Origin of the sequence: Streptococcus oralis (assembly GCF_001578935.1) — a bacterium.
Taxonomy (GTDB): domain Bacteria; phylum Bacillota; class Bacilli; order Lactobacillales; family Streptococcaceae; genus Streptococcus; species Streptococcus oralis_R.
Genome location: NZ_KQ969523.1, coordinates 1 through 107,549 on the forward strand (window position 1 = coordinate 1; position 107,549 = coordinate 107,549).

The 107,549-nt window shown below is 41.4% G+C and carries 102 protein-coding genes, 1 other RNA gene, 3 pseudogenes and 1 CRISPR repeat array; of the genes and pseudogenes, 82 read left to right on the forward strand and 24 right to left on the reverse strand.

All coding sequences use genetic code 11. From position 1 onward, the window contains the following. The coding region (locus tag SORDD15_RS08725) for a transposase family protein (RefSeq protein WP_196756224.1) at positions 1 to 628 on the reverse strand (628 nt) is incomplete at its 3' end. 305 nt (positions 629 to 933) lie between these two features. Here SORDD15_RS08725 and comW point away from each other — a divergent pair. From comW to SORDD15_RS08775, 10 genes are all read left to right on the forward strand, one after another. Then, positions 934 to 1,170, forward strand: a complete 237-nt coding sequence (gene comW, locus SORDD15_RS10575) for a sigma(X)-activator ComW (RefSeq protein WP_061416447.1) — start codon at positions 934 to 936, stop codon at positions 1,168 to 1,170. 242 nt (positions 1,171 to 1,412) lie between these two features. Then, entirely contained in the window at positions 1,413 to 2,699 is a 1,287-nt protein-coding gene (locus tag SORDD15_RS08735; RefSeq protein ID WP_061416450.1) for an adenylosuccinate synthase, read from the forward strand. A gap of 200 nt (positions 2,700 to 2,899) precedes the next feature. Then, the gene (gene tadA, locus SORDD15_RS08740; RefSeq protein ID WP_061416453.1) at positions 2,900 to 3,367 is read left to right on the forward strand and encodes a tRNA adenosine(34) deaminase TadA; all 468 of its coding nucleotides are present in this window, start codon (positions 2,900 to 2,902) and stop codon (positions 3,365 to 3,367) included. A 32-nt stretch (positions 3,368 to 3,399) separates the two neighbouring features. Further along, positions 3,400 to 3,494, forward strand: an RNA gene (gene ffs / locus SORDD15_RS08745) — signal recognition particle sRNA small type. Positions 3,495 to 3,559: 65 nt separating this feature from the next. Then, the gene (locus tag SORDD15_RS08750) at positions 3,560 to 4,003 is read left to right on the forward strand and encodes a dUTP diphosphatase (protein ID WP_000701984.1); all 444 of its coding nucleotides are present in this window, start codon (positions 3,560 to 3,562) and stop codon (positions 4,001 to 4,003) included. Between the two features lie 63 nt (positions 4,004 to 4,066). Beyond that, the gene (locus tag SORDD15_RS08755; RefSeq protein ID WP_061416456.1) at positions 4,067 to 4,555 is read left to right on the forward strand and encodes a hypothetical protein; all 489 of its coding nucleotides are present in this window, start codon (positions 4,067 to 4,069) and stop codon (positions 4,553 to 4,555) included. A gap of 39 nt (positions 4,556 to 4,594) precedes the next feature. After that, on the forward strand, positions 4,595 to 5,959 hold the full coding sequence (gene radA, locus SORDD15_RS08760) for a DNA repair protein RadA (protein WP_196756227.1): 1,365 nt from the start codon (positions 4,595 to 4,597) through the stop codon (positions 5,957 to 5,959). Between the two features lie 72 nt (positions 5,960 to 6,031). Next, positions 6,032 to 6,526, forward strand: a complete 495-nt coding sequence (locus SORDD15_RS08765; protein WP_061416458.1) for a beta-class carbonic anhydrase — start codon at positions 6,032 to 6,034, stop codon at positions 6,524 to 6,526. A 213-nt stretch (positions 6,527 to 6,739) separates the two neighbouring features. Beyond that, positions 6,740 to 7,708, forward strand: coding sequence for a ribose-phosphate diphosphokinase (locus SORDD15_RS08770; RefSeq protein WP_000010181.1), 969 nt, complete (start codon positions 6,740 to 6,742; stop codon positions 7,706 to 7,708). Between the two features lie 119 nt (positions 7,709 to 7,827). Continuing rightward, the gene (locus tag SORDD15_RS08775; protein WP_061416460.1) at positions 7,828 to 8,265 is read left to right on the forward strand and encodes a CoA-binding protein; all 438 of its coding nucleotides are present in this window, start codon (positions 7,828 to 7,830) and stop codon (positions 8,263 to 8,265) included. Positions 8,266 to 8,292: 27 nt separating this feature from the next. On the opposite strand, the gene SORDD15_RS08780 is transcribed toward SORDD15_RS08775, so the two are convergent. Further along, positions 8,293 to 9,303, reverse strand: a complete 1,011-nt coding sequence (locus tag SORDD15_RS08780) for a YeiH family protein (protein WP_061416462.1) — start codon at positions 9,301 to 9,303, stop codon at positions 8,293 to 8,295. Positions 9,304 to 9,454: 151 nt separating this feature from the next. Between SORDD15_RS08780 and SORDD15_RS08785 the strand changes: the two genes are divergently transcribed. The 25 genes and pseudogenes from SORDD15_RS08785 to purB all read left to right on the forward strand — a co-directional run bounded on the left by SORDD15_RS08785 (position 9,455) and on the right by purB (position 35,213). Continuing rightward, positions 9,455 to 10,624, forward strand: coding sequence for a pyridoxal phosphate-dependent aminotransferase (locus tag SORDD15_RS08785; RefSeq protein WP_061416464.1), 1,170 nt, complete (start codon positions 9,455 to 9,457; stop codon positions 10,622 to 10,624). Then, positions 10,621 to 11,391, forward strand: coding sequence for a DNA repair protein RecO (recO, locus tag SORDD15_RS08790; protein ID WP_049478102.1), 771 nt, complete (start codon positions 10,621 to 10,623; stop codon positions 11,389 to 11,391). Before SORDD15_RS08785 ends, recO begins: the two co-directional genes overlap by 4 nt. Beyond that, a complete protein-coding gene (plsX, locus tag SORDD15_RS08795; protein WP_061416466.1) occupies positions 11,388 to 12,380 on the forward strand; it encodes a phosphate acyltransferase PlsX in 993 nt (330 codons plus the stop codon). Before recO ends, plsX begins: the two co-directional genes overlap by 4 nt. Before the next feature lie 5 nt (positions 12,381 to 12,385). Continuing rightward, positions 12,386 to 12,622, forward strand: coding sequence for an acyl carrier protein (locus SORDD15_RS08800; protein ID WP_061416468.1), 237 nt, complete (start codon positions 12,386 to 12,388; stop codon positions 12,620 to 12,622). Positions 12,623 to 13,061: 439 nt separating this feature from the next. After that, positions 13,062 to 13,259, forward strand: a complete 198-nt coding sequence (locus tag SORDD15_RS08805; protein WP_061416470.1) for a class IIb bacteriocin, lactobin A/cerein 7B family — start codon at positions 13,062 to 13,064, stop codon at positions 13,257 to 13,259. Between the two features lie 14 nt (positions 13,260 to 13,273). Then, the gene (locus SORDD15_RS08810; protein ID WP_061416472.1) at positions 13,274 to 13,480 is read left to right on the forward strand and encodes a hypothetical protein; all 207 of its coding nucleotides are present in this window, start codon (positions 13,274 to 13,276) and stop codon (positions 13,478 to 13,480) included. After that, positions 13,473 to 13,628: a smi_0061 family bacteriocin-like peptide gene (locus tag SORDD15_RS08815; protein WP_000357247.1), complete on the forward strand. Its 156-nt coding sequence runs from the start codon at positions 13,473 to 13,475 to the stop codon at positions 13,626 to 13,628. The genes SORDD15_RS08810 and SORDD15_RS08815 overlap by 8 nt, the downstream gene beginning before the upstream one ends. Before the next feature lie 3 nt (positions 13,629 to 13,631). Continuing rightward, positions 13,632 to 13,847 carry a bacteriocin immunity protein gene (locus SORDD15_RS10580; RefSeq protein WP_081102415.1) on the forward strand — a complete coding sequence of 72 codons (216 nt, stop codon included), beginning with the start codon at positions 13,632 to 13,634 and terminating at the stop codon, positions 13,845 to 13,847. A gap of 208 nt (positions 13,848 to 14,055) precedes the next feature. Further along, positions 14,056 to 14,223, forward strand: a complete 168-nt coding sequence (locus SORDD15_RS10585; RefSeq protein WP_231097651.1) for a bacteriocin immunity protein — start codon at positions 14,056 to 14,058, stop codon at positions 14,221 to 14,223. Positions 14,224 to 14,432: 209 nt separating this feature from the next. Continuing rightward, the gene (comA, locus tag SORDD15_RS08820; protein WP_061416474.1) at positions 14,433 to 16,586 is read left to right on the forward strand and encodes a peptide cleavage/export ABC transporter ComA; all 2,154 of its coding nucleotides are present in this window, start codon (positions 14,433 to 14,435) and stop codon (positions 16,584 to 16,586) included. A 12-nt stretch (positions 16,587 to 16,598) separates the two neighbouring features. Beyond that, on the forward strand, positions 16,599 to 17,948 hold the full coding sequence (gene comB / locus SORDD15_RS08825; RefSeq protein ID WP_061416476.1) for a competence pheromone export protein ComB: 1,350 nt from the start codon (positions 16,599 to 16,601) through the stop codon (positions 17,946 to 17,948). A 168-nt stretch (positions 17,949 to 18,116) separates the two neighbouring features. Beyond that, on the forward strand, positions 18,117 to 18,824 hold the full coding sequence (purC, locus tag SORDD15_RS08830; protein ID WP_061416478.1) for a phosphoribosylaminoimidazolesuccinocarboxamide synthase: 708 nt from the start codon (positions 18,117 to 18,119) through the stop codon (positions 18,822 to 18,824). Between the two features lie 55 nt (positions 18,825 to 18,879). Then, positions 18,880 to 22,605 (forward strand): phosphoribosylformylglycinamidine synthase, encoded by a 3,726-nt coding sequence (locus SORDD15_RS08835; RefSeq protein ID WP_061416480.1) that lies wholly within the window; start codon positions 18,880 to 18,882, stop codon positions 22,603 to 22,605. 12 nt (positions 22,606 to 22,617) lie between these two features. Next, a complete protein-coding gene (gene purF / locus SORDD15_RS08840; protein ID WP_061416482.1) occupies positions 22,618 to 24,060 on the forward strand; it encodes an amidophosphoribosyltransferase in 1,443 nt (480 codons plus the stop codon). 39 nt (positions 24,061 to 24,099) lie between these two features. Next, on the forward strand, positions 24,100 to 25,122 hold the full coding sequence (purM, locus tag SORDD15_RS08845; protein WP_061416484.1) for a phosphoribosylformylglycinamidine cyclo-ligase: 1,023 nt from the start codon (positions 24,100 to 24,102) through the stop codon (positions 25,120 to 25,122). Then, complete coding sequence (gene purN / locus SORDD15_RS08850) at positions 25,119 to 25,670, forward strand: phosphoribosylglycinamide formyltransferase (protein WP_061416486.1); 552 nt, start codon at positions 25,119 to 25,121, stop codon at positions 25,668 to 25,670. The genes purM and purN overlap by 4 nt, the downstream gene beginning before the upstream one ends. 60 nt (positions 25,671 to 25,730) lie before the next feature. Then, entirely contained in the window at positions 25,731 to 26,438 is a 708-nt protein-coding gene (locus SORDD15_RS08855; protein WP_061416488.1) for a suppressor of fused domain protein, read from the forward strand. A 41-nt stretch (positions 26,439 to 26,479) separates the two neighbouring features. Further along, positions 26,480 to 28,026, forward strand: a pseudogene (gene purH, locus SORDD15_RS08860) (bifunctional phosphoribosylaminoimidazolecarboxamide formyltransferase/IMP cyclohydrolase). A gap of 121 nt (positions 28,027 to 28,147) precedes the next feature. Next, positions 28,148 to 29,413, forward strand: a complete 1,266-nt coding sequence (gene purD / locus SORDD15_RS08865) for a phosphoribosylamine--glycine ligase (RefSeq protein WP_061416490.1) — start codon at positions 28,148 to 28,150, stop codon at positions 29,411 to 29,413. 190 nt (positions 29,414 to 29,603) lie between these two features. Further along, complete coding sequence (gene purE / locus SORDD15_RS08870; protein ID WP_061416491.1) at positions 29,604 to 30,092, forward strand: 5-(carboxyamino)imidazole ribonucleotide mutase; 489 nt, start codon at positions 29,604 to 29,606, stop codon at positions 30,090 to 30,092. Next, positions 30,079 to 31,170 carry a 5-(carboxyamino)imidazole ribonucleotide synthase gene (gene purK / locus SORDD15_RS08875; RefSeq protein WP_061416493.1) on the forward strand — a complete coding sequence of 364 codons (1,092 nt, stop codon included), beginning with the start codon at positions 30,079 to 30,081 and terminating at the stop codon, positions 31,168 to 31,170. Before purE ends, purK begins: the two co-directional genes overlap by 14 nt. Positions 31,171 to 31,191: 21 nt before the next feature. Next, a complete protein-coding gene (locus tag SORDD15_RS08880) occupies positions 31,192 to 31,413 on the forward strand; it encodes a phosphoribosylaminoimidazole carboxylase (protein WP_231097652.1) in 222 nt (73 codons plus the stop codon). A 19-nt stretch (positions 31,414 to 31,432) separates the two neighbouring features. Beyond that, a complete protein-coding gene (locus SORDD15_RS08885) occupies positions 31,433 to 33,592 on the forward strand; it encodes a PHP domain-containing protein (RefSeq protein WP_061416495.1) in 2,160 nt (719 codons plus the stop codon). Next, positions 33,582 to 33,896, forward strand: coding sequence for a hypothetical protein (locus SORDD15_RS08890; protein ID WP_061416497.1), 315 nt, complete (start codon positions 33,582 to 33,584; stop codon positions 33,894 to 33,896). Before SORDD15_RS08885 ends, SORDD15_RS08890 begins: the two co-directional genes overlap by 11 nt. Before the next feature lie 18 nt (positions 33,897 to 33,914). Then, complete coding sequence (purB, locus tag SORDD15_RS08895) at positions 33,915 to 35,213, forward strand: adenylosuccinate lyase (RefSeq protein WP_061416499.1); 1,299 nt, start codon at positions 33,915 to 33,917, stop codon at positions 35,211 to 35,213. A 57-nt stretch (positions 35,214 to 35,270) separates the two neighbouring features. On the opposite strand, the gene strH is transcribed toward purB, so the two are convergent. Together strH and SORDD15_RS08905 are read right to left on the reverse strand one after the other, a co-directional pair. Next, positions 35,271 to 38,771, reverse strand: a complete 3,501-nt coding sequence (gene strH / locus SORDD15_RS08900) for an LPXTG-anchored beta-N-acetylhexosaminidase StrH (RefSeq protein WP_061416501.1) — start codon at positions 38,769 to 38,771, stop codon at positions 35,271 to 35,273. Between the two features lie 297 nt (positions 38,772 to 39,068). Continuing rightward, entirely contained in the window at positions 39,069 to 39,827 is a 759-nt protein-coding gene (locus SORDD15_RS08905; protein WP_196756226.1) for a GntR family transcriptional regulator, read from the reverse strand. Positions 39,828 to 40,106: 279 nt separating this feature from the next. Here SORDD15_RS08905 and SORDD15_RS08910 point away from each other — a divergent pair, with 279 nt between their 5' ends. From SORDD15_RS08910 to SORDD15_RS08980, 15 genes are all read left to right on the forward strand, one after another. Further along, positions 40,107 to 41,894, forward strand: a complete 1,788-nt coding sequence (locus SORDD15_RS08910; protein ID WP_061416506.1) for a glycoside hydrolase family 35 protein — start codon at positions 40,107 to 40,109, stop codon at positions 41,892 to 41,894. Then, positions 41,891 to 42,367 carry a PTS sugar transporter subunit IIB gene (locus SORDD15_RS08915; RefSeq protein WP_061416508.1) on the forward strand — a complete coding sequence of 159 codons (477 nt, stop codon included), beginning with the start codon at positions 41,891 to 41,893 and terminating at the stop codon, positions 42,365 to 42,367. The genes SORDD15_RS08910 and SORDD15_RS08915 overlap by 4 nt, the downstream gene beginning before the upstream one ends. A 25-nt stretch (positions 42,368 to 42,392) precedes the next feature. After that, positions 42,393 to 43,298, forward strand: a complete 906-nt coding sequence (locus SORDD15_RS08920) for a PTS mannose/fructose/sorbose/N-acetylgalactosamine transporter subunit IIC (protein ID WP_033629162.1) — start codon at positions 42,393 to 42,395, stop codon at positions 43,296 to 43,298. Further along, positions 43,285 to 44,106: a PTS system mannose/fructose/sorbose family transporter subunit IID gene (locus SORDD15_RS08925; RefSeq protein ID WP_061416510.1), complete on the forward strand. Its 822-nt coding sequence runs from the start codon at positions 43,285 to 43,287 to the stop codon at positions 44,104 to 44,106. The genes SORDD15_RS08920 and SORDD15_RS08925 overlap by 14 nt, the downstream gene beginning before the upstream one ends. A 10-nt stretch (positions 44,107 to 44,116) precedes the next feature. Beyond that, positions 44,117 to 44,521 carry a PTS sugar transporter subunit IIA gene (locus SORDD15_RS08930; protein WP_081102417.1) on the forward strand — a complete coding sequence of 135 codons (405 nt, stop codon included), beginning with the start codon at positions 44,117 to 44,119 and terminating at the stop codon, positions 44,519 to 44,521. 117 nt (positions 44,522 to 44,638) lie between these two features. Beyond that, positions 44,639 to 45,805, forward strand: a complete 1,167-nt coding sequence (locus SORDD15_RS08935) for an SIS domain-containing protein (protein ID WP_061416512.1) — start codon at positions 44,639 to 44,641, stop codon at positions 45,803 to 45,805. A gap of 10 nt (positions 45,806 to 45,815) precedes the next feature. Beyond that, the gene (lacD, locus tag SORDD15_RS08940; RefSeq protein ID WP_061416627.1) at positions 45,816 to 46,811 is read left to right on the forward strand and encodes a tagatose-bisphosphate aldolase; all 996 of its coding nucleotides are present in this window, start codon (positions 45,816 to 45,818) and stop codon (positions 46,809 to 46,811) included. A gap of 146 nt (positions 46,812 to 46,957) precedes the next feature. Then, positions 46,958 to 47,995, forward strand: coding sequence for an aldose epimerase family protein (locus tag SORDD15_RS08945; RefSeq protein WP_061416514.1), 1,038 nt, complete (start codon positions 46,958 to 46,960; stop codon positions 47,993 to 47,995). A gap of 129 nt (positions 47,996 to 48,124) precedes the next feature. Beyond that, complete coding sequence (locus tag SORDD15_RS08950; RefSeq protein WP_061416515.1) at positions 48,125 to 48,976, forward strand: VOC family protein; 852 nt, start codon at positions 48,125 to 48,127, stop codon at positions 48,974 to 48,976. 3 nt (positions 48,977 to 48,979) lie between these two features. Next, complete coding sequence (locus SORDD15_RS08955; RefSeq protein WP_061416517.1) at positions 48,980 to 49,600, forward strand: DsbA family protein; 621 nt, start codon at positions 48,980 to 48,982, stop codon at positions 49,598 to 49,600. A 64-nt stretch (positions 49,601 to 49,664) separates the two neighbouring features. Beyond that, positions 49,665 to 50,231: a TetR family transcriptional regulator gene (locus SORDD15_RS08960; RefSeq protein ID WP_061416519.1), complete on the forward strand. Its 567-nt coding sequence runs from the start codon at positions 49,665 to 49,667 to the stop codon at positions 50,229 to 50,231. A 138-nt stretch (positions 50,232 to 50,369) separates the two neighbouring features. After that, a complete protein-coding gene (locus tag SORDD15_RS08965) occupies positions 50,370 to 51,188 on the forward strand; it encodes an MBL fold metallo-hydrolase (RefSeq protein WP_061416521.1) in 819 nt (272 codons plus the stop codon). Beyond that, the gene (locus SORDD15_RS08970) at positions 51,179 to 51,592 is read left to right on the forward strand and encodes a nuclear transport factor 2 family protein (protein WP_155718788.1); all 414 of its coding nucleotides are present in this window, start codon (positions 51,179 to 51,181) and stop codon (positions 51,590 to 51,592) included. Before SORDD15_RS08965 ends, SORDD15_RS08970 begins: the two co-directional genes overlap by 10 nt. 16 nt (positions 51,593 to 51,608) lie before the next feature. After that, on the forward strand, positions 51,609 to 52,511 hold the full coding sequence (locus SORDD15_RS08975; RefSeq protein WP_231097650.1) for a nuclear transport factor 2 family protein: 903 nt from the start codon (positions 51,609 to 51,611) through the stop codon (positions 52,509 to 52,511). 179 nt (positions 52,512 to 52,690) lie between these two features. After that, positions 52,691 to 53,230, forward strand: coding sequence for an NADPH-dependent FMN reductase (locus SORDD15_RS08980; protein WP_061416631.1), 540 nt, complete (start codon positions 52,691 to 52,693; stop codon positions 53,228 to 53,230). Positions 53,231 to 53,386: 156 nt separating this feature from the next. On the opposite strand, the gene SORDD15_RS08985 is transcribed toward SORDD15_RS08980, so the two are convergent. Further along, a complete protein-coding gene (locus tag SORDD15_RS08985; RefSeq protein ID WP_061416525.1) occupies positions 53,387 to 54,313 on the reverse strand; it encodes an alpha/beta fold hydrolase in 927 nt (308 codons plus the stop codon). Between the two features lie 138 nt (positions 54,314 to 54,451). Between SORDD15_RS08985 and SORDD15_RS08990 the strand changes: the two genes are divergently transcribed. Continuing rightward, on the forward strand, positions 54,452 to 55,615 hold the full coding sequence (locus SORDD15_RS08990) for a tetratricopeptide repeat protein (protein WP_155718789.1): 1,164 nt from the start codon (positions 54,452 to 54,454) through the stop codon (positions 55,613 to 55,615). Positions 55,616 to 55,687: 72 nt separating this feature from the next. Here the strand turns inward: SORDD15_RS08990 and SORDD15_RS08995 are convergent, their stop codons facing one another. Both SORDD15_RS08995 and SORDD15_RS09000 read right to left on the reverse strand, forming a co-directional pair. Then, positions 55,688 to 56,371, reverse strand: coding sequence for a DUF4956 domain-containing protein (locus SORDD15_RS08995; protein ID WP_061416528.1), 684 nt, complete (start codon positions 56,369 to 56,371; stop codon positions 55,688 to 55,690). A 9-nt stretch (positions 56,372 to 56,380) separates the two neighbouring features. Then, positions 56,381 to 57,139, reverse strand: a complete 759-nt coding sequence (locus tag SORDD15_RS09000) for a polyphosphate polymerase domain-containing protein (RefSeq protein WP_061416530.1) — start codon at positions 57,137 to 57,139, stop codon at positions 56,381 to 56,383. Positions 57,140 to 57,324: 185 nt separating this feature from the next. Between SORDD15_RS09000 and SORDD15_RS09005 the strand changes: the two genes are divergently transcribed. Beyond that, the gene (locus SORDD15_RS09005) at positions 57,325 to 58,539 is read left to right on the forward strand and encodes a carbohydrate-binding domain-containing protein (RefSeq protein ID WP_061416532.1); all 1,215 of its coding nucleotides are present in this window, start codon (positions 57,325 to 57,327) and stop codon (positions 58,537 to 58,539) included. 173 nt (positions 58,540 to 58,712) lie between these two features. Here SORDD15_RS09005 and SORDD15_RS09010 read toward each other — a convergent pair whose 3' ends face one another. Further along, positions 58,713 to 59,777, reverse strand: coding sequence for a threonine aldolase family protein (locus SORDD15_RS09010; RefSeq protein ID WP_196756228.1), 1,065 nt, complete (start codon positions 59,775 to 59,777; stop codon positions 58,713 to 58,715). 130 nt (positions 59,778 to 59,907) lie between these two features. Here SORDD15_RS09010 and SORDD15_RS09015 point away from each other — a divergent pair, with 130 nt between their 5' ends. The 5 genes from SORDD15_RS09015 (at position 59,908) to rpsD (ending at position 64,552) form a co-directional block, all read left to right on the forward strand. Further along, entirely contained in the window at positions 59,908 to 60,798 is an 891-nt protein-coding gene (locus SORDD15_RS09015; RefSeq protein WP_061416536.1) for a LysR family transcriptional regulator, read from the forward strand. A gap of 49 nt (positions 60,799 to 60,847) precedes the next feature. Beyond that, a complete protein-coding gene (locus SORDD15_RS09020; RefSeq protein ID WP_061416538.1) occupies positions 60,848 to 61,612 on the forward strand; it encodes a nucleoside phosphorylase in 765 nt (254 codons plus the stop codon). A gap of 33 nt (positions 61,613 to 61,645) precedes the next feature. Next, positions 61,646 to 63,025: a TrkH family potassium uptake protein gene (locus SORDD15_RS09025; protein WP_061416540.1), complete on the forward strand. Its 1,380-nt coding sequence runs from the start codon at positions 61,646 to 61,648 to the stop codon at positions 63,023 to 63,025. A gap of 13 nt (positions 63,026 to 63,038) precedes the next feature. After that, positions 63,039 to 63,704, forward strand: a complete 666-nt coding sequence (locus tag SORDD15_RS09030) for a potassium channel family protein (protein WP_001283889.1) — start codon at positions 63,039 to 63,041, stop codon at positions 63,702 to 63,704. Between the two features lie 236 nt (positions 63,705 to 63,940). Further along, positions 63,941 to 64,552 carry a 30S ribosomal protein S4 gene (rpsD, locus tag SORDD15_RS09035; protein WP_000092756.1) on the forward strand — a complete coding sequence of 204 codons (612 nt, stop codon included), beginning with the start codon at positions 63,941 to 63,943 and terminating at the stop codon, positions 64,550 to 64,552. Between the two features lie 88 nt (positions 64,553 to 64,640). Here rpsD and SORDD15_RS09040 read toward each other — a convergent pair. Further along, positions 64,641 to 65,144, reverse strand: a pseudogene (locus SORDD15_RS09040) (site-specific integrase); the annotation flags it as partial. A gap of 217 nt (positions 65,145 to 65,361) precedes the next feature. Between SORDD15_RS09040 and SORDD15_RS09045 the strand changes: the two are divergent. From SORDD15_RS09045 to SORDD15_RS09060, 5 genes are all read left to right on the forward strand, one after another. Next, positions 65,362 to 67,083, forward strand: coding sequence for a hypothetical protein (locus tag SORDD15_RS09045; protein ID WP_061416542.1), 1,722 nt, complete (start codon positions 65,362 to 65,364; stop codon positions 67,081 to 67,083). A 13-nt stretch (positions 67,084 to 67,096) separates the two neighbouring features. Beyond that, a complete protein-coding gene (locus SORDD15_RS10315) occupies positions 67,097 to 67,273 on the forward strand; it encodes a hypothetical protein (protein WP_000343799.1) in 177 nt (58 codons plus the stop codon). Further along, positions 67,273 to 67,737: a hypothetical protein gene (locus SORDD15_RS09050; RefSeq protein ID WP_061416544.1), complete on the forward strand. Its 465-nt coding sequence runs from the start codon at positions 67,273 to 67,275 to the stop codon at positions 67,735 to 67,737. Before SORDD15_RS10315 ends, SORDD15_RS09050 begins: the two co-directional genes overlap by 1 nt. Further along, positions 67,738 to 69,315, forward strand: a complete 1,578-nt coding sequence (locus SORDD15_RS09055; protein WP_061416546.1) for an AAA family ATPase — start codon at positions 67,738 to 67,740, stop codon at positions 69,313 to 69,315. Positions 69,316 to 69,462: 147 nt separating this feature from the next. After that, positions 69,463 to 69,933, forward strand: coding sequence for a hypothetical protein (locus tag SORDD15_RS09060; protein ID WP_061416548.1), 471 nt, complete (start codon positions 69,463 to 69,465; stop codon positions 69,931 to 69,933). Between the two features lie 344 nt (positions 69,934 to 70,277). Here SORDD15_RS09060 and SORDD15_RS09065 read toward each other — a convergent pair whose 3' ends face one another. The 3 genes from SORDD15_RS09065 to rpmF all read right to left on the reverse strand — a co-directional run bounded on the left by SORDD15_RS09065 (position 70,278) and on the right by rpmF (position 71,222). Continuing rightward, on the reverse strand, positions 70,278 to 70,796 hold the full coding sequence (locus tag SORDD15_RS09065; protein WP_061416550.1) for an HXXEE domain-containing protein: 519 nt from the start codon (positions 70,794 to 70,796) through the stop codon (positions 70,278 to 70,280). A 78-nt stretch (positions 70,797 to 70,874) separates the two neighbouring features. Beyond that, entirely contained in the window at positions 70,875 to 71,024 is a 150-nt protein-coding gene (gene rpmG, locus SORDD15_RS09070) for a 50S ribosomal protein L33 (protein WP_001265622.1), read from the reverse strand. 15 nt (positions 71,025 to 71,039) lie between these two features. Then, entirely contained in the window at positions 71,040 to 71,222 is a 183-nt protein-coding gene (rpmF, locus tag SORDD15_RS09075; protein ID WP_000290417.1) for a 50S ribosomal protein L32, read from the reverse strand. A 216-nt stretch (positions 71,223 to 71,438) separates the two neighbouring features. Here rpmF and ilvD point away from each other — a divergent pair, with 216 nt between their 5' ends. Next, positions 71,439 to 73,142, forward strand: a complete 1,704-nt coding sequence (ilvD, locus tag SORDD15_RS09080; protein WP_061416552.1) for a dihydroxy-acid dehydratase — start codon at positions 71,439 to 71,441, stop codon at positions 73,140 to 73,142. Positions 73,143 to 73,317: 175 nt separating this feature from the next. Here ilvD and SORDD15_RS09085 read toward each other — a convergent pair whose 3' ends face one another. Further along, positions 73,318 to 73,659 carry a metal-sulfur cluster assembly factor gene (locus SORDD15_RS09085; protein ID WP_061416554.1) on the reverse strand — a complete coding sequence of 114 codons (342 nt, stop codon included), beginning with the start codon at positions 73,657 to 73,659 and terminating at the stop codon, positions 73,318 to 73,320. A 167-nt stretch (positions 73,660 to 73,826) separates the two neighbouring features. Here SORDD15_RS09085 and hisS point away from each other — a divergent pair, with 167 nt between their 5' ends. From hisS to SORDD15_RS09135, 10 genes are all read left to right on the forward strand, one after another. Beyond that, complete coding sequence (gene hisS, locus SORDD15_RS09090; RefSeq protein WP_061416556.1) at positions 73,827 to 75,107, forward strand: histidine--tRNA ligase; 1,281 nt, start codon at positions 73,827 to 73,829, stop codon at positions 75,105 to 75,107. Next, positions 75,107 to 75,571 (forward strand): hypothetical protein, encoded by a 465-nt coding sequence (locus SORDD15_RS09095; protein WP_061416558.1) that lies wholly within the window; start codon positions 75,107 to 75,109, stop codon positions 75,569 to 75,571. Before hisS ends, SORDD15_RS09095 begins: the two co-directional genes overlap by 1 nt. Before the next feature lie 9 nt (positions 75,572 to 75,580). Beyond that, complete coding sequence (locus SORDD15_RS09100) at positions 75,581 to 75,787, forward strand: helix-turn-helix transcriptional regulator (RefSeq protein ID WP_061416560.1); 207 nt, start codon at positions 75,581 to 75,583, stop codon at positions 75,785 to 75,787. Beyond that, the gene (locus SORDD15_RS09105; protein WP_061416561.1) at positions 75,787 to 75,990 is read left to right on the forward strand and encodes a hypothetical protein; all 204 of its coding nucleotides are present in this window, start codon (positions 75,787 to 75,789) and stop codon (positions 75,988 to 75,990) included. The genes SORDD15_RS09100 and SORDD15_RS09105 overlap by 1 nt, the downstream gene beginning before the upstream one ends. Beyond that, positions 75,987 to 76,337: a PspC domain-containing protein gene (locus tag SORDD15_RS09110; RefSeq protein ID WP_061416563.1), complete on the forward strand. Its 351-nt coding sequence runs from the start codon at positions 75,987 to 75,989 to the stop codon at positions 76,335 to 76,337. Before SORDD15_RS09105 ends, SORDD15_RS09110 begins: the two co-directional genes overlap by 4 nt. A 12-nt stretch (positions 76,338 to 76,349) precedes the next feature. Further along, positions 76,350 to 77,087 carry a DUF3169 family protein gene (locus SORDD15_RS09115; RefSeq protein WP_061416565.1) on the forward strand — a complete coding sequence of 246 codons (738 nt, stop codon included), beginning with the start codon at positions 76,350 to 76,352 and terminating at the stop codon, positions 77,085 to 77,087. Between the two features lie 9 nt (positions 77,088 to 77,096). Further along, positions 77,097 to 77,738 (forward strand): CPBP family intramembrane glutamic endopeptidase, encoded by a 642-nt coding sequence (locus tag SORDD15_RS09120; protein ID WP_061416567.1) that lies wholly within the window; start codon positions 77,097 to 77,099, stop codon positions 77,736 to 77,738. A gap of 17 nt (positions 77,739 to 77,755) precedes the next feature. Then, positions 77,756 to 77,986, forward strand: coding sequence for a hypothetical protein (locus SORDD15_RS09125; RefSeq protein WP_061416569.1), 231 nt, complete (start codon positions 77,756 to 77,758; stop codon positions 77,984 to 77,986). A gap of 137 nt (positions 77,987 to 78,123) precedes the next feature. Then, on the forward strand, positions 78,124 to 79,887 hold the full coding sequence (aspS, locus tag SORDD15_RS09130; RefSeq protein ID WP_061416571.1) for an aspartate--tRNA ligase: 1,764 nt from the start codon (positions 78,124 to 78,126) through the stop codon (positions 79,885 to 79,887). Beyond that, positions 79,865 to 80,806 (forward strand): YitT family protein, encoded by a 942-nt coding sequence (locus tag SORDD15_RS09135; protein WP_061416573.1) that lies wholly within the window; start codon positions 79,865 to 79,867, stop codon positions 80,804 to 80,806. Before aspS ends, SORDD15_RS09135 begins: the two co-directional genes overlap by 23 nt. A gap of 33 nt (positions 80,807 to 80,839) precedes the next feature. On the opposite strand, the gene SORDD15_RS09140 is transcribed toward SORDD15_RS09135, so the two are convergent. The 5 genes from SORDD15_RS09140 to SORDD15_RS09160 all read right to left on the reverse strand — a co-directional run bounded on the left by SORDD15_RS09140 (position 80,840) and on the right by SORDD15_RS09160 (position 86,347). Then, a complete protein-coding gene (locus SORDD15_RS09140; RefSeq protein ID WP_061416575.1) occupies positions 80,840 to 81,826 on the reverse strand; it encodes a LacI family DNA-binding transcriptional regulator in 987 nt (328 codons plus the stop codon). A gap of 10 nt (positions 81,827 to 81,836) precedes the next feature. Further along, the gene (locus tag SORDD15_RS09145) at positions 81,837 to 82,637 is read right to left on the reverse strand and encodes a DUF1189 domain-containing protein (protein ID WP_061416577.1); all 801 of its coding nucleotides are present in this window, start codon (positions 82,635 to 82,637) and stop codon (positions 81,837 to 81,839) included. A 177-nt stretch (positions 82,638 to 82,814) separates the two neighbouring features. After that, positions 82,815 to 83,657 (reverse strand): sugar ABC transporter permease, encoded by an 843-nt coding sequence (locus SORDD15_RS09150; RefSeq protein ID WP_001065650.1) that lies wholly within the window; start codon positions 83,655 to 83,657, stop codon positions 82,815 to 82,817. 1 nt (position 83,658) lies between these two features. Then, positions 83,659 to 84,951, reverse strand: coding sequence for a sugar ABC transporter permease (locus tag SORDD15_RS09155; RefSeq protein WP_061416580.1), 1,293 nt, complete (start codon positions 84,949 to 84,951; stop codon positions 83,659 to 83,661). Positions 84,952 to 85,075: 124 nt separating this feature from the next. Next, positions 85,076 to 86,347, reverse strand: a complete 1,272-nt coding sequence (locus tag SORDD15_RS09160; protein WP_061416582.1) for an extracellular solute-binding protein — start codon at positions 86,345 to 86,347, stop codon at positions 85,076 to 85,078. Positions 86,348 to 86,826: 479 nt separating this feature from the next. On the opposite strand from SORDD15_RS09160, the gene malQ reads away from it, so the two are divergent. From malQ to SORDD15_RS10590, 3 genes are all read left to right on the forward strand, one after another. Beyond that, positions 86,827 to 88,344, forward strand: a complete 1,518-nt coding sequence (gene malQ, locus SORDD15_RS09165) for a 4-alpha-glucanotransferase (protein ID WP_061416584.1) — start codon at positions 86,827 to 86,829, stop codon at positions 88,342 to 88,344. A 24-nt stretch (positions 88,345 to 88,368) separates the two neighbouring features. Further along, entirely contained in the window at positions 88,369 to 90,627 is a 2,259-nt protein-coding gene (gene glgP / locus SORDD15_RS09170; protein ID WP_061416586.1) for a glycogen/starch/alpha-glucan family phosphorylase, read from the forward strand. Between the two features lie 399 nt (positions 90,628 to 91,026). Then, positions 91,027 to 91,233 (forward strand): hypothetical protein, encoded by a 207-nt coding sequence (locus tag SORDD15_RS10590; RefSeq protein ID WP_061416587.1) that lies wholly within the window; start codon positions 91,027 to 91,029, stop codon positions 91,231 to 91,233. Between the two features lie 110 nt (positions 91,234 to 91,343). On the opposite strand, the gene SORDD15_RS09185 is transcribed toward SORDD15_RS10590, so the two are convergent. Both SORDD15_RS09185 and tyrS read right to left on the reverse strand, forming a co-directional pair. Continuing rightward, entirely contained in the window at positions 91,344 to 92,192 is an 849-nt protein-coding gene (locus SORDD15_RS09185) for a putative RNA methyltransferase (RefSeq protein ID WP_061416590.1), read from the reverse strand. Between the two features lie 54 nt (positions 92,193 to 92,246). Next, a complete protein-coding gene (gene tyrS, locus SORDD15_RS09190; RefSeq protein WP_061416591.1) occupies positions 92,247 to 93,503 on the reverse strand; it encodes a tyrosine--tRNA ligase in 1,257 nt (418 codons plus the stop codon). Positions 93,504 to 93,643: 140 nt separating this feature from the next. Here tyrS and pbp1b point away from each other — a divergent pair. The 6 genes and pseudogenes from pbp1b (at position 93,644) to SORDD15_RS09220 (ending at position 100,322) form a co-directional block, all read left to right on the forward strand. Continuing rightward, a pseudogene (pbp1b, locus tag SORDD15_RS09195) lies at positions 93,644 to 96,135 on the forward strand (penicillin-binding protein PBP1B). A 77-nt stretch (positions 96,136 to 96,212) separates the two neighbouring features. Continuing rightward, positions 96,213 to 97,124, forward strand: coding sequence for a DMT family transporter (locus tag SORDD15_RS09200; RefSeq protein ID WP_061416593.1), 912 nt, complete (start codon positions 96,213 to 96,215; stop codon positions 97,122 to 97,124). Between the two features lie 84 nt (positions 97,125 to 97,208). Beyond that, entirely contained in the window at positions 97,209 to 97,907 is a 699-nt protein-coding gene (dapD, locus tag SORDD15_RS09205) for a 2,3,4,5-tetrahydropyridine-2,6-dicarboxylate N-acetyltransferase (protein ID WP_000127447.1), read from the forward strand. 69 nt (positions 97,908 to 97,976) lie between these two features. Continuing rightward, positions 97,977 to 99,107, forward strand: coding sequence for an N-acetyldiaminopimelate deacetylase (locus SORDD15_RS09210; RefSeq protein WP_061416595.1), 1,131 nt, complete (start codon positions 97,977 to 97,979; stop codon positions 99,105 to 99,107). A gap of 11 nt (positions 99,108 to 99,118) precedes the next feature. Beyond that, complete coding sequence (locus SORDD15_RS09215; RefSeq protein ID WP_061416597.1) at positions 99,119 to 99,658, forward strand: 5-formyltetrahydrofolate cyclo-ligase; 540 nt, start codon at positions 99,119 to 99,121, stop codon at positions 99,656 to 99,658. Continuing rightward, positions 99,642 to 100,322 carry a rhomboid family intramembrane serine protease gene (locus SORDD15_RS09220; protein ID WP_061416599.1) on the forward strand — a complete coding sequence of 227 codons (681 nt, stop codon included), beginning with the start codon at positions 99,642 to 99,644 and terminating at the stop codon, positions 100,320 to 100,322. The genes SORDD15_RS09215 and SORDD15_RS09220 overlap by 17 nt, the downstream gene beginning before the upstream one ends. A gap of 45 nt (positions 100,323 to 100,367) precedes the next feature. Further along, positions 100,368 to 100,999: direct repeats of the CRISPR family, unit length 36 nt; unit sequence GTTTTGGAACCATTCGAAACAACACAGCTCTAAAAC. Between the two features lie 90 nt (positions 101,000 to 101,089). Here the strand turns inward: SORDD15_RS09220 and csn2 are convergent. From csn2 to cas9, 4 genes are read right to left on the reverse strand one after another with little or no spacing between them, the layout of a single operon-like run. Further along, positions 101,090 to 101,752: a type II-A CRISPR-associated protein Csn2 gene (gene csn2, locus SORDD15_RS09225; RefSeq protein ID WP_061416601.1), complete on the reverse strand. Its 663-nt coding sequence runs from the start codon at positions 101,750 to 101,752 to the stop codon at positions 101,090 to 101,092. Beyond that, positions 101,742 to 102,086 (reverse strand): CRISPR-associated endonuclease Cas2, encoded by a 345-nt coding sequence (gene cas2 / locus SORDD15_RS09230; RefSeq protein WP_007519928.1) that lies wholly within the window; start codon positions 102,084 to 102,086, stop codon positions 101,742 to 101,744. The genes csn2 and cas2 overlap by 11 nt, the downstream gene beginning before the upstream one ends. Then, positions 102,083 to 102,949, reverse strand: coding sequence for a type II CRISPR-associated endonuclease Cas1 (gene cas1 / locus SORDD15_RS09235; protein WP_061416602.1), 867 nt, complete (start codon positions 102,947 to 102,949; stop codon positions 102,083 to 102,085). Before cas1 ends, cas2 begins: the two co-directional genes overlap by 4 nt. After that, complete coding sequence (gene cas9 / locus SORDD15_RS09240) at positions 102,949 to 107,211, reverse strand: type II CRISPR RNA-guided endonuclease Cas9 (protein ID WP_061416605.1); 4,263 nt, start codon at positions 107,209 to 107,211, stop codon at positions 102,949 to 102,951. Before cas9 ends, cas1 begins: the two co-directional genes overlap by 1 nt. Between the last annotated feature and the right edge of the window lie 338 nt (positions 107,212 to 107,549).

Here is a 107,549-nt window from a genome sequence, read left to right on the forward strand (position 1 = left end):
TTGTAATGATTTTCACCTGGCAACGAACGGTTCTATCGTAGCGAAGAAAGTGATTTCGGATGATAGTTTGTGTCCTGCCTTCAAGGACAGTGATGATATTGAGCTTTTCAAAATCTTGTGCAATGAAACTCATCTTGCCCTTAGTGAAGGCATACTCGTCCCAAGACATAATCTCTGGAAGACGAGAAAAATCATGATAAAAACGGAAGTCATTCAGTTTACGTATGACAGTCGAAGTTGAAATAGCCAGCTGATGAGCAATATCGGTCATCGAAGTTTTTTCAATTAACTTTTGAGCAATCTTTTGATTGATCATACGAGGGATTTGGTGATTTTTCTTGACTAGGGAAGTCTCAGCGATTATCATTTTCGAACACTGATAGCACTTGAAACGACGCTTTTTCAGAAGAATTCTGGTAGGCATACCAGTTGTTTCAAGGTAAGGAATCTTAGAAGGTTTTTGGAAGTCATATTTCTTCATTTGATTTCCGCAATGAGGACAAGATGGGGCTTCATAATCCAGTTTAGCGATGATTTCCTTGTGTGTATCCTTATTGATGATATCTAGAATCTGGATATTAGGGTCTTTAATATCGAGTAGTTTTGTGATAAAATGTAATGGTTCCATATGATTCTTTCTAATGAGTTGTTTAGTCGCTTTTCATTATAGATCTTATGGGACTTTTTTTCTACAACAAAATAGGCTCCATAAGATCTATAGGGGATTTACCCACTACAAATATTATAGAGCCTTTTTTATTTATAAATATAGTGGATTGTTGAAATTTCAAATTTTAATTTTTAAATCTGTAATTACCTCTTTATTTTATTTTTAGTTCGTTTAGCTTTCAATTCTTCTTTTATAGGATTTGAAGCTTTGTTAGTTCCTTTTTTTGTTAGACTAGTGTTACTAATAAGAAAGGGAGTTTTTATATGCTTCAGAAATTTTATGATCGAGCATTTGTCTTTTTGAAACTAGTTGAACAAGAATATGCCTCTTTAGGTCAGAGTTGTGCAGAGTGGGAATCACTTCATCTTCGGTTTTTACTATATTACTTAATCCGATTTAAAATAAAAAGTGATAGGGACTTTTCACTATATCACTTTAAAACAGCTTATCGTCTATATCTAGATAAATTCCTGCAAGGTGGTACAACTCTTATCCAATAGGAAGCATCTATATCATAATTACGAACGATGGTTATAGATGTATTTTAAAAAAATATAGAATTAGCTTATAATCAGAGACTTCTGTATTTAGAAATGAGAGAATTTCCAAATCTTTTCTACTGTTTCTTCTTGATAAAATAGTGTTTTTTTCTTATAATAAATTGTGAGATATAATTGCGGGTGAAATTCCTGCCATGTATATGAGAAAGGACGAGCTACTAGTAGCTCAGACGAATTTTATTATGACTTCAGTTGTTGTTGTAGGTACCCAGTGGGGTGATGAAGGTAAAGGGAAAATTACAGATTTTCTTTCTGCTAATGCAGAGGTAATTGCTCGTTACCAAGGTGGTGATAATGCTGGTCACACGATTGTGATTGATGGTAAGAAATTTAAGTTGCACTTGATTCCATCTGGGATTTTCTTCCCTGAAAAAATCTCTGTTATTGGGAATGGGATGGTCGTGAACCCAAAATCCCTTGTGAAAGAGTTGAGTTATCTTCATGAGGAAGGTGTGGCAACTGATAACTTGCGTATTTCTGATCGTGCGCATGTTATTTTGCCTTATCACATTGAGTTGGATCGTTTGCAAGAAGAGGCTAAGGGTGACAATAAGATTGGTACTACAATAAAGGGAATTGGTCCAGCATATATGGACAAAGCTGCTCGTGTCGGTATCCGTATTGCGGATCTTTTGGATAAAGACATTTTCCGTGAGCGTTTAGAACGTAACCTTGCTGAAAAGAATCGTCTATTTGAAAAATTGTATGATAGCGCCCCTATTTCAGTTGATGATATTTTTGAAGAATACTATGAGTATGGTCAACAAATCAAGCAATATGTGACAGATACATCCGTTATCTTGAACGATGCGCTTGATAACGGTAAACGTGTGCTGTTTGAAGGTGCCCAAGGTGTTATGCTAGATATCGACCAAGGTACTTATCCATTTGTTACGTCATCAAACCCTGTGGCTGGTGGTGTGACCATTGGTTCTGGTGTTGGTCCAAGTAAGATTGACAAGGTTGTAGGTGTATGTAAAGCCTATACGAGTCGTGTAGGAGATGGGCCTTTCCCAACTGAATTGTTTGATGAAGTGGGAGATCGCATCCGTGAAGTAGGTCATGAATACGGTACAACAACTGGCCGTCCACGTCGTGTAGGTTGGTTTGACTCAGTTGTGATGCGTCACAGCCGTCGTGTATCTGGTATTACCAATCTTTCATTGAACTCTATCGATGTTTTGAGTGGTTTGGATACTGTGAAAATTTGTGTGGCCTATGATCTTGATGGTCAACGTATTGATTACTATCCTGCTAGTCTTGAGCAGTTGAAACGTTGCAAGCCAATCTACGAGGAATTGCCAGGTTGGTCGGAAGACATTACTGGAGTCCGTAATTTAGAAGACCTTCCTGAGAATGCACGTAACTATGTTCGTCGTGTAAGTGAGTTGGTTGGTGTTCGTATCTCAACTTTCTCAGTAGGTCCCGGTCGTGAACAAACTAATATTTTAGAAAGTGTTTGGTCATAGGAGATTTTTAAGATTAGTTTAAGACAGGTTGGGTATACTATAGACAGTTACAAGAAGACCTCCTAACTTGTTGTAACAAATATCCTAAACTTTTCTTTTTCATAATAATCTCCCTATTAAGTCACCGCATTCGGTGGCTTTTTTTGTGTTGAGAATCATGATATAATAATAAAATCGACAAGTAGGAAAAGAGAAGAACGATGAATTATACAGTTGAAGAAAAAGAAGCCTTTATGAGAGAGGCTTTGAGAGAGGCTGAGATTGCCTTAGAACACGATGAAATTCCAATTGGTTGTGTGATTGTCAAGGATGGAGAAATCATTGGTAGGGGGCATAATGCGCGCGAGGAGTTGCAACGGGCGGTCATGCATGCAGAAATCATGGCTATAGAGAATGCGAACTTGAGTGAGGAGAGTTGGCGCTTGCTGAATTGCACGCTTTTTGTGACCATTGAGCCGTGTGTGATGTGTAGCGGGGCGATTGGGCTTGCCCGTATTCCAAACGTAGTCTACGGGGCTAAAAACCAGAAATTTGGTGCAGCTGGAAGTTTGTACGATATTTTGACAGATGAGCGTCTCAATCATCGTGTAGAGGTAGAAACGGGAATTTTGAAAGATGACTGTGCAGCGATTATGCAGGACTTTTTCCGAAATCGACGGAAAAAATAATTTTTCTTTTAAAATGAATAGGAATGTGATATAATAAATAGTGGAGCAACAGTTCTGCGTGAAGCGGGTCAGGGGAGGAATCCAGCAGCCCTAAGCGAGTGTGAATTGTGTGCTCTTTTTTCGTGCTTTTTTCGAATAAATAAGATAAAATAGCCTAGAATAAATGATTATGATTATAGAAAAGAGAAAAATATGAAAATTCGTGGTTTTGAATTGGTTTCGAGTTTTACAGATGAAAATTTGTTACCTAAGCGTGAGACAGCCCATGCAGCTGGTTATGATTTAAAGGTTGCTGTGCGTACGGTTATTGCTCCAGGAGAGATTGTCTTGGTTCCGACAGGGGTTAAGGCTTATATGCAACCGACTGAGGTTCTCTACCTCTATGATCGCTCTTCAAATCCTCGTAAGAAGGGTTTGGTCTTGATTAACTCAGTTGGGGTCATTGATGGAGATTATTATGGGAATCCTGGGAATGAAGGCCATATCTTTGCTCAGATGAAAAACATTACTGACCAAGAAGTGATTCTCGAAGTTGGAGAACGTGTGGTTCAGGCTGTCTTTGCTCCATTTTTAATCGCAGACGGAGATGAGGCAGACGGCGTGCGAACTGGTGGTTTTGGATCGACAGGGCATTAAGATAAGGACCTGCTTTCAAAACCATAACAGGAGAAATCAGCTGATAGAAAGAAGGATAATAAAATGAGTTATAAAGACTTTCAGTCTTTTACTCCAGAAAATTGTCAAGGGTATAAGAAAGTCTATAATATCAGTATTGGAGGATTTCTTTACTTAGCTTTTCTTCCGGAAGCCTATTATAAAATTCTTTGTATTTCTTCAGAATATATGTCAATAATTGACTGTGAAAATGATCAGGTAACTCCTGTAGATGGGGATTATGATGAGACGGAATTAGTAGCCATGTATGAGGGCTGTGATTCTCCCATTTCTATTGCGGGACAATATGGTGGAAGTCTCCCTTTGGACAATGGGGAAGATATCCGAGTGACAATGGAAAAAGATCAATCTGGGAAGTATCCGATTTTAACCATTTTTTGGGAAAAGGATAAAGAAACTAGGGTACAAATTTATAAAGGTTATTTACCGTATATTTTTGGTTTTAGTCCGGATGGAGAGTATTATGCTTATGCAGATGATGGCGGGTTGACTGTTTTAAAGAAAGATAGTTGATAGCGTGAAAAAAAGAAATTTTAAAATGAGAGGATTAGAATCATCGCAAAGAAAAAAGCGACATTTGTATGTCAAAATTGTGGGTATAATTCCCCAAAATATCTAGGGCGTTGTCCTAACTGTGGGTCTTGGTCTTCTTTTGTAGAAGAGATCGATGTTGCCGAGGTCAAAAATGCCCGTGTGTCCTTGACAGGTGAGAAAACCAAGCCTATGAAACTGGCCGAGGTGACTTCCATCAATGTCAATCGAACAAAGACGGAGATGGAGGAATTCAACCGTGTACTTGGAGGTGGAGTGGTACCAGGGAGTCTCGTCCTTATCGGTGGGGATCCAGGAATCGGGAAATCAACCCTTCTCTTACAAGTCTCAACTCAGCTGTCCCAAGTGGGAACAGTTCTCTATGTCTCTGGGGAGGAGTCTGCCCAGCAGATCAAACTCCGTGCAGAGCGCTTGGGTGATATTGATAGTGAGTTTTATCTCTATGCAGAGACCAATATGCAGAGTGTTCGCGCAGAAGTAGAAAGAATTCAGCCAGCCTTCCTCATTATTGACTCCATCCAGACCATTATGTCTCCTGAGATTTCAGGGGTGCAGGGGTCTGTGTCTCAGGTGCGTGAGGTGACCGCTGAGCTTATGCAGCTGGCTAAGACCAATAACATTGCCATCTTTATCGTAGGGCATGTGACTAAGGAAGGAACCTTGGCGGGTCCGCGTATGTTGGAGCATATGGTGGATACAGTGCTTTACTTTGAAGGGGAGCGCCACCATACCTTTCGTATCTTGAGAGCAGTCAAAAACCGTTTTGGTTCCACTAATGAGATTGGCATCTTTGAGATGCAGTCGGGCGGATTGGTTGAGGTGCTCAATCCGAGTCAAGTTTTCCTAGAGGAGCGTTTGGATGGGGCTACTGGCTCTTCAATCGTTGTGACCATGGAAGGGACCCGTCCGATTTTGGCGGAGGTTCAGGCTTTGGTAACACCAACCATGTTTGGAAATGCTAAACGCACGACGACAGGACTTGATTTTAATCGTGCAAGTCTGATTATGGCTGTTTTGGAAAAACGAGCAGGGCTTCTCTTGCAAAACCAGGATGCCTATCTCAAATCTGCTGGTGGTGTGAAATTGGATGAGCCTGCCATTGACTTAGCCGTTGCAGTGGCTATTGCCTCTAGTTACAAGGACAAGCCTACCAATCCTCAGGAATGTTTTGTGGGTGAACTGGGCTTGACCGGAGAAATTCGGCGCGTGAATCGTATCGAACAACGTATCAATGAAGCTGCAAAGCTAGGCTTTACCAAGATTTATGTACCCAAGAATTCCTTGACAGGAATCACTCCACCCAAGGAAATTGAGGTCATTGGTGTGACAACGATTCAGGAAGTTTTGAAAAAGGTCTTTGCATAATCCGTGACAAATCCTCTTAAAAATGATAAGATAGGAGAAATATTTGATTATCAAATTTTTGAGGAGGGAATCGTGTCGTATTTTGAACAGTTTATGAAAGCTAATCAGGCTTATGTTGCCCTACATGGACAGTTAAATTTGCCAATCAAACCCAAAACAAGAGTGGCTATTGTGACCTGCATGGACTCACGTCTGCACGTTGCGCAAGCTCTAGGTTTGGCACTTGGGGATGCTCATATCTTGCGGAATGCGGGTGGTCGAGTGACTGAAGACATGATTCGTTCACTGGTGATTTCCCAGCAACAAATGGGGACTAGAGAGATTGTAGTACTTCACCATACAGACTGTGGAGCTCAAACCTTTCAAAATGAAAGTTTTCATGAACAGTTGAAACACGAGCTCGGAGTTGATGTGTCTGATCAAGATTTTTTACCATTTCAGGATGTTGAAGAGAGTGTGAGAGAGGATATGCAATTGCTTCGAGAATCTCCACTGATTCCTGATGATGTGGTTATTTCAGGTGCTGTCTATGATGTGGATACAGGAAGTATGAGAGAAGTATACTAACTTTGTCTCGAAAAAATCTCATCTTAGCATAAAATCGATTGTTAAAATGTAGGATTTTTAATTTTAATATAGCTAATATAAAATAGTATAAAACAAGGGTATAAATGTTTGCTCTTGTTTTATTTTTGATTGAAAAATAAAGGAAAAAGCGCTACAATGGTAGATGGAAAATGTTGTGTAAAAACAAGTGATACATAAATACCGGAGGAAATCATGTCTTTTTCTGATTTAAAGCTGTTTGCCCTTTCTTCTAATAGAGAATTGGCAGAGCGTGTGGCGCAAGAAATTGGGATAGAGTTGGGGAAATCGACTGTTCGTCAATTTTCAGACGGGGAGATTCAGGTCAACATCGAAGAATCAATCCGTGGAAAACACGTCTTTATCCTACAGTCAACTAGTTCACCTGTAAATGATAATTTACTTGAAATTTTGATTATGGTGGACGCATTGAAGCGTGCCAGTGCAGAATCTGTCAACGTTGTCATGCCTTACTATGGCTATGCACGTCAGGATAGAAAGGCGCGCGCACGTGAGCCAATCACTTCAAAACTTGTTGCAAATATGCTAGAAGTTGCTGGGGTAGATCGTTTGTTGACGATTGATTTGCACGCTGCACAGATTCAGGGATTCTTTGATATTCCTGTAGATCACTTGATGGGTGCTCCATTGATTGCGGACTATTTTGAACGTCGTGGCATGGTTGGCTCTGACTACGTGGTTGTCAGTCCAGACCATGGTGGAGTGACTCGTGCTCGTAAATTGGCAGAGTTTTTGAAAACTCCGATTGCGATTATTGACAAACGCCGTAGTGTAGACAAGATGAATACCAGTGAAGTGATGAATATTATCGGTAAGGTAGAAGGTAAGACTTGTATCTTGATTGACGATATGATCGATACAGCTGGAACTATTTGTCATGCGGCGGACGCTCTTGCTGAAGCAGGTGCTGTTGAAGTATATGCAAGCTGTACGCACCCAGTACTTTCTGGTCCTGCTATGGACAATATCCAAAAATCAGCTATTAAGAAATTGGTTGTTTTGGATACCATCTACCTACCAGAAGAGCGTTTGATTGATAAGATTGAACAAATTTCGATTGCTCATCTTTTAGGTGATGCTATTATCCGTATTCATGAAAAACGTCCTCTTTCTCCATTATTTAGTATCGAGAAAAAAATCTAATCTTTCACTTGAAATAGATAGTTCTCCTAGCAAGTTTCTTTTCTTGCTAGGAGATTTTTGTAGTCAAAACCTGCAAGCCTTTTCAAAATGTGCTATACTGAGAAAAAAGGAGGATTTCTATGAGTCAAGAATTTATCAACCCAAGTGATGGAGTAATCCGTCAGTATCTTGCAACCAGTAAAACATTAGCGGTAGTGGGTTTGTCCGATCGTGAGGAAACAACTAGTAATCGAGTGACCAAGGAAATGCAAGCTCGGGGCTATAAAATCATTCCAGTTAATCCCAAGGCTACAGGTGGGGAAATCTTGGGAGAGAAGGTTTATGCGAGTCTAGCTGAGATTCCTTTTCCTGTGGACATTATCAATGTATACCGACGTAGCGAGTTTTTACCAGATGTGGCGCGTGATTTTCTCAAGGCTGATGCTAAGATTTTCTGGGCTCAACTGGGACTTGAAAGTCTAGAAGCGGAAGAAATCCTGCGTGCTGGAGGATGCGATGACATTGTGATGAATCGCTGTATTAAGAGAGAACATACTCGCTTAATTCTTGAACAATAAAAAGGTAGCCATGGGCTACCTTTTGTGTTATAAAGTACCAATCAATGCTTGCATGCCAAGACTGGTGAGGATGATGGCAATCCAGCAAAGGGCTCCGAGGACAATAGATTTGCCACTGGATCTAACCATGGCAATTAGATTAGTTTTGAGACCGATGGCACTCATGGCCATGATGATGAGGAATTTAGAGAGTTGTTTGAGAGGGGTAAAGAAGCTACTGGACACACCGAGAGAGGTAAGGAGAGTCGTTAAGAGAGAGGCCAGGATAAAATAAAGGATAAAAAGTGGGAAAACTTTTTTCAGTTGTAGGCCTTGCTTATTCTCTTGCTGGCGACTTTGCCAGTAGGAGAGGAAGAGAGTGATAGGGATGATCGCTAAGGTGCGCGTGAGTTTAACAATGGTTGCCGACTCGAGGGTATTGGTCTGATAAAGACTGTCCCAAGCACTAGCTGTGGCCGTTACAGAAGAAGTATCATTGACCGCAGTTCCTGCAAAGAGAGCAAAGCCATCATTGGATAGATGAAGCCAGGTTCCTAGAGTTGGAAAGATGAGCGCAGCCAAGATATTGAAGAAAAAGATAACGGAAATGGCTTGGGCAACTTCTTTTTCCTTGGCATGGATAACGGGCGCTGTCGCAGCAATGGCAGAACCACCACAGATAGAAGAACCCACTCCAATCAAGGTAGCCAGTTTTGTATCTAGCACAAAGAAACGCTGGAAGAGGTAGGCGACGATTAAGGAAATCGAAATGGTGGAAAGGATGACAGGGAGTGAAGTTTGTCCAACTGCAAAGACTTGCGAGATATTGAGACCAAAACCAAGCAAGATAACAGCATACTGGAGTAATTTTTTGGAACTAAAGGTCAAACCAGCATCCAGTTGTTTATAGGATGAGAGAAAGTGATGGAGAAGCATTCCCATAAAAATCGCAAAAACGGGTGCGCCAATGACAGGGAAGAATTCGCCTAAGTACCAAGATAGGATGGAAATGAGAAGGCAGGCCAAGATGCCTGCTCCATTTTTTGATAAAAATGACATATAAACCTCCGAAAATAAGCACTTATTATTATAGTCCTGTTGAGAAGAAAAGTAAAACAGAAAGTGAAAAATGCGGGGTTCAGATGGATTTTGCGGTCAGGGAGCTTTTGTAGTATAATAGTACTATGTTCTGTAAGCAAGGGGGATATCTATGGACTTAACCAAGCGCTTTAATAAACAGTTAGACAAGATTCAAGTTTCCTTGATTCGCCAGTTTGACCAGGCTATTTCGGAGATTCCTGGGGTCCTGCGTTTGACCTTGGGAGAACCTGATTTTACAACGCCAGATCACGTCAAGGAGGCGGCTAAGCGGGCCATCGACCAGAACCAATCCTACTACACAGGGATGAGTGGTCTGTTAACATTACGTCAGGCAGCCAGTGATTTTGTAAAAGAAAAATACCAGCTAGATTACAATTCTGAAAATGAAATTTTGGTTACAATTGGGGCGACAGAGGCTTTATCTGCTACTTTGACAGCTATTTTGGAAGAGGGGGACAAGGTGCTCTTGCCAGCTCCTGCCTATCCAGGATATGAACCGATTGTCAATCTGGTTGGGGCAGAGATTGTCGAGATTGATACAACTGAAAATGGTTTTGTCTTGACTCCTGAGATGTTGGAAAAGGCCATTTTGGAGCAAGGGGACAAGCTCAAAGCCGTCATTCTCAACTATCCAGCTAATCCGACAGGAATTACCTATAGTCGGGAGCAGTTGGAAGCCTTGGCAGACGTTTTACGCAAGTATGAGATTTTCGTTGTCTGTGATGAGGTTTATTCAGAATTAACCTATACAGGCGAAGCCCATGTATCTCTGGGAACTATGCTGAGAGACCAGGCTATTATTATCAATGGCTTGTCTAAATCGCATGCTATGACAGGTTGGCGTTTAGGCTTTATCTTTGCTCCTGCGGCTTTCACAGCTCAGTTAATCAAGAGTCACCAGTACTTGGTCACTGCCGCAAATACCATGGCTCAACATGCTGCGGTGGAGGCTTTGACCGCTGGTAAAAACGATGCAGAACCTATGAAGAATGAATACATCCAGCGTCGTGATTATATCATCGAAAAGATGACTGCTCTTGGTTTTGAGATTATCAAACCAGATGGGGCCTTCTATATCTTTGCTAAGATTCCAGCGGGCTACAATCAAGACTCCTTTGCTTTTCTGAAGGATTTTGCTCAGAAGAAGGCCGTTGCCTTTATCCCTGGCGCCGCCTTTGGGCGTTACGGAGAAGGCTATGTGCGTCTGTCTTATGCAGCTAGCATGGAGACTATCAAAGAAGCCATGAAACGACTTGAGGAGTACATGAGAGAAGCATGATTCAGTCTATCACGAGTCAAGGCTTGGTGCTCTACAATCGTAATTTTCGTGAGGATGACAAGTTAGTCAAGATTTTTACCGAGCAGGCTGGCAAGCGCATGTTTTTCGTCAAACACGCTGGTCAGTCCAAACTAGCTCCGGTTATTCAGCCCTTGGTGTTAGCGCGATTTCTCTTACGAATCAATGATGATGGGCTCAGCTATATCGAGGACTACCATGAGGTGATGACCTTTCCTAAGATTAATAGTGACCTCTTTGTCATGGCCTATGCAACCTATGTGGCTGCTCTTGCAGATGCTAGTTTGCAGGATAACCAGCAGGATGCTCCCTTGTTTGCTTTCTTGAGGAAGACTCTGGAGTTGATGGAAGCAGGGATAGATTATCAGGTTTTAACCAATATTTTTGAAATTCAAATCTTGACTCGATTTGGAATCAGCCTTAATTTTAATGAGTGTGTCTTTTGCCATCGGGTGGGTCAGGCTTTTGACTTTTCTTTCAAATATGGAGCCTGCCTCTGTCCAGAGCATTATCATGAAGATGAGAGACGTTGCCATCTCAATCCCAATATCCCTTATCTGCTCAATCAATTTCAGGCTATTGATTTTGAAACCTTGGAGACTATTTCGCTTAAGGCAGAAATCAAGCAAGAGCTACGCCAATTTATGGATCAACTCTACGAAGAGTACGTTGGGATTCACCTAAAATCAAAGAAATTTATTGATTCCCTGGCAGACTGGGGACAATTACTAAAAGAGGAAGACAAATGAAAAAAATCGCAGTAGATGCTATGGGGGGCGATTACGCACCTCAAGCCATCGTTGAGGGTGTCAACCAAGCCCTTGCTGACTTTTCAGATATTGAGATTCAACTATATGGAGATGAAAGCAAGATCAAGCAATATCTAACGGCTACAGAGCGCGTCAGCATTATCCATACGGATGAGAAAATCAACTCAGACGATGAGCCGACAAAAGCTATCCGTAAGAAGAAAAATGCCAGCATGGTATTAGCAGCTAAGGCTGTCAAGGATGGAGAGGCAGACGCTGTCCTCTCAGCTGGGAATACAGGTGCCTTGTTGGCTGCAGGATTCTTCATTGTAGGTCGTATCAAGAATATCGACCGTCCTGGACTCATGTCGACCTTACCGACCATTGATGGAAAAGGGTTTGATATGCTAGATCTCGGTGCCAATGCGGAAAATACAGCCCATCATCTGCACCAATACGCTGTTTTGGGTTCCTTCTATGCGAAAAATGTTCGTGGGATTTCGAGACCACGTGTTGGTTTGCTCAACAATGGAACAGAAAGTAGCAAGGGAGATCCCCTTCGCAAGGAAACATACGACTTGCTAGTAGCTGATGAGAATCTGAACTTTGTCGGAAATGTGGAAGCGCGTGATTTGATGAATGGCGTTGCGGATGTTGTCGTAACAGATGGTTTCACGGGAAACGCTGTTCTCAAATCCATTGAAGGTACAGCTTTGGGAATCATGGGCTTACTTAAAAATGCTATTACGGGTGGTGGCCTTCGAGCGAAGCTAGGTGCTCTCCTTCTCAAGGATAGTCTTAAGGGGTTGAAGACACAGCTCAACTATTCAGATGTTGGAGGAGCAGTCTTGTTTGGCGTCAAGGCGCCAGTTGTAAAAACTCATGGCTCAAGTGATGCCAAGGCTGTGTACAGTACGATTCGTCAGATTCGTACCATGCTAGAAACAGACGTAGTTGCTCAAACTGCGCGTGAATTTTCAGGAGAATAAAAAAGATGACAGAAAAAGAAATTTTTGACCGTATTGTAACCATTATCCAAGAGCGACAGGGAGAGGACTTTGTCGTAACAGAGGCCTTGAGTTTGAAAGATGACCTAGATGCGGACTCAGTGGACTTGATGGAGTTCGTCCTAACGCTAGAAGATGAATTTGGTATCGAAATCACTGATGAGGAAATCGATCAACTTCAAAGTGTAGCGGATGTAGTAGCGATTATTAAAGATAAAAAATAGCCAAAAGCAACATGCAAGTCATGTTGTTTTTTTATTTGCGGAAAAAAGAGAAACTTTTAGTAGAAATTGCGAATAAAGAGATGAGAAAGAAAAAGGAGGAACGTTTATGTATGTGACCGGTTTTTATCCGTGGTTTATTAAGTGGTTTTTAAAATAAAAATGAATGAATTGTTCATTTTCGAATTGTTTTTCGAATAGATAGGTAAGAAAAAAAGAAAGGAGATTACGCGATGTATTTACCAATCTTATTACCATGGTTGATCAAATGGTATTTAAAATAAATGAAATTTACCTGTTCATTTTAAATTACTTCTCGAATAGATAAGTGAGAAGAAAAGGAAGGAGAGAAGAAAATGATTTCAGTAATTTACCCAATCTGGCTATTTAAGTGGCTTAGAGGTTAAAGATTAAATATATAGAAAAAATAAGGAGAAAAAAGATGACAAATTTTGACAACATGGAACAGAACTTTGTAGCTCTTACAGAAGAAGAGTTGACGGATGTGAATGGGGGGCTTGCACCAATTATTATTGGTGGTGTAGTTATTAGTTGGAAATTAATTGGAGGTGTGGCTGCGCTTGCTACAACTTCAGCAGGTGTAGGAGTAGCTGCGGGCTATTATGCTAATAGACCATAATTTTGGAGATATGTATGAAATTCGTTAAAATGATACTAAAGGTTTGGCCTGAACTTATGGTATTACTTAGTTCAATATCTTATACAATCATCAGGTTAGTAGCTGATGTAAATAAGATATCCTTACCTACTTGGTTTGATGATTTTAATATACCGACAATTTCATTGTTTTTAATGGTGTTCATTTTATTATATAGAAGTAAAGGAGAAGAGAATGGATAAATTTCAAGTAATTGATGAGAAAGATTTGCAAGCAATCGAAGGAGGAATTGAGCCTATTTCGATTATATTTGGTCTAAGTGCTATTGCATTCAGCGCATTTGGAGCTGGTTACAAATTTGGTTCAGATTTGGCTCGTCGCGGTCGTTAGGTAATGAACAATCGTAACCTAAATCTCAATACATTGTTACCTAAGCTAGCCACTATACTTCCTTTGTTAGGAATAGGTCTTAATCTTACGCTTCATCTAATTCGTACGAGTTCGCTAGTATCTTTTGATTGGCAATGGAGTTTAATAGGTTTGATTGCTGCAGGCTATTTTGGTATTTTTTGTAAGGATTTGAAGAAAAATAATCAAAACTATAAATGATGAATCTGAATGGAAAGGATTTTGTGCATGTAAATGGCGGAGTTTTTCCACCTTGTTTTATCTAGAGACTTATCCGATTCTGCTTAGTTTGTTTTATGGAGGATACAAGTACAAAACAATAGATAGTAAGATAGAGAATTGATGGAATGTCAGATTGGAGTTGGAGATGAAAGTCGTTTAATTGCTACAAAAAGCTTGACCAGAGTTTATTGTATTGTTTAGCTCTATAACTTATCTAATGATTAGAATTGTGGCTGATGTAAACAAAATAAATTTACCTACGTGGTTTGAATGTTTTGATATACCTACGATTTCATTATTTTTGATGACATTTATCTCACTTTATAGAAGTAAAGAGAATATCATTTCAGAATAGTTTATTTCTAGGCATTCATTTTTTAATGGTTACTTTAAACAGGCGGAACTTTTGTTCTGCTTTTTACATTTAAATGATAGTTTATACTTTTTAAAGTGCGTTTTAGGTGTAAAAATGGTTTGTTTAGGAATGTTTTCCTGTTTTTATCCTTATTTGGTTAAAATAATCTTACAAATTTTTAAAGAGATTGTTAGAAAAAGGAGAAGGATATGAAATTTGGGAAAAGGCACTATCGTCCACAGGTGGATCAGATGGATTGTGGCGTGGCTTCCTTAGCCATGGTATTTGGCTACTATGGTAGTTATTACTCCTTGGCTCATCTACGAGAATTAGCCAAGACGACCATGGATGGGACGACGGCTTTGGGGCTTGTAAAGGTAGCAGAGGAGATTGGGTTTGAGACGCGGGCTATCAAGGCGGATATGACGCTCTTTGATCTGCCAGATTTGACCTTTCCTTTTGTGGCTCATGTGCTCAAGGAAGGGAAGTTGCTCCACTACTATGTGGTGATAGGTCAGGATAAAAAGCACATCCATATCGCTGATCCAGATCCTGATGTCAAGCTGACCAAGATTTCCCGTGAGCGATTTGCGCAAGAGTGGACAGGGGTTAGTATTTTTATGGCGCCATCTCCGAGCTATAAACCTCATAAGGAGAAAAAACAGGGGCTCTTATCCTTCATGCCGATTTTACTCAAACAGCATGGCTTAATTACCAATATCGTTCTAGCGACACTCTTGGTAACACTGATTAACATTGTAGGTTCTTATTATCTACAGTCTATCATTGATAGTTACGTACCAGATCAGATGCGCTCGACACTGGGTATTATCTCTATTGGGCTGGTCATCGTCTATATCCTCCAGCAGATTTTGTCCTACGCGCAGGAATATCTCCTACTGATCCTTGGGCAACGCTTGTCGATTGACGTGATTTTGTCCTACATCAAGCATGTTTTTCACCTGCCAATGTCCTTTTTTGCGACACGCAGGACAGGAGAAATCGTGTCTCGTTTTACAGATGCCAACAGTATCATCGATGCGCTGGCGTCGACCATTCTGTCGATTTTCCTAGATGTGTCGACGATTTTGATTATCTCGCTGGTCTTGTTTTCACAAAATATGACGCTCTTTTTCATTAGTTTACTTGCACTCCCCATCTATACAGTGATTATCTTTGCCTTTATGAAGCCGTTTGAAAAGATGAATCGGGATACCATGGAAGCCAATGCGGTTCTGTCTTCTTCTATCATCGAGGACATCAACGGTATTGAGACTATCAAGTCCTTGACTAGCGAAAGTCAGCGTTACCAAAAGATTGACAAGGAATTTGTGGCTTATCTGAAAAAATCCTTTACCTATAGTCGGGCAGAAAGCCAGCAAAAGGCTCTGAAAAAAGTTGCCCAGCTCCTGCTCAATGTTGCCGTTCTCTGGCTGGGAGCTATTCTTGTCATGGATGGGAAAATGAGTTTGGGTCAGCTGATTACTTATAACACCCTGCTTGTTTACTTTACCAATCCTTTGGAAAATATCATTAACCTACAAACCAAACTTCAGACAGCGCAGGTTGCCAATAATCGCTTAAATGAGGTCTATCTAGTAGCTTCGGAGTTTGAGGAGAAGAAAACGGTAGAAGATTTGAGCATGATGCAAGGGGATATGACCTTTAAACAAGTTCACTATAAGTATGGCTATGGGCGTGATGTCTTGTCGGATATCAATTTGACCATTCCACAAGGGTCTAAGATGGCTTTTGTGGGGATTTCGGGGTCAGGAAAGACCACCTTGGCCAAGATGATGGTTAATTTTTACGACCCAAGTCAAGGGGAGATTAGTCTGGGTGGTGTCAATCTCAATCAGATTGATAAAAAAGCCCTGCGCCAGTATATTAACTATTTGCCTCAACAGCCCTATGTCTTTAACGGAACGATTTTGGAGAATCTTCTCCTTGGAGCCAAGGAGGGGACGACTCAGGAAGATATCTTACGGGCGGTTGAGTTGGCCGAGATTCGGGAGGATATTGAGCGTATGCCCCTGAATTATCAGACAGAATTAACTTCGGATGGGGCTGGAATTTCTGGTGGGCAACGGCAACGAATCGCTCTGGCGCGTGCTCTCTTGACAGATGCGCCTGTCTTGATATTGGATGAGGCGACCAGCAGTCTGGATATTTTGACAGAGAAGCGGATCGTGGATAATCTTATGGCTTTGGACAAGACCTTGATTTTCATCGCCCATCGCTTGACCATCGCTGAGCGGACAGAAAAGGTTGTTGTTTTGGCTCAGGGCAAGATTGTCGAAGAAGGCACCCATGCAGACTTGCTTGCTAGAGGTGGCTTTTACGCCCATTTGGTGAATAGCTAGAAAGAGGAGAAGATGAAACCAGAATTTTTAGAAAGTGCGGAGTTTTATAATCGTCGTTATCATAATTTTTCCAGTCGGGTGATTTTACCTATGTCACTTCTGTTCGTGTTTTTACTAGGATTTGCAGTTTTTGCAGAGAAGGAGATTAGTTTGTCTACCCAAGCGACTGTCGAACCTAGTCGGATCATTGCCAATATCCAGTCGACTAGCAATCAACGCATTGTGGCCAATTATCTGGAAGAAAATAAGTTGGTCAAGCAGGGGGAACTACTCGTTCAGTACCAGCAAGGGGCGGAGGCTGTCCAGGTCGAAGCATACGCCAGTCAATTGGAGATGTTAAAGGATCAAAAAAAGCAGTTGGGGTATTTGCAATCCAGTTTGAAAGAGGGGAGTGATCAATTTCCAGAGGCGGATAAGTTTGGTTATCAGGAGATGTTTCGAGACTATCTCAGCCAAGCAAATGGTCTAAGAAGCAATGTTTCTCAGCAAAATGCCAGCATCTCCTCGCAGAATGCGGCAGCAAGTCAGAGCCAGGCCGAGATTGGCAATCTTATCAGCCAAACAGAGGAAAAAATACGAGACTACAAAACAGCCAAGTCAGCGATTGAAAAGGGAGGTCAACTGGATAGTCAGAATCCAGCCTACTCTTTTTACCAGACCTATAAAAACCAAGGTGAAGAAAATCCGCAAGCTAAATCGCAAGTTATTGCGCAAGTGGATGTACAAATTGCCCAGCTAGAGTCTAGTCTAGCTACGTATCGTGTACAGTATGCGGGTTCTGGAGCTCAGCAGGCCCACGCAACGGGACTGGATAGTCAACTGGAATCGCTCAAATCTCAGCACTTAGTCAAAGTTGGCCAGGAATTAACTCTTCTAGATCAGAAAATTTTGGAGGCGGAATCGGGTAAGAAGGTACAGGGAGGTCTCCTCGATAAGGGGAAGATTACAGCAAGTGAGGATGGGGTGCTTCACCTTAATCCTGAGACCAGTGAAACTACGATGGTCGCAGAAGGAACCTTGCTAGCCCAACTCTATCCATCCTTGGAAAAAGAAGGAAAAACCAAACTCACAGCCTATCTCAGTTCAAAAGATGTTGCTAGAGTCAAGATTGGGGACTCTGTTCGTTATACTACGACTAATGATGCCAAGAATCAAATTTTCCTGGATTCCACGATTACAAGTATCGATGCGACAGCTACAAAAACTGAACAAGGAAATTTCTTTAAAATTGAGGCGGAGACCCATCTGACTTCTAAGCAGGCTACAAAACTTCGCTATGGTTTAGAAGGTCGTCTACAGATGATTACAGGGAAGAAAAGCTATCTCCGTTATTTTTGGGATCAATTTTTGAATAAAGGGTAATATTCGTGTTTTTCATAGGATAAATGATTTTAAAACTGTAAGAAGAGTTCATCTTGCAGTTTTTCTTTACGCTTAAAACAGGAAAACGTTATTTATTCGTAAAAACCTTGAATTTTTCATGCTTTTGTGGTAGAATGTGCACAAGTAAAACGAAAGGCGAACTTTAAAATGTCAAAACAACTGATCTATTCGGGAAAAGCTAAGGATATCTATACAACTGAGGATGAAAATCTCATTATTTCAACTTACAAGGACCAGGCAACTGCCTTCAACGGTGTCAAGAAGGAGCAGATTGCAGGCAAGGGAGTCTTGAATAATCAGATTTCATCTTTTATTTTTGAGAAATTAAATGCGGCTGGTGTGGAGACTCACTTTGTAGAGAAACTTTCGGATACAGAGCAACTCAATAAAAAGGTTGAGATTATTCCTTTGGAAGTCGTACTTCGTAATTACACGGCTGGTTCCTTTTCAAAACGTTTTGGCGTTGATGAAGGTATCGCATTTGAGACTCCAATTGTCGAATTTTACTATAAAAATGATGATTTGGATGATCCCTTTATCAATGACGAGCATGTGAAATTCCTTAAAATTGCGGATGACCAGCAGATTGCTTACTTGAAGGAAGAAACCCGTCGTATCAATGAGCTCTTGAAAGCTTGGTTTGCTGAGATTGGGCTTAAGTTGATTGACTTTAAGCTAGAGTTTGGTTTTGACAAGGATGGCAAGATTATCTTGGCAGACGAGTTTTCACCAGATAACTGCCGTTTGTGGGATGCAGATGGCAACCACATGGACAAGGATGTTTTCCGTAGAGGATTGGGAGAACTAACTGATGTTTACGAGATTGTCTGGGAAAAGTTGCAAGGTTTAAAATAACACCTTCAAGGTCGTTGGATACATTGCAAGAGTTGAAATAAAGGAATAAGAATTGATGGATAAACGTATTTTTGTTGAAAAAAAGGCTGATTTTCAGGTCAAGTCAGAGAGTTTGGTAAGGGAGCTCCAGCACAACTTGGGACTTTCAACTTTGAAAAGTATTCGCATTGTGCAGGTTTATGATGTCTTTGATTTGGCAGAGGACTTGTTTGCACCTGCAGAGAAGCACATTTTCTCTGAGCAGGTGACAGACCATGTCTTGGACGAAGCGGCTGTGCAGGCGGATCTTGCAAACTATGCTTTCTTTGCTATTGAAAGCCTGCCAGGGCAGTTTGACCAACGAGCAGCTTCTTCACAGGAAGCCTTGCTTTTGCTGGGAAGTTCGAGTGATGTGACAGTCAACACAGCCCAACTTTATCTGGTCAATAAGGATATTGATGCGACTGAGTTAGAAGCGGTCAAGAACTACCTGCTCAATCCAGTTGATTCTCGTTTCAAGGATATCACGACAGGAATTGCCAAGCAGGAATTTTCAGAGTCAGACAAGACCATTCCAAAATTGACTTTCTTTGAAAGCTATACGGCAGAAGACTTTGCCCGCTACAAGGCCGAGCAAGGGATGGCCATGGAAGTGGACGATTTGCTCTTTATCCAAGACTACTTCAAGTCAATCGGGCGCGTGCCGACGGAAACAGAGCTCAAGGTTTTGGACACTTACTGGTCTGACCACTGCCGTCACACGACTTTTGAGACAGAGTTGAAACAGATTGATTTCTCAGCTTCTAAATTTCAAAAACAATTGCAGGCGACTTATGATAAGTATATTGCCATGCGTGATGAGTTGGGACGTTCGGAGAAACCACAGACTTTGATGGATATGGCGACTATTTTTGGTCGTTATGAGCGTGCTAATGGTCGTTTGGACGATATGGAAGTGTCTGACGAAATCAATGCCTGTTCGGTCGAAATCGAAGTGGACGTTGATGGTGTCAAGGAACCTTGGCTCCTCATGTTTAAAAACGAAACCCACAATCACCCAACGGAAATTGAACCATTTGGTGGCGCGGCTACTTGTATCGGTGGAGCCATTCGTGACCCATTGTCAGGTCGTTCTTATGTTTACCAAGCTATGCGTATCTCAGGTGCTGGTGACATTACAGCGCCGATTTCAGAAACGCGCGCTGGGAAATTGCCTCAACAAGTCATTTCGAAGACAGCGGCTCATGGTTATTCTTCGTATGGGAACCAAATTGGTCTGGCGACGACTTACGTTCGTGAATACTTTCACCCAGGTTTTGTAGCCAAACGCATGGAGCTAGGTGCAGTTGTCGGTGCTGCTCCTAAGGGAAATGTAGTCCGTGAAAAACCGGAAGCCGGTGATGTGATTATCTTGCTCGGTGGTAAGACTGGACGTGATGGTGTCGGTGGTGCAACGGGATCTTCTAAGGTTCAAACAGTTGAGTCTGTAGAGACTGCTGGTGCTGAGGTTCAAAAAGGGAATGCCATCGAAGAGCGCAAGATTCAACGTCTTTTCCGTAATGGAGATGTCACTCGTCTCATCAAGAAGTCCAATGACTTTGGAGCAGGTGGTGTCTGTGTGGCTATCGGTGAATTGGCAGATGGTCTTGAAATCGACCTCAACAAGGTTCCTCTTAAATACCAAGGTTTGAACGGTACAGAAATTGCCATTTCTGAATCACAAGAACGGATGGCAGTTGTGGTGCGTCCTGAAGACGTAGATGCCTTCGTTGCTGAATGTAACAAAGAAAATATTGATGCTGTTGTGGTGGCGACAGTAACTGAAAAACCAAATCTAGTCATGTACTGGAATGGTGAAACGATTGTCGACTTGGAACGTCGTTTCCTTGATACCAATGGTGTGCGCGTGGTCGTTGATGCCAAGGTTGTGGACAAGGATGTCAAACTCCCAGAAGAACGCACAACAAGTGCTGACACACTTGAAGCTGATACCCTTGCGGTTCTGTCTGATTTGAACCATGCGAGTCAAAAGGGCTTACAGACTATCTTTGACTGTTCGGTCGGTCGTTCAACGATCAATCACCCACTTGGTGGTCGCTACCAACTCACACCAACTGAGGCTTCTGTGCAGAAATTGCCAGTCCAACACGGGGTGACCAATACTGCGTCTGTCATGGCGCAAGGTTTCAACCCTTATGTGGCAGAATGGTCTCCATACCACGGTGCTGCCTATGCGGTTATCGAAGCGACTGCTCGTTTGGTGACTGCTGGTGCAAACTGGTCTAAGGCTCGTTTCTCATACCAAGAATATTTCGAGCGCATGGACAAACAGGCTGAGCGTTTTGGTCAGCCAGTAGCAGCTCTCCTAGGCTCTATCGAAGCACAAATCCAGCTTGGCTTGCCATCTATTGGTGGTAAGGACTCCATGTCTGGTACTTTTGAAGAATTGACGGTACCACCAACCTTGGTTGCCTTTGGGGTAACGACAGCAGATAGCCGTAAGGTCCTCTCTCCTGAGTTCAAGACTGCTGGTGAAAACATCTACTACATCCCAGGTCAAGCTCTTTCTGCAGAGATTGATTTTGACTTGATTAAGTCTAATTTTGCCAAGTTTGAAGGCATTCAAAAGGCTCACAAAGTGACATCTGCATCAGCTGTCAAATATGGTGGTGTCCTTGAAAGCTTGGCTCTTGCTACTTTTGGGAATCATATCGGTGCAGAGGTAACCTTGCCTGAACTTGAAACGGCTTTGACAGCTCAATTAGGCGGATTTGTCTTCACATCTCCTGAAGAAATCACTCGAGTAGAGAAAATCGGTCAAACAAAAGCAGACTTTACACTCCTTGTCAACGGTGTGAAGCTAGATGGACAGAAACTTGACAGTGCCTTTCAAGGTAAACTGGAAGAAGTTTACCCTACTGAATTTGCACAAGCTAGAGAACTTGCAGAAGTTCCAGCTGTCGCTTCTGATGCAGTCATCAAAGCCAAGGAAACTATTGAAAAACCTGTTGTTTACATCCCAGTCTTCCCAGGTACCAACTCTGAATATGACTCAGCTAAAGCCTTCGAAAAAGAAGGTGCAGAGGTTAACTTGGTGCCATTTGTGACCTTGAATGAAGAAGCTATTGTCAAGTCAGTTGAAACTATGGTTGACAATGTTAGCAAGGCGAACATCCTCTTCTTTGCAGGTGGATTCTCAGCTGCGGATGAGCCAGATGGGTCAGCTAAGTTTATCGTCAATATCCTACTTAATGAAAAAGTACGTGCAGCCATTGATAGCTTTATCGCTCGTGGTGGCTTGATTATCGGTATCTGTAATGGGTTCCAAGCCTTGGTCAAATCAGGTCTTCTTCCCTACGGAAACTTTGAAGATGCAAGTAGCACTAGTCCAACCCTCTTCTACAATGATGCCAACCAACACGTGGCCAAGATGGTGGAAACTCGGATTGCCAATACCAACTCACCATGGTTGGCTGGAGTACAAGTGGGCGATATCCATGCCATTCCAGTATCGCACGGTGAAGGGAAATTTGTCGTGACAGCTGAGGAATTTGCAGAGCTCCGTGACAATGGTCAAATCTTCAGCCAATACGTTGATTTTGACGGCAAACCAAGTATGGATTCTAAGTACAATCCAAATGGTTCTGTTAATGCCATCGAAGGAATTACTAGCAAGAACGGTCAAATCATCGGTAAGATGGGCCATTCAGAACGTTATGAAGATGGTCTTTTCCAAAATATTCCAGGAAATAAAGACCAGTACCTGTTTGCATCGGCTGTGCGTTATTTTACAGGGAAATAAAAGGTATAAAAAATGACATACGAAGTAAAATCTCTTAATGAAGAATGTGGTGTTTTCGGTATCTGGGGGCATCCAGATGCTGCTAAATTGACCTATTTTGGTCTCCACAGTCTTCAACACCGTGGTCAGGAGGGGGCAGGAATCCTCTCCAATGACCAAGGGAAACTAAAGCGTCATCGTGACATGGGGCTTTTATCAGAAGTGTTCAGAAACCCAGCTAATTTGGATAAACTGACTGGAACGAGCGCGATTGGGCATGTTCGTTACGCGACTGCTGGCGAAGCTTCTGTGGATAACATCCAGCCCTTCCTCTTTCGCTTTCATGATATGCAGTTTGGACTTGCTCATAACGGAAACTTGACCAATGCCGAATCGCTCAAGAAAGAATTGGAACAAAGAGGAGCTATTTTCAGTTCAACTTCGGACTCGGAAATCTTGGCTCACCTCATTCGTCGGAGTCACAATCCCAACTTGATGGGCAAAATCAAAGAGGCGCTTAGCCTTGTCAAAGGTGGATTTGCTTATATCCTGCTGTTTGAGGACAAGTTGATTGCGGCTCTTGATCCTAATGGTTTTCGTCCACTTTCTATTGGGAAAATGGCAAACGGAGCGGTGGTCGTTTCGTCAGAAACCTGTGCTTTTGAAGTCATTGGTGCCGAGTGGATTCGTGATGTGAAACCAGGGGAAATTGTGATTGTGGATGACAATGGGATTCAGTACGATAGCTATACGAATGATACCCAATTGGCGATTTGCTCTATGGAGTATATCTATTTTGCCCGACCTGACTCTAATATCCATGGTGTCAACGTCCATACAGCTCGTAAGAGAATGGGAGCTCAACTGGCGCGTGAATTCAAGCATGAGGCGGATATCGTGGTCGGTGTGCCAAATTCCTCACTCAGCGCAGCCATGGGCTTTGCGGAGGAGTCTGGTCTGCCAAATGAAATGGGTCTCATCAAAAACCAATACACCCAACGCACCTTTATTCAACCGACTCAAGAATTGCGGGAGCAAGGGGTGCGGATGAAACTGTCTGCTGTTTCGGGCGTTGTCAAAGGCAAACGTGTGGTGATGGTGGATGATTCTATTGTTCGTGGGACAACCTCTCGCCGTATCGTTCAGCTTTTGAAAGAAGCGGGTGCTTCTGAAGTTCACGTTGCCATTGGTAGTCCAGCGCTAGCTTATCCATGTTTTTACGGGATTGATATCCAGACGCGTCAGGAGCTGATTGCGGCCAATCATACGGTCGAAGAAACTCGCCAAATCATTGGTGCGGATAGCCTGACCTATCTTTCGATTGATGGCCTGATTAATTCTATCGGCATCGAAACAGATGCGCCAAACGGTGGTCTCTGTGTCGCTTACTTTGACGGCGACTACCCAACTCCTCTCTACGACTATGAAGAAGACTATCGTAGAAGTTTGGATGAAAAGACCAGTTTTTACAAATAGGTGGATGACGATTCTCCATTAAAGAAAAGGAATAAACAAATGACAAATAAAAATGCTTATGCGCAATCCGGTGTGGATGTTGAAGCGGGTTATGAAGTTGTTGAACGGATCAAAAAGCATGTGGCTCGTACGGAGCGTGCAGGTGTCATGGGAGCTCTAGGTGGCTTTGGTGGCATGTTTGATCTTTCAAAAACAGGTGTCAAAGAGCCGGTCTTGATCTCAGGGACTGACGGTGTCGGGACCAAGCTCATGCTGGCTATCAAATACGATAAGCATGATACCATCGGTCAGGACTGTGTGGCCATGTGTGTTAATGACATCATCGCTGCAGGTGCGGAACCTCTTTACTTCCTTGACTACGTAGCGACTGGCAAGAATGAACCAGCTAAACTAGAGCAAGTGGTTGCTGGTGTGGCAGAAGGTTGTGTGCAGGCAGGCGCCGCCCTCATTGGCGGGGAAACGGCTGAAATGCCTGGTATGTATGGCGCAGATGACTACGATCTGGCTGGTTTTGCAGTCGGTGTGGCTGAAAAATCTCAAATCATAGACGGTTCAAAAGTAGCAGAAGGTGATGTCCTTCTCGGACTTGCTTCGAGCGGGATTCACTCAAATGGTTACTCACTCGTGCGTCGTGTCTTTGCCGACTATACAGGTGAGGAAGTTTTGCCAGAATTGGAAGGCAAGCAACTCAAGGAAGTCCTTCTTGAGCCGACTCGTATCTATGTCAAAGCTGTCTTACCACTCATCAAGGAAGGGTTGGTCAACGGTATTGCCCACATCACAGGTGGTGGCTTTATCGAGAATGTTCCTCGTATGTTTGCGGCTGACCTAGCTGCGGAGATTGAAGAAGACAAGGTTCCAGTCCTTCCTATTTTCAAAGCTCTTGAAAAATACGGTGAAATCAAGCATGAAGAAATGTTTGAAATCTTTAATATGGGAGTTGGACTCATGTTGGCAGTTAGCCCTGAAAATGTAGGTCGTGTCAAAGAATTGCTGGATGAACCAGTCTATGAAATTGGTCGCATCGTCAAGAAAGAAAACGAAAGTGTCATCATCAAATGAAAAAAATAGCAGTTTTTGCCTCTGGTAATGGCTCGAATTTTCAGGTGATTGCCGAAAAATTTCCGGTAGAGTTTGTCTTTTCAGACCATCGTGACGCCTATGTGCTGGAGCGTGCAGACAAGCTCGGCATTCTATCCTATGCTTTTGAACTCAAGGAGTTTGAGAACAAGGCAGACTATGAAGCAGCCCTTGTCGAACTCTTGGAAGAACACCAGATTGACTTGGTTTGTCTAGCAGGCTACATGAAAATCGTTGGGCCAACCTTATTGGAGGCTTATGAAGGTCGAATCATCAACATTCATCCAGCCTACCTGCCCGAATTTCCGGGAGCTCATGGGATTGAGGACGCTTGGAATGCTGGCGTTACTGAGAGTGGTGTGACCATTCACTGGGTGGACTCGGGTGTGGATACAGGAAAGGTTATCAAGCAAGTACGCGTACCACGACTAGCTGATGATACCATCGATAGCTTTGAAGCTCGGATTCATGAAGCGGAGTATAAGTTGTATCCAGAAGTATTGGATAGTTTGGGAGTTGCACGAAAATAAGAAGGAAGTCATAGATGATTTTGTGGCAAGGATTAAAAGTCATCTGCTAAGGAGAAATTTATGGGTTTGTTTGATTTTTTTAAGAAAAAACCTTCTAGCGAAGAAACGTCGACTAAAGATGAGGGAAAGATTGTTATCAAATCTGAAAATACAGATGATAGCGCTCCGGGATGGGAAGCTATTGATGCAGAATTTGATCGTCTCTATCCTGATCAGCCCAATCCCCGGCATTATGGAACACTTGTCAAATATATGTTTGGTGGTCCAGATCCGCTTGATGGCATCAGTGTTTATGATGCAGGAGATTTTTGGCATTTTGTTGGCTATGGTTTGTCGGAGTTATACACAAAAGAAAGCTCGAACCCTGAATACAGTGGTTATGGGATTGAACTGACTTTTAAGTTGAAAAAATCAAATAATGACGAAGAAGAAATCAAGAATGGCTGTGGTTTGTTGCAGTATGTGGCAAGATATATTTTTCAAACAGGTAAAGTGGTTTTGCCAGAAGAATACATTTATACCAAGCAAACGGTAGGAATTGATGCCCAACAGAAATCTAATTTGACAGGGTTCTTTACTGCTACTGATGATTTAGCTAAGCCTCTAGATACTCCGCATGGAAAAGTGGAATTTGTGACCTTAATTGGTGCGACAGATGCCGAATTGCGAAGTGTGTACGAAAGTGAAACTAGTAAGCTTGAGGTCAGAAAACTGTTAAAAGAACTTGGGAATCAGCTTACAGACTATGATCGCCAGTCTTTAGTTTAAATGATGTGAAAGCACATCTTGATACAATGAAAGGAAAAAACATGACTAAACGCGCCTTAATCAGCATCTCAGACAAAGCGGGCATTGTTGAATTTGCCCAAGAACTCAAAAAACTTGGTTGGGATATTATCTCAACAGGTGGGACCAAAGTTGTCCTTGACAATGCTGGGGTAGATACCATTGCGATCGACGATGTGACTGGGTTCCCAGAAATGATGGACGGTCGTGTCAAGACCCTGCACCCGAATATCCACGGTGGTCTCCTCGCTCGTCGTGACTTGGATAGCCACCTTCAAGCGGCTAAGGACAATAAGATCGAGCTCATTGACCTTGTGGTGGTAAACCTTTACCCATTCAAGGAAACGATTCTCAAACCAGATGTGACCTACGCTGACGCGGTGGAGAATATTGATATCGGTGGGCCATCCATGCTTCGCTCTGCGGCTAAAAACCATGCCAGTGTAACGGTTGTGGTAGACCCTGCTGACTATGCTGTGGTTTTGGACGAATTGGCAGCAAATGGTGAAACAAGTTACGAAACTCGCCAACGTTTAGCAGCCAAGGTTTTCCGTCACACAGCAGCTTATGATGCTTTGATTGCGGCATATTTCACAGCTCAAGTGGGCGAAAGCAAACCTGAAAAACTCACTTTGACCTATGACCTCAAGCAACCAATGCGTTACGGTGAAAACCCTCAGCAGGATGCAGACTTCTACCAAAAAGCTCTTCCTACGGAATACTCCATTGCATCCGCTAAACAGCTCAACGGTAAGGAATTGTCCTTCAACAATATCCGTGATGCGGATGCCGCTATCCGTATCATCCGTGACTTCAAAGATCGTCCAACAGTTGTGGCTTTGAAACACATGAACCCATGTGGAATCGGTCAAGCTGACGATATCGAAACTGCTTGGGATTATGCTTATGAGTCTGACCCAGTGTCTATCTTTGGTGGAATTGTCGTCCTTAACCGTGAGGTGGATGCTGCGACAGCTGAGAAGATGCACGGTGTTTTCCTTGAGATCATCATCGCACCGAGCTATACGGATGAAGCGCTAGCCATTTTGACCAACAAAAGAAAAATTTGCGTATTCTTGCCTTGCCATTTGACGCTCAAGAGGCTAGCGAAGTGGAAGCAGAGTACACAGGCGTGGTTGGTGGACTTCTTGTGCAAAACCAAGATGTGGTCAAAGAAAGTCCAGCTGACTGGCAAGTGGTGAGCAAGCGCCAACCAACTGAGACAGAGGCGACGGCCCTTGAGTTCGCTTGGAAAGCTATCAAGTACGTCAAATCAAACGGGATCATCGTGACCAATGACCACATGACACTTGGCGTTGGCCCTGGTCAAACCAACCGTGTGGCTTCTGTTCGTATTGCGATTGACCAAGCTAAAGACCGCCTTGACGGCGCTGTGCTTGCTTCTGATGCCTTCTTCCCATTTGCAGATAACGTGGAAGAAATTGCTAAAGCAGGCATTAAAGCCATCATCCAACCAGGTGGCTCAGTTCGTGACCAAGAGTCTATCGAATCGGCGGACAAATACGGCTTGACTATGGTCTTCACAGGAGTAAGACATTTTAGACATTAAGAAAACAAAAGGGAAGAAAACAGTTTCTTTCCTTTTTTGGCTTAAAATGCTAAGTGAAACAAGATTAAAACGAACATTTGTGATATAATATTAGTAAATAATTCGTAAAAGAGGTTGAGAGATGAAGCTGTTAGTTGTCGGTTCGGGTGGTCGTGAACATGCGATTGCTAAGAAGTTGCTTGAGTCAAAAGACGTTGAAAAGGTTTTTGTAGCTCCTGGGAATGACGGGATGACCTTAGATGGACTTGATTTGGTAAATATCTCTATTTCCGAACATTCTAAGTTAATTGAGTTTGCAAAGGCCAACGATATTGCTTGGACCTTCATCGGGCCAGATGATGCCCTTGCTGCTGGAATTGTGGATGATTTTAACCAAGCTGATCTCAAGGCTTTTGGTCCGACTAGGGCTGCAGCAGAGCTGGAGTGGTCCAAGGATTTTGCTAAGGAAATCATGGTCAAATATGACGTTCCGACAGCAGCCTATGGCACATTTTCAGATTTCGAGACAGCTAAGGCTTATATCGAGGAGAAAGGCGTTCCAATCGTCGTCAAGGCAGATGGATTGGCGCTCGGGAAAGGGGTTGTCGTTGCTGAAACGGTTGAGCAAGCAATCGAAGCCGCTCACGAGATGCTTTTGGACAATAAGTTCGGTGACTCTGGTGCGCGTGTGGTTATCGAGGAATTCCTTGACGGAGAAGAGTTCTCTCTCTTTGCCTTTGTTAATGGCGACAAGTTTTACATCATGCCAACGGCTCAGGATCACAAACGTGCTTACGATGGCGACAAGGGTCCGAACACGGGTGGTATGGGTGCCTATGCGCCAGTTCCACACTTGCCACAGAGTGTGGTTGCCACAGCGGTTGACACCATTGTCAAGCCAGTCCTTGAAGGCATGATTAAAGAAGGTCGTCCGTATCTTGGTGTCCTATACGCGGGGCTTATCTTGACAGCTGATGGTCCGAAAGTCATTGAGTTCAATGCTCGTTTTGGAGATCCTGAAACGCAAATCATCTTGCCTCGTTTGACATCTGACTTTGCGCAAAATATCACGGATATCCTCGATGGCAAGGAGCCAAACATCACGTGGACGAACAAGGGAGTGACTCTGGGTGTGGTTGTCGCATCAAACGGTTACCCACTGGCTTATGAGAAGGGTGTCAAGTTGCCAGCCAAAACTGATGGCGACATCATCACTTACTATGCAGGAGCTAAGTTTGCGGAAAATAGCAGAGCACTGCTATCAAATGGCGGACGTGTCTATATGCTCGTCACAACAGCAGACACCGTCAAAGATGGCCAAAACATCATCTATAACGAACTCGATAAACAAAACACAGAAGGCCTCTTCTACCGAACAGATATCGGAAGCAAGGCCATAAAAGATTAACAGATACTAAAATTGTCATGGCGAGCGAAGCGAGCCACTATAGGATAATCGTCGCAGTAGTGGAACTCCTAGTAGCAAAGCTACTAGGAGCGGAAAACTGGAGACCTAGGCTCCAGTTTTAGTAATGGAACGCCTTAGGCGGTCGCTTACGTCCGCACTACATTAGACGATTATTAAAAAAGGAGAAGAAATGAAGCCAGCAATTTCCATTATCATGGGCTCAAAATCCGACTGGGCGACCATGCAAAAAACCGCCGAAGTTCTGGACCGCTTCGGTGTAGCCTACGAAAAGAAGGTTGTCTCTGCCCACCGTACACCGGACCTCATGTTCAGACATGCTGAAGAAGCTCGTAGTCGCGGCATCAAGGTCATTATCGCAGGTGCTGGTGGCGCAGCCCATTTGCCAGGGATGGTCGCAGCGAAAACAACCCTTCCTGTCATCGGGGTGCCTGTCAAATCGCGTGCCCTTAGTGGAGTGGACTCGCTCTACTCTATCGTACAGATGCCGGGTGGTGTGCCAGTCGCAACTATGGCTATCGGTGAAGCAGGTGCGACCAATGCGGCTCTCTTTGCACTCCGTCTCCTTTCAGTAGAAGATCAGGCTATCGCGACAGCATTGGCAGATTTCGCAGAAGAGCAAGGAAAAATCGCAGAGGAGTCTACCAATGAGCTCATCTAAAACAATCGGAATTATCGGTGGTGGTCAGCTGGGTCAGATGATGGCCATTTCTGCTATCTACATGGGGCACAAGGTTATCGCACTGGATCCTGCGGCGGATTGCCCGGCCTCTCGTGTGGCGGAAATCATCGTGGCTCCTTATAACGATGTGGATGCCCTCCGTCAGTTGGCTGAGCGTTGCGATGTCCTGACCTATGAGTTTGAAAATGTCGATGCCAGCGGTTTGGATACTGTTATCAAGGATGGTCAGCTTCCTCAAGGAACAGACCTGCTTCGCATCTCCCAAAATCGCATTTTTGAAAAGGACTTTCTCTCAAATAGGGCCCAAGTCACTGTGGCACCCTACAAGGTTGTGACTTCTAGCCAAGACTTGGCAGATATCGACCTCTCCAAAAACTATGTCCTCAAGACTGCGACTGGTGGATACGACGGGCATGGTCAGAAGGTCATTCGTTCAGAAGCAGACTTGGAAGAAGCTTATGCACTAGCTGACTCAGCAGACTGTGTCTTGGAAGAATTCGTCAGCTTTGACCTTGAAATTTCTGTCATCGTGTCAGGAAATGGCAAGGATGTGACGGTTTCCCCAGTTCAGGAAAATATTCACCGAAACAATATCCTATCTAAGACCATTGTGCCAGCTCGCATTTCAGAAAGTCTAGCTGAAAAGGCCAAGGCAATGGCAGTACGAATCGCTGAGCAACTCAACTTGTCTGGAACCCTTTGTGTGGAAATGTTTGCGACAGCTGATGACATCATCGTCAATGAGATTGCCCCCCGCCCACATAATTCTGGGCATTACTCCATCGAAGCCTGTGACTTCTCTCAGTTTGACACCCATATCTTGGGTGTTCTCGGAGCACCATTGCCAGTTATCAAATTGCATGCGCCTGCAGTCATGCTCAACGTCCTCGGCCAACACGTCGAGGCTGCTAAAAAGTATGTCGCAGAAAATCCAAGCGCCCACCTCCACATGTATGGTAAAATAGAAGCAAAGCACAACCGCAAGATGGGACATGTGACTTTGTTTAGCGATGTACCGGATAGTGTGGTTGAGTTTGGAGAAGGGATTGATTTTTAGGACATGCCTATGATATAACTCATCGTCAACGCATTTGTTGAAAAAGATAAGACTGGAGCAGTCGTCGAAGTCTTGTATGCTAGTAGCAATCACGAAAAAGTGAGAGCTAAGTATGAAGAGTTGATTGCTCAATATCCTGAAAACTATTTAGCTATTTATGGTCTACTACTGAATACGGATTTGAATACACTAAATCACTATCCATTAGTGTGGATTGGGAAAGAAGAGTTTGAGATTGGATAAAAATTAAGGTTGAAGTGAGATGAAGAAAATAGATTTACACACTCATACACAAATTTGTAAACAAGGTGATGGAAAAAAAAGAGAAATTTCACCAGAAGAATTTGTGAAAAAAATGAGAGAAAATAGTATTGAAATTTGTGCAATAACTAATCATAATAAATTTGATATTCTGGAATTTAAAAAGATTAGAGAACTAGATGATGAATTAACAATTTTCCCAGGTATGGAAATTGATGTTACTTTATACAATGGGCAACATAAACATATAATTGTAGTAGTTAATCCAGAAAAAATGCAAAAATTTGATGAAGTCTTTGATGAAGAATCTAGAAATTACGATGATTATATTATAAGTTATGAAGAATTTATTGCTAAAGTAAAGTCTTTTCCCAAAACTGAAATTATTGTAATACCACATTTTTATTTAAAAGATAAACAAAGAGGGGTGACCATCGAGGAAGCCAATAAACTAAGAGAAGATTTAGAGGGCTATATTGTTGTATTAGAACCAAAAAGTATACAAGCAATGGGGATAATTAATTCTCATAATGATTTGGCATTATTTGGTAGCGACGTAAAAGATTGGAATTCATATAGCGAATATATATTACCTGAAATAAAATATAAAATTGATTCTTTTGCGAAGTTTTACAAGCTTGCAGAAAATCCAGCATTATTTATAAAGACTATATTGGAAGACACCACATACTATGAAATTAATAGAAGTGATGATACAAAGTACCCTAACTTAAGAAAACCAATAAAAATATTTGAAGATATAAATATTATTTTTGGAGAAAAAGGAGCGGGTAAAACAATATTCGTTAAAAATTATGTATATCCAACTCTTAAGAATCTTGGGAAAAATGTATTTTTTCATGAAGGTAAAGATTACAATACAGAGTATGAAGACATAATTAATGAATTAAATAATAAGATTGCGATTGATGAGGAAAAGAAAAATAGGATTACACAAATAATTCGAACTCTATTTGATTACTCAGAATTAAATAATTTTAATGGATTAGAACAAATAATTAAATTTAGAAAATCAGCATTAAGTAATAAAAATGCTGAAAGAATTTGTAAAAAAGATTCCAGAATATCTGTTTCTATTAGCACAGAAGATATTACGATGGTTTTAAGTGAAACAAATCGAAAATTTAAGAAAATAAATGCCGTTGAAGAAATTAACGAAAGTGTGAATAGGGAGTTAACGAGTAGAGAAAAATTAGATAGCGAATTAAAAATTCTGAAACAAGATATTTTGAAGGATACAGAAAGTTATATTAAGAAAGCTTTTTCAAATAAAGGGATAATACGTTCAATTGATAGCATTAAAGAGAGTATAAAAAAGCAAACAGGTTCAGATTCTGCACCAACACATATTAAATTCTCAGAATTGGTTGAAAAAAGATTAAATAGAATAAAATACAACAAACGATTAATGGATTTATTCGAAGAAATAGAAGATATTAAAATTAGTTCATTGGGGAAATTACCACAAAAAGGAGAAGTTCAGATAGAATCGGTAATAAAAGTACTTCCAGAAACAGAAGTCTTTAGCACCGAATCTCTTTTTGATAAAAATGGTTTACCTGCGCGAAGAAAATTAATGAAAAAATTTAATCATTTTGATATTAACACTTGTTTCAGTACAATCAATCAATATTTTGATGCGTCAGAAAAATCTATTGATATAGATGATTTTGTTAATAAAGTTATAAAGCATTCATATCAAATTTATTTAATTGACGAAAACAGAGATAGAAAGAATTATATACCATCAGAGGGTGAAAAAGCCATACTATCAATAAGTGCAATTTTAGAAAACAACCAGTACGATTTCTATATATTCGATGAGATTGAAAGAGGATTGGGTAATAGATACATCAGTTCTTATTTGATTCCAAAAATTAAAGAACTAAGAGATAGAGGTAAGACTGTTATAATATCAACTCATAATGCTAATATCGCAATTAATACATTACCTAGTCAAACAATTTACAGTGCTTATGATGTTTTACATGAAGAACCAGAGTTTTATGTTGGTAATATGTACAGTAATACATTAGAAAATAGTAAATCGGACATATTGAAATGGGAAAAGATTGCTTTATTACATCTAGAAGGTAGTGAGGAAATGTTTACCAACAGGAGGGATATATATGGAATTTGATGTGTTGACATTGAAATTTAATGATTTAGGTGATGGACTCGGATTGAAGTTAGAAAACGAAATTCTTGGCAGTTCGATAAACTTAGAAAGTGAAGATATAACAGATTTAAAAGATTTTTTTGATAAAATATTTGATTATGTTATTAGAACTGGGAAGCTTATCGAATTTCAGTTAGATAACTATACTGATAAAACGTTATTTCAAGTAGTAGCAGAGGATTTAGTTAAACAAGTTAACGCTGAAATTAAAGATTCTGCTAAAAATTTTGAAGAAATAATAGCATTCAAATCTCAAACAAATTAGCATAATAGGAGAAACAACATGATCAACCGTTACTCTCGCCCTGAGATGGCGAACATTTGGAGTGAAGAAAATAAATACCGTGCTTGGCTTGAGGTGGAAATCTTGGCTGACGAGGCATGGGCTGAATTGGGAGAAATCCCTAAGGAAGATGTGGCTTTGATCCGCGAGAAGGCGGACTTTGACATCGACCGTATTTTGGAGATTGAGCAGGAGACGCGCCACGATGTGGTGGCTTTCACGCGTGCGGTTTCTGAAACGCTTGGCGAAGAGCGCAAGTGGGTTCACTATGGCTTGACCTCTACTGACGTGGTGGATACGGCCTATGGTTACCTTTACAAGCAGGCAAACGACATCATCCGTCGTGACCTTGAAAACTTCACCAACATCATCGCTGACAAAGCGAAAGAGCACAAGTTCACGATCATGATGGGGCGTACCCACGGGGTACACGCGGAACCTACAACTTTTGGTCTTAAATTGGCGACTTGGTACAGCGAAATGAAGCGCAATATCGAGCGTTTCGAGCATGCGGCTGCTGGAGTGGAAGCTGGTAAGATTTCTGGTGCGGTTGGAAACTTCGCCAACATCCCACCATTTGTTGAAAAATACGTCTGCGACAAACTGGGTATCCGTGCTCAAGAAATCTCTACACAAGTACTTCCTCGTGACCTTCACGCTGAGTACTTTGCAGTTCTTGCTAGCATCGCAACTTCAATCGAGCGTATGGCGACTGAGATTCGTGGTTTGCAAAAATCTGAGCAGCGCGAAGTAGAAGAGTTCTTTGCCAAAGGTCAAAAAGGCTCTTCAGCAATGCCTCACAAACGCAACCCAATCGGTTCTGAGAATATGACAGGTCTTGCGCGTGTCATCCGTGGTCACATGGTGACGGCCTATGAGAACGTTGCTCTCTGGCACGAACGTGACATTTCCCACTCATCAGCTGAGCGTATCATCACACCAGATACGACTATTCTGATCGACTACATGCTCAACCGCTTTGGAAATATCGTCAAGAACTTGACGGTATTCCCAGAAAACATGATCCGCAACATGAACTCTACGTTTGGTCTGATCTTTAGCCAACGTGCCATGTTGACCTTGATTGAAAAAGGCATGACCCGTGAGCAAGCTTACGACCTTGTTCAGCCAAAGACTGCCCAATCATGGGATAACCAAGTAGACTTCAAACCGCTTCTAGAAGCGGATCCAGAAGTGACGTCACGCCTCACACAAGAGGAAATTGATGAGATCTTTAACCCAGTTTATTACACCAAACGTGTGGATGATATCTTTGAACGTATCGGTTTGGGTGACTAATCTTAACAATAAAAAGCGAGATTCAATCTCGCTTTTTTGTATGCTTATCGAAGAGGTTTAATCTTCTTTTTTCTTAGTGAGTCCGTAGGCTACTAGTGTGGCCATGAGTCCTGCTGCGACCAAGCCTGCAGATTCTTGACTTCCTGTTGCAGGGAGTTGTTTTTCTTCTGCTTTGGTTGCTTGTTCCCCCTTGCTATTATTTGTATGTTCGACGTCTGCTTGATTTACGACAGCAGTTCCGACTTCAACGATTTGTTTGACAGCTTCTTTTGTTATTTGGCTATCAACGATGGTTTCAGTTTTTTGACCATTTTCTGTAAGGACAGAAACATAGAGAATGCGTTCACCTTTTACACCTGCTGTAATAATTTTTTCCTGACCTGCTGGGAGATTTGGATTTTCTTTTTTGATAATCTCAAACGGAATCTCTTCAGTTCTTATGATGAGTTCTGGTTTGTTTTCGATAGCAGGAGCGAGTTCGTGCTCATCCAGACTTCCTGAGTGAGTTGCAGCTGGCTTGAGACCGAGACGCGCAGCTTTGAGGTTTGCTACAAGAGCGTCTAGTTCTGCTTGTTTGTTGCGGTTGAGGTTGTAGTTGAGAGCATCCTTTGCAGTTTGGAGTGCTGCAAGGCTTTCTTGGCTGTAACCTTCTAAGTTTTCAGGGATTTGAGCAAGCTCCTCGCGGAGGGCATTGTAGTTAGCGCGGAAGTAGTCTTTGTTGTGATCTGCGAAGGCAGTCATGAGTTCAAAGATTTCTTCTTCCTTGTACTCAGCACTTGGTTTGTCTGCCCAAATAGCAAGCATGCTTCCGACCGTTGGAAGGTCTACTTCTGGATACTTGGTAGAAGCAAGTTGATTAAATGGTACTTTGCCAGAATTTTCGAGTGCTTTTGGTAATGGGTAGGCTTGATCTTTTTGATGATTGCCTAGGACATAGTACCAGTCACCGTTGGTGTTGAGGAATTTGTAGCCCTTGCTTGCCAGATATTCTGGTGATGCGAGGTAGTAACCCCACCATCCTTTAGACCAGTAAGAGATCAAAACATCTTTATCAAATTCGACTTCATCCTCATCATTATAGTAGAAGCCATCGTTGAAGGCCATTGGCTGCAAACCACGTTCTTTTGCCATGGCAGCCAAGGTATTTGCGTATTCTGCAAATTTTCCATAAAGTCCGTAATATTTAAGGTAGTACCAACCTTGTGCATCGGTTGCGTCATTTGCGTACTCGTCTGTACCATAGTTGAAAATCTTGGTCTTCCCAGCAAAGAAGTCCATGTATTTACCGATGAGAGCCTTGGTGAAGTTTAGGGCTTCTTCGTTTTCGAGGTCCATGGTCGTTTTGGAAACATTGTTGAAGTTAGCTTGTGGATTTTGAATACCGAGTTTTTCCATGGCAACTAACATGGCATCCATGTGACCCGGACTGTTAATAGCAGGGATAAGTCCGAGACCTTTTGATTTTGCGTAGTTAATCAATTCGGTAATTTCAGCTTGACTGAGAGTAGTACCATTTGGATCGTCGTAGTAGGCTTTGTTTCCTGCAATAATAGCGTTTTTCACATCGTCACTAGCATAGGTTTTGCCATTGGCAGTGATAGTCATGTCATCTAGGAGGAAGCGAAGTCCGTCATTCCCTAGAAGAACGTGGATATCTGAGTAACCTAGTTCGCTAGCTTTGTCAACGATTCGCTTCAGTTGATCAAGTGAGAAATACTTACGACCAGCATCAATTGAGATAACTTTATTTTTAGCAAGTTTTTCAACTTCGCGTTTAGCGTCTTCTTCTTTTTGAGCTTCTGGAGTAAGGGTGAGCTTTTCTATAGCAGTTGTCAAGTTTGAGACAGCCTTGTCAATCGTGTCTTGTTGGGCGCGACTGAGATTGCTGTCTAGTGAACGGACGGCTTTTTCAGCTTCTTTCACAGCCGCGATACTTTCAGCTGTATAGCGTTTAAGATCTGTTGGTACGTCTTTGAGGGCTTGCTCAGCAGGCTCATAATCAGCTGCAAAGTAGTCAGCATTTGCATTGGCAAAGTGACGCATGAGTTTGAAGAGACGTGATGGTGAATAGCGTGCAGATGGGGTGTCTGCCCAGGCAGCAACCATTCCACCAAGAATAGGAATTTCTGCCCCATCAGCCTTTGGTACAGAGGTGATTGGGGTGTTTTTGATACCATTGAGACCTTGATCAAGGTTGTACCAGCCTTGCCCTTCGGCGTTGCGTCCGAGAACATAGTACCAAGCATCATTGGTATTGATGATTTGGTGTCCTTTTTCAACTAGGGATTTAGAAGAAGCGACATCATAACCGCCCCAACCGCCAGTCCACATAGATACGATGATGTCCTTGTCAAAAGTACCAAAGCTAGTGTCGTTGTTATAGTAGATACCATCATTAAATGCCATTGGTTTAAGACCATGAGATTTGACGATACGAGCGAGGTCGTTAGCGTAGTTGATAAATTTCCCATAGCCATTTTCAGGGAAGCCTTCGCCAGGGTAGTATTTATCTGCTTGAAGAACTTGCCAACCTTTGGCATTAGTTGCATCGTTGGCGTATTCATCTAAACCAATGTTAAAGATCTCGGATTTTTCAGCGAAGTAAGCTGCGTATTTGTCAATTAAGGCCTTGGTAAAGGCGACGGCTTGTTCGTTGTCCAAGTCTACAGTACGGGCAGATTCTGTACCAAAGTAGTCAAAATTAGGCTTTTCAATACCAATCTCTTTCATGGCATTGAGAATGGCATCCATATGACCAGGGCTGTTGACAGTAGGAATAAAGCCGATTCCTTTTTCTTTGGCATAGTTGATGAGGTCTGTCATTTGACTTTCTGTCAAGTGATTACCGTTTGGATCATTATAGTAAGCGTTATTTCCTTTTTCGATAGCACGTTTGACATCGTCACTGGCATAGGTTTTACCGTTAGCTGTGATGGTCATATCGTCTAGCATGAAACGAAGTCCGTCATTTCCTACTAACAAATGAAGATCAGTGTAGCCATAGTGTTTGGCCTTGTCGATGATTTCTTTGAGTTGTTCTGGAGAGAAGTACTTGCGTCCAGCATCAATCGACACAATTTTCTTTTTGGCTAATTTTTCATTAACTTCAGCCACCCGTTCAGTGCTAGGAGCGGTTGCTGCAGGTGTGACGGCTTCATTTTTCTTTTCTGAAGGAGTACCTTCAGCAGGAGTTTCAGCTGGGGCAGGGCTTTCTTTCTCGGTAGTAGGAGTTGGAGCAGCATTTTCTGTCACAACTGGTGCGCTTGACTCTTCTGTTTTTGGAGCAACTGTTCGAGGAACCTCCTTGTCTTCTTTGACCTCCTCTTTTATAGGCTTGTCAGCCTTTTCTTCCAGTTTTTCTGGAATCTTGGAGTCTACAGGTTTTTCGGTTGCTTGCGGACTCTCCTGAATAGTTTGAACGGTTTCTTCAGCTATTGGAGACGGAGCAATCCCGTCGGCAGACACGGTTTGGGCACTAAAAGCAAATCCGATAAGTACAGAAGCGGCTCCGATTGCGTACTTACGAATGGAGAAGCGCTGTTTCTTTTCTAGTTTCATGATAGAACCTCCTTGTTATTATCATATATGATAGCGTTTACATAAAACCAAATTTATTTTATTATCTCAGGAGTAAAATGTCAAGTGGGTTTATATAAGAACTATAATAAATAGAGGAAATCATAAGATTTAGAAGAAAATAGTCTATAAAGAGTGAAATAAGAGAATCAGTCGGTATTTTACTGTTTTTAGTAAAAACACTACTAATTAAAGAATTGCCTTTTGTCATGTGTTCATACTAAATTATGCATGCTATAATGAATATAGAAAAAGCCTGAGCTGGGCTCAAGCTTTCTCTTAATGACCTCGGTTACATGAGATGAATTTGATTTTGTAGTAGTCTGCTCGCTTATAAGTTTCACTATAGGCAAGGACTTGGCCAGTGGCCTCAAGTTTTGTAGTCTTCGTTTGGAAGACAGTTGGGAATTGTGTATCGATTCCGAGTACAGAAGCAGCATGCTCTGGTGTTGGGAATGCGATTTCGTTGATTTCCTCAAAATGTTCATCACTCATGTGAATGTGATAATCCAATTTGAAACGTGCATAGATAGAGCTATAATAGTCAAGATTTGGATAGTTGGCATTGATGTATTGCTCAGGAATATAAGATGTGTGGTAGATGTATGTCACATCGTTTGTCTGACGAATACGTTCAATCTTATAGTAGAATTGATCTCCACGTAGTCCAAGTTTATCTAAATATTCAAATTTGTTTCCACGCTCGATAGAAAGGACAGTAACTTTATCGTCTTTTGTTTCAAAGATTTCGACATCTGAAAACTCAACGAGTTTATGTTTACGTGCGCGTGAAACAAACGTACCTTTTCCTTGTTGACGAACGATGTAGCCGTCTTTAGCAAGGTCGTTCAAGGCACGAACAACTGTGATAGAACTCACATCGTACATCGCGATCAATTCGGCTTCGGTATAAAATTTATCTCCACTTGCAAATTGACCAGAGATGATTTTGTTTTTTAATTCATCTTTAATATATTGGTATTTAGGAATAGCCATAATTTCACCTCGATTCTCTCTCTCCAACCTAGATTTTACCATAAATAAAGAAAAAATAGTAGTATTAAGGTCAAAAAAATTAAAATAATAGACTAAAAATGTTATTTTACATGTAAAAAAATTCATTTGATGGCCTTGTAAATTATCATACATAAAAAGATGGTTTTCATACTATTTTTAGATAATTTTGGTAAATGGTAAGTAAAAAAATAGAAAAATTTTAAATATTTTTCTAAACCCTATTGACAAATGCAAAAGATTTGATTATAGTTAATATTATAATAAATGAAAGCGCAAACTTAATTCGTCAGAGGTAATAACATGACAAGATTTAAAATTGAGGACGATTTCTATTTAGACGAAAAACCGTTCAAGATTTTGTCCGGCGCCATTCATTATTTTAGGATTCCAGAAGAGGATTGGTATCATTCTCTCTATAACTTAAAGGCGCTTGGCTTTAATACAGTCGAAACCTATGTGGCTTGGAATTTACACGAACCTGTTGAAGGGGAGTTTGATTTTGAAGGTGCCAGAAATTTGGAGAGATTTCTTCAAATTGCACAAGATCTGGGTCTCTACGCCATTGTACGCCCGTCTCCATTTATCTGTGCGGAATGGGAATTTGGGGGCTTGCCAGCTTGGCTCTTGACCAAGGACATGCGAATTCGCTCGTCCGACCCAGTCTACATCGAGGCTGTTGCTCGCTATTATGACCAATTATTGCCAAGGCTTGTGCCTCGCTTGTTGGATAATGGCGGAAACATTCTTATGATGCAAGTCGAAAATGAATATGGCTCTTATGGAGAAGATAAGTCTTATCTACGATCAATTCGGAACTTGATGGAAGACCGAGGGATTGATTGCCCACTCTTTACTTCAGATGGCCCATGGAGGGCTGCTCTGAAAGCCGGAACCTTAATCGAAGACGACCTCTTTGTGACAGGAAACTTCGGTTCTAAAGCTCCGTACAACTTTTCACAGATGCAGGAATTCTTTGATGAGCATGGCAAGAAATGGCCCCTCATGTGTATGGAATTCTGGGATGGGTGGTTCAACCGTTGGAAAGAACCCATCATCACACGGGATCCTAAAGAATTGGCAGAAGCTGTTCGAGAGGTATTGGAACAAGGCTCTATCAACCTTTACATGTTCCATGGAGGGACAAACTTTGGTTTCATGAATGGTTGCTCGGCTCGAGGAACTCTGGATTTGCCGCAAGTCACATCTTACGACTATGATGCCCTTCTCGATGAAGAAGGAAATCCAACTGCTAAATACCTAGCGGTCAAGAAGATGATGGCAACACACTTCCCAGAGTATCCACAGTTGGAACCACTTTATAAGGAAAGCATGGCGATAGAGGCAATTCCATTGGTCGAAAAAGTTTCCTTGTTTGAAACCTTGGATAGTTTAGCAAGTCCAACTGAAAGTCTCTATCCAAAAGCGATGGAAGAACTTGGTCAAAGCTATGGTTACCTACTCTATCGTACTGAGGCAAGTTGGGATGCAGAAGAGGAACGTCTCCGTATCATTGATGGACGTGACAGAGCTCAACTTTTTGTAGATGGTCAATGGATTGCTACTCAATACCAGACAGAAATTGGTGAAGATATCTACTGTCAGGGCAACCGAGAAGGCTTTTCAGAGATTGACATCTTGATCGAAAATATGGGGCGTGTCAACTACGGACATAAGTTCTTGGCAGATACGCAGCGTAAAGGAATTCGAACAGGTGTCTGCAAGGATCTACATTTCTTACTGAATTGGAAACAATATCCACTGCCACTGGATAATCCTGAGAAGATTGATTTTTCAAAAGGATGGACTCAAGGACAACCAGCCTTTTACGCTTTCGACTTTACTGTTGAAGAGCCGAAGGATACCTACTTAAACTTGTCTGAGTTTGGTAAGGGAGTTGCCTTTGTCAACGGGCGTCACCTAGGGCGTTTTTGGAACGTCGGCCCGACCCTCTCACTTTATATCCCTCACAGTTATCTCAAGGAAGGTGCTAACCGCATCATCATCTTTGAAACAGAGGGCGAATATAAAGAAGAGATTCATTTAACTCGTAAACCTACACTAAAACATATAAAGGGGGAAAACTTATGACAATTGTAGGAAGCCGTATCGATGGACGTTTGATCCATGGTCAAGTAGCCAACCTTTGGGCTGGAAAACTAAATGTTTCACGCATCATGGTCATTGACGACGAAGTCGCTCAAAACGATCTTGAAAAAAGCGGGTTGAAATTGGCGACACCGCCAGGAGTGAAACTCAGCATTTTGCCAATTGAAAAAGCAGCTGCTAATATCCTTGCTGGTAAATACGATAGCCAACGGCTCTTTATCGTTGCGAAAAAACCAGACCGTTTCCTTGCCTTGGTGGAAGCTGGAGTGCCACTTGAAACACTCAATGTCGGAAACATGTCTCAAACACCAGAAACTCGCGCTATCACACGTTCTATCAACGTAGTGGATAAGGATGTGGAAGACTTCCACAAACTTGCAGAAAAAGGTGTTAAACTCACTGCTCAAATGGTTCCAAACGATCCAATTTCAGACTTTTTGAGCTTATTAAAATAGGAAAAATTTTTAGGAGGTCATTGTTATGATACAATGGTGGCAAATTTTACTTCTCACTTTGTACTCAGCTTATCAAATCTGTGATGAGTTGACAATCGTTTCATCTGCAGGTTCCCCTGTATTCGCTGGTTTCATTACTGGTTTGATCATGGGAGATGTGACAACTGGTTTGTTTATCGGTGGTAGCTTGCAGTTGTTCGTTCTCGGGGTTGGTACCTTCGGTGGTGCTTCTCGTATTGACGCAACATCTGGTGCGGTTCTTGCGACAGCATTCTCTATCTCACAAGGTATTGATACAGATCTTGCGATTACAACAATCGCTGTACCAGTAGCAGCACTTCTGACATACTTCGACGTTCTTGGACGTATGACAACTACTTTCTTTGCACACCGTATTGATGCTGCGATCGAACGCTTTGACTACAAAGGTATCGAACGCAACTACTTACTCGGTGCAGTGCCTTGGGCTCTTTCTCGTGCCCTTCCAGTATTCTTTGCTCTTGCTTTTGGTGGTGCTTTCGTACAATCAGTAGTAGACCTTGTTAAAGAATACCAATGGGTTGCAGACGGTTTGACACTTGCAGGTCGTATGCTTCCAGGTCTTGGATTTGCAATCTTGCTTCGTTACCTTCCAGTTAAACGTAACCTTCACTACCTTGCAATGGGATTCGGTTTGACAGCTATGTTGACTGTTCTTTACTCATATGTAACAGGTCTTGGTGGAGCTGTTGCGGGTATCCTTGGTACTCTTCCTGCTGATGTTGCTGAAAAGATTGGCTTTGCTAACAACTTCAAAGGCTTGTCTATGATTGGTATCTCTATCGTAGGTATCTTCCTTGCAGTTGTTCACTTTAAGAACAGCCAAAAAGTAGCTGTAGCAGCACCTTCTACACCATCAGAAAGTGGGGAAATCGAAGATGACGAATTCTAATTACAAACTTACAAAAGAAGATTTTAATCAAATCAACAAACGTAGCTTGTTTACTTTCCAATTAGGTTGGAACTACGAACGTATGCAAGCTTCTGGTTACCTTTACATGATCTTGCCTCAATTGCGTAAAATGTATGGGGATGGAACTCCTGAATTGAAAGAAATGATGAAAGTTCATACTCAATTCTTCAATACTTCACCATTCTTCCACACAATTATCGCTGGTTTTGACCTTGCCATGGAAGAAAAAGATGGTGTGGGTTCAAAAGATGCCGTTAACGGTATCAAGACAGGTTTGATGGGACCATTTGCTCCACTTGGAGATACCATCTTTGGTTCTTTGGTTCCTGCCATCATGGGATCTATCGCAGCAACTATGGCTATCGCTGGCCAACCATGGGGTATCTTCCTTTGGATCGCAGTTGCAGTTGCTTATGACATCTTCCGTTGGAAACAATTGGAATTTGCCTACAAAGAAGGGGTTAACCTTATCAACAACATGCAAAGTACTTTGACAGCTTTGATTGATGCTGCATCTGTACTTGGTGTCTTCATGATGGGTGCTCTTGTAGCAACAATGATTAACTTTGATATTTCTTACAAATTGCCAATCGGTGAAAAGATGATTGACTTCCAAGACATCTTGAACTCAATCTTCCCACGCTTGCTTCCAGCAATCTTTACTGCCTTTATCTTCTGGTTGCTTGGTAAGAAAGGTATGAACTCTACTAAAGCTATCGGTATCATTATCGTTCTTGCAGTAGGCCTTTCTGCTATTGGTAAATTCTTGCTTGGAATGGGAGCGTAGTTGAGGGCTTATGAGTAAATCATTAGTATTGGTCAGCCATGGTCGTTTCTGCGAAGAGCTGAAAGCTAGCACAGAGATGATTATGGGACCACAAGAAAATATCTATACAGTTGCGCTTCTTCCAGAAGACGGTCCAGAAGACTTTACAGCTAAATTTAAGGCGACAGTTGAAAATTTGGATGATTTCATTGTCTTTGCAGACCTTCTTGGTGGCACACCATGTAATGTGGTCAGCCGTTTGGTCATGGAAGGTCAAGCCATTGACCTATACGCAGGGATGAATCTTCCGATGGTCGTTGAATTTATCAATGCAAGCCTTACAGGTGCAGATGCGGACTACAAGAGCCGTGCTGCAGAAAGCATTGTAAAAGTCAATGATTTGTTAGCAGGATTCGATGATGACGAAGACGAATAAGATGTGACAACGTGAAAATCGTTAGAACAACTTGTATAGAATATACATGGGAATGGGAGTCAATCCCATTCCCATATTTTCAATAGGAATGAAACAACAATAGATTAGAGGAACTCTATGCTAAATTACACAAAAGAAGAATTGCTTGAACTGGGTGCAGAAATCACGACTCGTGAAATCTACCAACAGCCTGATGTATGGAAAGAGGCTTTTGAAGCCTATCAAGCAAAACGAGAAGAAATTGCAGCCTTCCTACAAGGGATTGCTGATAAACATGACTATATCAAGGTTATCTTGACGGGTGCTGGGACTTCTGCTTATGTGGGAGATACCTTGGTACCTTACTTTAAGGAAGTCTATGACGAACGCAAATGGAATTTCAATGCCATTGCGACAACTGATATTGTTGCCAATCCAGAAACTTATCTGAAAAAAGATGTGGCGACTGTTCTTGTTTCCTTTGCTCGTAGTGGGAATTCACCTGAAAGTGTGGCGACAGTTGATTTGGCTAAAGCCTTGGTGGACGACCTCTATCAAGTGACCATTACATGTGCTGCAGAAGGGAAATTGGCGCTTCAGGCTCATGGCGATGACCGCAATCTTTTGCTCTTGCAACCAGCTGCTTCCAACGATGCTGGATTTGCCATGACTTCTAGCTTTACGTCTATGATGCTAACAGCTCTCTTGGTCTTTGATCCTACAGAATTTGCTGTGAAATCTGAACGTTTTGGAGTTGTTTCTAGTCTTGCCCGTAAAGTTCTAGACAATGCAGCAGATGTTAAAGAGCTGGTTGACCTCGACTTTAACCGTGTTATCTACCTGGGCGCTGGTTCTTTCTTCGGTCTTGCTCATGAAGCTCAGTTGAAGATTTTGGAATTAACAGCTGGTCAAGTTGCGACTATGTATGAAAGCCCAGTCGGCTTCCGTCACGGTCCAAAATCATTGATCAACGAAGATACAGTTGTTTTGGTATTTGGTACAACGACAGATTACACTCGCAAGTATGATTTGGACTTGGTTCGTGAAGTGGCTGGTGATCAGATTGCTCGTCGTGTTGTGCTTTTGAGTGATCAAGTCTTTGGTCTTGAAAATGTCAAAGAAGTAGCCCTTGGCTGTGGTGGTGTCTTGAACGATATTTACCGTGTCTTCCCTTACATTGTTTATGCCCAACTCTTTGCCCTTTTGACTTCGCTTAAAGTGGAAAACAAACCAGATACACCGTCTCCTATGGGTACAGTAAACCGTGTGGTACAAGGTGTCATCATTCATGACTATCAAAAATAAGGAAGTATCTATGAGTAAATTACAATTAAGTCCCAATAAAGTAGCTTGCTTGCAAAAACTCTCTGACGAGAACGGCATTATCTCAGCCCTTGCCTTTGACCAACGTGGTGCTTTGAAACGCCTCATGGCTCAACACCAAACAGAAGAACCAACTGTGGCTCAAATGGAAGAATTGAAAGTCTTGGTTGCAGATGAATTGACCAAATACGCATCATCAATGCTTCTTGACCCTGAATATGGACTTCCAGCTACAAAAGCGCTGGATGCCAACGCTGGCCTTCTCCTAGCTTATGAAAAAACTGGTTACGACACAACCAGCACCAAACGTTTGCCTGACTGCTTGGATGTTTGGTCTGCAAAACGCATCAAGGAACAAGGTGCAGATGCTGTCAAATTCTTGCTTTACTATGACGTAGACAGCTCTGACGAACTCAACCAACAAAAACAAGCCTACATCGAGCGTATCGGTTCTGAGTGTGTGGCGGAAGACATTCCGTTCTTCCTTGAAATCCTCGCTTATGATGAAAAAATCGCTGACGCAGGTTCTGCAGAATATGCCAAAGTCAAACCACACAAGGTTATCGGTGCCATGAAGGTCTTCTCAGACCCACGCTTCAACATCGATGTCTTGAAAGTGGAAGTTCCAGTAAACGTCAAATACGTTGAAGGCTTTGGCGATGGTGAAATCGTGCATACTCGTGAAGAAGCAGCAGCCTTCTTCAAAGCGCAAGATGAAGCAACTAACTTGCCATACATCTACTTGAGTGCAGGTGTATCAGCCAAACTCTTCCAAGAAACCCTTGTCTTTGCCCACGAATCAGGCGCAAACTTCAATGGTGTGCTTTGCGGCCGTGCAACTTGGGCTGGATCAGTGGAAGCCTACATCAAAGACGGTGAAGCAGCAGCTCGCGAATGGCTTCGCACAACTGGATTTGAGAACATTGACGAACTCAACAAGGTTCTTCAAACCACAGCGACTTCATGGACTGAACGTGTGGAAGCATAAAACAAGTATAGAAGAATCCCCTTTTGTTAAGAAGATACTCAAGGTTTTCTGACAAAGGATTCTGAAAATAGAAACTACAACCATAGATGGTAAATACACTCTCTATGGTTTGTTTACTTAAGAGAAATGAGTCAAAGGAGAGAAGAATGAAAGCATACACAGAGCGTGTATTTGGAAATCATGAGGGCAAGGATGTCTTGTCCTATCGCTTTGAGACTGACGGTGGCTACCAACTTGAGGTCATGACTTATGGTGCGACCATCTTGCGTTATGTCACACCTGATAAGGCTGGAAATTTTGCTAACGTTATCTTGGGATTTGATGACTTTGATAGCTATGTAGGCAATAGTCCCAAGCATGGAGCGAGCGTAGGTCCTGTGGCAGGTCGTATCGCAGGGGCGACCTTTGAGCTCAATGGTCAGACCTATGATCTTGAAGTCAACAATGCTAGCAACTGTAACCACAGTGGTTCAACTGGTTGGGATTCTAGCTTATTTGAACTAGTTGAAGTGAACGACCATGGATTGACTCTCTATACAGAGCGTACAGACGGGACAGGAGGATTTCCTGGTAATCTCAAGATTTGGATTAGCTATCACTTGGAAGAAACTGGTGCCTACGAAATCAGCTACAAGGTAACGACAGATCAGGATACCTTGGTCAATCCAACTAACCACAGCTATTTCAATCTTTCGGGTGATTTCACTAAAACCATTGATCGCCATGTCTTCCAGCTCAATACGGAAGGAATCTATCCAATCGCTCCAGATGGTGTCCCTGAGAAAAATCCAGATGCTAATCGAGATGTGATTAAACATATCTACAATGGTGCAGTATTCAAGGACTTGTTTGCAGAGGACGATGCCCAAGTGCAGTTGGTAACTGGTCTAGATCACCCCTTTGCTCTTCCAGCGGGGCATGACAATGCTGGCTTCCTCTACGATCAGGATTCTGGTCGCTTTATGACCTTTAAGACAGAAGCCCCTTGCTTGGTCGTTTATACAGCAAACTTCGTGGACGAGAGTGTGATTCTAGCTGGTCAACCGATGATTCAGCACAATGGGGTTGCCCTTGAAGCGCAAGCTTTACCAGATGCCATTCACAGTGATCTCAAAGACCAAGTCATTCTCAAGGCTGGGGAAACCTTTACCAGCAAAACTCGCTACCAAATAGTGGTGAAATAATAGAGTTCAATCTCAGGAGGTATCTTCTGAGATTTTTTAAAACACCGAGATGTAACTGTTGACATTACGGCTAGAAAGTGTATAATTGTTGTAAGTTAAATAGTTACAACAAAGAAAAGAGGAATTAATATGACCTACACCTACAATAGCCACATTTACCTAGCAGAAGCAGTGTTAAACGTTCAAGATTTGAAGCGACAGACAGCCTTTTACCATCAGATTATCGGGTTGGAGATTTTATCGCAGTCAGATCGAGAAGTCCTTCTAGGTGCCGGGGGGAAGCCCTTGGTTCACCTGATAGAGACCGATCGAAGGGAACTCGTAAAGGACAGTTATGGTCTTTATCATCTGGCTATTCTCTTGCCGAGCCGAGAAGCTTTGGGGGATGTTTTTAAGCATATCGCTGAATTGCAGATTCCCCTCATCGGTGGGGCGGATCATGGTTACAGCGAAGCTCTCTACTTAGAAGACTTGGAAGGTAATGGAATTGAGCTGTATCGAGACAAGCCGGTGTCAGTTTGGGATATTCGTGAGGACGGCCGCATTGTCGGGGTGACGGAGGAATTGGCTGCCCAGGATATTTATGAGCTGGGACGGGAAGTGAATCCTTTTGTTATCGATCCAGAAACGCGCATGGGCCATATTCACCTATCTGTCAAGGATAGCCAAGCTTCCAGTCGTTTCTATCAGCAAGTGCTCGGTTTAGAAGATAAGTTTAGCATTCCAAATGCCAGTTGGATCGCAGCAGGTGCTTACCACCACCATTTAGCTGTCAATGAATGGGGTGGGAAAAAGCTAGCGCACCGTGAGAAAGACATGCCAGGTCTTGCCTCCTACGTTGTCGAGGTGGAAGAGAAAGAAAGCCTGCTTGTCATTGCAGCAGCTGCCAAGGAAGAGGGAGCTCCCATTACTTGGGTGACCTCCAATGAACTTATCTTTGAGGATCCAGATGGGATCCTAACCCGTGTGCGAAAGGGGTAGTGCATGAAAGTTTACTATATTTGGGATGCCTATTGTGGCTGGTGTTATGGTTTTGACAAGATCTTAGCACCCTTTATGAAAGCTCATCCTGAGCTTGAACTGGACATGATCTCTGGTGGGCTCTTTACGGGTGGAAATGAAAAAACCACGCGCCAACTGGGAGCATATGATACCATGAACGAGGAGATTGCTCGGAGATATGGAGTTGAGTTTGGCGAGGCTTTTAAAGCAACCTTTACCCAAGACTTACCAGTTGATTCACTCAGGGCAGCTCAGGCTTTTGGAGTCCTTCGTCGCTATATCCCACAAGAAGAGCAAGTAGCGCTTGCTTATCGGATGCAGCAAGCCTTTTATGAGAAAGGACAGCTCTTGTCAGACCTTGAGACCTATGAAAATGTGATTGGCGAATTCGATCTGGATCCTATGATCCTTTTACCAGAGGTTGCGATAGCTTGGCAGTCCAGAGAACCCCATCCGGACTTTAGGAGAGCACATGAGCTGGGGGTGACTAGCTATCCGACCCTGATCCTTGAAAAGGATGGTCGCTATTACGACCTAAGAGGACAGGCCCAAACAGTGGAAGAACTAGAAGCAACTTATCAAAGTTTATTGCATCTAGATTAGAATAAATCATGAAGAGCCGGTTTTGCCGGCCCTTTTTGGTATAATAGAGAAAAAGGAGAATATCATGCCCCAAGATTTGCGTATCAAAAAAACAAAGCTAGCCATTCGTCAATCGGTGCTAGGTTTGCTTGCTGAAAAACCATTCAAGAAAATTACAGTAGCAGAGATTATTCATACAGCAGAAATCAATCGAGGGACTTTTTACGCCCACTATCTCGATAAGTACGATCTGTTAGAGAAGATTGAAATGGAGGTAGGAGAAGAGTTTTCTGCTGCGATTCAGGATTTGACGGCTCGAACCTTACAAGAAAACTGGGAGCAGGGAGATAGTTTTGACCATATCCTACTCATTTTGACTTACGTTGAGGAAAATCAAGAATTGTTCAAATTAATGGCAGAAAGAAAGTTAAGCTCGGCTTGGTTTGATGACATTGTCGCTACTTATTTCCAAAGTATTTTTCCAAGAGAGGCTGGAGACGATGTTTGGGCCTTGTACAAACAGGATGTTTTAAAGGCGAGCATTGTAGCTACCGCTAATCGTTGGGTTTTGGGTGCTTGTCGTGAAAATAAGGAAGATCTAGCATCTTGGATGACGGAGACGGAGCAACTCATTTTATTTGATCATACGTAAACCATACAGATCCTTAAAAAGTGTTCGATAAGCAACAGATTGTCATTTATTGCTGATTGAACGCTTTTTATATTCGCGTATAATAAAACATGTAAATAAAAACAACACCTAACAATAATCATATTTGGAGGAAAGAAAATGGCTAAAGATTTTACATTGTCTGATGGCACGAAATTACATGTTTTTACAGCTGATGAGATGGGCTTCATGGTCACATCGACCTTGGTGGTTCGCAAGCAAAAGGCTTTGTTAATTGGGGCACGTTTTAGACTCTCAGATGGCCGAGAAATCGTGGAGTATCTCAAAGAAAACAAGCTAGAATTAGAACAGATTTTCATTATCCATGGGGATCCAGATTATTATTTTGGTTTAGAAGAAGTCAAGGCAGCATTTCCAGAGGTTGTAGCCGTAGCGACACCTTTTGTGGTGGAACATATCCTAGCGACTGTAGAAAACAAACTCGAAGTTTGGCGTGATTTTCTGGGAGACGATCTACCAAAAAATGTCGTGATTCCATCTGTCATGACTGAGCAGGTCATTGAGTTTCAAGGAACAAGCTGGAAATTGTATGGTTCTGAGCCTTCCCAAGTCAATCTCTGGAATGAAGAGACAAAAACACTTATCGGTGGCGTTAATGTGTTCAACGAAAGTCACTTGTTCCTTGCAGATACACCAACTATAAAGGAATTACGTGACTGGCAAGGGCGTTTGCGTGAATTATTAGCTTTGGATGCCGATTTAGTAGTTGTGAGCCATGGTGATGAGAGTCGTTCCTTTGACAATCAAGCCTTACAATTCTCGCTAGACTATATTGAGTACGCGATTGAACTAAAAGGTTATGTTCAGGATTCAGAAACTTTTAAAGAAAAAATTCAGGAGCGTTTTCCAAATCTTCGTAACGAATCAGTTCTCGACATGAGTGCCAAAGTTATGACAGGTGAAATGGTATGGGGGTAATAGAAATGACAGTTGATTACAAAGAATTGGTAGCCCAGTCTTACCAAGCAATGGCTGAAGGGCGGATAGCGGACTTTAAAGCTTATTTTGCAGACCAATTGGTCTGGCAAGAGGCAGAAGGTTTCCCTTATGGTGGTGTTTACCATGGGATTGATGCGGTTGTTGACCATGTTCATAGTCGTCTAGGCTCAGAATGGATGGACTATCAGGCGACACCAAAATCGTATTTTGTGAGTGAGAATCAAGTCGTCGTTCATGGGCAATACAGTGGGACTTACAAGAAAACCAATAAATTTTTTAGAGCAGACTTTGCACATTTTTATCGATTTGACGAGGCGGGAAAAGTTGTCAACTTTATTCAAGTTGTTGATAGTGCCCTCGTACAAGCCGCAATGACATTATAGAAAGACAGGTAATAAAATGAAAACATCTACAAAAACATGGATCGCAGGAGTAACAGCAGTCGTCGTTTTAGGAGCAGGAGGAATCTATTATATGAACCAACAACAATCAGCACAAGTAACTTTACAAGAAACCAATCAAATTTCAAAAATGAGTAATACAGAAAAAGCAGTCGCTTTGTTGAAATCCTTTGAAACGGGAGATACGGGGGTTGCTAAGCAAGTTTTGAAAAAAGACTATATTCAACACAATCAGACCGTAGCTACAGGCTTGGATGGCTTCCTTCAAATCATGGAAGGAGCTAAAAACGGTGGAAGAGCTGCGACTGTTGATATTAAGCGTCAATTTGAAGATGGCAATACCGTCGTCTTACATAGTGTCTACAACTTTGGTGGACAAGAAATGGTCGGATTTGATGTTTTCAAATTTGATGATGCAGGTATGATCACGGAGCACTGGGACAATCTTAGCCCTGTTCGCGACGCTAACTACAGTGGTCACACACAGTTTGATGGTGCAGCGACAATTGATACCAGTGTGAATGGAGAAGAAACTAAGAAACTGGTTTCGACTTATATCGATGATATTATCTATGGTCAACATCCTGAAAAATTGGACTCATACTTTGATGGTGATCACTATATCCAGCATAATGCAGATATGGTTGACACAGTTTCAGGTTTTAAAGCTTCTCTTCAACAGATGGCCCAAATGGGAATCAATATGGATTATAAAACAACGCACCAAGTCCTTGCCCAAGGTGACTTTGCCTTGGTTATTAGTGAAGGAAACTTGGCTGGAAAAGAGACAGCTTTCTATGATCTTTACCGTGTAGAAAATGGGAAAATCGCAGAACATTGGGATGTTCTTGCAGATGTCATCGCTGATTCGGAAGCAGCAAATACGAACGGGAAATTTTAAATCGAATGGATCAGCATTTAAAAATAACAATAATTAGTAATTTTTTGAGCCAATCGATTGACATTCCGTTTAAATAGAGTATAATAGATAATGTAATAAAACAAATTACAACAAGAAAGGTTCTTATGAATATCATTAACCAAATGAAACAATTGTTTAAGAAGAAAGAGGAAACAAACATGAAAAACATTTTATTTATCGTCGGATCTCTTCGAGAGGGTTCATTTAACCACCAAATGGCTAAAAAAGCAGAAGACTTGCTTGCTGGAAAAGCAAACGTTACTTACCTGGACTACAAGGACATTCCGTTGATGAACCAAGACTTGGAAATACCAACCTTGCCAGCAGTTCAAGCTGCGCGTGATGCAGTTCTTGCAGCAGACGCTATCTGGCTCTTCTCACCAGTTTACAACTTTGCCATCCCAGGTACAGTGAAAAACTTGATTGACTGGTTGAGTCGTGCGCTTGATTTGTCAGAAACTCGTGGCCCATCAGCTCTTCAAGACAAGATTGTAACGGTTTCTTCTGTAGCTAATGGAGGTCATGAACAATTGTTTGGTGCTTACCAAGCTCTCCTTCCATTTGTTCGGATGCAAGTTGTCGGAGACTTTACTGGAACAACTGTAAATCCAGAAGCATGGGGAACAGGGGAACTTGTATTGAACGAGGAAGCTATTTCTGGACTTGAAAAACAAGCTCAAGCTCTTCTCCAAGCCTAATTTCTATAAAACATCTATAAAAACTGCTCTCCAAATCTTGGGCTCAAACTCTAGCATTTGGAGAGCAGTTTGTTTTGATCTTCATTGAGTATAAGAGCATGCGATTTCTCACTAGGAACAAAAACACCATCTGATAGAAAATCAGACGGTGTTTTCTTATTCTTTCAAAAAGTCTTGAAGGGCGGGCAGGGCCGTCTGGCTAAAGGTCTCGTCGATCCAATGACCTCCTCCTTCCACAGTCACGAGTTGGCTATTTGGAATGGTTTGACTGGCTTCTAGCGCATAGCGGTAAGGGACGATAGTATCATTTGTGCCATGAACGATAAGGGTCGGAGCTGTGATCTTCTCTTGAATGGTGCGGGCATCCCCATCCAGGGCATCAATCAAGTAGATTTTCCCAAGGGTGGCCCCGTGGTGGGTCAGGCTGTCTGGCAGATCTTCAAAGGCTGGGCTCCCAAGTTCTTGATAAGTTTCCTTGACATCATCAAAAAGGACAAAGGCAGGAAAGATCAGGGCTAATTTGTACACATGGTCTGGATAAGTGCTGGCGTAGAGACTAGCCACCACCCCACCCTGACTGACTCCAATCAAGCTCATCTGCTTAGGATTGACAAAGCTTTCGGAGCGGAGTTTGTCCATGACTTGGCTCAAATCAGTCAACTCGGTCTGGATAGACATATGGAGCATGTCCTGTCCCCCACTCTTTGACCGACGGCTTCCACCATAAAAGTCAAAGCCATAAACCAGGAAGCCTTGTTTGGCTAGCGCCTGCATATAACTCCGATACATGTCGTGGGTATTATTAAAGCCGTGTGAAATGACAATGGTTGGCAACTGTTTTGTTTGATAATCGCGGGGAGCTGTGATAGTTCCGACAAGATTTTTGTCGCCATAAACCACCGAATAGGCTTCTTCTACAATATCCTCTGTTGGAGAAAGGGACGAGGCTGTCCTTTCTTCCACTTGTGTCGTGCTGCTTTGTGTGGTTTCCTGCTGACTGGTTGTCGGCTTTTTCTGTGAAGACCAGAAAAAAAGAGCCAGTCCAATCAAAGCAAGTAGAGTAATCGAGATCAGATATTTCATGGGTTTCCTCTGCTTTCAGTAATACCACTAGTATATAGAAAAACGAGGCGATGCGCAAGAAATTGGTTGATTAGAGTTGTATTTACGGGATTTTATTTGGTAAAATAAATAGTAGAAAACATAAATGAGGGGAAGAAAATGAGATCACCAATGGATGAATTTGCTCAAAAAGCAGTAAAGTTTATAGAAGAATATGGAGACAATTATCCAAGTGATGAGGAAGCTTTACAAGCTTTTGTGGCCCAATGGAATCAGGCTCTAGCGACAGGAGAATCCTTCCTTGAGGAGACAGTGGAAGACCGAGCTTGGGAGCTTTTAGAAGAAGCGATGTTGGAGGAAGAAGGTTCTAAAAAGCGCTTAAAACTAGCAAGGCAGGCTTTGGAGTTGGATTCAGATAATCTGGATGCCAAACAAATCTTACTCGAGGAGCTCACTCCTGTAGAGGAACTAAGAGAACTCAAAAAACTAGAACGCCAGACACTCGAAGGATTAGAAGCTCCAGAATTGGGATGGCCTTATCTAGAGAATCGCCCCTATCTTTCCTTGAAATACAATCTCATCATCGGATATATGAAGCAGTCCATGTATCGACAAGCTGAAAGAGAACTGAAGGAAATCTTGCTCCTCGATGAGAACGATCACCAAGGCATGCGCTATGAACTGATGGCTGTCTACACTCGTTTAGAGGATTATGAGAGTGCCAAATCCTTTTTTGAGAAGGATGAGGTGGCTCACCATGAGGATGATCAGATGGTCTTACCGATGCTTGTGGTAGCACTTCAGACAGGGCATATGATGGAGGCTGACTTTTACTTTAAAATGCTCTATGCGCTCAATCCAGAGTTTGAACACCTTCTTAACCTCTTGAAAAAGAAAGATCCAGCAGTTCTTCAGAATCAAATAAAGATGTCTGAGGTAGGATTCTATCAACCAAACAGTATGCAAAGTCTTTTGTTGGCCTTATCTCGCTTGGGGGATTTTGTGGGAACCACTTACTTTATTACATGGTTACTGGAAACCCACGATGCAATGCCTAAAAAGGCAAAGAAAAATGGTGAAAGGCAAGACAGTCAGATCATTTCTCTTGCTCGAATGCTTAATCAACATCTGTCACCGGGTGAAGCCTTGCGTGGATTGTCTGCTAGTGCAGAGAGAATATTACGTCAAAAGGGCTTGGTAGACTTTAAAGATTTTAAAAAGAAAACTGAAGAGGAAGTTGCTGCCATATCAGGAATCGGAAAAAAGAGTATGGAAACTCTCAAGAAAAACGGAGTGATATTTAAGAAAAAACGAAAGAAATAAACTAAAATCCCTCATCTAGGAGCAGTTTTTCTAGATGAGAGACATACAGCTTAGGTTGGGAAAGAGTTTGGTTTACAAATTCTTTCTCTTTTTTGCATTTTTGGTTATGGATAGGGTGCTTTGAGGAATTTCTCTTGTTAGGTAGTTCAGCACTTGAAAATCATCTGAACTGGATTTGAGATCCACTTCATAGACAAGGCGCAATGCTTGACCTGTTTGCCCTGTGTCTAGAGAGATGAGTTCGACTGTTGAGCAAAATTGTTCCAAGTGTGTTTGGATTGTGGCTGTTTCTTCTTCCTTATTTGGTAAAGTAATCGTCAGTAGTCTTCGACGTTGAGGAGTGTATTTCCCTTGCTGGAATTCTAAAAGAAGCCAGATACCCAAAATCAGGAGCGTAGAGAGAATTGCCAAGAAGATATATCCAGATCCAGCAGCTAATCCAATAATCATCGCTAAAAAGATGGCAATCAACTCTCTGGAACCACTCGTAGCGGAGCGAAAACGAATGAGGCTAAAGGTTCCTGCAACAGCAATAGAGGTGCCCAGACTCCCATTGACAAGAAAAATGACCAGAGTCATCAAGCAGGGCAACAAAATGAGGCTAATTGCAAATTCTCGTGTATAGAGGGTACGAAACTTGTAGACCCAGCTGAGCGCACCTCCTAAAAGGAGGCTGATGAATAGAGCGACTAGAAGCTTGAGCGGATCGGCTGTAACATTGGTATTGGTAAATAGTGAGTTAAAAAGATACTGCATAAGGTTTTCCTACACTTTCTGTACAGGGCGTGGACGATAGGCAAGTCCTTGTGACTTATGGTAGGCACAACTGTATTTTGAAAATTTTTGCTCTACCAATCCATACTTATCTAGGATAGCCTGTAGCCATTGAGGTTTTTGTTCCAAAGATTTGACTTCCATAATGACAGCATCGTCCTCTAAGAGCGCTGCTCCGTCCTTGCCGGCAAAGAAACTGACATTTTGATCGCGATAGGTCAAGTTTTGATCAAGAGTCACACGAATTTTTTGATAAGGAAGGATTCCCCTTTCCCTTTTTTCTTTCAGCGAAAAGCGATCGTAATAGATATACATGCGAGAAGTGAGGGGTTGGTGGTAGCGTTGACGTAGTTCATGCACTTGCTCTAAAAGCGAGTAATCTGTCATCGTCTCATCTTCTAATCCGTGAGTGAGGAGCTGAGTGATAGATGTCGGGGTAGACAAGGTGCGGTATTTGTGTCCAATTCCATTCTCATCCTTGGATTTAACCTCTAGAAATGCAGGGCTGTCTACTGTTGGCTGATCAAGATAGGATCGCATGCGAATTTTCTCTTTACGAAAATTTCCCATTAAAGAATCTTGAATTAATTGAAAATCTTCTGTATCAAAGTAAATATTTGAAATGGTTGAGATTGGATAGTCATCCTCCACCAAATATTCTTTTAGGTCTTTAATCAAGGCGTCTACATCTGATTTGGAGACGAGATATTTGGTCTCAATTCGTTTAAAAGTAGTTTCAAGTGGTTTCATGTTCTTCTCCTTCGGTTTGTTTTCTTTATTTAATTGAAAATCAGTTTAATAAACTTTTCTGAAAGTTTCATTAATCGAACCTTAAATAAAACCAAAATTAAGAAAATTTTCAGGAATCTTTTAGATTTATTTTAGAAATAAACAATAAAATGTATAACTATATTACACGAATGCGAGGAAAGAATATGAAATCAAAAAAATGGACCTTATTAGTCACGAGTATGGCAACTGTTACTTTATTAACAGCCTGTGCTCAGTCATCGACCAAATCAAACGCAAATGCAACGACAACTAATACAGTGACAAGCACGTCTACTAAATCGAGCCAAACATCTTATTTTACAGACAAGGACTATGACACTTCCTTTGATGAAAGTACGGCTTCTAAGATTGAGCTATCTGGCTCATCTGCAAACGTCTCTGGGGATGGTGTGACAGTCTCTGGTTCAACAGTGACCATCTCAAAAGCAGGGACTTATGTCATCTCAGGTCAGTCTGATGGTGTTCAGATCAAGGTCGAAGCAGGTAAGGAAGACGATGTGCATCTAGTACTCAAGGGAGTAACTATGACAAATGCCAATGCCCCAATCTCTGCAACAACCGCAGGTCATGTCTATCTGACCTTAGCCGAAGGAACAACCAATAGTCTTTCTGATTCAAGCTCTAACAGTGATGACAAAGCGGATGCAGCTCTCTTTTCAAAAGGAGACTTGACCATCAATGGTTCGGGAACACTGACAGTAGAAGGTAAAAAAAATAATGGTATCAAAGCCAATGATACGCTCCATATCACAGGAGGCACCTTTAATATCACGGCTGTTGGTGACGCCTTTAATGTCAACGATGAACTGAACATCACTGGTACAACCATGACCATTGATGCAAAGGAAGACGCAGTTAAGGTAGATAATGATGAAGACCTTTCAGTAGGGAATATGTACCTAGCCAACAACACTATGACCATTACAGCGGGTGATGACGGCATCCACGCTTCAGGGAATCTGGTGATTGATAGTGGGGCTTACACCGTTAAGAATTCGACGGAAGGGATAGAAGGGAAAACGATTACCATCAATGGCGGAGACATCAATGTTTATTCAACAGATGATGGGGTCAATGCCGCTAATAAAAATGCCCAACAGAGTGATATTTCCTTTACCATGAATGGTGGGAACCTAACGGTAGAAGTCGGTCAAGGGGATACCGACCCGATTGATTCAAACGGCGACATTACTGTTACAGGTGGAACAATCAATCTAAAAGGTCCTTCTGGTTTTGACTTTGATGGTAAGGCAACTTATACAGGTGGTGATATTACCATCAATGGTGAAAAGCAGACAGAGATCGTCAACTCTATGCCCGGAGGTGGCTTTGGTCCTAGAGGAGATAGAAATCCTTGATAGAGCGTGTTAGTCTGTAGACAGTCTCTTTTGACTTGCCTTACGGTTAAACTAAATATCTGGATTTTTCCTTTTGTTTGAAGTTGTAAAAACTCTCTTAACATAGAAAAAACGCATAAAATCATGTTAATAAAAGCAGTGATTTTATGCGTTTTTAGTTACCTTATTCTTTGTCAGTTTGAATTAGAAATTTCATGTTTATTTCCAAGTGTTTTAATGATCTGGCAGAGCTGGTCGACTTCTTCTTGCTTGCTAGACCATGAAGTAGCAAAACGGATGACGGTATGCTTATCATCATATTTTTCCCAGTAAGAGAAACTCACATTTTGAGCCAATTTTTTCATCTGTTCATCATTCACAATACAGAAGACCTGATTGGTTGGATTTTCAAAATAAAGGGGGAGACCAGCATTTTTACAAGCTAGACGAATTTGGTTGGCGTAGGAGATCGCATCTTTGCCAATCGTCTGATAGAGTTTGTCTTTAAACAATTCGTCAAATTGGATGCCTAAAAGTCTTCCTTTGGCTAGAAGGGCGCCGTGTTGTTTGATAATGGTGGTCATGTGAGGAAGGAGTTGAGGATTTGGGATAACGACTGCTTCCCCGAGAAGAGCACCACATTTGGTCCCGCCGATATAGAATGCGTCGCATAAGCGAGCCAAATCAGCAAGGCTGACATCATTTTCAGGGCAGGCAAGTGCGTAAGCAAGACGAGCACCATCTACGAAAAGTTTGACATTCTTTTCCTTACACACATGAGAAATAGCTTCTAATTCTGCTTTTGAATAAAGAGTTCCGAGCTCAGTTGGTTGAGAGAGATAGACCATTCCTGGCATGACCATATGCTCATGATTTTTATCAGCCCAATAATCTTCAATGGTTTCTTTAATTTGCTGGGCAGTCAATTTTCCATCGCTTCCCTCTAGTTCGAGTACCTTGTGACCTCCAAATTCGATGGCTCCTGCCTCATGCACGCTGATATGGCCAGTTTTTGCAGCAATCACCCCTTGGTAAGATTGGAGGAGACTAGCAATCATGACTTGATTGGTCTGGGTTCCACCGACAAGAAAATGGACAGCTGCCTGCGGACAAACGCAGGCCTTTCGGATGCTTTCAACAGCACTGGCACTAATCGCATCGTTCCCATATCCGCTCATTTCCATTTCATTGGTTTCCATGATTCGTTTGAGAATCGCAGGATGGGCTCCTTGGAGATAATCATTGGCAAAATTTAAGATTTGGTTTGTCATAAGAGACCTCTTTCTTGGTTGATAGATCCATTGTACAGGAAATAATATCATTACACAAACGTCAAAAAATCATACAAACTATGATAAAATGGAATAGATAAAAGAAAAGGAGTGAGAAATGGATGCAAGTAAGTGCCAGGCAGTTCTAATCGCCAGTGAAACAGGTTCTTTTTCAGCTGCAGCAGAACAACTCAATTATACTCAGTCGGGGATCACGAGAATGATTTCGAGTTTGGAAGAGGAAATAGAATTTTCCTTGTTTATCCGCAGTAAAAAAGGAGTTCGCTTGACGGAGAATGGGAAATTGATGGTGCCTTATTTCAGGGAAATCGTTGAATCTAGTCAGGTTGCGCAAGAGATGAGCGATGATATAAAAGGAGTCGTTCGTGGTTCTATCACGATTGCCTGTTACTTTAGTGTATCTTCTATGTGGATGCCTCGTCTTTTAAAAGTCTTTTCAGAAAGTTATCCCAATATCCAGATCAAGTTGTTGGAGGGTGGGAATAAAGAAATAGCTAAGTGGTTGGCTGAAAAATCGGTTGATATCTGTCTCTGTGCAGAGCCCGAGGACAAGACGGACTATAGTTGGGAAGAACTCTATCGGGATCCACTTCTTGTTTGGCTACCCAAAAATCATCCTAAGGCTAGACAAAATCGCTATGAGATAAAGGATTTGGAGACAGAGGACTTTATCCAAACCTTACCTGGTCAAGACACAGACCAGGACAGACTGATCGAGCAGGAAGGTTTAAATTTAAAAACACGTTTTACAACAAAAGACGGTTTTACGACCTACCAGTTAGTAAAAGCAGGTTTAGGAGTGAGTTTTAATCAGGCTATGATCGCACAGGATTGGAAAGAAGATGTAGTACAGTTGCCTCTAAATCCACCACGTTTTGTCTCGCTGGGCCTTGCTTTGCCAAAACAGAAACCGACTTCTCCAGCGGTGCAACGATTTCTCAAGTGTATGGAAGAGGAGATGTCAGATTTGATAAAGACAACTCCTTGACACTCCGTCAGCTTTTGATACAATAGTACAAAATTAGAGGAGGTGGGCTATGATTCAGAAACATGCAATTCCCATTTTAGAGTTTGATGACAATCCTCAGGCGGTCCTTATGCCAACACATGAGGGATTGGACTTAAAGTTGCCAAAGAAGTGTATCTATGCATTTTTAGGTGAGGAGATTGACCGCTATGCGAGGGAAGTAGGTGCGGATTGTGTTGGTGAGTTCGTTTCGGCCACCAAGACTTATCCAGTCTACGTCCTCAACTACAAGGGCGAGGAGACCTGTCTGGCCCAGGCGCCCGTAGGCTCTGCCCCAGCGGCCCAGTTTATGGATTGGTTGATTGGCTATGGTGTGGAGCAAATCATCTCTACTGGTACCTGTGGCGTCCTAGCCGATATAGAGGAGAATGCCTTTCTCGTCCCTATTCGCGCTCTGCGAGATGAGGGGACCAGCTACCACTATGTAGCGCCTTCTCGTTATATGGAGATGCAGCTTGAGGCTATCTCTACTATTGAGCAAGTCTTGGAGCAAAGAGGCATCCCTTACGAGGAAGTTATGACCTGGACGACAGATGGTTTTTACCGAGAGACGGCTGAAAAGGTAGCCTATCGTAAGGAAGAAGGCTGCGCTGTTGTGGAGATGGAGTGCTCGGCTCTTGCGGCAGTAGCTCAGCTACGTGGAGTTGTCTGGGGGGAATTGCTCTTTACCGCAGATTCCTTGGCAGATCTAGACAACTACGACAGTCGTGACTGGGGCTCGGAAGCTTTTGATAAGGCGCTCGAACTCTGTCTTGCTATTGTGCACCACATGTGAGTGCTCTTACTGTTTTTATGGTAGAATGTAGCTATGTTATTCAAATCTTTTTTGGAAAAAATCAAGACGACGCTGGTTCGATTATCGCCAGCCCGTCGCATCTTTTTAAGTTTTGCCTTAGTGATCTTCTTAGGCTCGCTCCTTTTAAGCCTTCCCTTTGTGCAAGCAACAACGTCACAAGCGACCTACTTTGATCATCTCTTTACAACGGTATCCATGGTCTGTGTGACAGGGCTCTTCACCCTGCCAGTGGCCTCTACTTACAATATCTGGGGGCAGTTGATCTGTATGTTGTTGATTCAGATCGGTGGTTTGGGGCTTATGACCTTTATCGGAATCTTTTATATCCAAGGCAAGCAAAAGCTCAGTCTTCGTGGCCGGGAGACCATTCAAGAAAGTTTCAGTTATGGAGAAACCCAGTCTCTAAAGGATTTCATCCGCTCGATCTTTCTGACGACCTTTTTGGTGGAAGGGCTTGGTGCCTTTTTTCTGAGTTTCCGCTTCATTCCTGAATTTGGCTGGGGACGGGGGACTCTGACCTCTATCTTTTTAGCCATTTCGGCTTTTTGCAATGCTGGATTTGATAATTTTGGAAGTACGAGTCTGGCGGTCTTTCAGACGGATCCTTTGATCAATCTAGTGATTGCGGGTTTGATTATCACGGGTGGTCTAGGATTTATGGTCTGGTTTGACCTAGCTACCCAGTTGGGAAAGAAGAAAAAACGCCGCCTGCGTTTCCATACCAAGTTGGTTCTCTTTTTAACGGCGGGAATTCTACTCTTTGGAACCGTATCGACTTTGTTCATCGAGTGGAACAATTCTGGAACGATTGGAAATCTCAGCGCTCCAGAGAAACTGCTGGTCAGCTTTTTTCAGACAGTCAGCATGAGGACAGCAGGCTTTGCTTCTATTGACTATACACAGGCTCGACCGGTCACCTTGCTGCTCTACATCTTGCAGATGTTTCTGGGTGGGGCACCTGGAGGGACGGCAGGGGGACTCAAGATTACGACCTTCTTTGTCTTGTTGGCCTTCGCTCGTAGCGAACTATTGGGCTTACCTCATGCCAATGTGGCTCGGAGAACTATTGAACCTCGAACCGTGCAAAAATCTTTTAGTGTTTTTATTATCTTCTTGCTAACATTCTTGCTGGGCTTGATTCTGCTAGGGATAACAGCAGAGGGAAATCCGCGCTTTATCTACCTCATGTTTGAGACCATTTCAGCCCTTGCGACAGTTGGGGTGACGGCGAATTTAACACCAGAGTTAGGCAAGTTAGCTCTCAGTATCGTTATGTTGTTGATGTTTATCGGCCGTATTGGCCCCTTGACACTACTGGTCAGTGTAGCAGAATACCAGCCAGACAAGAAAGATTTGATTCACTATATGAAAGCAGATATCACCATTGGATAAGAAAGGAAGAACGATGTCAGATCGGACAATTGGAATTTTAGGCTTGGGAATTTTTGGGAGTAGTGTTTTGGCTGCTCTTGCCAAGCATCATATGAATATCATTGCTATTGATGACCACGAGGAACGCATTAATCAATTTGAACCTGTGCTGGCGCGTGGGGTAGTTGGAGATATCACGGATGAAGAACTCCTTCTATCAGCGGGAATTGACACCTGCGATACCGTAGTTGTTGCAACGGGGGAAAATCTGGAATCCAGTGTTCTTGCAGTCATGCACTGTAAAAGTCTAGGGGTGCCTACCGTCATTGCCAAGGTAAAAAGTCACATGGCTAAAAAGGTACTGGAGAAAATTGGTGCGGACTCGGTCATCTCACCGGAATTTGAAATGGGACGTTCGTTAGCGCAGAGAATTCTCTTCCATAACAGCGTAGATGTCTTTCAGTTGGACAAGAATGTTTCAATTGTCGAGATGAGAATCCCCCAATCTTGGGCGGGGAAAAGCCTTAGCCAGCTAGATTTACGTGGACGATACAATCTCAATGTACTTGGATTTCGTGACTATGAAAATGCTCCTCTGGATGTTCAATTCGGTCCCGATGACCTTTTACGGTCAGGCGCCTATATCATGGCGGTGATTAATAACCAACATTTGGATACTCTAACAGAGCTGAGTGAGTAGGAGAGGAATGCAACCTAAGATAAGCCTAAATTTGAACTAAAAAATCCCTTTACAAATCTAGCTTTTCATGGTACAATAGCCTTTGTGTGAAATAGCAGCAGGAAAGCATGAAGCTCGTCAACAGGTGTCTTATGACAAGTAACCTTGGCTGTTTAGGCGAAGGGCATCTGCACGAATCAGGGCTTTCTAAGTGACTATTTCCACCGAAATATTATTTATATCAGGAGGACATACACATGTCACGTTATACAGGACCATCTTGGAAACAAGCTCGTCGCCTTGGCCTTTCACTTACAGGTACAGGTAAAGAATTGGCACGTCGTAACTACGTACCAGGACAACACGGACCAAACAACCGTTCTAAATTGTCAGAATACGGTTTGCAATTGGCTGAAAAACAAAAACTTCGTTTCACTTACGGTGTAGGTGAAAAACAATTCCGTAACTTGTTCGTACAAGCTACAAAAATCAAAGGTGGAATCCTAGGTTTCAACTTCATGCTTCTTTTGGAACGTCGTTTGGATAACGTTGTTTACCGTCTTGGTCTTGCGACTACTCGTCGTCAAGCTCGTCAATTCGTAAACCACGGTCACATCCTTGTTGACGGAAAACGCGTTGATATCCCATCATACCGCGTAACTCCAGGTCAAGTGATCTCAGTTCGTGAAAAATCATTGAAAGTTCCAGCAATCCTTGAAGCAGTAGAAGCTACTCTTGGACGTCCAGCATTCGTATCATTCGACGCTGAAAAATTGGAAGGTTCATTGACTCGCTTGCCAGAACGCGACGAAATCAACCCAGAAATCAACGAAGCACTTGTCGTTGAATTCTACAACAAAATGCTTTAATTTTAAGAAATATCTTACAGAAAGCCTACAACAGTGGGCTTTTTGTTTTGTCTTAAAACGTTGATTTCTGGGTTTGCTTAGATATTTGCTAGATTGATTTCATTGCTGCTTCAAAGAATGAGACGGCTTTTTTGGCGTTCTCTTTTGAGAGGTGGCTATATATATCCATGGTCATACTGATTTGTGAATGACCTAGGCGGTGTTGAAGTTCCTTGTAAGGTATTCCAGAGTTAAGCAAGAGACTAGCGTGAGTATGGCGGAAACCATGAAAACCAATGTTAGGAACGTCAGCATGTTTGAAGTGGGTTCTTAATCTGGTTTGTAAGGTTCGATTATTGGGGTACTCATGTATAAAGTCAGAAAAGACCACCGTTTCAGTACGTCCAAGTTGCCAAGCCTCTTTTACTTGTCTACGTTTGTACTGTTTCAGCATGCTAACAGTTGCTTGATCTATATCTATATCCCGATAGCTTGCTTTTGATTTTGGGCTATTGATTTACCCTAGATGGTTTAGTGTCTTTGTAATGCTAATGGTTGCATTCTCTAGGCCAATGTCAGACCAGCTAAGCGCTAGGGCTTCATTGATACGATAATCGATTTCTATATACCAAAAATACCTACCGAGTAACTATAAGGTCAGCGCGAATCAAATACTTTCGCTTCATTCTTATGGTAAGTTGAATTAATAAAATAATTATGATATTCTTTTTCTATAAGGAAAGAATTAAAATGATTATAAGATAGTTTATTTAGAAAATTAGTCAAAATTTTTTCTAATTAATTTGGAAATCATTAACAAGGGGGATATTATGGCTGAAAGAATAATACATCAAGCTGATCTTCGAGCTATCGAGAACAACTTGCGCTCTATCCATGAAGGATTACGAACAATTGATGCTAGAGTTGATGTAGCAAACGAAAATCTTCAAATCGTGTACGATGAAATCGGTAGTTTAGCACAAGAATTTCATGAATTTGTGAATATCCAACAAAAAGCTAATAGACTAGGACAAGCTGAAACTCGACTAGTAAAAATCCGTCAGGAAATTGAGAAGAAATACGGACATTATGATATTGTTCGTCGTACTACCACAGGGATTTTACAAGCTGATGATTTAGGAATTGTCAAAAAAGAAACAATCAGTACTGCAACAGAAGAACTAATGATATCAACTCCAGGTTACTGGCTTGCTCCATGCTTGGTTGCATTAGCAGCATGGATAAATGATCAACCCGAGTTAGCTGAAAAAGCAGTCAAGGAAGGGATTAAACGAAATGATGAAAAAACCTCCCTTTTCTTTGCCTTAATTTGTAGAAGAGCTAACAGAAAGAACGCGTGCCTTAAGTGGACTCAACGTTATCTAGCTAATCAAGATGAAGAAAATCTCGACAGAAATTCTATAATTATCTTAGATGCTTTTGCGAGTGGACTCTTGGGAGCTGATACCGAAGGAGTCATCTCACGTCAAATGAATGAATGGCTCAGTCGACTTGAAGAAAAACCTGGTTTTACTGAACAGCAAACAGAACAATGGTCCGAAGCCATTAACTTAAAAAGAAGCGAACTAGATGAAGATTTATATCCTAACCTAAGAAAATATAGTAATAGTTGGCCTGTTCTAGAGGATATTTTAGAAGGTGCTCATCTCCATGAACAAATATTAAACTATCTAACTGATATTTTTGAGAAAAAAGGGTCTACAGAAAGCGTCAAAGAACAATTAGATGATATTTTAGACACACTTGTGACTGATTTTGATAACGAGGAACTAGCTCTTCGAAAACAAGAAAAATTCGAGCAGTTTGTGATTGACTTCGGAGGAGATGACAACCGTGCTAATCAAAACATGGATATTGAGGTGACTGCATTTGAAACCCATAAAGACTTCACCCAGTTGCTTACCGATGCAGCAATGAAACCCGAATCTTCTCACTCAAGTATATCAACCCAAAAATTTGCACTGGCTCTTTCTCGTGATTGGGTAACAAACGCTTATAATGACGTTACTGCAAAAAATCGCATGAAGATTCCTTACGAAATTGAAATTAATGTGGATACTTTTAATGATAAATCAACAGATGGCCAAAACGAAAACGAGTTGATTGAAAAATTCAATTCTCAGATTGACTCTGAAAAAGAACAAACTTTGTCAAACTACTTCCCAAGTTTATTTGATAAATTCCTTTTGTATGGTGGTATAGCTATCGGAGTAATCGGTTTAATGATGATTTTTGGGAATATTTTCTTAGGTTTAATAGCTATTATAGCAGGGATTTTTATGGTTCTTAAGCATAAATCTAATATTGAAAACATTGAAACGAGTCGCAAGAAAATTGAAGAACAATACGAGAATAAAAGAGTGAATGGTGAACAAATTATAAGAGCTACTCTAGCTGAAATTGTAGACTTTAGAATCGAATTCGCAGAGAAAGATGCTGAAAGCACTAAAGTTCTTGATTTCCTCGAACAAATAAGACCTGAACAATATGTAAACAAGTTGGCATCATCTAATAGAAAGATTAAAATTTGAGGAGGTAATTGACATGGATGAAAAATATAAAGGCGATAGTAAGCTATCATCTAATAACACCACTCCATTTAAGAGCATTAATACTGAAGAGGATATCACTGAAGAACCTATGAGCGTGTTTGCTGAGGGACTCCCTTCATGGGATATCGTGCCTCCACAATTGCTAGTCAGAAGGAAACGGCAAAAATAATGAATAAACCACAAACATATGCAGAATGGGTAAATGTCTTAACTGTTTTTAAAAACAAAGATGATGATGAAACAGTTTTAAAAATGATGAAATCTGGAACTATCGAATGGCAATACGGTGTGGCAGAACGTTTCTCTACAAAGTTAATTGACGCTGTTAATTACCGTATGAATGTAGCTTCAGATAAGTTTCAAAATGATTTACTAAAATCCCAAGGATACGAGGGAGCTATTATTCAAGCAATTCTTTCTTTGAGAAAAGAAATGACGTTCTTAGCTGAAGCAATCAGTCTTCCTGCAATTCCGGATAAAGAGCGACAACATTACCTAAATCTCGTTATAGAACAAGCTAATAGTATGCAAAAATCTTTAGAAGAATCTGCAAAACAGGATCGAAGCGGGAAAATGTCAAGTATTATTAGAAATCATAAAATTAATTCTTTTTTAAATAAAGGTGAACAGTAAATGAGCAATATAGTAAAAAGCAAAGAACTTCTTACGAGATATTCACTTGCAAGAATTCCTTTTATTGCTATCAATACCATTGAGCCAAGTAGAACATTAGGTATGTTAAAGGAAATATCTGAAGAATTACAACTTCCGTTCAACGTACATACTCTCACCAAAGGTGTGTATGATCTTAGTTCTGGTAAGAATGTTAACGATGATAAATCTGTTTATGGTGCAATAGATTACATGACGGACCAAATGCAAAAGAAACAATACCAAACTATTGTACTGACAGAAGTTCCGGATCTTAGTAATGAAAATAGCGATTCTAAACAAGTCTTAGCACTGGTCAATCTAGCCAATGAAACTGGAGGCGTTGTAATAGTTTTTACCAATACCCCTATTTGGAATCAACTTCAACGGCAAGGTATGACAGTAAAAATAGATTTACCTAACGAAGAGGAAATGTACTCAATAATTCAAGAATACATTGACGACTATCGAAACGATATCCAGATTGAATGGGACAACTCCGATATTCGAGAAGCTGCTGCAGCTCTCAATGGGGTAACTAGAATCGAGGCAGAGAACGTTATCGCTGCTTTGATTGCAAATAAGTGCATAAGAAAATCTGATTTAGATGAGATAAGATTTGCAAAAGATCGCCTATTCTCTGATATCTCTGGTCTAGAAAAAATCGTTGTAGATGATTCTGTAAAGGATGTTGGAGGACTTGAAGGATTAAGGAAGTGGCTTGATGAAAAGAAAGAACTGCTAACTCCCGAAAAGAAAGATATGTTACGTGAGAAAGGATTGCAGCCACCTAGAGGAATACTCCTAGTAGGTGTCCCTGGATGCGGAAAATCTTTATCTGCTAAATCAATTTCCGCTAACTGGAAACTTCCATTATATCGTTTAGATTTTGCAACGGTTCAAGGAAGTTATGTAGGTCAGTCTGAACAGCAACTCAAAGATGCTCTAACTACCGCTGAGAATGTATCTCCATGTATTTTATGGATTGATGAAATAGAAAAAGGACTATCAGGAGCTACTGGAGGAGCTAATGATGGCGGTGTATCTACTCGTATGGTTGGTCAATTCTTATTTTGGATGCAAGAATGCAAAAAACAAGTTTTTGTAGTTGCAACAGCTAATGATGTGTCTATGCTTCCATCAGAACTTCTCCGTCGAGGAAGGTTTGATGAGTTATTCTTTGTTGATTTACCTACTGCAGATGAGCGTAAAGAAATACTTGCTTTGTATTTTAAAAAATACTTAAGTCTAGAATTTGAAGGAGATTTTTCTGATAATATCACTCAAATAAGTGATGGTTTCACTGGTGCGGACTTAGAATCGACAGTTAGAGATTTAGCTTACCGAGCTATCGCTAATAACAATTTTATTCTCAATGAAGAGAATATCATGACTGCTTTCAATAATGTAGTCCCACTCTCTCAAACTAGCCCAGAAAAAATTGAGGCTATTAGAGATTGGGGGAAAGAAAGAGCTGTTCCTGCATCTGGGAAACCAATCGGTGAGGAGGGACTTGTTCATAAACAAAGTGGACTTAAAACAAGAAAAGTACTTGTTTAATAAGTTCATTATTTGGACACGGTAACTGTAATCTCAGTTTCGTGTCCATTTTTATAATTCCCTAAATGAAGATCTTTTTTGAGAGTATCATTAAAAGGAATCTTAAAATGCAAAATATAACTTATAACACAATTAGGAGAAAAATAGATGCCAAATCCATACCAATCCCAAAAACAAACACAAGCAAGCCATATCATGACTTCTAACTTAAAACAACCACAGATAGATAAATTGAGTTTAGATAGGCTTCTAAGAAAATCACGGTCTAAAGAATATATGGATGCTATTCATCAACTAGATGCAGGAGGACATGTTCATAATAAAAAGGAAGTAAATGAAATTATTAATACAATTAAGTCAGAATTCCCAGATGTGGATATTAATGGAATTCTCCTAGGTTTTGTAGCAAAATGTTATTTAGGAGCACCTTATGAAGCGCACACCCTAGACTTAGTTGAAGAAATCATTGAGCATTATAAACGAGGAGAGACATTACCTGGTGGGCTCGATAAAGCCAAAAGCATTGCTTTACATGGAGGATATGATTTTATCGAAGTTTATACAGATTGTTGTCGAGCAATTAGCTCAAATGGTTCCGTATCAGTTATAAAAGATTAATTATGTATAGAACAGTAATATATGGCATACAGAGAATTTCATAAATAATTGGTAATTAACCTAAAAGGATACTATTAGGTAACAGGAAAAATTCATCTCGATGTTAAAACGACTACTGTATTATCTTTGTAATATAGTAAAATTATCAGGAATCGCTTGGAATAATTAATTTGTTTTTCTCTATATAACAAGAATTAGTGGCATGAAAGTATAGCTATATAGTAGGACACAAAATATCTATTACCAACGCGCTACTTAGCTAGTGGGGGGGCGACATTCGGCGGTTCCGCCTATTCTCTTTTATAACTAAGAATTTGAGAACCATTTTGTCTCAGATTCTTTTGTTAATGGTTATGGGCAAGCCAGGCGGAACACTTTTTCCCAAGCCAAAGAGCAAAGAGGAGATTGATGACGACGATGCCTGAGCCAACTAGTGAAAATAGGAAAAATTCACTAGTCGAAATCTGCCATAAATGCACAATGTCGATAATCAAATAAGCACTGACAGGAAAACAAAGGATCGAAGTGATCAGAGCAGGAATATACTTGCGAAGAAGGATTGATTGTCCGATATGGAGCAAGAGATGAAGTGCAAAGGCTACAAATCCCCCCAACCAAACTAATTCGAGCGCTCTAGATTGAGTAAAATACGCTAATAAAGTGATGGATAAGACAAGAATAAACTCTTCAAAAACAGCAAGGGCAAATCCCTCTGTTGTAATTCCTTTGTGAATCTTGAGAATAGCTGGAGCCTTTTGAGCCAGCAGGGTTTCGTTGAGATGAATCCAAGGGACAAGACCGATAATTTCTTCCATATCGTGAAAGATAAAAAGTAGAGGAAACATCCAAAGATAAAATGCCATAAATCTCTCCTGAAGGGCTATAAATCGCTAACCAATAAAGCAAAAAACGCCCAGTAAGGCGTTTTGAGGTAGGTGTGCTTATTTCACTTCTGTAAACACAACGTGTTTGCGAAGTTTTGGTGAGTATTTCTTCAATTGAAGACGGTCTGGAGTGTTACGTTTGTTTTTAGAAGTAAGGTACAAGCGTTCACCAGATTCTTTGTGTTCAAGTGTGATATTTACGCGCATGGTATCTCCCTTCTATTATTCAGCTGATGCAGCTTTAGCGATTTTACGTCCTTTGTAGTATCCTTTAAGTGATACGCGGTGAGAACGTGAGTAATCTCCAGTAGTTTCGTCAAAGTTTACAGATGGAGCTGTTACTTTGTAGTGTGTACGACGTTTGTTTTTCTTCGCTTTTGAAGTGCGACGTGCAGGTACTGCCATTTTGATTTCTCCTTTTAAGATATAATTCAGTTAGGTTTGATTTTCATCAACTTTAATAGTATATCAAAACTTTTTTGTAAAGTAAAGTTACTTGACAAAAAAAGATGAAAAAATTAGAAGTTGTTAATCGGAATTTTCTGAAAATTCAAGAATTTTATTCTGTTCTTCATGCGAAAATTGTGCTATAATAGTAAAAACTGAAATGGGAGGGATAAGATGACTGAATTAGATAAACGTCACCGCAGTAGCATTTATGATAGCATGGTTAAATCACCAAACCGTGCCATGCTGCGTGCGACCGGTATGACAGATAAGGACTTTGAAACACCGATTGTGGGAGTGATTTCGACTTGGGCGGAAAATACACCATGTAACATCCACTTGCATGATTTTGGGAAATTGGCGAAAGAAGGTGTCAAATCTGCAGGAGCTTGGCCGGTTCAGTTTGGGACCATTACCGTAGCGGACGGGATTGCCATGGGAACGCCTGGTATGCGTTTCTCTCTAACGTCTCGTGATATCATCGCAGACTCCATCGAAGCGGCGATGGGTGGTCACAACGTAGATGCCTTTGTAGCCATCGGTGGTTGTGACAAGAACATGCCTGGTTCCATGATTGCCATTGCTAATATGGATATTCCAGCTATTTTCGCTTATGGTGGTACCATTGCACCGGGAAATCTTGATGGCAAAGACATTGACTTGGTTTCTGTTTTTGAGGGTATCGGAAAATGGAACCACGGTGACATGACAGCTGAGGACGTGAAACGTCTTGAATGTAATGCCTGCCCGGGCCCTGGTGGCTGTGGTGGTATGTATACAGCTAATACCATGGCGACTGCTATCGAAGTTCTAGGTATGAGTTTGCCAGGATCTTCATCTCACCCAGCTGAATCAGCTGACAAGAAGGAAGATATCGAAGCAGCAGGACGAGCTGTTGTTAAGATGCTTGAGCTTGGTCTCAAACCATCAGATATCTTGACTCGTGAAGCCTTTGAAGATGCCATCACTGTAACGATGGCTCTCGGTGGTTCTACAAATGCTACTCTTCACTTGCTCGCTATTGCCCATGCGGCTAATGTTGACTTGTCACTTGGGGACTTCAATACGATCCAAGAGCGTGTGCCTCACTTGGCCGACTTGAAACCATCTGGTCAGTATGTCTTCCAAGACCTCTACGAAGTCGGTGGGGTCCCTGCGGTTATGAAATATCTCCTGGCAAATGGCTTCCTTCATGGCGACCGCATCACATGTACTGGTAAGACAGTTGCTGAGAACTTGGCTGACTTTGCAGACCTCACACCAGGTCAAAAAGTCATTATGCCACTTGAAAATCCAAAACGTGCAGACGGTCCGCTTATCATCTTGAACGGGAACCTTGCCCCTGATGGTGCGGTTGCTAAGGTATCAGGTGTTAAAGTGCGTCGTCACGTTGGACCAGCTAAGGTCTTTGACTCGGAAGAAGATGCTATTCAGGCTGTCTTGACAGACGAAATCGTTGATGGCGATGTTGTCGTTGTTCGTTTTGTTGGACCGAAGGGTGGTCCAGGTATGCCTGAGATGCTGTCCCTTTCATCCATGATTGTTGGTAAAGGTCAAGGAGACAAGGTTGCCCTCTTGACGGATGGCCGTTTCTCTGGTGGGACTTATGGTCTGGTTGTTGGACATATCGCTCCTGAAGCTCAGGATGGTGGACCGATTGCCTACCTTCGTACAGGCGATATCGTTACAGTTGACCAAGATACCAAAGAAATTTCCATGGCCGTATCCGAAGAAGAACTTGAAAAACGCAAGGCAGAAACAACCTTGCCACCACTATACAGCCGTGGTGTCCTTGGTAAATATGCCCATATCGTATCATCTGCTTCACGTGGAGCCGTGACAGACTTCTGGAATATGGACAAGTCAGGTAAAAAATAAACTCATACTCTTCGAAAATCTCTTCAAACCACGTCAACTTTATCTGCAACCTCAAAGCTGTGCTTTGAGCAACCTGCGGCTAGTTTTCTAGTTTGCCCTTCGATTTTCATTGAGTATCAAAAAGCAAGCCAACTTCGGCTTGCTTCTTTTCATCTTCAAAAAGTAATTTGCCTGCTTAACGAGGTGGTAGTCCAAGGGCAATGCGGCCGTAGCGACTGATTCGTGTAATCTTCCAGGCAGGCGACCAGGTAACTTCAACCTTGACCTCTTCGATACCCTCGATTTGTTTTAGACCTGCAACGATTTCGATAGGCAAGCTTTCGGCGCAATCGCAGGCAGTGTCGGTGAAAGTCATGACAATCTTGCAGAGACCTGTTTCGTCCAGATTGACTTCATAAATCAGCCCTAGATTGTACACATCCAATTCCACATCTGTATCAAAAACCTTCTCTAGTTTTTCGATAATTTGGTCTTGTAAGGCCAAAGCGCGGTCATTGATTTTGATATCGTCTCTCATAACAGTCCCTCCACGTGATAAATATCCTCTATTTTCTCATAATTCTGACAATTTGGCAAGTTTTTGATGAATTTTCTGAAAAGACTCTCTTGAGATCTTCTCCTCTCACTGTTTTAATCCCTTTATTTATGGTAAAATAAAACTATTAAGTTTAAAGAGGATTCCCTATGAAATTACAAAAACCAAAAGGAACACAGGATATTTTACCTGCTGAGTCTGCCAAGTGGCAGTACGTTGAGGGCTTTGCCCGTGAAATTTTTAGTCGCTACAATTATGCGGAAATTCGTACACCGATTTTTGAGCATTACGAGGTTATCAGTCGCTCTGTCGGAGATACAACGGATATCGTAACCAAGGAAATGTATGATTTCTATGACAAGGGTGATCGTCATATCACCCTCCGTCCAGAAGGAACTGCGCCCGTTGTCCGCTCTTATGTGGAAAATAAACTCTTCGCCCCAGAAGTGCAAAAGCCAAGTAAATTTTACTACATGGGCCCTATGTTCCGTTATGAGCGTCCACAAGCGGGGCGTTTGCGCCAGTTCCACCAGATTGGTGTTGAGTGCTTTGGTTCGAGCAATCCAGCTACCGATGTGGAAACCATCGCTATGGCAGCCCATTTCTTGAAAGAAATTGGCATTCAAGGAGTCAAATTGCACCTCAACACTCTTGGGAATCCTGAGAGTCGTGCGGCCTACCGTCAAGCCTTGATCGACTATTTGACACCGCTCAAGGAGACCTTGTCGAAGGATAGCCAACGTCGTTTGGAGGAAAATCCTCTCCGTGTCCTAGACTCTAAGGAGAAAGAAGACATGGTGGCAGTGGAGAATGCACCTTCTATCTTGGATTTCCTTGATGAAGAAAGCCAAGTCCATTTTAATGCTGTGCGTCAGATGTTGGAAAATCTAGGTGTAGACTATATCATCGATACCAATATGGTGCGTGGTCTGGACTACTACAACCACACCATTTTCGAGTTCATCACAGAGATTGAGGGGAATAGCTTGACGGTCTGTGCGGGCGGTCGTTATGACGGTTTGGTTGCTTACTTTGGTGGTCCTGAAACGGCTGGATTTGGTTTTGGACTTGGTGTTGAGCGCCTCCTACTCATCCTAGAAAAGCAAGGTGTGGTGCTTCCGATAGAAAATAGCCTTGATGTTTATATGGCAGTTTTGGGTGAAGGAGCAAATGTTAAGGCCTTGGAATTGGTACAAGTCCTTCGCCAGCAAGGTTTCAAAGCAGAACGTGATTACCTTAACCGCAAGCTTAAAGCTCAGTTCAAGTCAGCCGACGTTTTTGCAGCTAAGACCCTCATCACCCTAGGAGAGAGCGAAGTCGAAAGCGGACAAGTGACAGTCAAGAACAACCAAACTCGAGAGGAAGTGCAAGTGTCACTTGATGCTATCAGCCAAAACTTCTCAGAAATCTTTGAAAAATTAGGCTTTTAATAGTAGAAAAACTGGTCAGGATCTTATCCCTGACCTTTTTCTTTTGCAAAATGACAAAAATCATAAACTTTTTGACAAAAATACTTGTCAAAAAGAAAAAGATGTGTTACACTATAATCAAGTTAAGAGAAAAGGAGAAAGGAACGATTATGTGGGCATTAGGATTTGTACCTCTTGTGATTATGTATTATATCTACCATTCCCAAAAGGTCAAGAAACTGGAGAATAAAATCAAAAGAATTGAGCAAAAACAGAAAGGAAATAAAGAAATGTCAAGAATCTTAAAAGAATTGATTGGGAAAAAACCAACAATCGTTGGACAATTATTTGGCACAGACAACTGGGAAGTTGTGGATGTTGATGAGGAGTGGATCAAGCTACGTCGTGTTGATAAGAAGGGAAAAGAAAAATTCAAACTACAACGCATTGAGGATATCCAAACCGTTGAATTTGACGGAGAGTAGGTGTGTAACATGCAACTAAAAAATCGTCTAAAAGAGCTTAGAGCTCGCGATAGTCTCAATCAAACCGACCTAGCCAAGCTGGCAGGGGTTTCCAGACAGACCATTAGCCTATTAGAACGGGACGAATACACCCCGTCCGTTGTGATTGCCTTGAAAATATCTCAAATTTTCAACGAAACAGTCGAGTCGGTATTTCGTATAGAGGAGGACGAGTGATGAACAAGTATAAAGTGATTTATTATGTATCTATAGTTGTGTTTATCGTAAATCTTTTGGCTATGATTGGAAGCCTATTTGGTTGGTTTACAATTGTTGAAAGTAAATACCTCTTCTGGATTACCATAGTTTTACTATTAGTCTTTAGATGGGTAGAGAGAAAGATAAAGTTTAAAGAGATTGAAAAAGGAGAAAAGTCATGAGAGAGATTTTAGCAGGTTTTCAAGTCGATACTGAGCACAAAGAACTTTCGGGTGTTTGTGCAGGTTTAGGAAATTATTTTAACATTCAAGCCAATATCGTTCGTTTGGTGACAGTCTTGCTGTTTCTCTCTTCGACAGAGATTGGGATTATAACAGTAACTCTCTATGCCTATCTAGCAGGTTGGCTTGGCAATGAACCCTTGGGAGATGGAGCAAAAAAAGCTAGAAACCAAGCTATTCTCTTACTTGCTGTTTGTTTGATTTTGGTGTCACTTGGAACAGAAGGCTTGACAGCTATTTTTGAATCAGGTAAGGACTTTGGTCAATGGTTGGCTGGATTGGTTTAGAGGGGGATAAAAATGAAAAAGAAACGTGGATTATTATTATTTTTAGCAGCAGTTGTCTTTGGAGGTTTCTTGGGCAGTTTTGTAGGGATGTTTAAGGCACTTGCTGAATCTCACGGAATTATGTTAGATGTAAAAGTCTTGATACCATGGATATCAGCTATTTGTTTAGTGTTAGGTTTCATTAGCATTCTTTTGACATTCAATTTCTTAAAGAAAAGCAGAACATTTCATTCCTTGTATCAAGAGGAAATGGATGATGATCTGAATGAAACCTATTATGTACAAATGCATCGTAATCTCGAGTTTGGAACTATTGCTTTTAATAGTGCAGGCGTAGCGATTTTTTTGGCTCTTTTCATCTCAGGTAGTGAAGTCATTGTACTAAATATCAGCTATATAACCTTATCTCTTTCTTTTTTGGCATTAGTAATGATTTTCAGTGCTCAAAAATATCTCTATAAGACCATTGCGATCGTTCGTCAGTTTGATTTGGAATTCTTCTCTACACCAAAGGATGTCTTGGACTACATAAATTCCTATGATGAAGGGGAGCGTCAGGTTAATTTGGAACAAAGTTTTCGAATTTTATTCCAATTAAATCAGTATGTCTTGCCAGGTCTCTATTTTTTGATTGCTATCTTTTCTTTATTGACAGGAGAGATTCAGTTACTAGCCTTCTTGCTTGTAGGAGCAATCCATATTTATATCAATGTGATGCAATTACCTATGGTAAAACGTTATTTCAAATAGGAGTCTTTTATGAAACTACTTAAAAATCTTGGCTGGTTTCTTCTAGCTGTTTTATCCTTTTTCTTTGGCTATGGTCTGGTTCAGAGTATGGCTTTATCAGCGCTTGACCTAGGGGCTTCAATCTTTGGAGTTTTGCCACTCTATATCGCCCTGTCAGGGGCCTATGTTTATGGAGTTTACAGATGGTATCAGACAGAAAAGGTTAGCATCCAGACAACGGCTTTTAATCGTTATATTTGGTTGCCAACCCTGGTTTTGCTAATGGCGATTACAGCTCAGTACTATTTGCCAGATGATCCGTCGGTCAATCAACAAATCGTATCTCAACTGACAGTCGCACAGCCTGTCTTTGGTTTCTTTATGGTGGTAGTCTTTGCTCCTCTGACGGAAGAACTCATCTTTAGAGGGATGCTGGCGCGTTATCTCTTTCCTAAGCAGAACAACAGCAAACAGACAGCTCTCTTTCTCCTCGTATCAAGTGTGCTTTTTGCCTTGATTCATTTTCCAGGGACTTTGCAACAGTTTTTAGTTTATGCCAGTCTGGGATTGAGTTTGGGTCTGGCTTATGTGAGCCGAAAAGGTCTTATTTATAGCATTTCTCTCCACGCTTTGAATAATTTAATCGGCTTTTTGATGATACTCATGCTATAATAGAGTCAGGAGGTCACATGAAACGAGTAATTTTATTAGCAGTGATACAGGCGGTCGTTCTCTTCTTTATCATCGGGGCACTTGCCTATGCCTTTAAAGGCGATTTCTTTTACAACTATCTAGCAGTTGTCTTTGCGCCTATTGCAGGTGTCTTGCGTTTTGCTTCGGCTTATGCGACGGAAATTGTTCTACCTAAAAAGGCAGCTGAGATTGCTGAAAAGCGTAAAGCAGGCAAAACTTCAAAATAAAAGAGTCCGGTGAAGTTCATCGGATTTTTTGTCTGTTCGTTTTGATTTCTAAAGACAATCAAACTTTTCTGCTGATTTTCATGAAGAGCCTGTGCTTTTATGGTAAAATAGTAACAGAATAAAAGAGGAGAGAAGAAATGAAACGTAGTATGTATGCTGGTCGTGTTCGTGAGGAACACATCGGACAAGAAATGACCTTGAAAGGATGGGTTGGCCGTCGTCGTGACTTGGGTGGCTTGATTTTTATCGACCTTCGTGACCGTGAAGGGATCATGCAGTTGGTTATTAACCCTGAAAAAGTATCTGCAGAGGTCATGGCAACAGCTGAAAGCCTTCGTAGCGAATTTGTTATCGAGGTGACTGGTCAAGTCGTTGCGCGTGAGCAAGCCAATGATAAGTTGCCAACGGGTGCGGTTGAGTTGAACGTTACAGCTTTGACAGTGCTGAATACAGCTAAAACAACACCTTTTGAGATTAAAGATGGGATTGAGGCCAATGACGATACACGTTTGCGTTACCGTTATCTTGACCTTCGTCGTCCAGAAATGCTAGAAAACCTTAAGCTTCGTGCCAAGGTGACCCACTCTATCCGTAACTACTTGGATGAGTTGGAGTTTATCGATGTGGAGACGCCATTCCTTTCTAAATCAACGCCAGAAGGGGCGCGTGACTATTTGGTGCCATCTCGTGTCAATAAAGGGCATTTCTACGCTCTTCCTCAAAGTCCACAAATCACTAAGCAACTCTTGATGAATGCTGGTTTTGACCGCTATTACCAAATCGTTAAATGTTTCCGTGACGAGGACTTGCGTGGTGACCGTCAGCCTGAGTTTACTCAGGTCGACTTAGAAACGTCTTTCCTTACGGAGCAAGAGATCCAAGACATCACAGAAGGCTTGATTGCGCGCGTGATGAAAGAAACCAAAGGCATTAACGTGACGCTTCCATTCCCTCGTATGAAGTATGATGACGCGATGTCTCTCTATGGTTCTGACAAACCTGATACTCGTTTTGATATGTTGCTTCAGGACTTGACAGAAGTGGTCAAGGGTGTTGATTTTAAAGTCTTCTCAGAAGCACCTGCTGTAAAAGCCATTGTGGTCAAAGGAGCTGCAGATAACTACTCACGTAAAGACATCGACAAGATGACCGAAGTAGCCAAACAGTACGGTGCTAAAGGTCTTGCTTGGGTCAAGGTAGTTGATGGAGAATTAAACGGACCAGTTGCCAAGTTCTTGACTGGTATCCAAGCAGACTTGACTGCAGCACTTGGGCTTGAAGATAAGGATTTGGTTCTATTTGTGGCGGATACGCTTGAGGTAGCCAATGCAACACTTGGTGCCCTTCGTGGCCGTATTGCCAAAGAGCTTGGCTTGATTGATAACGATAAATTCAACTTCCTTTGGGTAGTTGACTGGCCAATGTTTGAATGGTCTGAAGAAGAAGGCCGCTACATGAGTGCCCACCATCCATTTACCCTTCCACAGGAAGAAACAGCTCACGAATTAGAAGGTGATTTGGCTAAGGTTCGTGCCATTGCTTACGATATCGTCTTGAACGGTTATGAGCTTGGTGGTGGTAGCCTTCGTATCAACCAAAAAGAACTTCAAGAACGCATGTTCAAGGCTCTTGGTTTTTCAGCTGAAGAAGCAAATGACCAGTTTGGCTTCCTTCTTGAAGCCATGGACTATGGTTTCCCACCACACGGTGGCTTGGCTATCGGTCTTGACCGTTTTGTGATGCTCTTAGCAGGAGAAGAAAATATTCGGGAAGTCATTGCCTTTCCTAAAAACAATAAGGCAACCGACCCAATGACACAAGCTCCATCAACAGTCGCTCTCAAACAACTAGAGGAACTCAGCTTACAAGTAGAAGAAGATGAAACAAGCAAAACGAATTAAGCGGTGGCGCTATTATCTGCGCCGCTTTGCTTATCAGATAAAAATTTTACGTGTCTTACAAAGCATCTCTCGAGAGAAGTATGATGAGAAAGTATCGGCTTCTCTGGTTTATGGCTTTTTGTCAGCAGTAGCAGTCAATTTCTTTTTTCAACCAGGACACGTTTACTCCAGTGGTGCGACGGGTCTGGCACAGATTATCTCTGCCTTGAGTAATCACTGGTTTGGGTTTTACATTCCGATATCGCTAACCTTTTATGCCATCAATTTTCCGTTGATGATTTTGGCTTGGTATCAGATTGGGCATAAGTTTACAATCTTTACCTTCATCACAGTATCCATGAGTTCCCTCTTTATCCAGATTGTACCAGTTGTGACCTTGACAGAGGATCCCATCATCAATGCTCTTTTTGGGGGTGTTGTCATGGGCTTGGGGATTGGTTTTGCGCTCCGTAACAATATTTCTAGTGGAGGTACAGATATCGTCAGTCTCACCATTCGAAAGAAGACAGGGAGAAATGTCGGTAGTATTTCTTTCTTAGTGAATGGGACCATCATGCTGATAGCAGGTTTGACTTTTGGTTGGAAATACGCCCTCTATTCTATGATTACCATCTTTGTCTCTAGTCGTGTGACAGATGCGGTCTTTACCAAGCAAAAACGCATGCAGGCCATGATTGTGACCAATAATCCTGACAAGGTAATCGCAAAAATCCATAAAAAATTGCACCGCGGAGCAACCATGATCCACGATGCAGAAGGAACCTATAATCATGAGAGAAAAGCAGTCTTGATTACGGTTATCACACGAGCAGAGTTTAATGATTTTAAACACATCATGAAACAGGTCGATCCGACAGCCTTTGTCTCTGTATCCGAAAATGTCCACATTCTCGGACGATTCGTAGAAACAGACAATTAATAATACTCAAAAGACCAGCCTTGGAGCTGGTCTTTATTTTTCGATAATTTTGTGGGCAATCAACTGGCGGTAACAGATTTGTCTGTTGTTTTTTGCGTCATTGATGATCTGTAAAATCGTTTCAAATGATGTCCGCCCAAGTTCCAGACTATTGATATCCACATAAGCTACAAGATCAAGTCGAGGATTGACAGAGTCGAAACTCAAGACAGGAACCTTTAGCTGATGCTTACTGATGTAGTCACAAACCCCTTCAGCAAGGAGACTGTCGGTTGTTATGATAGCATCAATCTCTGGCTCATGCTTAAAGAGACGTTTACTAAATTGATACCCCTTTTCTTCCAAAAATTCAGTCGCAAAATAGGTCAAGCTACTATCAATAGGAAGTTGGTGTTGCTTGAGAGCTTGCTCATAGCCTTTTAGACGGTCTTGAGTTACAAAAAGCTTCTTAGTTCCTCCTATAAAGGCAATGCGCTTGTAGTCTTTTTTAATAAAATACTCTGTCGCATCAAAACCTGCTTGTACATTGTCATTGTCAACCAGTGGTATAAAAGGGGATAGAGATTTCCCGAGGATAAGAAAAGGAAACTGTTCCTCTGCCACGAGTTTAACTAGCGGATCTTCTTCTTGTGCATAGAGGAAAATCAAGCCGTCAACTCGTTTACCATAGACCATCTGTGAGATGGTATTTAGGCGCTCGTTCTCATTTTTTCCTGTTGCGATCTGAATCGCATAGTGGTTTTCAGATGCTACTTGAGCAATACCGCGAAGGACAGATGGGAAGAAAGGATTTTGATAGAAGGCATCCGAGTCGTCAGGAAGAACCAAGCCAATGACCTGAGTATAGCTACTTACCAAGCTACGAGCATTGAGATTAGGATGGTAGTTAAGCTCCTTCATCGCCTTGCGAACTCGTTTTTTGGTTTCATCACTAATCGTTGATTTATTTTGAATGACGCGGGTTACAGTGGAAGGTGATACCCCTGCAGCCTTGGCCACATCTTTGATGGTAGCGGGCATAAAAAATCTCCTAGTTATGGTAGTTTGGATCACGAAAATGAGTTTTATAAAAGATAGTGACCAGATAAAGAACAAAAAGAATGTTTTGTACAGTGATAAGGGTTGCCATATTCTGGCCAAAAAGTCCCAAAATAAGCGTGATCAGAGTGGGCAATCCTAAACAGTTCAAGATAAAATGGTAGCACTCTTTAAAGGTCCTAAATGAAAAGAGGCGTGATCTTTTGGTGATATAAAGGAGAAGACTAGCTCCAAGAGAGACAATGAAGAAATTCAATCCAAAGAGGAAGCTTGCACCAAGAACGAGAAAGAGACTGATATAGACCCGATTTTGTTGGTACCAGTCTTTAGAAATGGCCTGGGTTAGATCTTCCTTGCTCTGGAAACTATCCGTTTGAATCGCGTGGTAGCGAATGCGAGTCAATTCCTTACTTTCCTTACTAATGACGAGTTCTTCCGTATCAAAATGAAGTTGCAAGTCCTTTGGCAATTCTTTGTTTTGGCTTGGGCCAATCAAAAGAGAAGGCTGCTGATTCCTAGTGCCTAAGTAGTTCAGCTTTCCATCAACGATTTGTGCATTCTCTGACAAGTCCATGATGGCTTCATCTGTCAGTGGAGTGTAGACATTATCGATAAAAGTATCCAGTGGATACGTTTTCTGTGAGCTGTTTTGAATGGCAATGGGAACCATAGACAAACTGATGAGGAAAATGCTCGTAAAGAGAAGCTGAAACCAGTTGAGGCCGAAACGTTTTGATAGGGGCTTACGAAATCCCCAGATACTAGAGAAATATGAGAATGGATATGGAAGCATAGGCATCTTTCTAAAAGTGTTTTCTATATGAGTATTATATAGAGAAATGTACTTTATTTCAAGTCTAGTAGATAAATTGCTTTTTGAAAAGCGGATTTTGCTACTATTTATGGTCTTGTGTCTAATCTTTCAACTTTACAAGCAAGATTCAAAATGAAAAAGGGTGGCGGGGATAAATTATCCCTTGTCGCCACCACTTGTAAGTCCTGAAACAAAGTTCTTTTGTAAGAAGAAGAAGAGTGTACAGATTGGAAGAGCGATGAGGATAGCACCTGCTGAGAAGTAGGCAATCTTCAAGTTCTTCGCATTGTTTACGAAGGTTTGGAGACCAACGGCAACTGTAAAGTATTCTTTCTCACGAAGCAAGAAACTAGAGAGGATATAGTCTCCGAAAGGTCCCATGAAGGCCCAGAGGGCTTGTACCGCAACCATTGGGCGAACAAGAGGGAGAACGATTTGCCAGAAGCGGCGGAAGTGTCCTGCACCATCAAGTTTTGCTGATTCATCAAGAGACATTGGTACGGTATCAAAGTAACCTTTCATCAACCAAGCGTTCATAGGGATACCACCACCGACATAGAGGAAGATGAGGAACCAGCTATGGTTAAGGGCGTTCAACATAAGTGCCATAACGAAGAAGGCAGTCAAAGCAGCCATGGTTGGCACCATTTGGATAATCAAGAAGAAGACCAAACTTTGTTTACGAGCCAAGAAGTTGTATCGGCTGTAGGCATAACCAGCAAGTACGATGATGCTTGTTTGGACAGCCATTGTAATCAAGGCAATAATCAGGGTATTGAGATACCAAGTGCCGTACAAGGTTTCAGTAAAGAGTCCTTTAAAGTTATCAAAACTAAAATCGACGTTACCATCTAGTTTAAAGGCTACGACGTTACCTGACTTGAAGGCTGACATAATCGTAATCAAAAGCGGATAGATAATGACGATTGATAAGCCAATCAAGTAGAGGTAAGTGAGGGTTTGAGTCAGTCTACGTTTGAGTTTGATTGAGTTATTCATCTTAGACGTCCTCCATATCAAATGCGTGTAGTTTCTTGAATGCGATCATAGAGATAGAGATGACAATGATGGAGATAATCAAGGTAACAGCTGCGGCCATAGAGTATTGTGGGGCTGTACCAGTTGTCAAACGGTAAATCCATGAAATCAAGATATCAGTTGAACCGGCTCCACCACCAACGCTACCAGGTCCTCCACCATTGAAGAGGTACATGATAGAGAAGTTGTTAAAGTTGAAGGTGTATTGGCTAATCAATGTTGGAGCTGCAACAGCCAAGATCATTGGGAAAGTGATGTTGCGGAATTTTTGCCAAGCATTGGCACCATCAATGTAAGCCGCTTCGTAGAGGTCGTTAGGAATAGACTGCAAGATACCCAAGGTTAAAACGTAGATGTATGGGAATCCAAGCCAACCTTGCATCATAATCAAGGCAATCTTGGTCCAAGTCGGATCGGTTTTCCAAGGGATAAGAGCTCCATCTAGGAAAGGAAGGACCTTAGACAAAAGAGGCAAGACTTGGGTGTTGATAGCACCAACACTATCATTAAACATGTTTGAGAATGTCAAGATAGTGATGAAGGCTGGAACTGCCCAAGGGAGAAGGAAAATAACACCGAAGATACGTTTTCCTTTGATAAATGGTTGGTTGGCAATGATTGCTGTAAAGATACCAATGACAATCTGCAAAGTAGAAGCAGATAAGGCCCAGATAATGGTCCAAGAAAGAACAGAACCAAAGGCTGAACGGAAGGTACTCAAGCTCCAGATGTTAGTGAAGTTCGTCAAACCAACCCAGTCCAACAATTTGTTTGGTGGCAAGTGTTGGAAGTCATAGTTGGTAAAGGCAATCATCAAGGTTACGATAACAGGAAAGATAATCGCAAAGGTCATCGCTACATACGATGGGATAATCAAAAGGTATGGGAATCCATTCTCATAAATGCCCTTAAGCATATCCTTGAAGGTATAAGCTACAGGAATACCATTGTTGATACGTTTAGCAGTCGTATGTGCGTCCTTGATATTAAAGATATAAAAGAGCAAGTAAACGACAACAAAGATAGAATGGAAAGCACCGCGAATCAGCATGAACAGTGAATTATCACGGCCAGGTTTGTCACCAAGGGTGACTAAATTGCTCAATTCAGGGCTTGCAAGTGTTAGAAAATACAGAACAAATAGAACAGTAATGCCAAGGAAAATAAATCCTTTAGCTTTTTGTTTGTTATAGATTTGTCCTAAACCAGGAATGATTGACAGCAAGGCTGCTTTGCGAGGCTGTTGTTTTTCCATGATTACTCCTTTCATAGGATGCGAGTTTAAACTCGGATTCAATCGTAAGATACGTACATCTGATAAGAAGCATATCTATAAATTCAAAGGGGGATTTTGCTTCCACCCCCCTTGAACAATTCAATTAGTTACCAAATTTTTGTTGGATTGTTTCCTTGATCAATGTTACAGCATCGTTAGCAGCTGTTTTCGCATCTTTCTTACCACTTACAGCATCAAAGAGCATAGTTTTCGCTGGATCCCAAACTGTTGACATTTGTGAGATGTTTGGCATTGGTTGAGCGTTCTTGAACTGTTTGATAACAGCTGTAGTCAACTCATCGTTTTTGCCTTCAGCATAAGTACGAGCCTCAGTGTTAGCTGGGATTTCGTTGGTTGCATCGTAGAATGCTTTTTGTTGTTCAGTTGAAACTAGGAAGTCTACAAATTTTTGAGCGCCTTCAAGGTTCTTAGTGCTTGATGGGATAATCCACGCTTTACCACCACCGAATGCTGCGTAATCTTTACCGTTTGGAAGAGTTGGGATAGTCGCAACACCGTAGTTTACTTTAGCATCTTTAAAGGATTGAGCTTTCCAAGGACCATCGATGATAGCAGCTGTTTTGCCTTCTTGGAATTGAGTTTGGATCAAGTTACCAGCACCTTCAGTATCTTGCATCCCTTTAGGCCATTTTTCGTACCAAGATTTAGCGTATTCGATACCTTTGATTGCTCCGTCGTTTGCAAGACCGATATCTTTAGGATCTTTACCATTTTGACCGAATACATAACCACCATTACCAGCAAGGAGTCCGTATGCATAGTAGAAGTTTGTCCAGTCAGCTAGGAAGGCAGTAGTTTTGCCATCTTCACCAGCGAAAGCATATTTGCTGTCTTTTGCGAGATTTTCCAAGTCGCCAAAAGTCTTAGGAGCTTCGCTGATTAAGTCCTTATTATAGTACATCACCAACGACTCGATAACAGCAGGTGCGCCATAAACTTTACCATCAGCTGTGGTTACAAGAGATTTAGTAGTATCATCTGTTTTCGCACCATCACTAAGAGTTACTTCTGAAAGTTGTCCGTCAGTACCAAGGCTACCTACACGGTCGTATGGAGCCATCATAACATCAGGGGCTTTACCAGATTGGTTGTCAAGTGAAAGGTTATCAAGACCACCCATTTGGTCTCCTGTTTTGATAGTAACTTTTACGCCAGATTCTTTTTCGTAAGCTTTTGCAGCTGATTCAGCGAAGGCTTTATATTGGTCTTCAACGTAGAAAGTGATTTCTTGTGCTTCTGAAGAGCTAGTATCAGCTGCTTTGTCAGCAGATTTGCTTCCGCAAGCTACCAAGAGCAAGCTAGCGAGAGTAGCAGTTCCGAGCACAGCAGCGCTCTTCATGAATTTAGATGACATAGTGTATTCCTCCTAAAGAATAACAATATAATTTATTTAGAAAACGCAAACGTTTTCTTTTATGAGCCTAGTATAGCACAAACAGAAAACGGTTGCAAGCTTTTTTAAAAAGTTTTTTAAAAAAAATTTTAAGGTTTCAAACATTTGTTAAAGCCTTTATATAGGAAAGAACTTAAAATGTTTGTTTCTCTTGAACGGGAAATATATTAGGGAAACGATTGCGTGAATTTTATAAATTTTAGATAAAATACTTTGAGCTACAAGTGGGAAATTATCTTAACTTACAATTTCTTGCTGAAAGCTTGCGATTTTTTCAAAAAAAAAATAGAGAAATTCATTCTCGAGAGTGGGAACAAAGAAATTAAAAAAAGTATAAAAACGCTTGCATTTGTTTTTGAAATACGCTATACTTAATTTGACGCAAACGTTTGCGCCTAGGTTTGCGCAACGTTTCATAACAAAATATTCGAGGTGCTATTATGAAAAAACGTCAGAGTGGTGTGTTGATGCACATCTCTTCCCTGCCAGGAGCATACGGGATTGGATCATTTGGCCAAACTGCATATGACTTCGTTGATTTCTTGGTTCGTACCAAGCAACGTTACTGGCAAATTCTTCCCTTGGGAACGACGAGTTATGGAGATTCTCCATACCAATCATTCTCGGCCTTTGCTGGAAATACGCATTTTATCGATTTTGATATCTTGATAGAGCATGGCTTGCTCGAAGCTAGTGACCTTGAAGGTATTGACTTTGGTAGCGATGCATCTGAAGTTGACTATGCGAAGATCTATTACGCTCGTCGTCCGCTTTTAGAAAAGGCTGTGCAACGTTTCTTAGAACTTGGGGATGTGAAGTCTTTTGAAACATTCGCTAAAGAAAATGAATCTTGGCTTGAACTCTTCGCAGAATATATGGCGATCAAAGAGCATTTTGACAATCTTGCTTGGACAGAATGGCCAGATGCAGATGCTCGTGTTCGTAAAGCTTCAGCACTTGAAAGCTACCGTGAGAAATTGGCAGACAAGTTGGTTTACCACCGTGTGACTCAATACTTCTTCTTCCAACAATGGTTGAAATTGAAAGCCTACGCTAACGATAACCATATCGAAATCGTTGGGGATATGCCTATCTACGTTGCGGAAGATTCAAGCGATATGTGGGCTAATCCTCATCTTTTCAAAACGGATGAAAATGGCAAAGCGACTCACATCGCAGGATGCCCACCAGATGAGTTTTCTGCAGACGGCCAACTTTGGGGGAACCCAATCTATGACTGGGAAGCTATGGACAAAGATGGTTACAAATGGTGGATTGAACGCTTGCGCGAAAGCTTCAAGATCTACGATATCGTTCGTATCGACCACTTCCGCGGTTTCGAATCTTACTGGGAAATTCCTGCTGGTTCCGATACAGCAGCAACAGGTAAATGGGTGAAAGGACCTGATTACAAGCTTTTTGCGGCGGTTAAAGAAGAACTTGGTGACTTGAATATCATCGCAGAAGACCTCGGTTTCATGACGAATGAAGTCATCGAAATGCGTGAGCGTACAGGATTCCCAGGTATGAAGGTTCTTCAATTTGCCTTCAATCCAGAACATGAAAGCATTGATAGTCCACATTTGGCACTTACGAACTCTGTTATGTACACAGGAACACACGATAACAATACAGTCCTTGGTTGGTATCGTAATGAGATCGATGATCCGACCCGTGAGTACATGGCGCGCTACACCAATCGCAAAGAGTATGAAACAGTGCCACATGCAATGCTTCGTACTGTCTTTTCATCAGTCAGCTTCATGGCTATTGCAACCATGCAAGACTTGCTAGAACTAGATGAGTCAGCGCGGATGAACTTACCATCGACTCTAGGTGGCAACTGGTCATGGCGCATGACAGCAGACCAGCTCACACCAGCTGTTGAAGAAACTTTGCTAGACTTGACAACAATTTATCGCCGAATCAACGAAAATTTGGTAGAATTAAAGAAATAAGACAATATCAGGAGACACACAACCATGTTACCATTAAACGAATTTGTACAAAAGCGTTACAATAAAACCATTGCAGAATGTAGCAATGAAGAACTTTACCTTGCTCTTCTTAACTACAGCAAGTTTGCTAGCAGTCAAAAGCCAGTCAACACTGGTAAGAAAAAAGTTTACTATATCTCAGCTGAGTTCTTAATCGGTAAACTCTTGTCAAACAACTTGATCAACCTTGGTCTTTATGACGATGTGAAAAAAGAATTGGCTGATGCTGGTAAAGACTTGATTGAAGTTGAAGAAGTAGAATTGGAACCATCACTCGGTAACGGTGGATTGGGACGTTTGGCGGCCTGCTTTATTGACTCTATTGCAACTCTTGGTTTGAATGGTGACGGCGTTGGTCTGAACTACCATTTCGGTCTTTTCCAACAAGTTCTTAAAAACAACCAACAAGAAACGATTCCTAACGCTTGGTTGACTGAGCAAAACTGGTTGGTACGCTCAAGCCGTAGCTACCAAGTGCCGTTTGCGCACTTCACATTGACATCTACTCTTTACGATATCGATGTACCTGGTTACAAGACAGCTACTAAAAACCGCTTGCGTTTGTTTGACTTGGATTCAGTTGATTCTTCTATCATCGAAGATGGTATCAACTTTGACAAGACAGATATCGCTCGCAATTTGACTCTTTTCCTTTACCCAGACGACAGCGACAAGCAAGGTGAATTGCTCCGTATCTTCCAACAATACTTCATGGTTTCAAACGGTGCGCAACTCATCATCGACGAAGCAATCGAAAAAGGAAGCAACTTGCATGACCTTGCGGACTACGCAGTTGTACAAATCAACGATACTCACCCATCCATGGTGATTCCTGAATTAATCCGTCTTTTGACTGCGCGTGGTATCGAGCTTGATGAAGCAATCTCAATCGTACGTAGCATGACTGCCTACACTAACCACACAATTCTTGCTGAAGCCCTTGAAAAATGGCCGCTTGACTTCTTGCAAGAAGTGGTTCCTCACTTGGTACCAATCATCGAAGAATTGGACCGTCGTGTGAAGGCAGAATACAGCGATCCAGCTGTTCAGATCATCGACGAGCATGGGCGTGTCCACATGGCCCACATGGATATCCACTATGGATATAGCGTCAACGGGGTAGCGGCACTCCATACTGAGATTTTGAAAAACTCAGAGTTGAAAGCCTTCTACGACCTTTACCCAGAAAAATTCAACAACAAAACAAACGGTATCACTTTCCGTCGTTGGCTTATGCATGCCAATCCAAGCTTGTCTCACTACTTGGACGAGATTCTTGGTCGCGATTGGCACCATGAAGCAGATGAACTTGAACAGCTCTTGTCTTACGAAGATAAAGCTGCTGTCAAAGAAAAATTGGAAAGCATCAAGGCTCACAACAAACGGAAATTGGCTCGTCACTTGAAAGAACACCAAGGTGTGGAAATCAATACAAACTCTATCTTTGATATCCAAATCAAACGTCTTCACGAGTACAAACGCCAACAAATGAACGCTTTGTATGTCATCCACAAATACCTTGATATCAAGGCTGGTAACATCCCTGCTCGTCCAATCACAGTCTTCTTTGGTGGTAAAGCAGCACCTGCCTACACAATTGCTCAAGACATCATTCACTTGGTCCTTTGTTTATCAGAAGTGATTGCAAACGACCCAGCAGTAGCTCCACACTTACAAGTTGTAATGGTTGAAAACTACAACGTTACTGCCGCAAGCTTCCTCATCCCAGCATGTGACATCTCAGAACAAATCTCACTTGCTTCTAAAGAAGCTTCAGGTACTGGTAACATGAAATTCATGTTGAACGGAGCTTTGACTCTTGGTACTATGGACGGAGCTAACGTAGAAATCGCTGAATTGGTTGGCGACGAAAACATCTACATCTTCGGTGAAGATTCGGAAACCGTCATTGACCTGTATGCAAAAGCAGCTTACAAGTCAAGCGAATTCTACGAACGAGATGCCATCAAGCCTCTAGTAGACTTTATCGTCAGTGACGAAGTCCGTGCGGTTGGAAATGATGAACGCCTTGGTCGTCTACACAATGAACTGATCCACAAAGACTGGTTCATGACTCTTCTTGACTTGGAAGACTACATCAAGGTGAAAGAACAAATGCTTGCAGACTACGAAGACCGTGACGCATGGTTGGATAAAGTCATCGTTAACATTTCTAAAGCAGGATTCTTCTCATCTGACCGTACAATCGCTCAGTATAACGAAGATATCTGGCACTTGAACTAATACTCTTCGAAAATCTCTTCAAACCACGTCAGCGTTGCCTTGCCGTATGTATGGTTACTGACTTCGTCAGTTCTATCTACAACCTCAAAGCAGTGCTTTGAGCAACCTGCGGCTAGCTTCCTAGTTTGCTCTTTGATTTTCATTGAGTATAAGATACAAATTTATACTAATACATTTTCCTATAAAGCGAGTTTCGATTGAAATTCGCTTTTTTTGAAAGCTGTGGATTTGGGTCAATCTTGTCTTAAAAAGATAGAAATCATAGATACAGTTAAGGCTTAGAAATACTGCTTTTTACTCTCTTTCAACCTCATGCTTCTTCTTAGTTGATTACCTCACATCTCTTGTATTCGCTTACATAAAGTATTATAATATGATTGTAGGAAAGAAGGTGTTTTTATGTGGAAAAAATATTTTTCAAAATATAGATGGACTGATTTATTTTGGATTGTATTTGTTATTTTGACATGCCTCTTGACGGGTAATAATACTCTTTTTCCACTTACCCATCAAGAAATCTCTTTTCATGGATGTTGTTATGGGGCATCACTTGCCTCATTTCACTTGCTATTTATTGATAAATTTGTCATTTCGAATCGAAAATAAAGATTAGAGCCTAGAATTATTAAATTTTCACTCTCTTCAGATAGATAGTTTAAAAATTGCAATTTAAAACCGCATATCTTCTTGAAATGCGGTTTCTTTTTATGTGCCAATTACAGTGCTTTCCCAAGCAAAATCTCTGCTTCAATGGTAATCTCTGTCAGTTGGCTCCAGTCAATCTTGGTTTGATCAACGTGAAAGAGTAAGGGTGTCATGGCAAGCAGGGCTTGGCGTTGCTCAGCTGTGATGGGTTTTGTTAAGGAAGCAATCTGACTTGATTGGATGCTGAAATGTTTCTGGAAATGTTCTTTGATATCTTGATTAGAATAGTCCTTCTTTGTCAGCTGGTCCTGCACCATTTGACGGATTTCTGTGAGGTGATTTTCAGTTGGGATGACCTTAATCAAGATACCATCTTTGGATAGAACGCGGAGAAATTCTCCATAGTTGGCAGGGGAAAAGATATCAAGCAGGATATCCATGCTAGCGTCGTTTATAGGAAGACGAGCCAGGTCACCAACAAACCAGTTGACCGCCCAGTTGGGTTCGCTCTTGGCAGCGATTTGAATGGAATCTTTTGAAATATCAAAGGCGTAGAAAGTCTTGTCAGAGTGTCTTTCTTGGAGTTTGCGAGAGTAGAAGCCTTCGCCACAACCGATATCTAAGACTGTTTTTTCGGATGGATTGGTTGTTAGTAAGTCCGAGATACCTTCTAAAATAGCCTGATAAAAACCAGCTTCAAGGATTTGTTGTCGGTTTTGGAAGTTTTCCTTGTCGTAGTTGGCAGATTGCTTGATTTGAGGTGCTAAATTGACATAGCCGAATTTTGCCAAGTCAAAAGAATGGCGGTTACTACACTTGAGGCTAGACTCTACCAAGGTCAGGTTTTCTTGGCAGATAGGGCAGGCAAAGGCACTAGTAGCAGCAAAGCGCTGGAGTTTGGGTTTGAGGTTTGTATTCATAGTTTTAGTCTAGCAAAAAAAGGACTGGATGGCAAATGCCTCCAGTCTGCTTTCTTAGTATGTAAGAACGAAGTATTTCTTCTTTCCGCGGCGGATAACAGTTAGTTCGTTTTCTAACTTATCTGCATCACTCAAGACATAGTCAAGGTCTTGGATGCGGTCGCCATTGATGTAGATAGCTCCGTTTTGGACGTCTTCACGTGCTTGTCGTTTTGAGTTAACCACACCAGATGACACGAGGAGTTCCACGATATTGTGGTTTTCGTCTGCTTGTACTTGGTAGTTTGGCACTCCACGAAGTCCTTGTTTGAGTTCTTTAACAGAAAGGTTTTTGATGTTTCCGGCAAAGAGTTGCTCTGTGATATTGAGGGCTTCCTTGTAGGCTTCTTCGCCGTGAACAAGTGTCACGACTTCACGAGCCAAGACTTTTTGAGCCAAGCGTTCGTGTGGAGCTACTTCAAACTGTTTGCGGATGTCTTCAATCTCATCAAGTGACAAGAAGGTAAAGATCTTCAAGAAGCGAACAGCGTCAGCATCCATGACGTTCATCCAGAATTGGTACATTTCGTATGGAGAAGTCTTTTCAGGATTGAGCCAGACTGCGTTTCCTTCTGATTTACCAAATTTCTTACCAGTTGCATCTGTAATGAGTGGCACTGTGATAACGTGACCAGTCTTGTCAGCCTTCCGACGAAGCAATTCGGTACCAGCGGTCATATTGCCCCACTGATCAGAACCACCGATTTGTAGCGTTACGTTGTGCTCTTGGTTAAGGACGTAGAAGTCATACCCTTGCATGATTTGGTAAGCGAACTCAGTGTAAGAAATCCCTGTTTCAATCCGTTTCTTCACAGACTCCTTGCTCATCATGTAGTTGACAGTGAAGTATTTTCCGATATCACGGAGGAAGTCAATGAAGCTGATGCTGCCAAACCAGTCGTAGTTGTTGACCATGACAGCTTTATTTTCACCATTTTCAAAGTCAAGAAAGCGAGAAAGTTGTCCTTGGATAGACTTGACCCAGCCCTCTACTGTGTCTTTTGTTTGGAGACTACGCTCAGCATCTTTGAAGGACGGATCTCCAATGAGACCTGTAGCACCGCCAACGAGCGCATAAGGTTTGTGACCTGCTAGTTGCAAACGACGACTTGTCAAGATTGCGACAAGGTGGCCTAGGTGAAGGCTGTCAGCAGTTGGATCGTAGCCGGTATAATAAGAAACTTGACCTTCTTCTAGGGCTTTGCGCAACGCTTCTTCATCAGTCGTTTGAAAAATCAAACCACGCTCTTTTAGCTCATCAAAAATGTGCATGTGTCTTTTCTCCTTTATAAAATATTGTTTCTACCTATTGTATCACAAACTTGATTAATAGCCTAGTGGAATAGGGAAGAAAGTGGCTATTTTATTGAAAGTTTTCCTTTTATGGTATAATAGAGAAAGCGAGGACATTCATGAAAGAAAGAATTAATGAATTAAAAACAAAAATGCTGCATTTTTTTCAGCAACAAACTGCAAAATGGAAGAAAAGACTAGCAGAAAAACTAGCTAATAAGAAAACTAGTAAAAAGGAGACCTCTTCTGACAAAGTTAGAAGGGCAGGGTCTATTTTTGCTAAGGTTTTGAGTGGGTTTAAAATAGTCTTTAACACTCTCTTTATCTTAGGTTTTATCGGTGGACTGTTTGGTGCTGGTGTGGCTATGGGTTATGGAGTCGCTCTATTTGACAAGGCCCAGGTACCTCAAGCAGAAGAGTTGGTCAAGCAAGTGAAGGATATTGCCTCTATCTCAGAAATCACTTATTCTGACGGCAGTACCATTGCCTCGATCGAGGGTGATTTGTTGCGCACTTCAGTCGCTTCAGATGCTATCTCAGACAATCTTAAGAAAGCTATTGTTGCGACAGAGGACGAGCATTTTACTGAGCACAAGGGAGTTGTGCCTAAGGCCGTTATTCGTGCGACTTTGGGAACCTTTGTCGGTCTAGGCTCGTCTAGTGGTGGTTCGACCTTGACCCAGCAGGTCATCAAGCAGCAAGTGGTGGGGGATGCTCCAACTCTAGCTCGTAAGGCTAAAGAGATTATTGATGCTCTAGCTTTAGAACGGGCCATGGGTAAGGATGAGATTTTAACAACCTACCTTAACATAGCTCCTTTTGGTCGCAATCATAAAGGCCAAAATATTGCAGGTGCTCAGCAGGCTGCAGAAGGCATCTTCGGAGTCAATGCTTCGGACTTAACAGTCCCTCAAGCAGCCTTTATCGCAGGATTGCCACAGAGTCCAATCAGTTACTCTCCTTATGAATCTGATGGTAGTATGAAGAGTGATGAGGATATGGCTTTGGGGATTAAGCGTGCCAAGGATGTCCTCTACAACATGTACCGGACAGGGGCTCTAAGTCAGGAAGACTACGATAAGTACAAAGATTATGACTTTAAGAAAGACTTCCTACCATCTGGTAGTGTTAGCGGGACTTCGCGTGATTATCTCTACTATGCAACCTTGGCAGAAGCTACGGACCGCATGTACGATTACCTTGTCCAACGAGATAATGTTTCTGCGCAAGAATTAAAGAATGAGTCCATTCAGAAATCCTATCGCGATCTAGCCACTAAGGAAATTGAAAATGGTGGATATAAGATTACGACAACTATCAATAAAAATGTTCATGCTGCGATGCAAAATGCGGTTGCGACCTACGGCTATCTGCTAGATGATTCGACAGGCCAGCCTGAGGTGGGGAATGTCCTCATGGACAACCAAACGGGAGCTATCCTTGGATTTGTTGGTGGCCGTAATTATCAAGAAAATCAGAACAATCACGCTATCGATACCAAGCGTTCTCCAGCTTCAACCACGAAACCTATATTGGCCTATGGTATCGCTATTGACCAAGGTTTGATGGGGAGTGCAAGTATCTTATCAAACTATCCTACCAACTTCTCAAACGGAAATCCCATCATGTATGTCAATAGTCCTGGTACAGGTATGATGACACTGGGAGAAGCCCTTAACTACTCATGGAATATCCCAGCCTACTGGACTTATCGTACGCTTCGAGAGAAGGGTGTTGATGTCAAAGGCTATATGGAAAAAATGGGTTACGAAATCCCAGAATATGGGATTGAAAGTTTACCGATGGGTGGGGGATTGACGTTACAGTTGCCCAGCATACCAACGGGTATCAAACTCTGGCCAACAATGGAGTTTACCATAAGAAACATATGATCGCGAAGATCGAGTCAACGGATGGCCGACTGGTATACGAGCACAAGGATGAGCCTGTCCAAGTTTATTCAAAAGCGACAGCAACCATCATGCAAAGTCTCCTTCGGGATGTTATCTCATCTCGGATTACCTCAAGTTTCCAGACAGACTTGGCTACCATCAATCCCAGCCTCGCTAGTGCCGACTGGATTGGAAAAACTGGTACAACCAATGAAGATGAAAACATGTGGCTTATGCTTTCTACGCCTCGCTTGACTTTGGGTGGCTGGTTAGGTCACGATGATAATCGACCACTTGCCAAAGGAGCAGGCCACTACCGCAATGCCAACTATATGGCCCACTTGGTCAATGCTATCCAGCAAGCTGAACCTGGAATATGGGGGAATGAGCGCTTTAATCTTGACTCAAGTGTGACCAAGTCACAAGTTCTCAAGTCGACAGGGGAGAAACCGGGCAAGGTTTCAATCAATGGCACAGAAGTCAACGTTTCCGGTTCTACCGTAACAAGTTACTGGGCTACTAAAGAAGGGGCGCCAGTAACCACCTATCGCTTTGCTATTGGAGGAAGCGATGCAGATTATCAGAATGCTTGGAAGAATATTCTAGGAAGCATTCCAGCAGTAACTCCTCCAAGCTCAAGTAGCAGTTCGGGAACAACAAGTTCGAGTGGAAATACTCAAAGTGGTTCTTCAGGACGTTCACGTCTATTTAATCGCTAAGAAAGAGTAGTAGCAAGGTTAGTAATTTCTCCTTGTTGCTACTTTTTTCTTTGTTGGTTTCGTGTTACAATAGGAGTATGAATCATTATCAGAAAAAGATTGTTAAGGGAACACTATACTCGCTACTCTCAGGCCTAATCTGGGGGATCTGCGGGATTTTAGGAGAGTATTTTTTCACTCATTATCCAGTGTCTTCTGGATGGATTACTTCTATGCGTTTACTAGTGGCGGGGAGCTTGGTTTTAGGTCTATCGGCCTTTCAGTTGCGCACTCGATTATTGGACATCTGGCGAGATAAGAAAAATTATCTACCTTTTTTAGCCTATGCTATTCTAGGTATTTTTTCTGTGCAGTTTTTCTTTTATCTCTGCGTTGAGTATTCCAATGCGACGACGGCGACCATTTTGCAATTTATCAGCCCTGTTTTTATCCTGTTTTACAATCAAATCATTTACCAGAAGAAGGCTTCAATTACAGCTGTTTTCTATGTTTTGATTGCCATGCTAGGTGTTTTTTTGATGGCTACAAAAGGAGATTTGTCCCAATTATCCATGACACCTTTGGCTCTAGTGACAGGTTTGCTCAGTGCAGTAGGGGTTATGTTTAATGTTATCCTTCCCCAACGCTTTGCACGGCGCTACGGTTTCGTTCCGACTGTTGGTTGGGGGATGATTCTGGCAGGGCTCTTTAGTAATTTCCTTTACCCTATTTATCGGATAAGTTTTCAAGTGGATCTGGTAAGTGTGCTGATTTGTCTGACGATTGCCGTGTTTGGAACTGCTTTTGCCTTTTTCCTATCTATGAAGGCTGTATCACTCGTTTCCCCGCTGGTTGTATCGGTGGTGAGTGCTAGCGAACCTCTTTCTTCAGCATTATTAAGTGTTCTTTTTCTGGGATTGGTCATGGATGGTTTTTTGGCCTTGGCTATGGTGTTGATTATCGTTCCGATGATTTTCTTATCTGTAGAAGAAGCAAAACAAGCCAAGTAAAGATGCTTATTTGATAGTTGAGGCTTCAAATTTGAGGCCTTTTTTGGTAGAATAGGTATCATTATAACGAACCAGGAGGCGCCTATGACTGCTACGAAAATGAACGCTCAAGAAATTATCCAATTTATCGCCAATGCGGAAAAGAAAACCAGTGTCAAAGTAACTTTTGAGGGAGAACTTGCAACTGCTGTGCCTAGCTCTGTTGTCAAACTAGGAAATGTTTTATTCGGGGACTGGAAGGACGTGGCTCCGCTTCTTGAAGGTTTAGTAGAAAATCAAGATTATGTTGTCGAGCAAGATGCTCGTAATTCTGCAGTTCCTTTGTTAGATAAACGTGCGATCAACGCTCGTATCGAGCCAGGTGCTATTATCCGTGACCAGGTTGAAATTGGCGACAATGCTGTTATCATGATGGGAGCAGTTATCAATATCGGTGCTGAAATTGGTGCTGGAACTATGATTGACATGGGTGCCATCCTTGGAGGTCGCGCCATCGTTGGGAAAAACAGTCACGTTGGTGCAGGTGCAGTTTTGGCAGGTGTGATTGAGCCAGCTAGTGCTGAACCAGTCCGTGTCGGAGACAATGTTCTTATCGGGGCTAATGCAGTGGTTATCGAAGGAGTCCAAATCGGTAGTGGTTCAGTTGTCGCAGCAGGAGCTATTGTTACCCAAGATGTTCCAGAAAACGTGGTGGTAGCAGGTGTTCCGGCTCGTATCATCAAAGAAATTGATGCCCAAACCCAACAAAAAACAGCGCTAGAGGATGCGCTTCGTACCTTGTAATGGTAAAAGTAAAAAAGAGGCGGAACCCTTTTTCCAGCCTCTTTCTGCTATCAAAAGGAGGATCGATAGATGTTAGATTTGATTCAGATTAGACGAGATTTACACCAGATTCCAGAGATTGGCTTGGAGGAGTTCAAGACTCAGGCTTATTTGCTGGATGTGATTGAAAAATTGACTGCGGGTAAGGATTTTGTTCAAGTTCGAACTTGGCGAACAGGGATTTTGGTCTACCTGCAGGGAAGTCAGCCAGAGCGGACCATTGGTTGGCGGACAGATATTGACGGCCTGCCTATCGTCGAACAAACAGGACTGCCTTTCGCCTCTCAACACCAAGGTCGCATGCATGCTTGTGGCCATGATTTTCATATGACTATTGCCTTGGGCTGTCTCGAGCGCGCCCTTGAGGAGCAACCCAAGAATAATTTGCTCTTCCTATTTCAGCCTGCTGAGGAGAATGAAGCCGGTGGTATGCTCATGTATGAGGATGGTGCTTTTGGGGACTGGTTGCCAGACCAGTTTTATGGCCTTCATGTTCGTCCGGATCTGAAGGTTGGACAGATCGCGACCAATACCCATACGCTCTTTGCAGGGACCTGTGAGGTGAAGATTCGTTTCAAAGGAAAAGGAGGACATGCAGCTTTTCCGCATGAAGCCAATGACGCCTTGGTGGCTGCTAGTTACTTTGTAACCCAAGTACAGTCAGTTGTCAGCCGCAATGTCAATCCCATCGAGGGAGCAGTGGTGACCTTTGGCCTTTTCCAAGCTGGAACAACCAACAATGTCATTACAGACACAGCTTTTTTACACGGAACCATTCGAGCCTTGACCCAGGACATGAGCCTCCTAGTACAAAAAAGAGTCAAGACAGTCGCAGAAGGTGTTGCAGCAGCCTTTGATATGGAAGTCGAAGTGGAACTCAAACAAGGAGGCTACCTGCCTGTTGAGAACAATCCAGCCTTGGCGCGTGAACTGATGGACTTTTTTGAAGAGAAAGACGGAATCGAGTTGATTGATATCGAGCCTGCTATGACGGGTGAGGACTTTGGTTATCTCCTTTCGAAGGTAGATGGCGTTATGTTCTGGCTAGGTATCGATAGTCCCTACGCCCTTCATCACCCTCAGATGAGTCCTAAGGAAGAAGCCATAGCCATTGGGGTAGATGCGGTCTCTAGTTTCTTGAAAAAGAAGGCAGCAGAGTAGAGGAATTGTCTATGAAAGCAGAACTACGCAAGAAAATTTTGCAAGAAATGAAGGCTCTATCTCAGGAGCAAAAACAGCCTATGGATCGCGCTTTAACCAAGCGTTTCTTAAAGCATCCTTTTTACCAAGAAGCCAAGACCGTCGCAACCTATCTCTCTTTTGCTCATGAGTTTCAAACGCAGGAACTGATTGAGCAGGCGCTGAAGGACGGCAAAAAGGTTCTGATACCCAAAACATATCCCAAGGGGCGCATGAACTTTGTGGTCTATGATCCGCAGCAGTTGGCAAAAACTTCCTTTGGCTTACTGGAACCGCAAGGAGACTTGGAAGTGGTGGAACCGTCTCAGATTGATTTAATTCATGTTCCGGGTTTGGCTTTTACAAGAGAGGGGTATCGGATCGGATATGGTGGAGGATATTATGACCGCTATCTGGAACATTTTGCTGGGCATACCATGAGTACAATCTATCCTTGTCAAGTTCAGGAGTTTAACTTGGAAGACCATGATATTGCCGTTCAGGAGGTGCTAATAGATGAAGGAAATCTTTGATAAACATTATCCTGTGACGAGTTTTTTCCTCCTAGTGACAGCATTGGTATTTTTCTTGATGCTGATTACTACGGGTGTCAACTTTGATCAGGCAAAAACTCTTTTTCAGTTTGGAGCTATGTATGGACCGATCATTCGCCTGTTCCCCGAGCAGATTTGGCGCCTTTTTTCGGCTATCTTTGTGCATATCGGGTGGGAACATTTCATTGTCAATATGATTTCACTCTACTTTCTTGGACGACAGGTGGAGGAGATTTTTGGTTCTAAGCAGTTTTTCCTTCTTTATCTCTTATCAGGAATGATGGGCAATCTCTTTGTTTTTGCTTTCACACCGAAAGTCCTAGCAGCAGGTGCCTCCACTTCTCTCTATGGATTATTTGCTGCGATTATCGTTTTGCGCTATGCGACTCGCAGCCCCTATATCCAGCAGTTGGGGCAATCCTACCTGACGCTTTTCGTGATCAATATCATTGGAAGTATTCTGATTCCAGGAATCAGCCTAGCAGGGCATATTGGTGGCGCAGTAGGCGGTGCTTTTCTAGCAGTCATTTTTCCAGTTAAATGGGAGAGAAAGATGTATAGTACCAGCCAGCGAATCGGGGCAACCGTACTTTTTATCGCACTAGCCATTTTCCTTTGCTATAAGGGAATGAACTATGTGTAGGGGGATAGTTAAAAAGCTACTCATTTTTTGAGTAGCTTTTTATGTAGATTGGAACCATTCGAAACAACACAGCTCTAAAACAATGCGATTTTGCAACGAAATGCTGGATATGGTTTTGGAACCATTCGAAACAACACAGCTCTAAAACAACCTCACAGAATGATGCAGAAAATATCTTGTTTTGGAACCATTCGAAACAACACAGCTCTAAAACAGATGGCATTGATAAAGGACGTGTTTACAAGTTTTGGAACCATTCGAAACAACACAGCTCTAAAACCGTCTTTGATAGAATCATTCTTATTATCCCGTTTTGGAACCATTCGAAACAACACAGCTCTAAAACAAAGAGTTAGTCTCTATCGCTGAGCTTATCGTTTTGGAACCATTCGAAACAACACAGCTCTAAAACCTGTGATACGCTCGTTTAACTTAGCGACTTCGTTTTGGAACCATTCGAAACAACACAGCTCTAAAACCCATCAGGTGGTAGGTATGAAAATTATCGTGTTTTGGAACCATTCGAAACAACACAGCTCTAAAACGTGACTGAAAGCAGGTAGAGAGTGAAATAGGTTTTGGAACCATTCGAAACAACACAGCTCTAAAACTTGTAGTATGATTCCCTAATAAAATCAACTGTTTTGGAACCATTCGAAACAACACAGCTCTAAAACCTCGTAGAAAAATTTTTCTCACGAAATTTCGTAATCGCGCCATTCGTCCCAGCCAGACTTCAGCTCGTCAGGTTCCAATTGTTACCCTTATTATACCATATTTTCAGGGTTCAAGAAATAGTCTTGATCCAGCACATATTGAGGAAAATCATAGACTTTTCGAGGTTCGACAAATAAGACCCTTAGTTGATTGAGTTGGATGTACTCTATCAGATTTACTAACTCAACCTTTGATAGATAGGCGGTCGCATTGATGAAGACAAGGAGTTTCTTTTTGGAAAGATATTTAAAAACCTGGACAATTTCTAGCATCTTTTCGAAAGGTGTATCACTCAGAGTTTCAACTTTGACCCCTAGAGCATCGATCAACTCCAGAATGGTGATTTCGTCGTATTCTAGGTCTAATTCGTTTTCCAAGCACTCAAATGCCAGTAGTTCTGTAATCGTAGAAACCAGCTTTTCAATCATGGATTTGACTTCGGGCTTGTCATTGAGCTGATTTTCAAGATCTGCATGTATCAACTTGAGCATGGCGGGTGAGTTGAGATTGTATCCTAAGACATCCGTTATCACTAGTAACTCGGCCTCTTTCAGAGCTTTTAGATTTCTATCAAACAACTTCAACTCCCCATCATCAGTATATTGGTAGAACTGCTTGACGATAGTCGAAAAGGTAAACTGGTCTTCCAGGACTAAAAAGGTTGCATTTTCAATAGCCAATGGTTCATCCAATAATGGGAAATTAATCTTCATCTCCAGGCTCCTCTCCTAGAAAAACTAAACGTGCGTCGGAGTTTGCTACGCTGGTATTTCGCTCGCCATTTAAGTAGATCATACGAGAAAACTGCTTTTCTGTAACGGTTAAGAGAGTAATGCTTCCTTTTTTAGGATTATGAGTCTTGAGTCGCTCAATCATGGCGTTATTAGCAGAGTTATTGAGCAAGAGCTTGCTATAGATGGAGAATTGGTGCATGATAAATCCCTCATCTATGAGAAACTTACGAAATTTCCGATAGGCCTTGCGTTCCTCTACGGTATCAACGGGCATATCAAACATTAAAATCATACGCATATATCGATAACTCATATCCTAAACTCAGGAACTCCTTTCTCCGGTTGATTGAGAGCTTGTATGACTTTCTTAGTATAATCGCTGACGATATTGGACAGGTACATATCTTTGCCATTGTAGTGGAAGGTATCTGAGAAAATAGTGAACAGTTCTCGCTTGATTTTGACAAAGGAACTGCTTCGATTTTCATAGACGATTCTATCAATAATCGGACGAAAAGGCTCCATAATATCGCTAGCTAGGTTGAATTGATTGAACTGGTTGGCATGTTTCAAGCCAAACTGGGTCATACAACCAGACAACACAATCTCACGCGCAAACATACTCAAAATTAAGGTGTAACCGTAGTCTAAGGCAGCATTGACATCATTATCTTGCTCACGACTAAAGTCATTTCCAAATAAGGTGTTAAAATAAATCCGAGCAGCATGACCCTCACGATTGTTAGGATCAAATAAATCCAAACCATGATAGAGATCGATGACGGACTGAGATTTTTCTAGAAAACCACAACTCTCCAGATAAAAAGCCTGATTGAGAATTTTTTGTGCAATAATGGTGGTCCAAACTTGTGCTTTAACCTCGTCGCTCCAAGCAATTTGCCGAGAGAGTTGTAAACTGGAATCATGCCGACCGTAGTAGGGCATTAAGTATGCCGTTGGCAAGCGTTTATCATCACAAAAGATGACCAGAATATTTTCATCCACCAAGCGTTTTATCAGCATAGTGGAGAGAACGATATCCGTCGTCTCCAAAAGTAGGATGTCCACCTCGGACAGGTGAATCAACTCTGTCCGAGAGGCATCTTTAAAAATTAAGTGATTATTCTTGTAGGAAAGTTTAGAGTGCGTATTGACAACAACGGTTCTCCATCCCATTAGTCTTCTCCTAGTTTGCTTAAATCAATCCGAGTCTCGTAGAGACCAGTGATGGATTGGTGAATGAGGGTGGCGTTGAGGAATTTCTTGTCTGGTTTAGGACGCATTCTTGCAACGGTATACTTATTATTAAAGAAATCATTGATGTCTTTTGGAGCACCACTTTTGACAAAGCTAAACATTTTAATGAAATTATCATAAAAATATTTGATGACTTCCTCGCTACTATCAATTTCTTTAATCTTTCTCTCGTTATATCCTTTTATAAGATTTCTTAACGATGTAGTGTCGCCCAACATTTTTTGTGAGAAAGCCGATAACTGGTTCGAAATATTATCAAATTCTTCCTTGTGTTTGAGTATGAAATTTTGGCTTTCTTTTATTGCACTTTCAGATTTTAAATCCATCAAATTTGATTTAGTCAAAAGTCGTCTCATATGGAAAAACAATTCATTCTGAGTTTTTGTTAATTTAAATTGGGTAGCTTTATGAAGGTTTGACTTGCTTTCAAATAGCATCCTTGTTCCATCATTTTTCTGCATTAGTGAATATTTTGGAACTCCATAGAAGGCTAGAACACGATTTATATTATTCTTTTTAAGAAAACCGTTTTCTGAAGTATCATTTAAGAATTGAAATGGATTATTATTAAATTTTTTATAATCTATGATAAAAATGTCATGGAATTCTTTTACAGTTTCTATTTTACCTTTCTTTTCATTAAATCGTTCTGCAATTATGATAATAGATAAGGCAGAATTCATTGGCCCATAACCTCCATATATGGAAGTATCTAAAGATGAAACTTTTGTTTTTAGTGGATAGCGATTATTGGCAGCAATTTGTTTATTAAATTTTCCAACAGGATTTTGATTATAAAATGCTCCTTTTTTAATCATTGTACGTTTGACGAAGTTGACTTGAGAGTTGTAGATGACCTCTTTTATGATTGGCAAATCCCTATTACAATCCCAAATGTCTTTACTAACTTTAGAATCTGGATTATTAAAGAATCTCATGATATTAGAATAGAGATGCTTTCTTATCGTTGCTTTATTCTCTTCATGTCGATTAAAGTGAGCATGGTGGCCATATATCAATTCAGGAGCTAATTTTGGATAGGCTTTAAGAAGAGTTTGTCCTACAACAACGGCTAGATAAGCATCATGAGCATGGTGATAATCATTCAACTCACGTATTTTTGCAATATGAAAGGTATTTCTAAAATTGGTAATTAGTTGAGATTTTAAAGCAATGATTTTGGTGTCTAAAAAACGATTATCTAGTATGCGAGCAACGTGTTTTATAATTTGTCGTGTTTCGACTAATTGACGTTCAATAAAGCCAGCTTTCATGCTCTCGGTCAGAACACCATCAGGAGTTCGTTCGCTAGTAGTTAACCTTTGATATTTCGTTTGAGAAATTAACTTGGCATTATATAATTTCTCCCAGAAAGGTTTCATATTAGCAACCGTCTCTTTGTCTGGTATATTATTCAACTTTCGTTGATTGTTTTCCCTATGCGTTAATACTTTATTATCAATCGAATCAATTGGTAAAAAACTATAGGGGATAATATGATCGACTTCGTATTGATCAAGCTGGTCTCGGTATAAGGGGGTAGGGCTTCCGGTTTTATCTAGGGAATACATGTCCTTTCCATTTTGAAGATAATATAAATATAATTTCTCAGATTGTAGTTGTTCGTCTGAATGAGGAACCTTCCCATTTTCTAATACACTATTTTCAATATTTTTTAGTGCAGATTCTAATTTAGTTTTACGAGTTTTTGCCTTTTTTTGTCCCTCTTCGGTAGTCATATTTTCACGAGCCATTTCAATAACGATATTTTGGGGTGGATATCCTATAATTTGAACCAGTTCATCAACAATTTTAATACTATTTAAAATTCCTCGTTTGATAGCTGGACTACCAGCTAATTTTTTAATTTCGTCAAATACATCATCTTCAACAGTTGATTTAGATTGAATGGTTTTGATAGCAGAATCAAAGGATAAAGTGCTATCAGATATGAGCTGAGATAAATTACGATTTTCATCATCGTTTCGAAGGAACTGCATTAAATTAAAACCTGTATCCTCGTCGCGAATGTCTAATAATAACTTAGCTGAATAACGTCCCCAGCCAGTATAGCGTAATTTTGAGAGTTGATTAATTCTCTCTTCATTTAAAAATTCAAGATGTCCAAAATATTTTATAAGGTAATTTTTAATAGATTTTTTATCATCAAAAACAGTAATAACTTTGACAATCTCTTCTAACTCTTTTTGATAGATTTCAGAATCGAGTAATTCTTCTGAAAAAATAGTTTTTAAATCATTATATGTTTTCAAAGTAGAATTAAGGGATTTGCCTTTTTCAATTCCCGAAACAATTTCAACCGCTTGTAAATTTGTGTAATTCTCCAAGTAATCAAGGAGCATTGCAGAACTAACACGTTTATTATTCGTTTTAAATAAGTTATTGATTATTTCTTGTCGGAGCTCTGAATCGAAAAAGTGAGTCTTCCCATATTTATCTTTGTACTTAACCCGAGTTAGTTCATTTTGGAGCATGACTTCTTCATAGATCAAACTACGTTTTGGTAAAACTTTTTCATTTAAGAGAATAATATCATTTCCTATTAGATTGGTGATGAATGCATCTCTAGTTTCATCCATATTTATCAGTTTTTGATAGTTCCAAGGACGTATTTTCCCATTTCTAGTATCTTCATCATTATCATCTAAAATATCTTGGCTAATCGTTCGTTTAATCCAACCAAATCTACTATTATTTCCTTTTGACAGAGGACCAACATAATAAGGGATTTTAAATGTCAAGATAGATAGTAATTTATCTTTGTTTTCTAGCAGAAAAGGATAATCCTCCCCTTGCCTGTCTATAATTTTTTCTAGTTCATAAGCGTGAATTTGATTAGGAACAGCTCCATTATCAGTTGTACGGAGTTTTCTTAAAAAGGTTCCGTCTGATATTTTATTAAGAAAATATTCTGCCCCTTCAATACCAGTTATTTTCCCACTAATATAGTCATAAAAATTTTGTTGTATTGTTTTTTGTTTCTGTGGATTAGTTAATACCATCTTATTAGATATGTATCCAACATATCCCTTTGTTTCTTTATCTACATCAAATCCATTTGGTGTTTTTCTGCCAAAAATATCTAAGTAATCCTGTTCAGATAGATTTTGTTTAACAAAAGATTTGAAACGTTGTAAATCTTTACGGTGTTCCTCGTATCGCTCGACCATAGTAGCAGAGAAGCGAGCACGAGTTGTTCCAGTGTATGTTAGCATACCAGATAGAAGTATAGTATCACGTAAAACTTTTAGTTTGGCAAATACATCGGAAAAGTCTTCTTCTAATGAGCCAAGAAAATTTTCTAGATTTTCATCATAGTTTTCTTTAGAGAAATTAAGATCTGGTTCTTCTTCTAATTCAAAACAATCTTTAAATTTCGTTTTTAAACCAAATAATAGCTGTAATAGTTGTTTGAAAATACTTTTGTCTTTTTTAAGAAGCTCTTGTTGAAAATAGGATAGTATTTTTTTAACTTTTTCTTGTCTGTTATCACTGGATTTAAATATAGCTACTATAGTTTTAGATTCATCAGAGATTTCCAAATCGAAAACTTCTTGACAAGATTCAATGAAATCAATCCAAGAGTTTTGCATATTGATATTATTAGGATTAATCCTATCTAACGTTAAAAAATGTCCCCTATACTTTAAAATATGTGATATGGCCATGTAAACTTCACGAATATCGGCTACAGGAGAGTTTTTATCTGCATCAGCTAAGTGTTTTCGTAAATGGTAAATCGTAGGGTATTTCTTGTGATAGGCAGTCTCTAGTTCTTTATCACCAAAAAATGGCTGTTTGATCTGTAGTTCCTCACTTTTATCACCAAGCACCCTAAAACTTTCGTCTAATCTACGATAAAAATTTTTATCTACTTTTTCAATCTCTTTTTGAAAAATATCTCGTAAATACGCAATTCTATGATTTCTTCTATCAATCCTACGGCGATTAACACGAAATACCCGAGTTCCTTGAGCTGATTGAGCAGGCACAAAGGTGGTAGATCCGATTAAATTTTTCTTTATTTTTTCTTTTTCTGTATTTCCTAAAACTTTAAATTTAAAAGCAGGTACTCGATAATCATCAGTTACAACAGCATAGCCAACTGATGATACACCTATATCCAAGCCGATTGAATAATTCTTATTAAATTTCGCCATAAAACTACTCCTTGTCTTGATTTTTGTTTTTATTTTTTGTATAATAACTGTGTTGGAACTATTCGAGACAACACAGCCAAAAGATTTTTCTTTTGAGTTAAAATATGGTTATCCATAATCAGTTATGCGCACCGATTCGGTGCTTTTTATTTTATTATACTAACTCATTGTACTCCTATTTTTATAAAAAAACAAATAATATCGTAGCGCTTTCATAGAATTCGAGATCAATTCGATGGAGCTTGTAAGTGTATTAACCGAGAAATACGATTTCCTTTTGAGAGTATATATGTTCGGGATGATAGCAATACAAAATAAAAAGAACTGGGATAATTATG

Bases quoted from the DNA above. Each gene is read 5' to 3' on its own strand.
- comW (WP_061416447.1), top strand. From the start codon at position 934: ATGCTTCAGAAATTTTATGATCGAGCATTTGTCTTTTTGAAACTAGTT.
- SORDD15_RS08735 (WP_061416450.1), top strand. From the start codon at position 1,413: ATGACTTCAGTTGTTGTTGTAGGTACCCAGTGGGGTGATGAAGGTAAA.
- tadA (WP_061416453.1), top strand. From the start codon at position 2,900: ATGAATTATACAGTTGAAGAAAAAGAAGCCTTTATGAGAGAGGCTTTG.
- SORDD15_RS08750 (WP_000701984.1), top strand. From the start codon at position 3,560: ATGAAAATTCGTGGTTTTGAATTGGTTTCGAGTTTTACAGATGAAAAT.
- SORDD15_RS08755 (WP_061416456.1), top strand. From the start codon at position 4,067: ATGAGTTATAAAGACTTTCAGTCTTTTACTCCAGAAAATTGTCAAGGG.
- SORDD15_RS08770 (WP_000010181.1), top strand. From the start codon at position 6,740: ATGTCTTTTTCTGATTTAAAGCTGTTTGCCCTTTCTTCTAATAGAGAA.
- SORDD15_RS08775 (WP_061416460.1), top strand. From the start codon at position 7,828: ATGAGTCAAGAATTTATCAACCCAAGTGATGGAGTAATCCGTCAGTAT.
- SORDD15_RS08780 (WP_061416462.1), bottom strand. From the start codon at position 9,303: ATGTCATTTTTATCAAAAAATGGAGCAGGCATCTTGGCCTGCCTTCTC.
- SORDD15_RS08785 (WP_061416464.1), top strand. From the start codon at position 9,455: ATGGACTTAACCAAGCGCTTTAATAAACAGTTAGACAAGATTCAAGTT.
- recO (WP_049478102.1), top strand. From the start codon at position 10,621: ATGATTCAGTCTATCACGAGTCAAGGCTTGGTGCTCTACAATCGTAAT.
- plsX (WP_061416466.1), top strand. From the start codon at position 11,388: ATGAAAAAAATCGCAGTAGATGCTATGGGGGGCGATTACGCACCTCAA.
- SORDD15_RS08800 (WP_061416468.1), top strand. From the start codon at position 12,386: ATGACAGAAAAAGAAATTTTTGACCGTATTGTAACCATTATCCAAGAG.
- SORDD15_RS08805 (WP_061416470.1), top strand. From the start codon at position 13,062: ATGACAAATTTTGACAACATGGAACAGAACTTTGTAGCTCTTACAGAA.
- SORDD15_RS08810 (WP_061416472.1), top strand. From the start codon at position 13,274: ATGAAATTCGTTAAAATGATACTAAAGGTTTGGCCTGAACTTATGGTA.
- SORDD15_RS08815 (WP_000357247.1), top strand. From the start codon at position 13,473: ATGGATAAATTTCAAGTAATTGATGAGAAAGATTTGCAAGCAATCGAA.
- SORDD15_RS10580 (WP_081102415.1), top strand. From the start codon at position 13,632: ATGAACAATCGTAACCTAAATCTCAATACATTGTTACCTAAGCTAGCC.
- comA (WP_061416474.1), top strand. From the start codon at position 14,433: ATGAAATTTGGGAAAAGGCACTATCGTCCACAGGTGGATCAGATGGAT.
- comB (WP_061416476.1), top strand. From the start codon at position 16,599: ATGAAACCAGAATTTTTAGAAAGTGCGGAGTTTTATAATCGTCGTTAT.
- purC (WP_061416478.1), top strand. From the start codon at position 18,117: ATGTCAAAACAACTGATCTATTCGGGAAAAGCTAAGGATATCTATACA.
- SORDD15_RS08835 (WP_061416480.1), top strand. From the start codon at position 18,880: ATGGATAAACGTATTTTTGTTGAAAAAAAGGCTGATTTTCAGGTCAAG.
- purF (WP_061416482.1), top strand. From the start codon at position 22,618: ATGACATACGAAGTAAAATCTCTTAATGAAGAATGTGGTGTTTTCGGT.
- purM (WP_061416484.1), top strand. From the start codon at position 24,100: ATGACAAATAAAAATGCTTATGCGCAATCCGGTGTGGATGTTGAAGCG.
- purN (WP_061416486.1), top strand. From the start codon at position 25,119: ATGAAAAAAATAGCAGTTTTTGCCTCTGGTAATGGCTCGAATTTTCAG.
- SORDD15_RS08855 (WP_061416488.1), top strand. From the start codon at position 25,731: ATGGGTTTGTTTGATTTTTTTAAGAAAAAACCTTCTAGCGAAGAAACG.
- purD (WP_061416490.1), top strand. From the start codon at position 28,148: ATGAAGCTGTTAGTTGTCGGTTCGGGTGGTCGTGAACATGCGATTGCT.
- purE (WP_061416491.1), top strand. From the start codon at position 29,604: ATGAAGCCAGCAATTTCCATTATCATGGGCTCAAAATCCGACTGGGCG.
- purK (WP_061416493.1), top strand. From the start codon at position 30,079: ATGAGCTCATCTAAAACAATCGGAATTATCGGTGGTGGTCAGCTGGGT.
- SORDD15_RS08885 (WP_061416495.1), top strand. From the start codon at position 31,433: ATGAAGAAAATAGATTTACACACTCATACACAAATTTGTAAACAAGGT.
- SORDD15_RS08890 (WP_061416497.1), top strand. From the start codon at position 33,582: ATGGAATTTGATGTGTTGACATTGAAATTTAATGATTTAGGTGATGGA.
- purB (WP_061416499.1), top strand. From the start codon at position 33,915: ATGATCAACCGTTACTCTCGCCCTGAGATGGCGAACATTTGGAGTGAA.
- strH (WP_061416501.1), bottom strand. From the start codon at position 38,771: ATGAAACTAGAAAAGAAACAGCGCTTCTCCATTCGTAAGTACGCAATC.
- SORDD15_RS08905 (WP_196756226.1), bottom strand. From the start codon at position 39,827: ATGGTAAAATCTAGGTTGGAGAGAGAGAATCGAGGTGAAATTATGGCT.
- SORDD15_RS08910 (WP_061416506.1), top strand. From the start codon at position 40,107: ATGACAAGATTTAAAATTGAGGACGATTTCTATTTAGACGAAAAACCG.
- SORDD15_RS08915 (WP_061416508.1), top strand. From the start codon at position 41,891: ATGACAATTGTAGGAAGCCGTATCGATGGACGTTTGATCCATGGTCAA.
- SORDD15_RS08920 (WP_033629162.1), top strand. From the start codon at position 42,393: ATGATACAATGGTGGCAAATTTTACTTCTCACTTTGTACTCAGCTTAT.
- SORDD15_RS08925 (WP_061416510.1), top strand. From the start codon at position 43,285: ATGACGAATTCTAATTACAAACTTACAAAAGAAGATTTTAATCAAATC.
- SORDD15_RS08930 (WP_081102417.1), top strand. From the start codon at position 44,117: ATGAGTAAATCATTAGTATTGGTCAGCCATGGTCGTTTCTGCGAAGAG.
- SORDD15_RS08935 (WP_061416512.1), top strand. From the start codon at position 44,639: ATGCTAAATTACACAAAAGAAGAATTGCTTGAACTGGGTGCAGAAATC.
- lacD (WP_061416627.1), top strand. From the start codon at position 45,816: ATGAGTAAATTACAATTAAGTCCCAATAAAGTAGCTTGCTTGCAAAAA.
- SORDD15_RS08945 (WP_061416514.1), top strand. From the start codon at position 46,958: ATGAAAGCATACACAGAGCGTGTATTTGGAAATCATGAGGGCAAGGAT.
- SORDD15_RS08950 (WP_061416515.1), top strand. From the start codon at position 48,125: ATGACCTACACCTACAATAGCCACATTTACCTAGCAGAAGCAGTGTTA.
- SORDD15_RS08955 (WP_061416517.1), top strand. From the start codon at position 48,980: ATGAAAGTTTACTATATTTGGGATGCCTATTGTGGCTGGTGTTATGGT.
- SORDD15_RS08960 (WP_061416519.1), top strand. From the start codon at position 49,665: ATGCCCCAAGATTTGCGTATCAAAAAAACAAAGCTAGCCATTCGTCAA.
- SORDD15_RS08965 (WP_061416521.1), top strand. From the start codon at position 50,370: ATGGCTAAAGATTTTACATTGTCTGATGGCACGAAATTACATGTTTTT.
- SORDD15_RS08970 (WP_155718788.1), top strand. From the start codon at position 51,179: ATGGGGGTAATAGAAATGACAGTTGATTACAAAGAATTGGTAGCCCAG.
- SORDD15_RS08975 (WP_231097650.1), top strand. From the start codon at position 51,609: ATGAAAACATCTACAAAAACATGGATCGCAGGAGTAACAGCAGTCGTC.
- SORDD15_RS08980 (WP_061416631.1), top strand. From the start codon at position 52,691: ATGAAAAACATTTTATTTATCGTCGGATCTCTTCGAGAGGGTTCATTT.
- SORDD15_RS08985 (WP_061416525.1), bottom strand. From the start codon at position 54,313: ATGAAATATCTGATCTCGATTACTCTACTTGCTTTGATTGGACTGGCT.
- SORDD15_RS08990 (WP_155718789.1), top strand. From the start codon at position 54,452: ATGAGATCACCAATGGATGAATTTGCTCAAAAAGCAGTAAAGTTTATA.
- SORDD15_RS08995 (WP_061416528.1), bottom strand. From the start codon at position 56,371: ATGCAGTATCTTTTTAACTCACTATTTACCAATACCAATGTTACAGCC.
- SORDD15_RS09000 (WP_061416530.1), bottom strand. From the start codon at position 57,139: ATGAAACCACTTGAAACTACTTTTAAACGAATTGAGACCAAATATCTC.
- SORDD15_RS09005 (WP_061416532.1), top strand. From the start codon at position 57,325: ATGAAATCAAAAAAATGGACCTTATTAGTCACGAGTATGGCAACTGTT.
- SORDD15_RS09015 (WP_061416536.1), top strand. From the start codon at position 59,908: ATGGATGCAAGTAAGTGCCAGGCAGTTCTAATCGCCAGTGAAACAGGT.
- SORDD15_RS09020 (WP_061416538.1), top strand. From the start codon at position 60,848: ATGATTCAGAAACATGCAATTCCCATTTTAGAGTTTGATGACAATCCT.
- SORDD15_RS09025 (WP_061416540.1), top strand. From the start codon at position 61,646: ATGTTATTCAAATCTTTTTTGGAAAAAATCAAGACGACGCTGGTTCGA.
- SORDD15_RS09030 (WP_001283889.1), top strand. From the start codon at position 63,039: ATGTCAGATCGGACAATTGGAATTTTAGGCTTGGGAATTTTTGGGAGT.
- rpsD (WP_000092756.1), top strand. From the start codon at position 63,941: ATGTCACGTTATACAGGACCATCTTGGAAACAAGCTCGTCGCCTTGGC.
- SORDD15_RS09045 (WP_061416542.1), top strand. From the start codon at position 65,362: ATGGCTGAAAGAATAATACATCAAGCTGATCTTCGAGCTATCGAGAAC.
- SORDD15_RS10315 (WP_000343799.1), top strand. From the start codon at position 67,097: ATGGATGAAAAATATAAAGGCGATAGTAAGCTATCATCTAATAACACC.
- SORDD15_RS09050 (WP_061416544.1), top strand. From the start codon at position 67,273: ATGAATAAACCACAAACATATGCAGAATGGGTAAATGTCTTAACTGTT.
- SORDD15_RS09055 (WP_061416546.1), top strand. From the start codon at position 67,738: ATGAGCAATATAGTAAAAAGCAAAGAACTTCTTACGAGATATTCACTT.
- SORDD15_RS09060 (WP_061416548.1), top strand. From the start codon at position 69,463: ATGCCAAATCCATACCAATCCCAAAAACAAACACAAGCAAGCCATATC.
- SORDD15_RS09065 (WP_061416550.1), bottom strand. From the start codon at position 70,796: ATGGCATTTTATCTTTGGATGTTTCCTCTACTTTTTATCTTTCACGAT.
- rpmG (WP_001265622.1), bottom strand. From the start codon at position 71,024: ATGCGCGTAAATATCACACTTGAACACAAAGAATCTGGTGAACGCTTG.
- rpmF (WP_000290417.1), bottom strand. From the start codon at position 71,222: ATGGCAGTACCTGCACGTCGCACTTCAAAAGCGAAGAAAAACAAACGT.
- ilvD (WP_061416552.1), top strand. From the start codon at position 71,439: ATGACTGAATTAGATAAACGTCACCGCAGTAGCATTTATGATAGCATG.
- SORDD15_RS09085 (WP_061416554.1), bottom strand. From the start codon at position 73,659: ATGAGAGACGATATCAAAATCAATGACCGCGCTTTGGCCTTACAAGAC.
- hisS (WP_061416556.1), top strand. From the start codon at position 73,827: ATGAAATTACAAAAACCAAAAGGAACACAGGATATTTTACCTGCTGAG.
- SORDD15_RS09100 (WP_061416560.1), top strand. From the start codon at position 75,581: ATGCAACTAAAAAATCGTCTAAAAGAGCTTAGAGCTCGCGATAGTCTC.
- SORDD15_RS09105 (WP_061416561.1), top strand. From the start codon at position 75,787: ATGAACAAGTATAAAGTGATTTATTATGTATCTATAGTTGTGTTTATC.
- SORDD15_RS09110 (WP_061416563.1), top strand. From the start codon at position 75,987: ATGAGAGAGATTTTAGCAGGTTTTCAAGTCGATACTGAGCACAAAGAA.
- SORDD15_RS09115 (WP_061416565.1), top strand. From the start codon at position 76,350: ATGAAAAAGAAACGTGGATTATTATTATTTTTAGCAGCAGTTGTCTTT.
- SORDD15_RS09120 (WP_061416567.1), top strand. From the start codon at position 77,097: ATGAAACTACTTAAAAATCTTGGCTGGTTTCTTCTAGCTGTTTTATCC.
- SORDD15_RS09125 (WP_061416569.1), top strand. From the start codon at position 77,756: ATGAAACGAGTAATTTTATTAGCAGTGATACAGGCGGTCGTTCTCTTC.
- aspS (WP_061416571.1), top strand. From the start codon at position 78,124: ATGAAACGTAGTATGTATGCTGGTCGTGTTCGTGAGGAACACATCGGA.
- SORDD15_RS09135 (WP_061416573.1), top strand. From the start codon at position 79,865: ATGAAACAAGCAAAACGAATTAAGCGGTGGCGCTATTATCTGCGCCGC.
- SORDD15_RS09140 (WP_061416575.1), bottom strand. From the start codon at position 81,826: ATGCCCGCTACCATCAAAGATGTGGCCAAGGCTGCAGGGGTATCACCT.
- SORDD15_RS09145 (WP_061416577.1), bottom strand. From the start codon at position 82,637: ATGCTTCCATATCCATTCTCATATTTCTCTAGTATCTGGGGATTTCGT.
- SORDD15_RS09150 (WP_001065650.1), bottom strand. From the start codon at position 83,657: ATGAATAACTCAATCAAACTCAAACGTAGACTGACTCAAACCCTCACT.
- SORDD15_RS09155 (WP_061416580.1), bottom strand. From the start codon at position 84,951: ATGGAAAAACAACAGCCTCGCAAAGCAGCCTTGCTGTCAATCATTCCT.
- SORDD15_RS09160 (WP_061416582.1), bottom strand. From the start codon at position 86,347: ATGTCATCTAAATTCATGAAGAGCGCTGCTGTGCTCGGAACTGCTACT.
- malQ (WP_061416584.1), top strand. From the start codon at position 86,827: ATGAAAAAACGTCAGAGTGGTGTGTTGATGCACATCTCTTCCCTGCCA.
- glgP (WP_061416586.1), top strand. From the start codon at position 88,369: ATGTTACCATTAAACGAATTTGTACAAAAGCGTTACAATAAAACCATT.
- SORDD15_RS10590 (WP_061416587.1), top strand. From the start codon at position 91,027: ATGTGGAAAAAATATTTTTCAAAATATAGATGGACTGATTTATTTTGG.
- SORDD15_RS09185 (WP_061416590.1), bottom strand. From the start codon at position 92,192: ATGAATACAAACCTCAAACCCAAACTCCAGCGCTTTGCTGCTACTAGT.
- tyrS (WP_061416591.1), bottom strand. From the start codon at position 93,503: ATGCACATTTTTGATGAGCTAAAAGAGCGTGGTTTGATTTTTCAAACG.
- SORDD15_RS09200 (WP_061416593.1), top strand. From the start codon at position 96,213: ATGAATCATTATCAGAAAAAGATTGTTAAGGGAACACTATACTCGCTA.
- dapD (WP_000127447.1), top strand. From the start codon at position 97,209: ATGACTGCTACGAAAATGAACGCTCAAGAAATTATCCAATTTATCGCC.
- SORDD15_RS09210 (WP_061416595.1), top strand. From the start codon at position 97,977: ATGTTAGATTTGATTCAGATTAGACGAGATTTACACCAGATTCCAGAG.
- SORDD15_RS09215 (WP_061416597.1), top strand. From the start codon at position 99,119: ATGAAAGCAGAACTACGCAAGAAAATTTTGCAAGAAATGAAGGCTCTA.
- SORDD15_RS09220 (WP_061416599.1), top strand. From the start codon at position 99,642: ATGAAGGAAATCTTTGATAAACATTATCCTGTGACGAGTTTTTTCCTC.
- csn2 (WP_061416601.1), bottom strand. From the start codon at position 101,752: ATGAAGATTAATTTCCCATTATTGGATGAACCATTGGCTATTGAAAAT.
- cas2 (WP_007519928.1), bottom strand. From the start codon at position 102,086: ATGAGTTATCGATATATGCGTATGATTTTAATGTTTGATATGCCCGTT.
- cas1 (WP_061416602.1), bottom strand. From the start codon at position 102,949: ATGGGATGGAGAACCGTTGTTGTCAATACGCACTCTAAACTTTCCTAC.
- cas9 (WP_061416605.1), bottom strand. From the start codon at position 107,211: ATGGCGAAATTTAATAAGAATTATTCAATCGGCTTGGATATAGGTGTA.